This window comes from Actinomycetota bacterium, from assembly GCA_035697485.1.
In the GTDB taxonomy this organism is placed as follows: Bacteria; Actinomycetota; UBA4738; order UBA4738; family HRBIN12; genus JAOUEA01.
In genome coordinates this window covers 56,475-146,160 of sequence record DASSCU010000049.1, presented here as the reverse complement: position 1 = coordinate 146,160, position 89,686 = coordinate 56,475, and the positions used below count along the sequence as shown (strand labels likewise).

The window sequence follows — 89,686 nt, the reverse complement described above, 5'->3', positions numbered from 1 at the left end:
ACCGCTTAGGCAGCGAGCGCGTACTCTTCGTTGGCGCTTGTGTGTTGTCCGGCGTTTAACGTGACATCCGGGATCACGGCCCGCTTCTCCCGAGCGATGAACGCCCAGATCGAAGCCAGTACACCCCCATATGCAGTTGTCCCCTCCGAGTATACGGCCGGTCGCCGACCAGGCTGAAGCCCGCTCACCGGAACGAACGCACCCAGCGGTCGACGCGCTCGTCGGGTTCGTAGCCGAGCGCGCGCCAGAAGCCGAGCGCGTGGTCGTGCTCTCGGAGCACGAGCGCAGCGACCTTCGGCGCGCCGAGCCCTTCGAGGCGTTCCTCAGCCGCGGCGGCGAGCCGTGTGCCGTCCCCCTTCCGCCGCCACTGCGGCACGACGGCGAGCCGCCAGATGCCACCGCGCCAGCCGTCCCAGGTCGCGATGACGGTCCCCACGATGCGTCCGTCGGCCTCCGCAAGGAGCGCGGCCCCGGGATCGTGTGCGATCAACCGATCGATGCTCTCCACATCGCGGAGACGAGGGTTCGGCGAAGGCCAGGCGTCACGCTTCCAGCATCGCCGGGCCTTCCCCGGGCATCGCTCCACGGATCGCGAACCCGCGCGTCGCCTCGCCGGGAACCGTCATCTCTCGGCCCTCACGAGACGGGCGCCGAGCTCCCGAGTGACGTCGACCGCGAGGTCCACGTCTTGCTCGCGGATGCGCCAGTTCGTGATCGCCGGGCGAAGCGCGACGACCCCGCCGTAGGTAGTCGTGCCGAACGCGACGCGGCCGTCCTCGATCACCGCCGCGCCGAGGCGCCGGTTCAGATCGTCGAGACGATCCTCGGACACGCCCTCGGGGCGGTAGCGGAAGCACACGATGTTCAACGGTACGCCGGCGAGTCGCTCGAGGTCTGGCGCGGCGTCGACCCGCGCCGCCATGCGCTGCGCGAGGTCGAGGTGGCGCTCCACGATCGCCCGGTACCCCTCGCGTCCGTAGGCTCGCAACGTCGCCCACACGGGAAACGCACGGGCCCGCCGGGACATCTCCGGGCCGAGGTAGCCCCAGTTCGGGCGAGGATCGTCGAGACCCGGCAGGTAGGCGGCTCCGCTGCCGAAGATCGCGGGCAGGAGCGACGGGTCACGCACGAACGCGAAGCCCGACTCGTACGGCACGTTCAGCCACTTGTGGCCATCGGCGATCGCCGAGTCGGCACGTTCCACCCCCGCCACCAGGTGACGGGTGCGGTCGGAGACGGCCGCGAACAGCCCGAACGCGCCGTCGACGTGCAGCCATGCGCCGTGGCGTTCGGCGAGATCGGCCATCGCGTCGATAGGGTCGAAATCGCCGGCGTTCACCTCGCCGGCGCTGGCGATCAGCACGGCCGGGGCGCCTCCGAGCGCCGCGAGCTCCCGATCGAGGGCGTCGAGATCGAGCCGCCCCACCGCGTCGCGCGCGAGCTTGCGGACGCTCGACCGGCCGAGCCCCAGCATCGCGAGCGCCTTCACGTCGCTCGCGTGCACGTACCCGGATCCGAACACCGGCATCGGTGGCAGGCCCGCGGCGCCCTGCTCGTCGATGTCGACGTCGTGGCGGAGTGCCCACCAGCGCCGGGCGCAGGCGAGCGCGGTGAAGTTCGCCATCGTGGCGCCCGTGGTGAGGACGCCGCCCCACGTCGTGGGCAGGCCGAACAGCGATCGCAGCCATCGCAGCACGACGAGCTCGAGCTGGCCGCCCAGAGGTGAGGCGACCCAGGCCCCAGGGTTCTGATCGAGCACGGTCGCGAGCCAGTCGGCGCCGAGCGCGGCCGGCGTGGTGCCCCCGGTGATGAAGTGGAACCATCGCGGCCCCGACGTGTGCACGGCCCCGTCGAGCCCCGCGAGGAGCTCGCGGAGCGCCGGTTCCGCGCCCACGCCTCGCTCGGGCAACGGCTCGTCGAACGAGGCGGCGACCGATTCCGCGGCGGCGTCGCGTACCGGCAGTTCGTCGAGGGCCCCGAGGTAGGTCGAGGCCTCCTTCGCCAGCATGGCGATGACGGGGTCGATCTCGTCGGTGCGGGGCGCCGTGGGCTCGGCCATCGTCCGATGGTAGCCGCAGCCGGGGTGATCAGCGGCGGCGGCCGAGCTCCTGTGCGATCTCGCGCTCCTGCTCACGCTTCGCGATCGACTGGCGCTTCTCGTGTTCCCGCTTGCCGCGCGCCACCCCGATCTCGACCTTGGCCATGCCGTGCGTGAAGTAGACGCGCAGCGGCACGAGGGCGAGGCGCTGCTCCTGCTGCCAGGCGGAGAGCTTCTCGATCTCCCGGCGGTGCAGCAGCAGCTTGCGGGGCCGAGTCGGCAGGTGCCGCCGCTTGTCGCCCTGCTCGTACGGCGGTACGTGCATGCCCTCGAGCCAGACCTCGCCGTCTCGCACCCGCGCGTAGGACTCGGTGAGCGAGGCCCGGCCGCCGCGCAGCGACTTCACCTCGTCGCCGGTGAGCACGATGCCGCACTCGATCGTCTCGAGGATCTGGTAGTCGTGGCGAGCCTTGCGATTCGAGGCGACGACCTTCTCGCCGGGATCGCCATGCTTCTGCGGGGTCACGCTTGCGCCGCCTCAGACGTCGAGGAACCGGCGCATGCCGATCGTGCCAGCGATCACGGCCACCGCCACCGCCGCGATCAGGATCCACGGGATCACCGCAAGGACGTCGATGTTGCGGACCCACGGGAAGAACCTCACCGTTCCTCGCAGGTTGTCGATGCCGAACACCTTGACCAGGAACAGGAAGGCGATCGCAACCAGCGCTCCCACCATCGTCTCAACCAAACCCTCGATCAGGAACGGCATCCTGATGCGCCAGTTCGTCGCGCCGACGAGCCGCATGATCCCGATCTCCTTGCGCCGGGCGAACATGCCCATACGGAGGGTGTTCGCAACCAGCAAGATGGCCGAGACCAGCATGATGAAGGCGATCACGTACACCACGATCGACAGGACCCTCGTAATCGTCGAAAGGCGCTCCAGCAGATCCCGGTAGTCCGAGACATCTCGAACCCCTGGCTCCGTGCACTGGATCTGATCGGTCGTGGCATCTGCCTCACAGCCAAGCGATGCCATGATCTGGTCGAACTGCGAGGGATCTGCGAGGTTGATGCGCAGCGAGGTCGGGATCGACTTCTCGCAGTCCACGCCTTCCTGGAAGGCCTCTTGGCCTTCGAACAACTCGTCGAAGTGCGAGCAGGTCTGGTCCTTGTCCCAATACTCGATCGATGCGACAGCCGGTAGCTCACTGAGCTTCGTCTGGATGCGTGAAACGGTGTCGTCCTGGACCGGATCGCTCAGATAGACGGCGACCTGAACGTTCCCAGTCCACGCATCGATCACGAGGTCGAACTGCCGACCGATCAGCCACGCCAGTCCGAACAAGAAGAGGGCGATGAACGCGGTGGAGATCGCCGCGAATGCCACCACGCCGTTGCGCCGGAGGCCGGTCGCCGTCTCCCGGAAATACTGTTCTAGGCGCATCAGCTATACACACCTCGGGATTGATCCCGCACGACGAACCCCTTGTCGAGCTCGATCACCCGCTTGCGCATCGCGTCGACGATGGCCTGGTCATGGGTTGCCATGACGACCGTCGTGCCGATGCGGTTCACCTTGTCGAGCAGGCGCATGATGTCGACGCTGGTACTTGGATCGAGATTGCCGGTGGGCTCGTCGGCCAGCAGCACGAGCGGCCGGTTGACGCACGCACGCGCGATCGACACTCGTTGCTGCTCCCCCCCCGAGAGCTCATCAGGGTAGCTGCGGAGTTTGTCGCCGAGTCCCACGTACTCGAGGATCTCCGGGACGCGTTGTTCGATGACGTGTTTCGGTTTCCCGATCACTTCGAGGCCGAACGAAACGTTCTCGAACACGGTCTTGTCCTGCAGGAGGCGGAAGTCCTGGAAGACCGTGCCGACGTTCCTCCTGAGCTTCGGCACATCGCGATTCGCCATCCTCGCGAGGTTCTTGCCGCCCACGAAGATCTGACCTTTCGTCGCGTCTTCCTCACGGATCAGCAGGCGGATCATCGTCGACTTGCCCGAACCGGACTGTCCGACGATGAAGACGAACTCACCTTTGTCGACCTCGACGGTGACGTCGGTGAGGGCGGTGACGCCGTTCTTGTAGGTCTTCGTGACACGCTGAAGACTGATCATCTGGACCTCAGGAGAGTGGGGAAGGGCGAACCGAGTCACCCTACCAGACCTCCTCGACGCGGCTGGGAGCGGACTCCGTAAGCTTGGGCGCCATGGGCGCGACCACGGTGGAAACCCCTGCGAGGACGGCCGATCATCGGCCGCGCGCGCACGAGCGGGGCCGTCGGATCGCCCTCGCGGTGGTCGGTCCGGCGGTCATCGTCGTCGGGGTGCTGTTCGCCCTGCGGGGCTTCGTGTTCGCCGACCGGCTGAGCGACGCCCACCCCGACATCCTCACGTTCTGGCTCCCCCGCTTCTCGTTCCTCGGCCGATCGATCGCCGCAGGGCACGTGCCGCTGTGGAACCCGTTCGAGATGGCGGGCTATCGATACGCGGCCGACCCCCAAGGCGGGTGGCTCTACCTGTTGCCGATGGGGCTGTTCTCCTGGCTCTCCCCCGCGGTAGCGATGCGGGCGTTCATCGTCGCGAATCCGCTGATCGCCGGTCTCGCGCTCTTCGCGTTCCTGCGGACGGAACGACTCTCCCGGGTGGCCTCCACGGCGGGCGGGCTCTCGCTCGCGATGCTGATGTCCAGCTCGGAGATCGCGATCTCGATGCCGTTCGCGGGTGCGATGGCCTGGTGCTGCGTGGCGCTGGTCGGGGCCGCGGGCTACCGGCGGAGCCGGCGTTGGTCGGCGAGGATCGCGTGGATCGGCGTCGGGGCGCTGGGGTGGTCCCAGGTCGCGACCGCCCACCTGAGCCACGGCCTCGTCGTGTGCACGGCCCTGCTCACCGCGTACCTGCTCGCCGGCGCCGTGTTCGACGTCATCGCCTCGCGCGCAGCGGCGACGGACGGCGGCGAGGAACCCGCGCGCACGCCCCAGCTCGCGTTCACCGCCGGCGGACGGGCCGCGCTCTTCCTCGTCGTGCTGCCGCTCCTGTCGCTGGCGATCCTGCTTCCCCGCATCGACGCGCTCGATGCGTCGAGCCTGGCGGCCGGCTACGACCGGCTCGGGGATGCGATCGGCACGCTCGGCGGCAGCGACACCGGCTCGATCCAGGCGAACGGCGTGTGGGCCGCGTGGCCGCTCGCGTTCGGCGCGACGCCCGGCGCCTACGCGGGTGCGACGATCCTGCTGGGCGTCCCGCTGGCGCTCAAGGCGCGCCGGCGCCGCGCCCTGGTGTGGGCGTTCGGTGGTGCGTTCGCGCTCACCTGGGTCCTGATGCTCGACGCGGTCGTCACGGCGCCCTGGATCCGCGACGTCTTCCTGCGCATCCCGTTCGGCGACGTCTACCTGCACAACCCCGGGCGCATGCGCTACCTCGCCGTGATCGCCGTGCCGGTGCTCGGGGCGGTGGGCATCCAGGGCCTCCGCGACGACCCGCTGCCGCCTCGCGACGCGGTGCGTTGGCTCGCGGCTGGGGCGTTCCTGTGGCTCGGCGTGCCGCTGCTCGCATTCGCGAACCCTCTCCGCTTCATCGTGCTCGCGCTCGGCCTCGCCGCCGGGGCATGGGCGCTGTTCCAGCTCGCCACGAGACGCCGCGCCTGGGCACACGTCGCCGTCGGTTCGGTGCTCGCCCTCGAGCTGGCCGTGAGCGCGCTGTTCTCCCAACTCACGCCACCCGGCGACACGATCCACCTGAACCTGGAAGCCGGGGCCCACCCGAACCTGGTCCCCCAGCCGCTGCCCTTGCCACGGGTCGATGCATCCGCGTTCGTCACGCCGACCGCGTTCGTGCCTCGCCTGAAGGCGACGCACGATCGCTACCTCACGTGGGCGCCCCCAGCGTCGTCGTTCGAGAAGGGCTACCTGTTCATGCAGCTCGAGCCCGACTGGCCGGCGCTCGCGATGGAGCGCGGCACGCTGTTCGGCCTGCACGACACGCTCGGGTACAACCCGATGCAGCTCCGCCGCTACTGGGACTACATCCGCGTGCGCACCTCGCTGCCGGTCTTCTACAACGCCTCGGTCATCGACGTCCCGCTGCTCCGCGACGTCCGGCTGTTCGGAGCGCGCTACCTCGTGGTGCCGACCGGCATCCCGTCACCGCTCGCTGGCGATGTCGTCGGCAGGGCGCAGGGGTACGACCTCGTCGAGGTGCAGGGGTGGCAGCCGAGGGTCTCGGTGGTGCCCAACTTCCGCACGGTGCCGACGGTGACCGGCGCGCTACGCACGATCCTGCCCCCGACGTTCGACCCCAGCCGGCTCGCCGTCGTGGAGTCCTACCCCGGCATCGAGCCGACCCCCGACGCCGAATCCGGCGAGGCCACGTACCGGGAGGACGCCCCTGAAGACGTGCACATCGACGTGCGTGCGACCGCTCCCTCGATCGTCGTCGTGCGGACCTCGTTCGACGGCGGCTGGCAGGCGACCGTCGACGGCGAGGCCGCCGAAGTCGTCCCCGTCGACGGCTTCTTGCAGGGGGTCGCGGTTCCCGCCGGCGAGCACGACGTGCGCCTCACCTACCGTGACGCGGCCGTGTCTTCGGGCGTACGAGCCGGGGGGGTAGCGTGGACCGTGCTCGCGCTCGTCGGTCTCGCCGCGTTCCTCGTGGAACGCCTGCGTGCCCGTCGCGTCAGTCCGTCTGCGAAGCCCGGTGGCGCAGCTCGGCCTCGATGAACCGGTCGATGTCGCCGTCGAGCACCCGCTGCGGGTCCCCGATCTCCTCGTCCGTGCGGTGGTCCTTGACCATCTGGTACGGGGCGAGCACGTACGAACGGATCTGGGAGCCGAAGTCGACGGCCTTGCGCTCGCCTCTGATCGATTCCATCTCCTGCTCGCGCTTCTGACGCTCCTGCTCGGCCAAGCGCGCCTTCAAGATCCGCATCGCCACCGCCTTGTTCTGCAGCTGCGATCGCTCGTTCTGACAGGCGGCCACGAGCCCGGTGGGGATGTGGGTGATCCGCACGGCCGAGTCGGTCGTGTTCACGGACTGACCCCCGGGTCCGCTCGAGCGGTAGACGTCGATGCGCAGCTCGTCGGGCGGGATCTCGATGTCCTCTTCGTCCGCCTCCTCGAGCATCGGGATCACGTCGAGCGAGGCGAACGAGGTGTGTCGCCGCTTCTGCGCGTCGAACGGACTGATGCGCACGAGGCGGTGCACACCGCGCTCGGCCGACAGCAGGCCGTATACGTTCGTGCCACGGACGGTGAACGTCGCGGACTTGATGCCCGCCTCGTCCCCGTGCTGGATGTCGTCGATCTCGGCGTCGAAGCTCTCGCGCTCGGCCCACCGCGTGTACATGCGCAGCAGCATCTCCGCCCAGTCCTGACTCTCGGTCCCCCCGGCGCCGGCGTTGATCGTGGCGATCGCGTCGGAAGCGTCGTACGGCCCCGAGAGCAGCGCGGCGAGCTCGAGTTTGTCGACGTCGGCTTCGAGCCCCGCGATCGAGGCGACCAGCTCCGCCGCGAGATCGCGATCGACCTCGTCGGCCAGGAGCTCGTCGATCGCCACGGCATCGTCGACCCGGGCGATGAGCCCGTCGTACCGGGCGACCTCGTCGTTCAGACGCGAGAGCTTCGACGTGATCTGTTGGGCGCGCTGCTGGTCGTCCCAGAGCGCCGGATCGCTCGCCTGTCGCTGGAGCTCCTCGACCTGGGCACGTTTGCCGTCGACGTCAAAGGAACTCCTTGGCGGCCAGAACCCGCTCGCGGAGCTTCTGCAGGCGTTCGGTGTGCTCGCTCATGCGCCGCGCATCGTAGCAGCGCCCCTGCGTTACGGTGGCCGCCATGATCCGGCCCCTCGACCCCACGCTCGACGCCGAGGCGTGCGACGCGATCGTGCGTGGTCTGCCCGACTGGTTCGGCCTCGAGGAGGGCGTCGAAGAGTGCGCCGCCGCGGTGCGTTCCCACCCCGGACTGGTCGCGATCGACGAGGGCCGGCTGAGCGGGTTTCTCACGTACGAACGTCGCACGAGCACCTGGTGGGAGCTCACGTGGATCGCCACCCGGGCCGATCTGCGTGGAACGGGCGTCGGCACGCGCCTCGTCGACGGACTGCTGGACCGTCTGCCAGACGATGCGAGGGCGGTGCTGGTCAGGACCCTCTCGGACCGCGACGGCGACCCGGGGGCTGAGTACGCGGCGACGCGCGCCTTCTACCTCTCGCGAGGGTTCGTGCCGGTCGCCGAGCTGGACATCTGGGGGCCGGAGAACCCCTGCCAGTTGTTGGCTCGCCCCGTGGTGCGCCCGATCGCATGAGCGTTGCCCCGAACCTGCGGCTGCGTTCGGACCAGGGTCGCCGCGCGTTGGCGGCGACGATCGTGGGGTCGGGCATGGTGTTCCTCGACAGCACGGTGGTCAACGTCGCGCTGCCCGCGATCCGTCGCGACCTGGACACCGACCTGACCGGACTGCAGTGGGTGGTCACCGGCTATCTCCTGACGCTCGGCGCCTTGTTGCTGATCGGCGGGGCGCTCGGCGACCTCCGTGGCCGCCGGAAGGTATTCCTCGCGGGGCTGCTGCTCTTCACGCTCGCCTCCGCGCTGTGCGCCGCCGCACCGTCGCTCGAGGTCTTGATCCTCGCCCGCGTGCTGCAGGGGGTCGGCGGCGCGATGCTCGTGCCCCAGAGCCTCGCGATCGTCACCGTCGCCTTCTGCGACGAGGACCGCGGCGCGGCGATCGGGGCCTGGTCGGGACTCTCGGGGCTCTCGACGGCGATCGGACCGTTCATCGGGGGCTACCTGGTCGACGCCTGGTCGTGGCGATGGGCGTTCCTGCTGAACGCCCCCCTGGCCGTCACGACGTGGTGGCTCGCCCGTGCGATCCCCGAGACGAGTGACGCCGGGGCCGACCCCCGGCTCGACGTCCCGGGGGCGATCACGGTCACGCTCGGCCTCGCCGGCGTGGTCTACGCGTTGATCGAGGGTCCGGTCCGCGGCTTCGGGACACCGGCGATCGCGTTCGCGGGTGTCGCGGGGGCGGCGCTGCTCGTCGCCTTCGTCGAGATCGAGCGACGGTCGCCGGCGCCGATGGTGCCCCTCAGCCTCTTCCGCTCGCGCAGGTTCACCGGCGCCAACCTCACGACGTTCACCGTGTACGCGGCGCTGGGCGTGGGCTTCTTCTTCGTCTCGCTGCAGTTGCAGACCGTGCTCGGCTACTCGGCGCTGGAAGCGGGAGCCGCCAGCCTGCCGATCACCGTGCTGCTGGCCGTCCTCTCGACGCGGAGCGGACGGCTGGCCCAGCGCATCGGGCCGCGCCCGCAGATGACCGTGGGTCCCCTGGTGGCGGCGGTCGGCTATCTGCTGCTGTCCCGGGTCGACGCTGGCACCACGTACTGGACCGGCGTCTTCCCAGGTATGGTCGTTTTCGGTCTCGGCCTCGCGATCACGGTGGCCCCCCTGGTCGGCGCCGTGCTGATGTCGGTCGAGGAGCGATACACGGGCACGGCGTCGGGCATCAACAACGCGGTCTCGCGCGTCGCTCAGCTGCTCGCGATCGCCCTGCTCCCCTTCGCGGCCGGGCTCGCCGGCGTTGAAGTGGGCACCGAGGCGTTCGCCGAGGGCTACGCTCGCGCGACCTTGATGACGGCAGGCCTGCTCGCGATCGGCGGCGTGACGGCCTGGCTCACCGTCGGCGACTGAGCGGCGCGGTCACACGGTGGCGCCGTGGCACTTCTTGTACTTCTTGCCGCTCCCGCACGGACACGGCGCGTTCCTCGGCACCTTGTCACTCACGGCCTGGTTCGCGTTGGCCGTACCCGGCCCTCCGCCGCCCGCCGCCCGCTGCCCGCCGGCCTGCTCCACCTCTGCCCGGTTGTCCTGCAGCCGAGTCGGTTGCGGCGCCTGCTGGCGGGCCTGTTCCTCGCCCTGCTGCACGAACTCCACGCGGTAGATGTAGCGGACGAAGTCGGCCTGGATCGACGCGGTCAGCGCCTGGAACATGTCGTAGGCCTCGCGTCGGTAGGCCGTGATCGGATCCTGCTGAGCCAGCGCCCTCAGGTGGATGCCCTCCTGGAGGTAGTCCATCTCGTACAGGTGCTCGCGCCACTTCGTGTCGGTGATGTTCAGCAGCACGACGCGCTCGAGCTCCCGCATCACTTCGGGCGTGACCGCACGCTCCTTGTCTTCGTACCGGGCGAGGGCGTCCTCGACGAACAGGTCGACCAGCTCCTCGGTGCTCGCGGCTTCCTGCGCCTGCTCGCGGCTGACCTGCACCGGGTAGACCTCGAGCAGGGCGGTGAACAGCCCGTCGAGATCCCATTCCTCGGGGAAGACGTCGGGCGGACACTGCGCCTCGGCCACGTCGGCCACCAGGTCCTCGACGAAGCCCACCGACTCCTCGCGCAGGTCCTGGCCCTCGAGGATCTTGCGGCGCTCGCCGTAGATCGCCTCGCGCTGGCCGTTCATCACCTCGTCGTACTTCAAGACGTTCTTGCGGCGCTCGTAGTTGAGCTCCTCGATCTGCTTCTGCGCGTTCTCGACGGCCTTCGAGACCATCTTGGCCTCGATCGGCTCCTCGTCGGGCCATTTCAGGCGCTGCATGATCGAGGCGACCCGGTCGCTCGCGAACATGCGCATCAGGTCGTCGCCGAGCGACAGGTAGAAACGGGACTCGCCGGGGTCGCCCTGACGGCCCGACCGGCCGCGGAGCTGGTTGTCGATGCGCCGGGACTCGTGCCGCTCGGTGCCGAGCACGAACAGGCCGCCCAGCTCGACCACCTCGTCGTGCTCGGCGTCGGTCTGGGACTTGAACTTCGCATAGATCGGCTCGTACTCGGCCTCGTACGCGGCCCGCTCCTCCTCGTCCATCTCGAAGAGCAGGTACCGGTCGTTGTCCCAGTCGCGCGCCGCCATCTCCTGACGCGCGAGGTACTCGGGGTTGCCGCCGAGCAGGATGTCGACGCCTCGACCGGCCATGTTGGTCGCGACCGTCACGGCGCCCTTCCGCCCAGCCTGCGCCACGATCAGGGCTTCCTTCTCGTGGTTCTTGGCGTTCAGCACGTTGTGCGGGATGCCGCGGCGGTTCATGAGCCCCGACAGCAGCTCGGACTTCTCGATCGAGACCGTGCCGACGAGGATCGGCTGGCCGGTCTCGTGACGCTCGTTCAGGTCCTCGACGACCGCATCCCACTTCGCCTCTTCGCCCTTGTAGATCAGGTCCTGCTCGTCGCGGCGGACGTTCGGCCGGTTCGTCGGGATCTCGACGACGGAGATCTTGTAGGTCTCCTCGAACTCGGTGAGCTGCGTCTTCGCCGTGCCGGTCATGCCGGCGAGCTTGTCGTACATCTTGAAGTAGTTCTGGATCGTGACCGTGGCGAGCGTCTGGTTCTCCTCCTTGATCTTCACGCCTTCCTTGGCCTCGATCGCCTGGTGCAGTCCCTCGGAATAGCGTCGCCCCTCGAGCACGCGGCCGGTGAACTCGTCGACGATCTTCACCTCGCCGTTCTGCACGACGTAGGCGACGTCGCGCTTGTACAGCTCCTTGGCTCGCAGGGCGTTCTGCAGGTGATGCACGAGCGTCGTGTTGGAGTGGTCGTAGAGGTTCTCGACCCCCAGGATCTCCTCGACCTTGGCCACGCCCTGCTCGGTGATCGCGATCTGGTACTTGGCCTCCTCGACCTCGTAGTCCTCGTCGCGCTTCAGTCGCGGGGCGACCCGGGCGAACGTCACGTACCACTTCGCCGAGTCGCGCACCATGCCGCTGATGATCAAGGGCGTGCGGGCCTCGTCGATCAGGATCGAGTCGACCTCGTCCACGATCGCGTAGTGGTAGCCGCGCTGCACGCAGTCCTCGCTGCGCATCGCCATGTTGTCGCGCAGGTAGTCGAAGCCGAACTCGTTGTTGGTGCCGTAGGTGATGTCGGCGGCATAGGCGGGCCGGCGCTGCGCGGGTGACATCGATGCCTGGATCAGCCCGACGTCGAGCCCGAGGAAGCGGTAGATGCCCCCCATCCACTCCGAGTCGCGCTTGGCCAGGTAGTCGTTGATCGTGACGATGTGCACGCCGTTGCCGGCAAGCGCGTTCAGGTAACCGGGAAGGGTCGAGACGAGAGTCTTGCCCTCCCCGGTCTTCATCTCGGCGATGTTGCCCTGGTGCAGGGCGCCGCCGCCCATCAGCTGCACGTCGAAGTGGCGCTGGCCGATCGTGCGCCGGGCGGCCTCACGAACGAAGGCGAACGCCTCCGGCAGCAGGTCGTCGAGCGACTCCCCGTTGCCCACCCGCTGCTTCAGCTCGACGGTCCTCGCCCTGAGCTCCTCGTCGGAGAGGTCCTCGACCTCGGGCTCGAACGTGTTCACGAGCTGCGCGATCGATTCGAGGTTCTTCAGCTTTCGGCCTTCGCCGATGTTGCCGAGCTTGTCGAGAACGGGCACGAGGGTCCCTTCGGGCGGTCGAGGATGGTCGTCTCGGGTACCGATTCTAGCCCGCGACCGGTTCAGTCCCGGGCGACGGCCACAGCATCGCCGGCGACGGGCCGCATCCACAGTACGACCCCGAGGACCAGCGTCACGAGGACGGCCGTGACCACACCCAGCGTGGGGTAGCCAGCGGTCTCGAGCACGATACCGGAGACCACGCCGGCCGTTGCGGAGCAGGCGCTCACGAACAGGTCGGTGAACCCCAGTGCGCCCGCCCGTTCTGCCGGAGTCGTCACGTCACTGATGACCGCGGTCGCGCCCAGGAAGGTCGCCGACCAGCCGATCCCCAGAGCGAACAGTCCGCCCCCGACGACGGCTGCCGACCCGCCCGTACCCGCGACCAACGCCCCCACGATGCTCGCCGAGCAGCCGGCGATCAGGCCGAGACGTCTGCCCCACCGATCCATCGCCGCGCCGATCAGCGGAGAGAACGCGAACATACCCCCGATGTGGAGACTGATGATCCACGCGATCGTGGCATCGCCGTGTCCGAGGTGGTGCAGTGCCGCCGGCGTGACGCCCATCACCCCGACCATCGCGATCTGCCCGACGGCCGCGGCGAGGATCGCCGTGCGGAACGCAGGAACCCGGAGGAGTTCGCGAGGCGACCGTGCCGGCCGGCTCTCGGGTCCGAAGTCGCCTTCGATCGGCGGCGCGAGATCGCGAGGGTCGGGCCGGACCCGCATCACGAACCCCCCCGCGATGAGTGCTCCGAGAGGCACGATCAGCCACGGGAGCAGATCGGCCGTCCGAGGATCGGCCGCCCGCCCTCGGAGGAAGGCGATGAGCAGCGGGCTACCGACGGCGCCGATCGTCCCGACCGCCAAGAGGATCCCGACCGCTCTGGCTCGATGAGCGGGTGGATACATGTCGGCGACCGCCGCCCTCGTGAGGTTCACGCCGGCGTATCCGATCCCGAACGGCACCACGGAGAGGATCAACAGCGGGAAGGAGCCGACGAGGACCGCGGCCGCGCACCCCAGGCCGCCCAGCGCGGTGAACGCCAGGGCAACGAGGAGGCCGGGACGTCGACCGACTCGGTCCATCCATCGCCCGATCACGACGGCCGCGACAGCCGCGACCCCGAAGTAGACGGCCCACACGAGTCCGCTGGCTCCGTCGCGGTGCGAGAGCTCGGTCGCGGCGACCGTACCGGTCACGAGCAGCACGGGGAACGTCAGCTGCGCGAACCCTTGCGCGGCCGCGAGGAGACGGGCGTTCCGGTGGACCGCGACATCCCGGTCGACCTCGCCCTTCATCGACGTGCTCGGCTCAGAGCGGGTCGGTGAGCGCTCCGAGACGCTCGATCAACCTGGCGTTCTCGGCGTAGTCGATCGGGCAGGCCACGATCGACACGGCGTCGTCGTCGAGCGCCTTGCGCAGCGTGGGTGCGAGCTCATCGGCCGAGCCGATCTCAATACCCTTCGCGCCGAAGCTCTCCGCGAGCTTCACGAAGTCCGGGTTCGTGAACGACACGGCTGCCCGTCGCCCGAAATTGATGTCCTGCTTCCACCCGATCAGTCCGTACCCGCCGTCGACCCACACCAGCACGACGAGGTGCACGTTCTCGCGCACCGCGGTCTCGATCTCGGCCATGCTCATCGCGAACGCACCGTCGCCCATGACGGCGAGCACCTTGCGGTCGGGATGGACGAGCTTCGCGGCGATGGCACCCGGCAAGGAGAACGCCATCGTCGCGAGACCATTCGAGATCAGGCAGGTGTTCGGCCGGTACGTCGGGTACAGGCGCGCCATCCACATCTTCACCGCGCCCGTGTCGCACAGCACGATGTCGTCGTCGTCGAGTACCGATCTGATGTCGGAGACCACCCGGGCGGGGGCCATGGGGAACGCATCGTCGCCGGCCCCCCGCTGCAGCTCCTCACGCACCAGATCGCGGACCGGGAAGATCTCCCCGCGGATATCGTGCATCTCGCTCGAAGCGGCGATCGCGTCGAGCGTCTCACCGATGCTGCCCTGGAGGCCGACCGCGAGTGTGTAGTGGGCGTCGACCTCGGCGACCGTGCGGTGCACGTGCACGATCTCCTTGTCGGCGAGCGGGTTCCACCGCGAGGGGGAGTACTCGACGAGATCGTACCCGACGGCGATGACCACGTCGGCACGGTCGAACCCGAAGTTCGCGTAGTCCTTGACCATGAAGCCGATCGTGCCGAGCGCGTTCGGGTGGTGGTCGGGGAACGTCCCCTTGCCGAGGAACGTCGTCGCCACCGGCATGTTGAGTGCCTCGCTGAACCGGATCAGCGCGTCGGTCGCCCCGTCGCGGGCCACGCCGGGACCCGCGAGGACGATCGGGTGCATGGCCCCGGCCAGCACGTGGGCCGCGCGATGCACCTGACCCTCGTCGGGAGCCGGGTCGACGGGCGTGTTCACCCGCAGGACCGGTGCGTCGGTTCGGCGCTCGGCGACGTCCTCGGGAAGCACGATGAACGTCGCACCCGGCGGCTCGGTCGTGGCCTGCTTGAAGGCCTTGCGAACCATCTCCGGTGCGGCGACGCGCACCGTGACCATGTCGCCCCACTTCGTGATCGGACGGAACAGCGACACCAGGTCGACGAACTGGTGCGATTCCTTGTAGACGCGGTCGAGGCTCGCCTGCGCGACGAGCGCCACGAGCGGGTGCGAGTCGAGCTGGGCGTTCGCGACCCCGAGCATCAGGTTGATGGCGCCGGGACCCAAGGTGGCCAGGCAGACACCGGGCGTGCCGGTGAGCGCACCATACGTGTCGGCCATGAAGGCGGCGCCGCGCTCGTCGCGGGTGGTGACGAAACGGATCGAGCTCTCGGCGAGGGCGTCGATCGTGTGCAGGTTCTCCTCGCCGGGGAGCCCGAAGACGATCTCGACACCCTCGTTCTCGAGGCACTCGACGATCGCACGAGCGACGGTGCGACTCGAAGCGCTCATGCCGCCAGCGTATCGGACGCTCGTCTAGAGCAGCTGCCGCGTGAGCTGGGCGTGCCCCACATGTTCCCGGAGATGCTCGAGGGCGTGGAGCAACGCCCAGGCCGCCGTGACCGGCTCGTCCGCCCGGTACGCCCGCCACGGCGCTTCCCCCAGGGCGGCAGGATCGAACGCCACGTCGCCGTCGAGCAGCGCCCGGCACTCGTCGCTCATCGCGTCGAGCCACGAGCGGAACGCGTCACCGTCGTCGACCACGACGAGGAACTCCGCGTCGCGGTCGCGGTCGGGCAGCGGCGCGCCGGTCGCGAGGCTCAGCCAGGACCGGGTGCTGTGCATCGCGTGGGTTACGAGCACCGCGAGGGGGTTCGTGTCGTCGTCGACCGGGCGGCGGTTCAGCATCTCAACCGAGCATCCGTCGACGGCATGGTGAAGCTCGTCGAGGGAGTCGCCCAGGATGTCGCGTGCCGCTTCGATCGTCGGGTCGGTCACGATCAGCTGATCTCGATCATCTTCTCGCGCACGGCGTAGACGACCGCCTCCATGCGCGAGTGCAGATGCAGCTTCTCGAGGATGTTGCGGATGTGGTTCTTCACCGTGTTCTCGCTGATGAAGAGCTGTTTGGCGATGTCGCGGTTGTTCAGGCCCTGGGCGACGAGCCGCAGCACCTCCATCTCGCGGTCGGTGAGCTTCGGCGCGGGCATGCGCGGCTGTTCCTCGGCCGACTTCGACATCGCCGCGAACTCGGTCAGCAGCTTCGAGGCCATCGAGGGTGAGATACGCGACTGGCCGGCCCACACGCTGCGGATCGCATCGGCGACCTCCTCGATCGGGATCTCCTTGAGGAGGTAACCGCTTGCCCCGGCCTTGATCGCGTCGTAGAGGTCGCCTTCCTCGTCGCTGATCGTGAGCATCAGGATCTTGCAGTGTGGGAGGAGGTCCTTGATCTGTCCGGCCGCCTCGATACCGGAGCGCTTCGGCATACGGACATCCATCAGCACGACGTCGGGCATCGTCTCCTGCGCACGCTCGACGGCCTCTGCGCCGTCGGACGCCTCACCCACGAGCTCGATGTCGGACTCCTGCTGGAGCACCATCTCGAGCCCGCGGCGGAACAATGCATGGTCGTCGACCACCATGACCCGCAGTCGCTCGGGCGCCTCGCTCGCGTCCTTCGTCACCGGTCCCCCTCGGTCTCGTCCTCTCCCTCGGTATCGGCAGCCGCGACATTCAGGTGAGCGGATTCTAGTGGGCTCTTGTGCACCGAGGCGCGACGCTTGCCGTGATGGTCGCGGAGCTGCCGTTCGAGTTTGTCCGCCACCCGGTCGATCGCGGTGGGGACGTCGTCGGCCTCGGCATGTGCCCGGAAGGTCCTCCGCGGGATGTGCAGCGCGGCCTCGACCCGCTTGACGCCATCGGGGGCGGGATAGTGCTCGCCGATGAACTCGAGGTCGATACGGGTGGTCCGCGGTTCCATGCGTTGCAGGTACGCGAGTTTGTGGCCGGCGGTCTCCCGCACCTCATCGGTGACCGGGAGTCCTCGGCCCGTGAACGTCAGATCCATACGCGTCGGTCGTCTCCTGTTCGGGTTCGGCGGGCCCTCCACCGGCTGACCTGGTCTTTTCCCCCACACTCGCCTGCCGGGGCGATCGCCGCCCGGTCGCGAGGACCGGAGACTCCCACCCTCTCTCGCCCGAGGGCGAGGCAGGACTTACATCTAAACCGCGCCATGCTCAGCGACCAAGGGTCGCCTTACGTGGGTCGTTTCGCCCGCGGCTGGCATCGACTACCGGGGTCGTCCCCGGGCAACCACAGACCCGGACGAGGGCCCGGTCGAGTATAGGCAGGTCGACCGGTGCGCAGGAGCGCCCGCGCGGCCACGAGCAGCGACACCCGCGAGGCCCCGTGCGCGAGCAGCACCTCGGCGCACGCGGCCGCGGTCGCCCCGGTGGTGAGCACATCGTCGACGAGGAGCACGTGGCCCGGCACGATCGCGCGATCGCGGAGCACGAACGATCCTCGCATCGCCTCCCGGCGCGCCACGGCGTCCCGCTTGGCTTGCGGGCCGGTCGCGGCGATCCGCCGCAGCAGCCGTCGAACCGGCAGCCCTGACTCCTTGCCCACCGCCAGTGCGAGCACCCGCGCCTGATCGAACCCCCGCTCGGCCTTGCGCCGCCGCGCCAACGGGACCCACGTGACGACATCGGCCCCCGGCGGTGCACACGTCGCCATCGCCGCGCCGAGCGCCCTGCCGACGCCCCGCACCCCCCGGTACTTCAACTGATGGACGGAGGCCCGAGCCGGCCCTTCGAACGCGAACGGCGCCCGCGCCTGCGCGATCTCCTCGGGCGGACAGTCCCCGCATGCCGCCACGTCGCCGCCGAGCGACGGGGCGCCGCAGCGATGGCACCACGGGGGTGCCAGCGCGCGGAGCCCGCGCGTGCATCGCTCGCAGAACGGCCACGCCGGTGCGCCGCAACCCGCGCAGCGGGGCGGGAAGACGACGTCGAGGGCCCGGGACAACATCGGCCGACGATACGGCCGAGGTGCGACAGGACCAGGCCGGTCGGACAACCCCGGTGGGGTGAAGCCCGCGCCGGTGGGACGCTTCGGGCGTCAGGGCAGGTCGATCTCGATCGCTCGATCGGCCCCGCGAGCGAGGATCGCGAGCCGAGACTGGCTCTTCGCGGCCGGATAGGTCACGACGGTGCCACGTTGCGACTCGTCGTCGAAGCCCTCGTCGACCTGAGGCAGCATCACGTCGTCGGCGGCGAGCGAGAGGCCGACGCGGGTGGGCGCCTCGTAGGTCACACGCACACCGTCGGGGGCACATTCCACCTGCTGGATCGTCACGGTCGTCGCGCCGGCTTCGATCCTGCGCCCGACCGATGCCGAGCCCCGCCGCATCGAGCCGCGTGGCCACGCGACGACGAACCGATCGCCGGGGTGCACTACCCCCGGGTCGCCGTCGATCGTGACGTCGAGCTCGAGGCGGTACCACCCCGGGGCCAGGTCGAGCAGCGGCACCTCGAACGGCACGAACAGGTCGAGGTGCGGCGCGACGTCGAGGGTCACGGGTTCGACCCCCATCGGCTGGCCGGGCCGACCGGCGAGCTCGGCGACCCGAGCCGCTTCGATGCGCACCTGATGCGGGTCGGCATCGTCCCCCCGCAGGACGAACGCCCCCTTGAGGGTCGCGGGGAACCGCTCGAAGTGCGCGCGGATCGAGACACGGCCGCCCACCGGTTAGGTGCCCTGTTCCCAGCTGTGCAGGTAGTGGTCCTGCTCCGGTGTGAGCTCGTCGATCTCCACGCCCATCGCCCGGAGCTTCATCCGCGCCACCTCCTTGTCGATCTCGACCGGCACCGGGTAGACGCGAGGCTCGAGCGCGCCGCGCTGGTCGACCACCCACTCGGCGGCCAGCGCCTGGTTCGCGAACGACATGTCCATCACCGCCGCGGGATGGCCCTCGGCCGCCGAGAGGTTCACGAGGCGGCCCTCCCCGAGCAGGTAGACACGCCGGCCGTCCGCGAACGTGTACTCGTCGACGAACTCACGGATCCGACGGACCCCACCCGTGCCGAGCGAGGAGAGCGCCTGCTTGTCGATCTCAACGTCGAAGTGCCCGGAGTTCGCGAGCATCGCCCCCTCCTTCATGACCTCCATGTGCTCGCGCCCGATCACGGTCGTATCGCCGGTCACCGTGATGAAGATGTCGCCGACGCGTGCCGCCTCGCGCAGCGGCATGACCCGGTACCCCTCCATCACCGCCTCGATCGCCGCCGTTGGGTCGACCTCGGTCACGATCACATGCGCGCCCATGCCGCGCGCCCGCGAGGCGACCCCGCGCCCGCACATGCCGTAGCCGCACACGACGATCGTGCGACCGGCCAGCAACCGGTTGGTCGCTCGCATGATCGCGTCGATCGTCGACTGTCCGGTGCCGAAGCGGTTGTCGAACAGGTGCTTCGTGTCGGCGTCGTTCACGCTCACGATCGGGTACTTCAGCGCGCCGTCGGCGGCCATCGCCCGCAGCCGGATCACGCCGGTCGTGGTCTCTTCCGTCCCCCCGATGATCTCGCCGATCTGGTCGACACGTTCCTTGTGCAGCACGCTCACCATGTCGGCCCCGTCGTCCATCGTGATGTTGGGTCGGATGTCCAGCACGGCGTTGATGTGCTTGAAGAACGTGTCGGTGTCCTCGCCCTTGATCGCGAAGGTGTCGATGCCGGCCTCGACCAGCGCCGCCGCCACGTCGTCCTGGGTGGAGAGCGGGTTCGACGCGCACAGGGCCACATCGGCGCCACCGGCCTTCAGGGTGAGCATCAGGTTGGCGGTCTCGGTGGTCACGTGCAGGCACGCCCCGATGCGGATGCCGTCGAGCGGTCTCTCCTTCTCGAAGCGGTCCCTGATCTGCGCGGTCACCGGCATCTCCGCCCCCGCCCACTCGATCCGCTCGCGGCCGCCAGCCGCGAGCGTCATATCGCGTACGTCGTTCGTCACGCTTGGTCTCCTCTCATGCGCGGGAACAGGTCGACGAGCAACCTGCCCACCGCCACCGCGGTCTCGTTCGACACGCGGACGACCTCCTCGTGTTCCACGGGCTCGCCGAACGCGTTCGCGAGCGAGCAGATGCCGAGCACCCGCATCTCAAGAGCGGCCGCCGGCAGCGCTTCGGGAACCATCGACATGCCGACGACCGTCGCCCCGGCTGCCTGCAACATCCCCACTTCCGTCGGGGTCTCGTAGGCCGGCCCGCTCATCGCCGCGTACACACCGATCGATGACGAGATCCCGAGCGCTTGAGCCCGCTCGAACGCGAGCTCCCGCAAGGCCTCGTCGTAGACCCCGTCGGTGCTGATGAACGCCGGCATGCCGTCCGGATAGCGCCACCCCCTGAGCGGTGCCACGCCCATCATGTTGAGGTGGTCGCGCAGGATCACGACGGTGCCCGCGGCCTCCCCGCGCACGAGCCCACCGACGGCGGCGGTCAGCACCATCGTGTCGGCCCCGAGCTCCTTCGACAGGCGGGGCAGCAACGCCGGCACGTCCATGCCGTGCCCCTCGTGGAAGTGGACCCGGCCGAAGAACGCGGCGACGGGCACCCCTGCGAGGTAACCGAGCACCAGCCTCCCGGCATGGCCCGGTACCCCGGGGGGCGGGAACCCCGGCAGATCCGTGAACGAGAAGCTCGCCGTCTCGTCGAGGGCGTCCCCGAGGGCAGGGCCCAGACCCGAGCCCAGCACGACGCCGGCGAGCGGCACGAGATCAGTGGCCGATCGCACGACGGCGGCCGCCTGCGCGGCGAGATCGTCGCCCGGCCCCGGCAGTCCCTGCTCGCTCATCACGACCTCGCTCCGCCCAGGAACGCCTTCAGCCGGTCGATCGACGCGATCGGCGAGGGATCGACACCCTGGCGCAGGCCGACGTAGCAACTCACGTAGTCCCCCATGATCACGAGCGACAGGAACCGCGCGAGCGCGCTCCGTCCGGTCGCCCAGACCTCATCGGTGATCGCCCCTGCGTCTCGAACGATCTCGAGGGAGATCGGGAAACGCACCGCCACCTCATCGTGTTCACCCTCGTGTCGGAGCGCCACGATAAACGAGTCCTCGCCGTGGTCGGCGTACCACCCCACGACCTCGTTGTGGTCGAGCTCTGGCAGCGCGGCCGACCAGGCGGGGACCTTCCCGTTCTCGTTCAGCTGGGTCTTCCACCGCGCGGCGGCGACCGCGCCGAGTCCGTCGGCTCCCCACACGACCGGTTGACGATGGCCGATGCGCTCCGCGAGCGCCTTGGCCTCGTTTCGGTGCGTCGGCAGGTCGGGTCGCAGCGCCTCGGCGAGTCGGTCCAGCTCACCCGTCGCCTCGTCCACATCGCCCGCGAGGCGCGGCAAGAGCCCCACGGCCTCCATCGCGCCGAGCAGGGACAACGACAGGTAGCCGAGCGCCGCGCGGGGCATGTAGCCGCCGGGGATCCGGACGGCTCCGAGGCCGAGCTCCCCCGCGCGGGCCGCCAGCGTGCCCCCCGACGTGATCGGTAGCACCCGACAGCCGCGTGCCACCGCTTCCTCGAAGCTCGCGAGCGTCTCCGCCGTGTTCCCCGAGTACGACGAGACCACGACCATCGTGCGCGGGCCGGCGTACGCGGGCAACTCGGGACTTCGGTTCACCTCGACGGGCACGATCAGCCGGTCGCGGTAGAGCGAGCGGAGCACGTCGCCGGCGACGGCCGAACCCCCCATGCCGCAGAACGTGATCGCCGTCACGCCGTCGGCCGAAGCCAGACCCTCGGCACCCATCCCGGCCGCGTAGCCTTCGCGCGCGTGTCGCGGCATCGAGGCGACGGCTCCGAGCATGTCGCCCACGTCGAGCGCCCGGAGCGCCTCGACGTCGTTCAGGTCCGTCACTTCGTTCCCGGCTTCTGGCCGGGCTTCTCGGCCTCGTCGATCAACATCACCGGGATGTCGTCGCGGATCGGGTATCGGTATCCGCACGTCGTGCAGACCAGGATCTGCTCGGCCTCGCGATAGTCGAGGTCACCCCGGTCGTTGGGGCACACGAGGATCTCCAGCAGCTGAGGATCGAGGGTCACGATGCCTCCTTCTCGTCCGGGGCAGGTCTCACGCGTCGCCGTCGCCTCGGATCAGCGCGAGCACCTCGGCCGTCTTCTCGGCCAGCAGCTCAGGGGTGCGCGCCTCGGCGTTCAGCCGGAGCAACGGTTCGGTGTTCGAGGGACGCACGTTGCACCACCAGTCGTCGAACTCTACCGTCAGGCCGTCGAGCCGGTCCTGCCGGCCGTCCGAGTAGTGGGAGGCGATCGCCCCGATGCGGCCCTGCTGATCGTCCACGACCGAGTTGATCTCGCCCGACGCCGCGTAGCGGCGCAGCGGCGCCAGGAGCTCGGAGAGGGGGCGATCTGCCTTGGAGAGCTCTCCCAGAGCGGCGACCGCCGCGATCAGTCCCGAGTCGGCCCGGTAGTTGTCTCGGAAGTAGTAGTGACCCGAATGCTCACCACCGAAGATCGCGCCGGTCTCGGCCATCACCTGCTTGATGAACGAATGACCCACCCGGGTGCGCACGGGTTCGCCGCCATGCTCGCGGATCACCTCGGGCACGGTCCACGAGCAGATGAGGTTGTGGACGATCTTGGCGCCTGGCTCCCGCTCGAGCATCGCGATCGCGACGAGGGCTGTGAGCAGCGAACCGCTCACGTCCTCGGCCCGCTCGTCGATCAGGAACACGCGATCGGCGTCGCCATCGAAGGCGAGCCCGACGTCGGCGCCGTGCTCGATCACGGCGGCCTTCAGGTCCTTCTGGTTCTCCGGGTCGATCGGGTCCGCCGGATGGTTGGGAAACGTGCCGTCGAGCTCTGGATAGAGGTGATGCAGGGTGACGGGCAGCCTCGATATCACGGCAGGCACCACCAGGCCCCCCATGCCGTTCGCCGTGTCGGCCACGATCGTCAACGGCCGCATGGCTCCGACGTCGACGAACGAGAGCACGTGCTCCACGTATGCCTCGAGCAGCTCGCGACGATGCACCGAGCCCCGCGCTGCCGCGGCCGGAGACGACCCCAGCTCGACGATCGAGCGGATCTCGCGGAGCCCGGTGTCCTCCCCCACCGGCTTCGCGCCCGCCAGGCAGAACTTCATGCCGTTGTACTGCTTGGGATTGTGGCTCGCCGTGAGCATGATGCCGGGCATGTCGAGCGAGCCGGACGCGAAGTAGAGCAGGTCGGTCGACGCGAGCCCGAGGTCGACCACATCGATGCCTTGCGAGGTGGCGCCGTCGGCGATCGCGGCCGCGAGCTCAGGGGAACTCAGGCGGCAGTCGCGGCCGACGACGATGCTCGACGCGCCGCTCCACGCCGCGAACGCCGCTCCGATGTCGCGGACGAGGTCGGCATCGAGTTCGTCGGGCACGACCCCACGCACGTCGTACGCCTTGAAGATGCGGTCGAGGTCGCTGGGCACGCCCGCATGTTACGGGCGGACGACGGGGGCGTCAGGCGTCGGAGTCGAAGGGGTGCCCGGCGAAGCCGCGGGGCATCACTTCTCGACGACGAGCCCGATCACCGACGCCAGCGGCACCTCGTCGCCGTCGCGGTACCACCACTTCGCCTCGCAGTGGTGACAGGTGCGGAAGGACAGGTCTCGGCCGCCGACCGACATCGAGATGGCGATGAGGTCGCCCGCGCGGCACTGGGGGCAGGTTCCGGTTTCCATACCGATAGGTTCGGCTCTGACAGGGGTCGGGGACCATAGCACCCTGCGCTCATTTCCTCGGGTCCGCCGAGGGGCTCACCCATGGCCCCCGCGCCACACCCGGGCCCCCATCGGGGGGACAGCCGCCCGTCGTCGGCCGACGACGAGGTGGGAGCCCGGGTGAGGTCAGACGGCCAGGGCCGAGGCTGCCTCCGAGATCGTCACGGCCCGCGCGTCCCGCACCGTCCAGCCGACGGGAGGCGTCAGGCGCTCGACGTGCTCGCGGCACAGGTCGAGCAGGTTGCGGTCGCGCTCCGCCACGAGATCGCCGATCGCGACCTCACGATCGGCGTATCGGAGGGAGACGGTGGCGACTGGCTCGGCGTCACATCGCATCTTCGCGCAGGTTCGCATCGCGCCGAAGAGTAAATGACATACGTGTGATCTCCAAGCATCTTCGAGGAGATCGCGCTCCCGCACGCCGCCGGCGTGCGCCGCACACAGATGTACCCCGCAGTGGCGCTCCGGTTTCCCATCGCGTCGCTACGGGGTACATCGAGAACCCTACGTCACCCCGACCGGCATCGACAAGGTGCGAGCCGAGGAAGTGTGACAAGAACGACGACGACGCTCAGACGTTGACCGACGCTGGCGTGTCGCCCTCGACCGCGTTGGCCGGACGCGACCCGACGACGATCACGCGGGTGCCGACGTCGACCATCGGATACAACTCCTCGACCTCCCAGTTGTGCATGCGGATGCAGCCGTGGGACGCGTATGTGCCGATCGAGCTGTCGGCCGGAGTCCCGTGGATGCGGATCAATCCCGGCGCCGTGATGTAGAGCGCGCGGGTCCCCATCGGCGCGCTCGGTCCGCCCGGGACGACCGCCGGGAGATCGGCCCCCCAGCTGTCGAGCGCGGGGTTGTACCACGTCGGGTTCACGGCCTTGCGGTAGAGGTTCCAGTCCCCTTGCGGAGTGGTCCACCCCGGCATCGCGGTCGCGACCGCCCAAGTGCGAACCACGTCGAACCCGTCGTAGAGGTACAGCTTGTTCTCGTCGACCCTGACGACGATCGTGCGCGGCATGGTCTTCTCGGTGACCTTGGGGCTGACCTTCAGCACGGGGAGCGAGACCTCTGAGGCGCCACCGGCCTTGAGCGCGGCTCGCACCGACGCGCGAGCCTCGACGAAGTCGAGCGCTCGGCCCGGCTTGGGCTTCACGAAGCGCACCTCACCGTCGTCGTAGGTGACGTCGGCGTTCACCGGCTTCACGGCGACGTCACGAGCGATGCGCCCGAGCACGACGTCGACCCGACCGTCGCCCGAGAACGTCAGCTCGACCTCCTGCCCGATCGGATCGTCGTTGAAGCGGTGCCAGAAGCGGGAGAACGTGCCCATCGACTCGCTCAGCCCGAGCGCCCTGTTCACGGCGCCCACGGCGTTGGAACGCTGGCCGAGCTCCTCGAGGGTGACCTGCCAGCTCCGCCCGCGCGCCCGGAGCTCGACCTGCCGCTGCAACGCCACCGCCGAGGCGGCGCGGACGGCCTGGACCGCCTCGGCCTTGGTCATGCCCCCGACGTCGACGCCGCCGACCGTCACCCCCGGAAGGATGCGGTCGGCTCGCGACTGCTCGTAGCGGTACGCCGAGTACGCGGCACCGCCGACGGCGAGCACGAGCACGCCCGCGACGATCGCAACGATCGCGATCGCGCGATGCTTGCGCGCGGGTGCATGCGTTCCTCTGGCCATGGCAAGGTGTCCGTTGGGTCGCGGACCGGAACATGATACGCGACGGCGCATCGGGCTCCAGTCGGCCGATCAGGCTGTTCCCGGTTCCACTATCGGCAGCCCCGCGGCCAGACCGTAGACGGACAGCCCCTCGTTGCCCAGCGACGTGGACGCACCGAGCGCGACGACCGGCACGCCGTCGCTGATGACGAGCAACGAGGCGCCGCCCACACGGTCGAGGAACTCGCGGGGCACCCCCGCGACCGACCCCGGGGGGACCGAGATCGTGGTGGACTCGGCCGACCCCTCCTCTTCGGCGGGGAGGCCTGTGATCGAGACCGACGCCTGCGACTGTCCAGGGTTCAGCACGAGCAACCCGGGGCGGGCGGGATCTCCCGCCACCGTGGGCGTGACCACCCACGACGTCGCAGGGCCGGTCGACCCGGCGGTCGCACCACCGTCGTTGCCCGCGCCGATCGTGCGCAGCGCCGACACGACAGCTGCGCCCTCACGGACGGAGAGATCGACCGCCGACGGACCGGTCGTCGTGAGCGGGTAGGCCGCCGCCGACTCCGGTTCCTGCGGCTGCTCGGCCAGTCCGCCCGCGGGCTGCGGAGGCGCCTCCGACCGTAGGATCGCGGCGAACGTCGAGCCGAACTGCCCCGGAGGCAGCGGGGTCACGCCGTCGGGGTCGGTCCTCACCGTGGGCACCGCGACGTTCAGCACGGACCGGCCCGACCCCGTGGAGGTGAGCATCAGTTGCCGCTGACCTGGTGCCGCGGAAGCGATCACGCTCCAGATGCCGCGGCCCTCGGAGACGACGAGCGATGATGCAGCGAGCCTGCCCGAGGAGACCTCGACCGACACGCCGAGCCCCAGCTCGCCCTGCGCGAAGTCGTTCAGTCGTATCGCCGTGCTCCTTCGCGGCCGAAGCGTGACGTCGGTGAGCTCGGAGTCGCGCACAGGCGCTCGATCGGCCGCGAACAGAGCGACGTCGAACACCGCGTCGGTGTCGAACGGGTTCATGACGACGAGGAAGGCGTCGTCGCCTTCGTCCGTCGAGGCGGCCGCGGTGACCCAGCCCCGTCCCGCCTCGGCGACGCACGGTTCGGCGCCGATGCCCACCTCGCCCTCGGCTCCTCGGATCAGCCACCCCGCCGCCAGCCAGCCGCCGAACGTCTCGACGAACGTCGACGAAGATCGATCGGAGGCGTCGACGACGACCTCGACCTGGGAGCGCGGCGGGACGCGGACCTCCGACGACCCCTCGGCGCCGTCGTCGGAGAGCTCGCTCACCCGGGCCGAGACCTCGACCTCGCCAGGGTTCGCCAGGAAGACCGTGCCCTCGTAAGCCTTCCCGCCGCCGTGGGGACACAGCCAGGTAGCCGACGTCGCGGATCCTCCCGCGGATCCCGCCGGCTCGCGCTCACCGAGGCGATCGAACGTGACCACGCCGAGCGCCACGATGCCGGCGACCACGAGGGACAACACACCCTGCCCCCGGGCTCTCATCGCGCCACTGGCTTCCTCGTGACCCAGAGGGCGACGGCCCACACGAGCCCGAGGAGCCACACTTGGATCGTGGCGGGCAACTGGGACCCGTACCGCACGGCCACCGGTGCTTGCTGCGTCTCGAACCCGGTCGCCCAACCGAACGCCGTGAGGGGCTCGTCCTCGGAGCCCTCCAGCTGCCAGGCACCCTGGAACTCCGTCGAGACGTAGACCGGCCCCGAGCCCTCGCCTCCTTCCCAGCCCCCCATCACCTGCGCGAGGGGGGACCCTCGACGCAGAGACGCGCGCACGACATCAGGTGGATCGGATGATCGCATCGCCTCGACCGAGAGGGGGTCGTCCTCGAGCACCGCCGCGGGCGAGATCGCCCGCGCGTTGCGGTAGACGACGAGACCGGCAGCCGGCACGAGGTCGAGGTCGACCTGGGCGTCGAGCAGCGCCTGCGCTTGCGGGGGCACGTCGTCGTCGGCGGCGATCACGAACCGCACGCCGAAGGGGGCCAACAGCGCCCCCCCGTGGCGGGTCGTCCCTGCGAGGATCTCGTCGAGCGCTTCCCTGAGGTGATCGGGGCCCGGGCCGACCGAGGGACGCGCGAGGTCGATCGCAACCGTGCCGTCGCGACCGGTGAGCCCGTAACGCAGGGTGGCCCGACCCGACTCGGCCAGTCCCGAGGGGTCGCCGCCGGGCGCGGGGAAGGGATCGTTCGTGTGGGAGCCCACCCACAGCACCCTGAAGTCGCCCTTCGCGGTGCTCTCGAGCACGGACCACGCCGCCGGCACCTGCTCGGGACCGCCGACCGCCCATCCGCCCACGAGCGCCGCGATCGACTGGAGCAGGAGACCGCCGCCGATCACGACCGCGAGCATCGCGGTCAGGATCTGGCGCATGCCGAACGCCTCGCGGCCGAGGCCGGTCACGGCCGAGGAGACACCGTACGCGACCAGCATCACTTCCCCGACGGCGGCGACGGCGAGATACGCGAGCGGGTTGGACAACGGCGCCGGAACCCACCACGCGGCGGAGAGCCACGACAACGCCAGGGCGACCAGGACCACCAGCACCGCGCGGACCGCCCGTCCACGGAGCTCGGCGCCCACCAAGGCGAACGACAAGAGTGCGGCCACCGGCAGGAAGAGGGCCACGACCCACGTGCCGGGCCCGTCACCCGGCGCTAGCCGCGCCAGCTGCGACAGGTCCGAGGTGCCGATCTGTGATACCAGCGCAGCTCCTCCGCCCGCCGCGAGCGTCGGCACGAACGGGAAGAGCAGCACGGCGGCGATCGCGGATGCGAGCGCCATCGAGGCGAGGCCGCGGGCGCGGGACGAGCCGGCGACCAGTTGGACCACGACGAGCACGCCGACGGCGAGCAACGCGCCCGGCAGGAACGCCACCAGCACGGCGAGGGTGACCCCCACACCCGCGGCGAATCGCCGTCGCCCGCCCTGCGGCTCGTCGGGCCCGAACGCGGTTTCGATCCGCTCGAAGATCGCCGGCAGGACCGCGAGCGCCACGAGGAGATCGAGGCGCCCCTGGGAGAAGGACCACAGCGTGAGACCGCAGAGCACGTACACCCCGGAGGCCAGCACGGACGGGCCGGGTCGCCCCGTGAGCCGAATCGCCGCGCGGTAGGTCAGGATCGCCGCCAACACCGGGGCTCCGGCGAGCACCACCTTCTGCGCGAGCGAAGCGCTGCCGAGCATCAGCCACGACAAACCCCCGAGCGCCCCCAAGGCAGGACTTGCGGCGAGCGTGCCCCCCAACGGTGTCGTCCGGTAGGCGGAGACCAGCTCGGCCCAGAACCCGTCGGGACCCGCCGGGAAGGCCGGTAACACCCCGCCCGCCAACGCGTCTGCTCCGAAGAGGAAGCGGATCGTGACGGCGCCGACCACGATCCCCAGGAACGAGCCGACGATCACGGGGTGCGATCCGACGAGCGACGCGGTGCGGTCGCGGAGCCGACGGGACGTCGTCTCGTCCTCGTCGCGCTCGTCGATCTCGCGCTGTTCCACGAGGATGCGTTCCGCCGTCTGGAACCACCGGGGCAGTCGGACCCCCGCGGTCTCCATGAAGCGACGGACCGTGCGGTCCTTGACCCGGCGCTCGCGCTGGATGCGCCGGCGGCGGGAGAGCGTGCCCCCGACATGCGCGGCGTTCCAGCCCCACGCGGAGAGCACGTCGTAGGCCTCCTCGAACCGTCGCGCCAGCGTCAGGAAGAGCAGTCGGACGAGCCCGAGCAGCAGCGCCAACGGCGTGACCCAGAACAGTGAGATCAGGCCGTAGTTCTTCGCCATCGTGGCGATCGCGGCTCGGTCCTCTTCGTATCGCATGCTGTGACGTCGCGAGCGCCGCGCGTGTTCGCGGGAGCGCGTGACCTCGCGATGGCGGACCCGCGCCAACGGCATCATCACCACACGGAACCCCGCCAGACGCACCCGCCAGCACAGATCGAGTCCCTGGTGCTCGGTGTCGAGTCGTTCGTCGAGCAGGCCGGCGCGCTTCCACGCCGCTCTCGCGATGAGCATCGCCGACGACGACACGCACAGGACCTCGAGGACCCGGTCGAACTGGCCCTGGTCGATCTCGTCGGGCTGCAGCGGCGTGTACGCGTGGCCGAAGATGTCGGCGGAGCGACCGACGTCGAGCAGACGGCGGGGCTCGTCCCAGTCGACGACCTTGCATCCGACGATGCCCACCTCGTCGAGACCACGGATGCCCACAGCGGCCTCGACGAGTCGCTGCACGGCGTCGGGGTCGAGCGCGGCGTCGTCGTGGAGCAGCAGGATGAGGTCGGCCTCGGACGCGGCGGGCTGCTCCATGGCCTCGCGGAACGCGGGCGCGAGGCCGCCTGGATCGGGCAGCGCGATCACCCGGCGCTCACCGAGGGCCTGCTCCAGGATCTGCCGCGTGTCGTCGTCGGATCCGTCGTCGACGCCGAGCACGGCCATGCGTGGGTACGACTGAGCGGCGAGCGCCGCGATGGTCTCGCGGAGCCAGGCGGCTGCGTCACGGGCCACCAGGACGACGAGGACGGTGGGCGTGCGCTCGGGCGTGGCGGCTGGGGACTGGGTCATGCGAGGGCTCTACCGAGCGGCGGCGAGCCTAGCATGCGCCACTCGGAGAACGCGGAAGGGGGGCATGAGCCCCCCTTCGAGATCGCGACGGTGGCGATCAGCGCTTGCGTGCCGCGGTCTTCTTGCGAGCCGTCGTCTTCTTCCGGGCGGCCGGCTTGCGTGCCGCGGTCTTCTTGCGTGCCGCGGTCTTCTTCCGGGCCGCCGGCTTGCGTGCCGCGGTCTTCTTGCGTGCCGTCTTCTTGGCGGCCGGCCTCCTGGCCGTGGTCTTCTTGGCGGCGGTCTTCTTACGGGCCGCCGGCTTGCGAGCCGCGGTCTTCTTCCTCGCGGTCGTCTTCTTGGCTGCTGCCATGCCTCCTCCCCTTTCCCTGCGTCGTCTCGTCGAGCCGGTTCGTCGAACCGTGGTGGCCGTTCTCAGGACGCCATGCGCTTCAGGCGTCGGCGTTCCCGTTCGCTCATGCCTCCCCACACGCCGTAACGCTCGTCACGACGGAGGGCGTAGTTCAGGCACTCGATGCGCACGGGACACTCGCTGCAGATCCGCTTGGCCTCCCTCGATGAGCCTCCCTTCTCGGGGAAGAAGATCTCCGGGTCGTATTCGCGACACCGCGCTCGCTCTTGCCAAGGGATGTAGTGATGCACGCTCGTCTCCCCCCGAAATCACATTCATGTGATTCTGAGGGAAGAACCGCCCCGGTGACAAGCCCTCCATCGAGGAAGTTCCCTGCCTCAATCCCTCGTCCGTCGCCCCCATCGTGTCGAACCTGACGCCAAGTCGCAAGTCGATCTGGCAGGTGGCGCGGTCGTCAGACCGACTGACGATAGCCGTCAGGATGCCTGACGTGCTTTCCGGCGGATGGCGTCGTACGTCGTCGTACGGACCGCCGGCGTGCGCCCGATCGCGCGGATCGCGTCGTCGAACTGTTCGGGCGTCATCTCGATCCCCCACTCCGCGCCCGCCATGCGACTGATCGTCTCCTCCATCAGCGTGCCGCCGAAGTCGTTGGCGCCCGCACGCAGGATCGAGCGGCACGCGTCGACACCGAGTTTCACCCACGAGACTTGGATGTTCGGGATCAGTCCGTCGAGCAGGATGCGGGCAACCGCGTGCATCCGCAGGTTCTCCTCGAACGTCGCCCCCGGGCGCGCCTTGCCGGACAGGTAGATCGGGGCATGTTGGTGCACGAACGGCAGCGGTACGAACTCCGTGAATCCCCCCGTGTCGGCCTGGATGCGACCGATGCGCCGGATGTGCGCCACCCAGTGCGGCGGCGCATCGACGTGACCGAACATGATCGTGCTCGAGCTGCGGATGCCGAGACCGTGTGCGGTGCGGACGATCTGCTCCCATGTCGCAGCCGGGAGCTTGCCCTTCGTCAGCACCCAACGCACCTCATCGTCGAGGATCTCGGCCGCCGTGCCCGGGATCGTGTCGAGGCCGTGAGCCCTCGCTTCCGAGAGGAACTCGGCGAACGACACGTCGAGCTTCGTCGCCCCGTTGAGGATCTCCATCGGGCTGAACGCGTGCACGTGCATCGACGGGGTCCGGCGTTTCACGGCGTCGACCACGTCGAGATAGAAGGAGCCGGGGAGGTCGGGATGGATGCCTCCCTGCATGCAGACCTCGGTGGCGCCGCGGTCCCAGGCTTCCTCGGCGCGGTCTGCGACCTCCGTCAGGGTGAGCGTGTACGACTCCTCGTCGACCTCGCGCTGTGCGAACGCGCAGAAGCGGCACCCCACGTAGCACACGTTCGTGAAGTTGATGTTCCGGTTGATCACGTACGTGACGTCGTCACCCACCGCCTCGGCACGAAGGTCGTCGGCGACCCGGCACAGCGCGTCGAGCGCGCCCCCCTCGGCGCGGAACAAGGCGAGCGCTTCCTCATCGGAGAGCGCACGATGGGCTGACGCCTTCGTCAGCGCGGACCGGATCTCGCCCTCGAGCCGTGTGGGCGCGACCCGGTGGCGTCTCCATTGCGCCGTCGTGGCCGGCAGATCCGCTTCCCCGTACACGGCGTCGGCATCCTCGCGCAGGCCTGCGCCGGCCACCTTCGAGAACGTGAGCGCGATCGTGCGCGGCTTCCATCGCACGTCGGGGTCCTGCCACCGGATCGGCGCGGGGCGCTGCCCCTCGTTCGCGCGTCCGTCGCCGCCGAGCAGCCTCGTCACCGGGGCGCGCATCTTCCCAGCCAGGAACGGGTCCGGCTTCGCGGCGAACTCCGGGTACACGGTCAGGCGTTCGAGGAGCGTCTTGCCACGGGCGGCCGTCGTCTCGCGCAGCCCATCGATCGACGGCCAGGGCTTCTCGGGGTTCACGTGGTCAGGGGTGATCGGCGAGACGCCGCCCCAATCGTCGATGCCGGCATCGAGCAGACGGAGACGCTGAGCAGGGTCGGAGAGGTTCGGCGGAGCCTGCACGTGCATGCGTGGCCCGAGCACGACACGGGCGGTGGCGACGGCGGCGAGGAACTCCTCGTCGCCGGGCTCGGCCGAGGATCGCATCGCCGTGCCGGGCTTCGCACGGAAGTTCTGCACGATCACCTCCTGCACGTGCCGGTAGCGCCGGTGCAGGTCGCGGATCTCGAACAGCGCCTCGGCGCGCTCCCGATCGGTCTCGCCGATGCCGACGAGGATGCCTGTCGTGAACGGCACGGCGAGCCGGCCGGCATCCTCGATCGTGCGCAGCCGCACGGCCGGCACCTTGTCCGGCGATCGGTGATGCGGGCCGCCCTTCGCGGACAGACGGGGGCTCGCGGTCTCGAGCATCATGCCCATCGAGGCGCTCACGTGCTTCAGCCGCGCGATCTCCTCGTAGCTCATGACGCCAGGGTTGAGGTGCGGCAGCAGGCCCGTCTCCTCGATCACGCGGATCGCCACCGCGCGCAGGTAGTCGAGCGTCGAGTCGAAGCCGCGCTCGTCGAGCCAGTCGCGGGCGACCTCGTAGCGGTCCTCGGGCCGGTCGCCGAGCGTGAAGAGCGCCTCCTTACAACCGGCCTCGGCGCCGGTCCGTGCGATCGATACGACCTCCTCCGGCGTGAGGAACGGCGCTTCCAGCTTCGCGGGCGCCTTCGCGAACACGCAGTAGTGGCAGCGGTCCCGGCACAGCATCGTGAGTGGGATGAACACCTTGCGGGAGTAGGTGACGACATCGCCGTGCCCCAGGTCGCGCAGCCGCGCGGCGACCGCGAGCAGCCGGTCGAGCTCCGGACCCCTCGCGCCGAGCAACGCGACGGTCTCGTCGAGGCTCAGCGCCACGCCCCGCTCCGCTCGCACCAGGGCCCGGCGCAGCTGCTGGCCGCTGGGCGGGGCGGGTGCCTGGGGCATGTCGGCGAGCCTACTACGCTGTCCCTCGATGAAGGTTGCGGCGCTCGCCGGAGGCATCGGCGCGGGGAGGTTCCTGCGCGGCATGGCACGCGTCGTGCCCGGCGACGACCTGACCGTCATCCTCAACGTGGCTGACGACATCGTCGTACACGGGCTGCACGTGAGCCCCGACCCCGACTCCGTGACGTACTGGCTCGGCGACGCGTTCGATCGCGAGCGCGGATGGGGTCGACGCGACGAATCCTTCCGAGCGACCGATGAGTTGCGGGCGTTCGGCGCCCCGGACGCGTGGTTCAACCTCGGCGATCTCGACCTCGCGGCCCACGTGCTGCGAAGCTCGATGCTGCGACAAGGCGCGACGATGTCACAAGTCGTCGCGCGCGTGGCGGAGCGCTTCGGCGTCGGCGCCCGGCTGTTGCCCGTCACCGACGATCGCGTCGAGACCCGGATCGACGCCGTCGACGCCCGGACCGGCGAGCGACTCGACCTGCACTTCCAGGAATACTGGGTGCAGCGCCGTGCCGCTGACGCGGTCAAGTCCGTGCGGTTCGTGGGCGTCGAGGCTGCACGTCCCGCCCCGGGGGTGCTCGCGGCGATCGAGCAGGCCGACGTGGTGGTTCTTCCGCCGTCGAACCCGGTCGTCTCGCTCGGGCCGATCCTCGCGGTGCGGGGCGTGCGTGATGCTGTCGGGGCTCGCCGCCCGGCAGTCGTCGGCGTGAGCGGGATCGTCGGCGGGGCGCCACTCGCGGGCATGGCCGACAAGCTGATGCCGGCCGTGGGCCTGGAGGTCACCGCCGCCGGTGCCGCGACGGCGTACGAAGGCCTGCTCGGCGCGTGGGTCATCGACGAGCGCGATCGCGCGCTGGCGGCTCGGATCGAAGCCACCGGGATACGGGTCGTCGTCACCGACACCGTGATGCGCGACGACGAGGCCGCCGAGCGCCTCGCCTCGGTGGTGCTGGACGTCGCGCGGTGACGTCCACGTCACGGCCGCCGGTGCTCGTGGTTCCGGTCCAGGGCGTGCCCGAGGTGCGACCGGGAGACGACCTCGCGGCGGTGCTCGACGCGCCGCTCAGGGCGGCGGGCGCACGAGCGGGCGACGTCGTCGTCGTCACCTCGAAGGTCGTCTCGAAGGCCGAGGGCCGCATCGTGCGCGGTGTCGGTCGAGCCGACGCGGTGATCACCGAGACGAGCCGCGTCGTCGCCCGACGCGGCGACCTGGTGATCGCCGAGACCGCGCACGGCTTCGTCTGCGCGAACGCCGGCGTCGATGCCTCGAACGTGGACGCCGGCTCGCTCGCGCTGCTGCCCGAGGACCCCGACGCGAGCGCGCGCCGATTGCGGTCACAGCTGTCGGCCCGGCTCGAACTGGGCGACGTCGCCGTCGTCGTGACCGACACGTTCGGCCGCGCGTGGCGCACGGGCGTGGTGAACGTGGCGATCGGATGCGACGGGCTGCCGGCGATCGTGGACCTACGCGGACGCGCGGACGACCGAGGGCGCACGCTCGAGGCGACCGAGATCGCGCTCGCGGACGAAGTGGCCGCGGCGAGCGGTCTCGTGATCGCGAAGGATTCGCGGATCCCCGTCGCGATCGTGCGAGGGGTCGACCGCCTCGGTGGGAAGGACGGGTCGGCGCTCGACCTCGTGCGTCCCGCCGAGGAGGACCTGTTCCGTGCCTCGCCGATGCAGGCGCTGCACGACCGTCGTACGAGCGACGCGTTCGGCCCCGGCGACGTGCCGCGCACATCGGTGGAGGAGGCGATCGCCGCCGCGTGCGCGGCCCGGCTCTCCCACGACCCGGGACCGTTGCGCTTCACCGTCCTGATCTCGGGGGCAGCCAGACGCGGCTTCCGCGCGGCGATGGCGGCGTGCCGATCAGCGCCGGCCGGCGGCCCCGACGAGCTGGCGGCGGCGCACGCACTCGTGCGGGACGACGAGATCCTTGCCGCCGCCCCGGTGCTGATCGTGCCATGGCTGCGGCTCGACGGGACGGACGCGTCTCCGAACGCCGGGGGGCCCGACGCCGACCTGATGACGCCCCTCCTGTCGGGGGGCGCGGTGATCCAGAGCCTGTTGCTCGCCCTTTCGGCCCAGGGTCTGGCGGGCGGTTGGGTCGGCTCCCCGCTCTCCTGCCCCGAGCTCGCCCGCAACGCGCTCGGCGTGGACCGGGGATGGCTGCCCCTCGGCGCCGTCGCCGGCGGGCCGACGCCCACCCATCCCGACCCTCGCGCCCGGCACACGATCGATCCCGGCGAGGTCACCGACTGGCGGTGAGGTCGTCCGTCGTGCCTCCGCTCGCCCGGCCGATCGTTGGGTACCCTCTAGCCTCCGAGGCGGACCCCCGACAGCCTCGAGGGGAGACTCATCGGACGTGCCCAACCGACCGAACGACGCCCGCAGGCCGACGAAGGCCGAGCGGAAGGAGCAGGCCCGACTCGAGCGTGAGGCGATCCAGCGGCAGATGGCCGCGAGGAAGCGCAACCGGACGATCGGGCTGTCACTCGTCGTCCTGGCGGCGGTGGGGGCGATCGTGGCCGTCGTCGTGCTTCAGCCTTCCAGCGGCTCCGACGCCGCGCTGCCCGCGCCCGCCGACCTGCTCGACCAGGCCGGCGGCGAAGCCCAGACGGCCGCATGCGACGAGGTCACGACGACCGACTTCTACGACGGGTTCGACCAGACCTCCCCCGACTACGCCGATCAGGCGCACATCGAGGGCGATGAGCGGTTCCCCGAGCTTCCGCCGCTCGACACGTACCCGAGCACGCCGCCGGCCTCGGGGCCGCACGTGGGAGCCTCGACGCTGCCGGCAGGCGTGTACTCGGCGCCGCCCGACCTGGGACCGCTGCTGCACTCGCTCGAACACGGGGGCACCGTGGTCTGGTACGACCCTGACGCGCCGGCGAATGCCCTGCAGCCGATCGTCGACTTCTACGATCAGAACGACCCAGTCGGCCAGGACCGCGTGATCGTGGCGCCGTACGACTACGAAGGGGCCGGCGGGCAGCTGCCCGAGGGCGTGCAGATGGCGCTCGTGGGATGGCGACGCCTCCGCTCGTGCGCCGCGCCGAGCCTGCCGGTGGCGTTCGACTTCACGAGCCAGTACTCCTACCCCACCACCCAAGATCGCGAGTACGCCGGTGAGGCCCCCGAGCGCGGGGCGGCGATGTAGATGACGAACAAGAACAAGAAGCGACGATCACCGCAGGCGACCGCGCCGCCCAAGCCCCGTCCGGCGGCCGCTGGAAACGATGCCAGGCGCGAGCGCAAAGAGCAGGCCCGGCAGGCCCGGGCCGCGCAGCGCAAACGAGCGGAGAGGAGCGCCTTCGTCCGCCGAACCGCCGTGTTCGCGGTCGCGGGGGTCGTCGGCGTCGGAGCGTTCTACTGGTTGACACGCGCGGCCAGCCCGCGTGACATCCCCGCGGCCGCGGTCGCCGCGGCCGAGGCCGCCGGCTGCACCGAGGTGCAGCAGCCCGTGGGCGACGCGCAGGCCGGTCAGCACGTCGCCGATGGGACACCGATCACGTACGCGCAGAAGCCCGCGACGTCGGGCGAGCACTACGGCGGACAGGTGCTGCCGTCCTCCCCCGAGACCTACGACCAGCCGATCGGCAGCGAGCCCGCGGCGGTGCACTTCCTGGAGCACTCGGGCGTGATGCTGTACTTCCGCGCCGAGGGCAACGAGGCGCTCTCACCCGAGGTGGCCGACGCCCTGAAGGGGGTCGCGACCGACCGGTCGATGACCGTCGCAGCGCCCTACGAAGGCCTTCCCGATGGTACGTCGGTGGCGTTGGCCGCCTGGGATCAGCTGCAGACCTGCCCCGGCACGATCACGGCCGAGCAGGCCACGACGATCGCCGACGGCTTCGCCCGGGCATTCGCGTGCACGTCCAACGCACCGGAAGCGAACGCCGCGGACGACTGCTGAGCCGATCCGACGAGCCTGCGTCAGGCGAGTCGACACCGCTGACCGTCGGGGCACACGATCGTGCCGTGCTCGAAGTTGGCGAGCGACCCACCGTTCCCGTCGCCGCGCACCCTGCTCGTGGGGAAGCCGAGCGGCCCGTCGGCTCCGTCGCGATCGAGGTATTCGCTCAGCACGCGACCCCAGAGCGCGTGGGCACCGACGCCGGACTTGGCGAGGATGCGGCCGCCCTCGAACAGCGCACGGGTCCCCGCCCCGATATCGACGATCTGGCCGGTCGGCATGCCGAGTCGGCTCTTGGGGCCCTTGACCGCCTTGTACTCGCGGTAGATCGCTCCTCGAAGCCAGACGGTCACACCCTGCCCGCCGTTGCTGAGGATCGCGCCCTTCTCGAACCGCTGGCGCGAGCCTCCCTCGACGCGCTCGATCCGCGAGGTCGGCAATCCCGGTCGACACATCAGCGCGTCGTAGCGATCGCGGATCGGCCCCACGATGTTCTTGTCCTGGTTGATCCAGATGCGCCCGTCCCAGGCCCCGATCGCCCAGCGGAGCTCCGATCCGGTGATGGACGCCGACCCGTTCGAGCCCCGGACCGTCGCGGTGATGATGCGCCCCCCGTTGCCTCGACGCACCCCAGGGAATCCACGGACCGTGCCGATCGAGCCGGTGTACGGCGCGAGCCGGTCCGTGAGCTCGCCGGCCGAGTACGACTTCTGCCAGTCGGTCCACGGGTTCGCGGCGATGTCCTCCCCCGGATCGCACTCGGCCTTGAGGTAGGGCACGGCGTAGGCGTCGTTCCCGCCGTGCCAGACGTCCTCGACCGCGTCGGAGTGTCCGCCGTCGGAAGCCCCGTAGAACGCCTGGATCACGTTCCCGCCGTTCGTCACGACCTGTCCGCGGGTGTCGTTCACCGCGGCCACCCATCGGTTGCCGTCGGTGCCACCCTCCTTGTTGTAGCCGATGTAGACCTGATCGTTCGTACCGTCCGTGATGTCGCAGTTGCACTGCGTGCCGGGCGCCGAGCGCCTCACCCGCGACGTCGCGAACGTTCGACCGGCGACGGCCTGAGCCCGGAGCGCAGCGGGAGACCACGAGCTCGGCATCTCGCCCAGCCCGTAGAGGTACTCCTCGAGGTCGATCGGCAGCACCAGCCGCTGGTTCCACGATCCTGCGCGCCGGTAGAGCTCGAACTCCAGGTGGCCCCGGTTGTAGGAGGCACCGCCCTCGGCCACCGATGCGCGCGCGCCGCGCCCATACGTGGCGATCAGGTCGAACGACGTGCCGCCCCAGGTCTGGCCGCCGACGAGGGAGCCGTCGTGGTTGCGCACGGCGAACCCGGCCGCCTTCGCGCGTACCGTCCAGGTTCGTCCTTCGGGGATGCGGGCGACCGTGCGGCCTCCCCGGCTGCCGACCGAGAGCTTCACCGGCCCGCCCTTGGCGGCCACGTGGACCACCTTCTCGTCCCACGTGAGCCCGACGCGGATCCTGCCAACCGGATCGGCGATCCGGCCCACGCGCGTGCCTCGGTAGAAGTGCTTGAGGATGCGCTTGTGGGACCACCCCATCTGCGCCAGCCCGTACGCGCCCCACTGCGACATGCCGACGCCGTGCCCGAACCCCGAGCCGAAGAACCGGAACCCGTCGCTGCCCGCGGTGCTCGGGCTCACCGGCGCCGGCGAGCCGGTGAACGGATCGTCGGTCACGCCGGGTGCGGTCGTGCCCTCACCGGCCGCGAGCGCCGACGGCACCGCTCCGCAGAGCAGGGCGGCGGTGAGCGCGCAGACGAGCGCGCGTGCGATGCGGGTCGACCCCCCGGCCGTTTTCACACGGCGAGCATCGGCGCGCCCGCCCGCGCGGTTGAGACGGGTCGCATCACGCGCGTTCACGATGCCGTGGCCTCCGTGCCCGACGGCACCTTCGCGTCGGCCAGGCGTGCCCCGGTCGGCACGACGCTGCCCTCGCCGAGCACGCTCGAAGTGACGATCGCGCCTTCGCCGATCGTCGCGTTCGCCGCGAGCACCGAACCGCTCACCCGGGCGCCGGCACCGATCCGCGCTCCCTCGTGCAGGACGGAGTCGTCGACCTGCGCATCGGCGCCGACCGTCGCGCCCCGGCCCACCGCCACCCAGCGGCCGAGGTGGGCCCGCAGGTCGACGACGGCACCCTCGGCGATCCACGGCGCCGGATATGTCACGTCGTGCACCCTGCCCTCGAACATGTCGAAGTGGGCCTGCAGGTACTTCTCGGGCGTGCCGAGGTCGAGCCAGTAGGCGTCGGCCACGTACCCGTAGACCGGATGGCCGGCGTCGATCACCGCAGGGAAGATGTCCCGCTCGATCGAGACGGTCGCGCCCGGTGTCCAGCCGCGCAGCACGGCAGGGTCGAGGAGGTACGTGCCGGCGTTCACGTCGCCGGGGATCGGATCCTCGGGCTTCTCGCGGAACTCCAGCACCTTCCCCGCAGCATCGGTCGCCACCAGTCCGAAGGCGCGAGCGTCGTCGACGTGGTGCAGAGCGATCGTCACCGCCGCGTCGTTCGAAACGTGGAACGCCCTCATGGCCGTGAGGTCGAGATCGGTGAGGATGTCGCCGTTCAGTGCGAAGAACGGTTCGCTGCCCACGGCCTCGAGCGCGTTCACGATCGCGCCGCCCGTGCCGAGGGCGTGCGTCTCGGTGATCCACATGATGCTCGGGTCGCCGTGGCGAGCCTCGATGAACGGGTGGAACACCTCCTCGAGGTAGGGGGAGGAGAGCACGACCTCGTGCACCCCGTGGCGCGCCACGTGATCGAGCACGTGATCGAGAGAGCGCCGGTCCATCAAAGGCAGCAAGGGTTTCGGCACGGTCTCGGTGAGCGGTCGCATGCGCGTGCCCTCTCCCCCGACCAGGACGACGGCCTTCATCGTGTCGTGAGCCTCCCTCGTTGAGCCTCGAGCTCGGCGCGCAGCCGCAGGACCGCCCACGCCGCCGGCAGGGTCGCTCGCCGCCACCCGGAGGCGCGGTGCTTGCGGTAGTAACGGTAGATGCTGTCGGAGTGCATCCGGAGCATCTCGCTGCTCCGTCCCGTCGAAACCCCGATCTCGTGCACGATCTCGACCTGCGGCGTGTACAGGGCCGACCACCCAGTCTCGCGCAGCCGCGTGGCGATATCGAGCTCCTCGCCGTAGAGCGCGAACGCCTCGTCGAAGAGCCCTACCTGGTCGACGGCCTCGCGCGGGCACAGCATGCAACAGCCGCTGACCCAGTCCACGGCACGCTCCGACAGGCGGTCCCACCCGTCCATGTGGTAGCGGCGAGTGAAGGGATTCCCGGGCCACACCGAGCCCAGGAAAGCGTGTCCGACGGCGTCGACCACGCTCGGGAACGAACGTCCGCTCTCGTAGATCGTGCCGTCCGAGTTGCGCACGAGCGGCCCGACGATGCCGGCGCGCGGATGCGTCCGCGCCACCCCCACGAACTCGGCGAGCGTGCCCTTCCACCATTCGACATCGGGGTTCAGGAGCAGCACGTATGGGGCGACGGTCTCGCGGATGCCCTGGTTCCATGCCGGCGAGAGGAACACGTTCGTGGGGTTCTCGATCAACCTGGCCCACGGATGCGCGGCGGCCGCCGCGGTGTGCGAACCGTCGACCGACGCATTGTCGATCACGAGCACGTCGAGCGTGACGTCCCCGCGGTGCCGCTCGAGCGAAGCGAGGCAGCGATCGAGGAACGCACCGGCGTTGTAGTTCACGATCACGACCGCGAGCTCGGCGGCCTCGGGGGCGACGGTGACCGTCACTGGTGGGGTGTCTGCGCCACGAGCACGATGCCGAGCATGATGAAGAAGACCCCGGCCCATCGCAGCGGCGGGATCTGCTCGTGCAGCAGGAACCGGTCGGCCAACAGGATCAGGGCGTAGGTCAGCGACGCGAAGGGATACGCGAACGAGAGCGACGCACGGGAGAGCACCGCGAGCCAGACGAAGGCCGACAGCCCGAACAGCAGCAGCCCCCCCCACACCGCCCAGGTCGACGCGACATCCTTCAACGAATGTGTGTTCAGCTGCAGCTCGCCGGTGCTGGCTGCGACCTGGTTCATGCCGTGCTTCAGGGTGAGCTGGGCGACGGCCGCGAGGACCACCGACAGCAGGATCAAACCGATCAACATCGTGCGGTCCTTCCTTCCGGCAGGTTGGCCTGCGGTGCGCTCGGCGAGGTGCGCATCATGCGCCTCGCGATCGGTGACGGGGGGATTCGGGTTCACAGATCCTCCACCGTGGCGACGGGTTCGACCTCGAGGCGCTTGGGCACCTGGACGTCGACGGGCACCTGGACCAGGTACCGCTGCGTCTGGATGTGGTACGGACGGCCCTCGAGCGACTCGAGCCCGACCGTGACGAAGTACTTGCCGCCCACCCACTCGGCCGGGGGCACCCGGAAGACCACCCGCTTCTTGCCGTCGACCGGCCCGAGTTCCATGCCCATCGCGCTCGTGCGCCCTTCGACGACCGGGTGGTTCGTGGCAGCCGAGACCACGGCGAAGGAGACGTCGAGATCGGGCACCGGGGTGTTCGATTCCACGTCGACGGCGATCCTGAACTCGGCTCCCGGCCACACGGTGCCGTTGCCGTCGCCGCCTGAGTCGAAGCTCACCGCCTTCACCTCGACCTCGCGGCTTCCCTCCTCCGCCACGAAGTGCGGGTCACGGCTCAGCAGCCGATGGCGCAGCTCTCGCACGACGTCGGCCGGCTCGCCGCTCATGTGCAGCACGCCGTGGTCGAGCATCACGGCGCGGTCGCAGACGTCGACGACCGTGTCGAGCGCGTGGGTGACGAGCACGATCGTGCGGCCGTCGCGCTGGAATCCGCGCACCCGGTCGATGCACCGTTGCTGGAACGCCTCGTCACCGACCGCGAGCACCTCGTCGATCAGCAGGATCTCGGGGTCGACGTGCACGGCGACCGCGAACCCCAGCCGGACGAGCATGCCCGAGGAGTAGAACTTCACCTGGTTGTCCATGAAGTCCTCGAGCTCGGCGAACGCCACGATGTCGTCGTAGACCCGCTCGGTGTCGCGCCGGGTGAGTCCGAGGAACGACGCGTTCAGGTAGACGTTCTCGCGGCCCGTGAGCTCGGGGTGGAACCCGGCGCCGAGCTCGAGCAGCGCGGCCATGCGCCCTCGGGAGCGGATCGTGCCCTCGCTCGGCCGCAGGATGCCGGCGACGCACTTCAGCAGCGTTGTCTTGCCCGAGCCGTTGTGCCCGATCAGGCCGATCGAGGAGCCTTCCTCGATCGAGACGGAGATGTCGCGCAACGCCCAGAAGTCCTCGGCCTTCGAGCGGGTGACGAGCAGGCGCTGCTTCACGCTGCTCGGCCGCTCCCGGTAGAGCCGGAAGCGCTTCGAGACGCCCTCGACCTCGACCGCGCTCGTCACAGCTCCTCCGCGAAGTCGCCCGACCGGCGGAAGAACGTCCGCCACGCCAGCAGGAGGAACGCCGTCGCCAGCGCGAGCACGATCGCGAGGAGTCCGGCCTGCCACGCGACCGTGACGTCGGGCAGCACCTGCATGCCGCCCTGTTCGGGGTCGCCGTAGAGGGCCCGCTGGAACCCGAGCACGATCGGGGTGAGCGGGTTCGCGAGGTAGAGGCCCCACAGGCTCACGCCGGCCACGGATCGGCCGGCGACAGCTTCCTGCACCAGCGCGGCCTGATAGACGATCGGTGTCATCCAGAACCAGACCAGCAGGCCGAGGTTCAGCAGGTGCCCGACGTCGCGGTAGCGCACGTTCAGCGCGGCGGTCCACAACGTGATCGCGGTCGTGAAGACCGTGAGGGTGACGAATGCCAAGGGGTAGAGCACGATCGCCTCGGGGCCGATGCCGTGGCCGCTCGCGACGATGAACACCAGCAGCACCGCCGTCTGCAGCACGAAGTCGAAGAGCGCGACGCCGACCGATGCGAGCGGCAGGATCTCCCGCGGGAAGGCCACCTTCTTCACGAGGTTCGCGTTGTCGATCACCGCGCTCGAACCCGACAGGAGCGACGCGGAGAACAGGTTCCACGCGAGCAGCCCCGACAGGAGGAACACCGGGAAGTCGGGCACGCGGTTGTCGAGCACGACCGCGACGAACGAGAAGACGGCGAGGAAGACGATCGGGTTCAGCACCGACCAGACCGCGCCCAGGAACGAGGCCGTGTACTTGACCTTCAGCTCCTTGCGCACGAGGTTCGCGATGATCTCGCGATACGCCCAGAGTTCGCGCAGGCGCGGCAGGAGGCGCAGGTGCGGCGCCTCGGACGTGCGCTCGATGACGGTCGTCGTGGCGATGGCGATGTACTCCGGTCGAGTGGGATCGTGGGGCGCGAACCCGCAGGTCAGCGCGGCGACGAGTCTAGCAACGGGCGGTGGCCCGGCCGCGGTCCGAGGCTATGGCGATCCTTCGACGTTCCGTCGGTGCGCGGGCACCTCTGGCCCGGGCTGGAAGCTCCCGAGCGCCCTCGCGTACTCCATGCCGTAGCCCTCGGCGACCATCTCCTCGGTGATGCCCGCGTCGACGAGCGCCTTTCCCCAGATCGCCATCGCCTTCCGGGCCGGATCACGAACCAGCGCGAGAGTGTCCGTGATCGCCCGTTCGTATCCGCGGGCGGTCGCCTCGGTCTCGCGCAGGTGTGCGACGTGAGCCGCCGCGGCCGCGCCGACCTGCCCGCGCAGGCCCGGATCGTCGCGCAGGCGGACCAAGACGCGCATCAGCTCGGCGGGGTCGGTCGGACCGGGCGCCACACGGAGCACGGCGTCGTCCGGCACGTCCAAGTAGGTGCCGGTCGCGCTCACGACCGCGGGCTTGCCCGCCTGCATCGCCCTGCTGAGCGATCCGCTCACCTCGCCGCGGTGCGGGAAGCGCAGATCGACGACCGCATCGGCCGCGGCGAGCCAGGCCAGGAAGTCGGCGTCGGAGACGTCAGCATGCACGCTGACCCTGCGACCGGCCCGCGCCGCCTCGACGACCGGTTCGACGGCGTACCCCTCGATGCGACGGCCCACGATCGCGACGTGCGTGCCCTCTCCCAGGCCCGCCACCGCCTGCGCGAGGGCGTCGAACCGCTTCGCCTCGTTCATATCGCCGGGAGCCACGACGAGGAACGACGGATCGCCGAGACCCGCTCGCAGCTCGCCCGCCCTCGGTGCGAGCTGATCGAACGCGTCCGGGGCCTCGATCGCCGGATGCGGGACGACGAAGACCGGCGTGCGGCACCCGAACCCCTCCAGGTACCGGCGGCCGAACTCGGAATGGACGATCACGCCTCGCGCGCGTCGGACGACGTGTGCGCACCACGGCTCGCGCAGGGGGTCGTTGCGGAGCACGTCGGGGTCGGTGAGCTCGCGGCGCAGACGCGCCGCCTCCCGAGCGGCCATGTATCCGAGGGGCTCGCCGGCCGCTTTCAGTCCCCGCACGAAGTCGTCGAGCGCCAGGTCGTGAAGGACCACCAACGCGCTCGTGAGGTACGCGGCGCGGTAGATCTCGAGGTGGAACTCCACATTGTTCCCGAGCTGGAAGACGCCGAGGTGGTAGCCCGGGAACCGCCCGGCGTCCTGGGTGTCAACGGGCCAGACGACGTCCATGCGCATGCGGTCGGCGAAGCCGATGCGGTCGAGGCCATCGAGCACCGCCCGGTCGTAGGTGGCGATGCCGGTGGGGGCGGGTGGCAGCGGGCCCGCGAAGATCACGTCGCCCCGGGACCCGGGGCCGCGCCCGTGCTGCACCTCGACGGCCGCCGGGGAAGGGCGCAGGCGTCGGCCGACCGTGCGCATCGTCCGCATCAATCGAGCAGACGGGCGACGATGTCCGGCCAGCGCGGCACCTCGCTGCGCACGAGGGCATGGCCCGCTGCGCCCATGCGCTGCGCACCGGCACGGTCCTGCCAGAGCAGATCGAACGCATCGGCGATGGCCTTGGCGTCGGGCGGACGGACGAGCCCGGTCTCGTCATCGCGGACGAACTCGAGCGGACCACCGCTGTCGGTGAGGGTGACCACCGGGCGCGAGGCCGCGAACGCCTCGATCGTGACATAGCCGTAGTCTTCGTCGAACGGCCCGAAGTACACGCCGAGCGCCTCCCTGTAGAGCTGCTGCAGCCGCTCGTCGCTCACGCCGATCTCGAACGTGACGCGGTTCCCCACGCCGAGCCGCTCGACCTGCTCACGCAGCTGTGGCTCGTCGGGGCCGCGGCCGACGAGCACGAGCCGCACGTCGGTCGAGACGTGCTTCAACGCGTCGATCGCGAGCGACTGACGCTTGAGGCTCTCCATGCGGCTCGGGAAGAGCAGGAAGTCGCCCAGCGGACCGCTCGGCGTGTCGAGGAGCTCCTCGGCCACGTGGCTGGGGTGGTAGAGGGGCTCAGCCGGGATGCGGAGCGTGCTCCAGAGACGGTCGCGCACGTTCTTCGCGTTCGTGAACACCCGTTTGGCCTCGCCCAGGGAGACCCGGTCGGCTTCCCAGACCATGTCGCGGACCTTCGCGCCGTCGTCCTGGCGTTTCAGGTCGGCGTAGTCGGGGTGGTCCCACAGCTCGTACGCGGTGCGGTGCTGATGGATCAACCACACGATCTTGCGCTCGTGCTGGGCGAGGTAGGCGGGGAACTTCAGTCCGATCACCGCGTCGACCTTCAGGCCGTTGCTCTCAGAGATGTCGAAGCTGCGCCAGACCGCCATCTGGTGGGCGAGCTGGCTCGGCGGGTACCACTTGCCGGCGATCTGCACGAGGTCGGCCTCGTGGCCCGCGTCGCGCAGGGCCCTGACCAGGGCCTCGGTGTGCGTCTCCGCGCCTCCGCGCACGAACGCGGTCTGGGGGTGCAGGACCGCGACCCTCACTCGGCGAGATCTCCTCGCGGGGCGGCGTCCCCTCGCTCGGCCTTGAGTCGGTCGACCTCCGTCTCGAGCACCATGACCTTCTCGGCGAGGCTGGTCGTGAGCTCGGCGTGGTCGGCGAGCAGACGGTCGTAGCGCCAGGTCGCCGGGCGCATCACGCGCCAGAGGCGGCGCTTGAGCTGTCGGCGCCATTTCGAGGGCGACGCGAGGTTCCCCTCCCCCATCGGGATCAGGACGGCCTCGTCGGTGCGCATCTGGGCGGCGAAGTCGTGCAGGCGGTCACGGATCTCCGGGGTCTCCATGCGCGCACGGGCCGCTGTCTCGCGGGCCCAGTACATCTCGCGCGAGAGGTCGCGGAAGGCCTCGCTCTCACCGTCGTCGGAAGGTGAGGACGCGGCGGCATCGGTGTCCGGCGTCATCGGCGCCGAGCGTAGCACCGGCATGTGGCGGAACCGTGGTGCATCGCGGTGGTCACCAGACGTCGCCCGGGCGCCAGTCGCAGCTGATCGGCGCGTCGAGGTCGAGATCCGACGGGGTCGTCGGCGTGCGCCGAACCATGACCAGGCCGTCTTCCTCCGGCGTCCCGATCATGCCGCGATCCGTTCGCACGGTGGTTCGACCTCGCCACACCTCCCACCCGAGCCGCTCGTAGAACCTCGTCAGGCCCGTGTCGAGCGCCCCGAGCTCGTAGCGCTCGTCGAGGACCCTCGCGACGGCGCCCATCACGTCGGTCGCGTAGCCGTTCCCCTGCTGCTCGGGCCAGGTCGCGACCGCCTCCACGTAGCCGGTGCGCATCGCGTGCTCGCCGCTCTCGAGGATGCGCTCGACGACCGACGCGTGCGACGCGATCGCCCCGCCGACCTCGAGGAGGACGTGCGTACCGCCCAGAGCGCTCCCCCAGTCGGTGTCGGAGAACTCGTCTTCTTTCCCGGCCCAGGCCGCGTCGAACAGCGCCCGCAACTCGCCGCCGAGCTGCCCGAGATCCGACGTGGGCAGGAGCCGGATCGAACGCTCGGTCATCGGCGCTCCGTCCGGCCACGCCGCGCACCCATGCCGGGAACGCTACGAGGCGGCGAGTGCGTCGGCCACGAAGTCCTTGAGGCCCTCATCCAACGGAGGCATCGGATCGATGCCGAGGTGGGTCGTGAACACGCTCGTGAGCGCCGAGTACACCGGACGGGGCGCCGGCAGGCCGAGGTCGGCGGCATGCTGCGGCTCGACCGAGCCGGCGGAGCCGATCAGTCCGTGAACGCGGGTCAGCACCTCGTACCACGAGGCCGGCTGAGGGCCCCCGAGGTGATAGAGGCCGAACCGCCCGGAGAGCACCAGCGGCAGGATGCGGTCCGCGAGATGCCCCACGAAGGTCGGTGAGCCCCAGCGGTCAGCGAGGCCGCCCACCGGTTCCCCCGCCGCGAGGCGGCGCACCGTGCGGGAGAGGTAGTCGTTGCCTCCGCCGTAGACGTAGCCGACCCGCACCACGAACGACTCGGGGGCGACCTCACGCACGAACCGCTCGCCCGCGAGCTTCGCACGTCCGTACACCGACAAGGGGGCGGGCTCATCCGTCTCGTCGTAGGGGACGCCCTTCTCTCCATCGAACACGTAGTCGGTGGAAACGTGCAGCAGCACCGCGCCGCTCGCGCGCGCCGCGAGGGCGAGATGCTGCGGCCCGAGGGCGTTGTCCCGGAAGGCACGGGGCTGATCGGTCTCGTTCTCGTCCACGCGGGTGAACGCTGCAAGGTTCAGGATCGCGTCGGCGCGCAGCGGCTCCACCACCTGGCGCACCGCGTCGTGGTCGCCGACGTCGAGGGCGTCGCGATCGAAGGCGAACACCTCGTGGTGGCCAGGCATGCGCGCCAGGACGGCGCGTCCCAGGTCGCCGCCAGCGCCGGTGACCACGATCCTCATGCCCGTCCTCCCGCGACGCGAGGGGCGGTTACGACCGGGACCACGTGCGCCGCTTCGAGACCGTCGAGGTGGCCGCGGTACCAGGAGACGGTGTGGGCCAACGCCTCATCGAACCCCCACTCGGGACGCCAACCAAGCGCGGCGAGACGGTCCGAGCGCACGCCGTACCGGAAGTCGTGTCCGGGCCTGTCCACGACGAACTCGATCAGGTCCATCGGCGCCTCGGCGAGCTCGCAGACGCGGCGCGCGAGCTCGAGATTCGCCAGCTCGTGACCCTCACCGACGTTGTACACGACTCCAGGCTCGCCCCGGTCGAGGGCCGTCAACGCGCCCCGCACCCAGTCCTCGACGTAGAGGAACTCGCGTCGTTGGTGGCCCCGGCCGTAGACCGGCACTGGCAGGCCCCGCAGCGCATTCACGGCGAACGTCGGCACGACGCGCTCGATCTGTCGGGGGCCGAAGGCGTTCGTGCCCCGGACCACGATGACGGGCAGGTCGTAGGTCGAGACGTACGCGGCGCACAGCAGATCAGCGGCGGCCTTGCTGGCCGCGTATGGGCTGCGCGGGCGGACGGGGGCGTCCTCGTCGAACAGGCCCCCCGCGGCGTCCCCCGGCCCGTACACCTCGTCGGTGGAGATCATCAGCACGCGGGTCCCGTGCCGTCGCGCCGCCTCGAGCACGGCCTCGGTGCCGAGCACGTTCGTCGTCAGGAATGCCGCGGGCTCGTCGATGCTGCGGTCGACGTGCGTCTCGGCGGCCGCGTGCACGACCGCGTCGGCCTCGTCGACGAGGCGGTCGACCGCTGCAGCGTCGCACACGTCGCCCTGCACGAACCGCAGCCGCGGGTCGCCGTCGTGATGCACGACGTTCGAGAGGCTGCCGCCGGCCGAGAGGCGGTCGAGCACGGTGACGCGATCGCCGCGCTCGAGCAGCGCGTCGACGAGGTGGGAACCGATGAATCCGGCGCCCCCGGTGACGAGCACGTGGGAGTCGGCCATGCGACGCTCCTTGGGCTGGACCACACGGGTCGAGGGAACGCGCCGAGTCTACCCGTGCGCGACCTCGTGGGCGGCGTGCAACGCCTCTGCGGTGCCGCGGGCCGTCGCCTCCCAGGTGAAGCGCGTGGCCCGGGTCAGGCCCGCGGCCGAGAGCATCGCCCGCAGGTCCGGGTCGTCGAAGAGCTGGGCGATGCCGGCCGCGATCGCCCGCTCGTCGCGGGGGTCCACGGCGACCGCGGCGTCGCCGGTCACCTCCGGCAGCGACGATACATCGGACGTGAGCACCGGCAGCCCGGCCGCGAAACCTTCCAGCACCGGGAAGCCGAACCCCTCGTACAACGACGGGTAGGTGAGCATCGTCGCGCCGCTCATCAGCGCGACCTTCTCGCGGTCGCTCACGTAGCCGGTGCGCACGAAGCGAGCACGGGCGCTGTTCGGGAGGCGCGCGATCACGGCATCGAGCCGGTCGGCCGCCTTCGGGTCCCATCGGACGGGCCCGCCGGCGATCACGAGCCGCGTCCCGGCGTCCGTGGTCGCGAAGGCCCGCACGAGCGCGTCAAGGTTCTTCCGGGGTTCGATGCCGCCCACGAACAGCGCGTAGGGCTGGTCGATGCCGTACTTGCGCCGCACCGCGTCGACGGCCTCGGGAGGCGCCGGCGCGAACGCCGCCATGTCGACGCCGAGCGGCGTCACGTGCACGCGGGCCTCGTCGACGCGATGGGCATCGAGCAGGTCACGCTTCGTCGAGCGTGAGGGCACGAGCACCCCAGCAGCGCGCTGCAGCCAGGCATCGAACCTCCGCCTCCACCGGCCGTCCATGTGGGGAGCCGTGTCGGGCAGCCGTTCGTAGGCGAGGTCGTGCACCACCATCACCACCCCCGGGCTCTTCGTGGCCGGAGGCAGGAAGTTCGTCGCGAGCAGCACGTCGAACCCGACGGACCACTCGATGCGAGGCACGCCCAACCGCGATGACATCGGCCCGAAGACTCGGGCGGGGAACCGCGATGCCTTCTCGGCGAGGTTCGGGGCGTGCACGCCCGAGAAGAACGACCGTGGGCGGAGCAGTCCCTTCGCGTGCAGGTACCACGCGATGTAGTCGCTGGTGGGGTCGGCATGCGGCAGGTGACGGATCAGCTGCTGCGTGTACTGACCCACGCCCGTGCGGCGTGGGTCGAGCGCCGGCCGGGCGTCGATCACCGCTCGCATGAAACCCGAACCCTACCCGGCCGTGACCGCCGGCGCTGTGGGCTCAGCGGGGACCGCGCCCCGCGAGCCACCCGGCGAGCGCCGAGACAGCCCAGACGAACACGAGCCCGACGACGAGCGGGATCACCAAGTTCGGATCCTTCCCCCGTTCCGAGAGCTCGCCGGCGAGCCTCGCCACCACCCATCCCCAGAACCACAGCCCGAGGGCGCCCACGACGATCGCGCCGTACGCGGTGGCGCGGCCCGGTGCCCGCGCGCCAGCGACGGCTGACTCGTCGAGCGAGCGGAAGCCGAGGACCATCGCGGCGGGCGAGCTGCACCCCATGGTGAACGGGCCGAAGCAGGCGAGTACGAACGCCGAGAGAGCCTTGCGGCGACCCGGCACGACGCTGGGGAGCTGCTCCATCGCGATGATGCTGGGCGGGGCGGAACCCCCGGGAACCATCGAAGGACCTACTCGGCGCCGCACCGTCAGTCGACCTCGACGCGGCTCTGATCCCCCACGATCAAGCGATGGGTTCCGCGTCCGCCGGAGTGCCGCACCTCGACCCGGCGACCGAGGATCGAGCCGGTGAGCCCGTGGACGTCGGCGATCGTGCACTCCTCCATCACGATCGAGTCGGCGACCTCGCTGGACTCGACGCGGCAGCCGGGGCCGATCGAGACGTCGGGGCCGATCGTGGACCCCACGATCGTCGAACCCTCGCCGATCACGAGCGGCCCCCGCAGGGTGCTGCCCGCCACCGAGGCGCCGGGTCGAACGACGACCGGTCCATCGACCGTCGTCGCGCCGTCGACGGCGCCCTCGGTCGCGGGTTCGATCGTCGAGAGCATCATCCGGTTGGCCTCGAGCAGGTCCTCGGGGCGCCCGGTGTCCTTCCAGTAGCCGCTCACCATCTCGGCGCGCACCTCGCGGCCCTCGTCCAGCAGCCACTGGATCGCTTCGGTGATCTCGTACTCACCGCGCCCCGAGGGCGCGAGGGTGTGGCACGCGTCGAGGATCGAGCCGCGGAAGAGGTAGACGCCGACGAGCGCGAGGTCGCTCAGCGGTTCGACCGGCTTCTCGACGAGCCGCACGACCTGGTCGCCGACGAGCACTGCCACGCCGAAGTGCTCGGGCTCGGGCACCTTCGCGAGCAGGATGTGGGCATCGGCGTCGCTGCGTTCGAACTCCTGCACGAATCGCGCCACGCCGCCGAGCAGCACGTTGTCGCCCAGGTAGAGCAAGAACGGATCCCGCTGCAGGAACGCCTCGGCCGTCATCACCGCGTGCGCGATGCCGAGTGGCGCTTCCTGCGGGATGAAGGTCACGTCGAGGGACCAGCGGGACCCGTCGCCGACGGCGGCACGCACCTCGTCGCCGGTCGCGCCGATCACGATGCCGACCTCGGTGATGCCGGCGTCGGCGATCGCCTCGAGCGCCTGGAAGAGGATCGGGGTGCCGGCGACCGGGATCAGCTGCTTGGCGTTCGTCGAGGTGATCGGACGCAGGCGCGAGCCCTCGCCTCCCGAGAGCACCAGCGCGCGCATCAGACGTCGGGCGAGGGGCACTCGGGCGGCGCGCCGCCATCGCCGCCGACGGCTGCCGGTCCGTACGACGCGTCGACGAAGACGACGACGTCGTCGGGCAGACCCTTCACCTGTTTCAGTTGGAGCCCGGGGAAGTACTTCTGCACGACCTGCCCCTCGACGTCGGCGCCGGGCGCGTGAGCGATCACGCTTCCCGCGACCTTCTCGGAGGAGGCGATGTACGTGGTCGTGCCGGGCGAGATGTCGAACCCGGCCTGCGAGAGCACGTCCTGCACCTCGGCGGCCTTCCCCTCCGACGCGTGGTCGACCACGAGGACGGGGATCGTCGCCTCCGATTGGGTGTAGACGGCCGTGCCTGTCGATCCGAGCTGCTTGCCGTCGCCGACGGCCGTGAACATCTGCCTGGCTGCCGGGTCCAGGCGGATGACGGCGAGCCCGTCCACCGTCGTCGGGATGCCCGGCACCGTTCGGAACTCTGCCGCCCCCGATGAGATGCCCTCGAGCTGCCCGACGAGGTACGCGAGATCGGCGATCTTGAGACCGTCGTCGCGTTCGAGGTTGCGCAGGATCGGCTTGATCTGGAACGGCAGTTGTGCGAGCTGATCGGGCTTCAGGAGCTCGTTGATGACCGCTCGCAGGAACTGCTGCTGCCTCGCGATCCGGAAGAAGTCCGGTGCGGCGGCATCACACTTGAGGTGGCGGGTTCGCACGTACGCGAGCGCCTGGTCGGCCGGCAACGTGCTGCAACCGGGCTTGACCAGCAATCCCGTGTACGGATCGGCGATGAAACCGGGCTCCTCGTAGTAGACGGTGCCACCTCCCGGGGCCGCGACCGAGCCAGGCGTGTTCACGTTCTCGCCGGAGATGCACATGTCCACCCCGCCGAGCGTTTCGACGAGTCCCTGGAAGCCCGCGAGATCGACGTACAAGGCGTGGTCGATCGGCAGGCCCGTGAGCTTCTGGACGGTCTTCGCCATCAGGAGCGGACCGCCGCCATCGAGCCCGCCCTCGAACGCCGCGTTGATCTTGTCCCAGCCGTGACCGGGGATCTGCACCCACAGATCTCGAGGGAACGACAGGATGATCGCCTTCTCGAGGTTCGGGTCGGTGTGAACGAGCATGATCGTGTCGGCGCGGTTCTCGCCCCCGATCTCCTCATCGGTCCCGAACTGGTCGCGCTCCTCGGGCGTGAGACCGGCTCTGGAGTCGCTGCCCAGCAGGAGGTAGTTGCAGACGTCGCGTGCGCACGGGTCGTCGGAGGTCGACCCTTCCGCGCTCGGGGGGATCCACTCACCGCGCGGATTCGTTCCCTCTGCACCCGCCTGCCTGTAGGCGACGAAGCCGTAGGCGCTGCCGATGCCGATCAGGAGCGACAGCGTCGCGGTGATCGCGACGGCGATGCGGGCGACGCGGCCGTGACCGGCCGCGGGACCGTCGCCGGAGGGCACCTCGGACATGCCGCCAAGCGTACCCGGGTGATCCGAGGACCCGCTGGGACACCGCGTGGCGATCATGTGGCGGAACCGTGGCAGGGCAGGCGTTCCGCCGTCGGACGACCGGCCGGCTCGGTCGGGGCGGCGAGAGGGTTCACGGATGGGATAATCCCGCCACCGACAGGAGGCGAGATGGACGACGCGATGACGGTGATGCTCGTAGGACTCGAGACGACGATGGCCGACGAGCTCGCCGACGACGAGCGGTTCGACGTACGGTCCGCCGACAGCGTCGATCAGATCGACACCGGGGAGCCCGTCGACGCGGTGGTCGTCGCGATGGACGGGCCGGGACCGTTGGAGCTGCTCGGCTCCCTGCGCGGCAAGGCACCCGAGGCCGCGATCGTGGTCGTCACCGAGGCCGGCCGTGAGGCCGACGGCGCGGTCGCGATGCACGCGGGTGCCGAGGACCACCTCGTCGTCGGCTCGATCCCGCACGGGCTCCTGCCCAGGGCCGTGCACTACGCGGTGTCGATCCGCCGGCTCCGACGCGAGCTCGCGACGACCGACGAGGCGACCGGCCTGCCGAACCTGCGCGGCTTCGTGCCGATCGCCGAGCATCACCTGCACATGGCCGATCGCAGCCAGAACCCCGTCGTCTTCCTGTTCGTACGCCTCGAGGGCGAGATCACCGACGAGGATGCGCGGCAGGCGGCCGAGGTGCTGCTCGAGGCCGTTCGCGACGCCGACCTGCCCGCCCGCATCACCGACGACACGTTCACCGTGTTGTTGACCGGCAACGCCCTGGGCGCCGAGACCCTCGTGCTCTCTCGGCTGGTGGAGGCGATCGCCGTGCACAACGCCGCGCAGGATCCTCCCCACCCACTCTCGCTCTCGGTCGGCAGCGCCCTCTACGACCCGGCATCGCCGAACACGCTGTCCGAGATCCTCGAGACCGCGGGTCGCAGGCTGCACGATCGCTCGGAGGGCTGATCCATCCGCTCCGCCGCGAGCTGCGAATACCTCCCGGACCTGGCCCGCTCCGAGGAAGGTGCCGTTGTCGCAGGGGACGCTGATGCTGGATCGGAGCGCGCCGATGGGCACGGTTGACCTGTCCGAGGCGCGCGACCGTGAGCTGATGGCTCGCCTCCATCGCCGCGATGAGGAGGCGTTCCGCGGTCTGTTCCATCGATACGCGCCGACGGCCAAGGCGCTCGCGCAGAGGGTCGTGCGGCAATCGCATCTGGCGGAGGAGATCGTGCAGGAGGCGTTCATGGCGGTCTGGAGGGATCCGGGCGCCTACGACGGCGATCGGGGCTCGGTGAAGAGCTGGCTCATGGGCATGGTGCACCACCGTGCCGTCGATCTCGTGCGCCGAGAGGAGGCGCACCGACGGCGCGCCGAGGCGGCCATCCCGCAGGCGCTCGAGGAGCAGGCCGATCACGCCGACGACGTCGTCCGACAGCTCGGGCGGCCAGAGGAGCGTCGAATCGTGCGGGCCGCCCTCACCGACCTGCCCGCCGAACAGCGGGACGTGCTCGAGATGATGTACTTCGCCGGCCTGTCCCAATCGCAGATCGCCGAGAAGACCGGCAGCCCGCTCGGCACCGTGAAGTCCCGGACGCTGCTCGGCATGCGCCGGATGCGCGAGGTGCTCGCGGAGGTGGAGCGATGACGCGCGACCATACCGTGATCGAGGAGCTCTTGGCGGTCGACGCGCTCGGCGGGCTCGATGGCGGCGACCGAGGCCTGCTCGAGCTTGAGCGTGCGTCGCACGGAACGGGTTGCCCCGACTGCACCGCCCTCGAGGCTGGATTCGCGGAGATCGCGGGCCGTCTGGCGTTCGCGCTCGACCCCGAGCCGGTCGATGACGCCATAGCCGATCGCATCCTGGGCGGGGGCGGCGCATCGGCGACGACCGAGACGATCGTCGAGATCCCCGATGAGCTCGAGGAGCACAGGGCGCGACGCCCGCGTGTCTGGCAGGCGTTGGTCGCGGCGGCGGCCGTCGTCGCGATCGCGCTCGTGGCTGTCGGCGCGATCGTGCCGTCGACCACGAGCGTGCGGGCGACGACGTCCCAGCGACTCGTCGCCTTCACCGGCGACACCGAGGGCAGCCTCGCGATGGCGTTCACGCCCGGCGAGCCCGGAGCGGTGTTCTGGGGCAGTGACCTCCCCGAGCCCGGCGCGGATCGCGTCTACGAGATCTGGATGATCGAGGGCGACGAGGCCGTGTCGGGGGGATGCGTCTCACCGACCGACGGAGTGGTCGCCGTGCGGGTCGAGGCGAGCGTCGGCACGACCGACACGATGGCCGTGACGACCGAGCCGTCGGACTGCCCCTCGACGCCCTCGGGCGATCCCGTCCTCGTCGCGGACCTGACCACCGTGGTCTGACCGCGGCTCCGGAGGGAATGCCTCCCCGGTGGGCGGGCACCCTGCGTCCTCGAGGGCTTACCCGAACCTTAACCCTGGCTTGCACCGGGCCTTGAGGGCGCCTCCATAGCGTGGTCCTCGGCGGGAACGAGCCCGCCGCGACCCGGATGAGGTCCTCGATGAGCTCCGGCTCGGACGACGGTACCGGCTCGAACGGGCCCGACGACGATCGCTGATCCGGGAACCCAACGAAAGGGGACGCGCGATGAACAAGCGATCCGCACTGTTGGTGGCTGCAGGACTGGTGCTCACCCTGATCGTGGGCGGACTTGCCGTCGCGGTCGGGCTGACGGGACCGAGCGTGAGCAGCGCGGTTCCTCGGGTCGACCGGCGGGCAGAGTCGGAGCCGGTCGTCCGAACCGTGCGGCGCACCGTGACGGTCCACAAGAAGGCCGAGGCCAAGGCGGGCGAGGTCGTGCAGATCGCCGCACCGGCGATGACGACCACGCCCTCGAACGACTCGACCGAGTCGTCGGAGGACGACGAGTCCTACGAGGACGGGTCCGAGGGCGCCGAGCCTGAGGACGAGGGCCACGGGGACGAGGACCACGCCGAAGACCACGGTGAGGACCACGGTGACGACGACTGACGCCCCCCGCCGGAAGGCTCGCTGGAGCCGCAGCCGTCTGCGCACCATCGCCTGGACGACCGGGATCGCCACCTTCCTCGCCGGGGTCGGTGCGCTCGGTGCAGCCCCCATGCCCGAGCAGGCCCAGCTGTCGAGGGGCCGGTGGGCCCCTCGACAGCGGGTGATCGTTCGGCGCATCACCAGACGGGTCGTGGTAGTGGAGCCGGCGACCAGCGCGCCGATCACCTACGTGCAGGTGAGCTCGTCGGGCACGGTAGGAGTCCCCGCTCCCGCCCCTGCGCCTCCTCCATCGACGGGAGGCTCGTGATGGTCACCGGGAGCACCCGACGGATCGACACGCCGGCGATGGGAACCACCCTCAGCATGTACGGCCCACCCGAGGCCTTCGACGAGGGCTGGGAGGCCGTGGTAGCCACCTTCCGTCGCGAGGAACGGCGGTGCAGTCGGTTCCGCCCCGACAGCGAGCTGTCGCGTCTGAACCGTCGCGCGGGTTCGTGGACGCGCCTCTCGGACGGCCTCGGGTCGCTGCTCCGCTACTCGCTCGATCGAGCCGCATCGACCGAGGGAGCGTTCGACCCCACCGTGCTTCGTGCCGTCGAATCCGCCGGCTACGATCGGGATCTCGACGAGGTGATCCGCGCGGCGAGGGGCGTGCTGGGACCCCCGGTCCCCTGCGGGCGATGGGCAGAGATCGAGCTGGGAGACGGGGAGGTCCGCCTCCCTCCCGGCGTCGGGCTGGACCTCGGTGGCGTCGCCAAAGGCTGGAGCGTCGACCTCGCGGTCGACGCGGCGATCTCGGCTGGGATCCCGTGGGTACTCGTCGCAGCCGGAGGTGACCTGCGCGTGAGCGAGCACGCGCCGCTGCTGCCGATCGACGTCGACGACCCTGAGGTGGCCGGCGGATCGATCCTGACGCTGCTGGTCGACCGTGGCGCGCTCGCCACTTCGAGCACGGCGAAGCGCTCGTGGGGCACCGGTCTGCACCACGTGATCGACCCGCGAACGGGAGCGCCCGCGATCACCGACGCGATCCAAGTCACCGTCTGGGGTCCCACGTGCGCCGACGCCGAGGTCGCGGCCACCGTCGCGCTGTTGCGGGGAACGCGATCGGTCCACGATGCGCCGAGCGTGGTCGTCGGGGTCGACGGCACCGTCCGCCACTCGATCCGGGGCGATCGTGGCCCCCGTCTGGAGGCGGCATGAGCACGTGGATCCTGTTGCGGGCTGCCGGCATCGGCAGCTACCTGATGCTGTTCCTCTCCGTCGCCTGGGGGCTCATCGCGACCACGTCGGTGGTGACGAAGCGCATCTCGAAGCCGTCGGCGAACCTGTTCCACGCGTTCGTGGCTTCGACGGGCCTCGCGCTGCTCGGGGTTCACCTCGGCCTGCTGCTGATCGATGAGTTCATGCCGTTCTCGTTCAGCGCGCTCACGGTTCCCATGGCGTCGGACTATCGCCCCGTCGCGATCTCGGCCGGTGTGATCGCCATGTACGCGATCGTGGTCGTGGTCGTGTCCTCATGGCTCCGCAGGCCGCTCGGCACGACGTGGTGGCGGCGGCTCCACGTGCTCGCGGTGCCCGCGTTCACGCTCGCGCTCCTGCACGGCGTCTTCGCCGGCACCGACACCGAGCGCCCGTGGATGTTCGCGATCTACGCGATCACCGGGCTGATGGTCGTCTTCCTCACGATCGTGCGAGCGCTGACGTACGGCTACCGCTCGCCGCGGCCGGCTCCGCCCGTCAGAAGCCGACCCAGGGAACCGGTGACACCGGCGTGATGGTGTCGTCGAGCTCCCAGGTGAGCCGTTCGTCGAGGCCGACGACACCGGGTACAGCGCGCACGGCTCCCCAGATCGTCGGGACGAGCGACCTGCGCTCGATGCGTCCTTCGAGATGCACGACGCCGTCCTCGACGAGCACCAGCACCTGATCGGCGGCGATCGCGAGATCGTCGGCGAGCACCCGGCAGACCTCGGTCTTGATGTCGTCGTCGTCGCGCAGGAACTCCGCCAGCAGGTCCATGCGAGAGACGATGCCGACGATTCTTCCTTCGAGATCGATCACCGGTAGTCTCTTCACGTCACGTTCGTGCATCATCCGCGCGGCTTCGGCCACCGACGCCTGCGGGCCGATCGTCACCGGCGGGGCGGTCATCAGATCGCGGGCCACCAACGCCTCGGCCTTCTTCCGCTCGTCACGACGAGTGTGCCCCTCGAAGAAGTGCGGCTCGAGCACGGATGGGTCCTCACGCAGGATCATGTCGGCTTCGGAGACCACGCCCACGATCAAGCCGTCGGCGTCGGTCACGGGCAGGGCGCTCACCCGGTACTCCCTCATCGCGCGGACGACCTGCTTGAAGGGTGCTGAGCCCGGCACCACCACGACGGTCCTGGTCATCACGTCGGCCACGGTGCGTGTCATCTCGGACACCTCCTCGCGGGGCACCGGACCGCTCGGCCCTCGAGCCCCACGGTCACCGTAGGACGGGTGCTCGCTCGAGACCCGGGTCCGGTGCCCCCCAACGGACGGGACGGACCGACCCCGTTGCTAGGCTCGGGTGGTGAGCCATCGCGAGCCGTCGACGAGCGTGCCTTCCGACGACGCCCGCACGGGCATGTTGATCGAGGCGGGACTCGCCCTCGCAGCGGAGCTCGACCTCGAAGCCGTGCTCCAGCGGATCGTGGAGCTGGCCGTGGCGATCACGGGGGCCCGTTACGGAGCGCTCGGCGTGCTCGGCGAGGACACTCCTCGCATCGAGCGATTCATCACCCAGGGCGTGACCGAGCAGGAGCGAGCCGCGATCGGGCACCCGCCGGTGGGTCACGGCATCCTCGGGCTGCTGATCCGGGAACGGCGACCGATGCGCATCCCCGAGATCGGTGCCGACCCGAGGTCGGCCGGCTTCCCGCCGAACCACCCGCCGATGCATTCGTTCCTCGGGGCGCCGGTCACGGCCCTCGGCCAGGTCTTCGGCAACATCTACCTCACCGAGAAGCAAGGGGCCTCGGAGTTCACCGAGGACGACGAGGCCGCGTTGGTCGTGCTGGCCACGCAGGCCGGCGTCGCGATCGAGAACGCCCGGCTGTACGAGGAGATGCGGCGAGCTCACGAGGAGCTCGCCCGGCTCGAGCTGCTCGAGGAACGCGAGCGCATCGCGAAGGAGCTACACGACGGCGTGATCCAGGCGCTGTTCGCGGTGGGCATGGGGCTGCAGGGCACCGCGGCGATGGCCAACGACCCCGAGATCGCCCGACGCATCGAGAACGCGACGGAAGAGGTCGACCGCGCGATCCGCGACCTGCGCAACTACATCTTCGGGCTGCGGCCCGGCATCCTCGCCGACCGTCAGCTCGACCAGGCGCTCCAGCAGCTCGCGCTCGAGTTCCAGGGGCGGTCCGACGTGCTCACGATCGTCGACGTCGACGACGGCGTTGCGGCCGAGCTCGCGAGTCGCGCGGCCGACGTGGTACAGCTCGTGCGCGAGGCCCTCTCGAACGTGGGCCGCCATGCCCAGGCCACATCGTGCCGCATCAGCCTGCGACGCTCCGACGGCGGCGCCGAGCTCGAGGTCGACGACGACGGCATGGGGTTCGACCCGTCGGCCCCCTCGTCGGGCATGGGCATGCGCAACCTGCGTGAGCGGGTGACCTCGCTGGGCGGCGAGCTCACGATCCTCAGCGTCGCCGGCGAAGGCACCACGATCAGGGCGCGGCTCCCCCTCTAGGAACGACGAGGGCCGGGGCAGGACGCCGCGGCCTCGCAGCGACTGGTCGGATCGCGAACGTCACTGCACGACGAGCGCGGTCACCATCCCGAACATGCCCTCCGGCCCCTCGGCGTGCGGCAGGATGTGGCAGTGGAAGGCCCACGCCCCGGGGTATTCGGCCTTGACCATGATGTCGAACCTCGACCCGGGCGCGATCACGAGCGTGTCCGCGAGGTACCGGTTCCGCTCGGCCAGCGGGTATCCGTCCTCGCCCACGACCATGAAGTGGAAGCCGTGCAGGTGCATCGGGTGCAACAACGCGCCGTCGTTCGCGAGGTGGATCAGCACCCAATCGCCCTTGGCCGCCACGATCGGTTGGGTGGCCGGGAACGACTTCCCGTTCAGGTTGTACCCGAGCGTCCCGTCACCCACGAACATCGTGTACTCGACGGCCGGGTCGGCCCCGTACACGGGTGCCCAGTTCCCGTTCTTGGGCTCCACGATCAATGAGCCGTAGAGGCCCTTGTCGACCTGCTCCGCGGAGTTGAAGTGCGAGTGGTAGACGTACATGCCGGGGGGATCCTTGATCGTGAACTCGTACGTCCAGTACTCCCCGGGCATGATCGGCGGCTGAGTCACGTAGGGCACGCCGTCCTCGCTGTTTGGCACCGTCAGGCCGTGGAAGTGCAGCACGAACGGCTCGGTCATCTGGTTCTGGACGACGAACCGCACGCGGTCGCCCTCGTTGACGCGGAGCTCGGGGCCGGGCACCTGCCCGTTGAAGGCCATGGCGTCGACGAACTCGCCCTTGGCGATCTCCCACTGGATCTCCTCGACCGTGAAGTTGTAGACCTCCACGTCGCCGTCCATCTCGGGCTCCATCGGCTGGTTGCCGTACGTGTCGGTCTCCTTGCCCGCGAGGAAGTCCTTCACGCCCTGCTCGTGGCCCGCGGCCATCTCCTCGGCGGTCATGCCGGCGTGCGAGGTCGCGTTGCTCCCCTCGCCGCTCGCCGTCGTCGTCCCGTCGGCCGCCCCGTCCGTCGCCGTGAGCGTTCCGACCATGCCGAGCTGGTCGTGACCTGGCACCGTGCACAACGTGTCGTACGTGCCCGCCGCCAGGGCAGGCACCTCGAGCGTGGTCGAACCGTCGACGTCGATGCTCGGTGTCTCGATCGTCTCGCCGTCCACCACCACGCCGAACGTATGCGGCGATTGCCCGTGGTTCATCACGTTGAACGTGATGTCGCTGCCCGCCGGCACCTCGATCGCGGCGGGATCGATCGCGAAGTCGGTCAACATCACGTCGACGGAGACGGGACCGGCGGCGGCCGCAGCCTCGCCGTCGCCGGCGGCCGGGGCCTGCCCACCGTCGCCGCTGCACGCGACGGCCACGAGCGCGAGCACCGTCGCCAGTGCCGCGGCTCCCACACGGAACCTTCGCATCATCGATCTCCTTCCGGACCGGGGCGTTCGTGCGTACATGAGGGCCGAGTCTGCGGGCGTCGTCGGGCCGATGGGGGTGCCAGGAGACCCCACCCGGGCGGGACCTGTGTCCCTGCGTCGGGCCCGCCCCTGCCGCGACACTGGGTCGCGTGTTCGCTCGTTACTTCGTGGAGCTTCCGATGGACCCCGAGCGGGTCGAGGACGCGCTGCTGCGCGATCCGCATTCCTGGCTGCCCGGGCTGGCCGGGCAGGCCAACTTCCACGGTGACGCCCTGCTCGCCGAGGTGGGGTTCGGCGACGACGTCCGCGTCGCTCGGCGCGTGGCGATCGAACTCGGGGAGCCGGTGAAGATGCCGAGCAAGACCGTCGTGCCGATCCGTTGGTCCGCGGTCGGAGCGGCCGGACTGTTCCCGTCGCTCGACGCCGATCTCGAGATCGCGCCGCTGGGCCCCCACCGGTCGCAGCTGGCGATGAGCGCACGATACGTGCCGCCCCTCGGGGCCGTCGGGCGCGCGATCGACCGTGCGGTCCTGTTCCGCGTCGCGGAGGCGACCCTCAAGGACTTCCTCGATCGGGTGAAGGATTCGCTGCTCGCCGACCCGGAGGACGTGCACCGGCCCGTGTGAGCCCCCGATAGGATGGGCGCCATGACGAAGAAGGCGCCGCTGCGGGTGATGCTCGTCGACGACCACGAGATCGTGCGCGACGGCATCAAGGCCATGCTCGACACCGAGGACGACGTCGTCGTCACGGCCCAGGCGGGCACGGTGCGCGAGGCGATCGACGAGGCGCACCGCACCCGTCCCGACGTGGTCGTGATGGACGTGCGCCTGGCCGACGGCAGCGGTATCGAGGCCACCCGAGAGATCCGCGCGGATCATCCCGACACCCGGGTGCTGATGCTCACATCGTTCGCCGACGACGAGGCGCTGTTCGCCTCGATCATGGCGGGAGCGTCCGGCTACGTGCTGAAGCAAGTGAAGTCGGGCGACCTGCTCCGCGCGATCCGCGCGGTAGGCGCGGGCGATTCCCTGCTCGACCCGAGCGTCACGAGCGCCGTGCTCGACCGTCTGCGCAAGGGAAAGCACCTGATGAAGGACGAGAAGCTCGCGCGGCTCTCACCCCAGGAAGAGCGCATCCTCACCCTCGTGGCCGACGGGCGCACGAACCGGGAGATCGGCGACGAGCTGAACCTCGCCGAGAAGACCGTGAAGAACTACGTCTCGTCGATCCTGTCCAAGCTCGAGGTCGCCCGCCGAGCCGAGGCGGCCGCCTACCTCGCCCGCCACACCACCACGCCCGGCACCGTGGAGGAGTAGCGGCAGGGCCGAAGGTCCCGCTCGGACGAGCCCACCCGGCCCGGGGTCCACGGTCCCGCCCTCATGGGGCCACGAGCCTGGTTCGACGTGCCTCCCTCCGGGGGAACATCACCGAAGAAACGAAGGAGGTGGGGTACATGGACACGCAGGTTCGGAGGGCCGTCGAGCCGATCACGATCCCCGAGGCGACGCCGGAGACCCGCAAAGGCCTGGGCGTGGTGATGGGGTTGCTGCGGTTCGCGATGGGCTGGACCTTCCTGTGGGCCTTCCTCGACAAGGCGTTCGCCCTCGGCTTCTCGACGGGGCGGGTCGTCGACGAGGCCTCGGGCGCCAGCTCGATCGACTTCTTCGGTGACGCCGCCTGGATCAACGGCGGATCGCCGACGGCCGGCGTACTCGGGTTCGCGATGAAGGGTCCGTTCACGGACTTCTATCAGACGATCACCGGGTTCCAGATGACCGAGGCCGGACCGACCTCGGCGGCCTGGGTGGACTGGGTCTACATGGCCTCGATGCTACTGATCGGCCTCGCGCTGATCCTCGGGATCGGCGTCAAGCTCGCCAGCATCGGCGGCATCATCTGGATGGCGATCTTCTACACCGCCACGGCGATCTGGCCCGAGCACAACCCGTTCGTCGACGACCACGTCGTCTCGGCGCTGGTGCTGGGAGCCCTGTTCTTCGCGAACGCGGGCATCTACCTCGGGCTCGGGAAGGTGTGGCAGCAGACCGAACTGGTGAAGAAGCACCCGATCCTCGCCTGAGCACGACGAGGAACGGCGAACGGAAGGCGGGGCACACGCCCCGCCTTCCTCCACGTTCGGGCTCAGCCCGCGAGCGAGCCCGCGAAGATCTGCCAGGCGAGCGCGGACTTCGCCCCCAGGCTGAGCACGAGGTAGGCCTTCTCGCCGAACGCGTAGTCCGTCCAGCGACCGACTCCTCGGTACTGGAGCCATTGGTTCAGCCCGAAGCTGAAGAAGAAGACGAACTGCGCGATGACGATGCCATAGACGAACCCTGGCACGGTCGCCGAGCCGACGATGTTCACGGCGACGACGGCCCACGGCGCAAGGCCGGCGATGGTGCCGAACCAGAATGGCAGCATCGTCGTCGACGAGCGGCTCGGAGGATTCATCGCCTCCTCGATCCAGCCGAACAGGATCATCGCCACGTTCGCTCCGGCGATCGCGATGACGGCGTTGATCGAGGTGGTCCCCGAGTAGAAGTTGATCAGCACGATCATCAGCGTCGCGCTGACCGCGTACTCCACCCAGCGGAACCTGTTGATGCCGCGGCGCAGGTCGCGCTCGTACGTGCCTCTACCGACGGTCGCGGTGAGCAGATGGTCCAGCGCCGCGAGACCGAGGAACGAGGCGACGGCCCAGCCGATCGTCACCTCGAACAGCGTCTCGGGAGCCGGGATCGGCGCGCCCGGCGGGCCCTCGGGGAACGACGACGTCACCGCGATCGCAAAGTCGTCTGCGAGCAGCAGTACCGCCACGGCCTGGGCGATGTGGAGCACCGTGAGGCCGAGGTTCCACCGGCGCAGGTTCCGCAGGCGTGAGTCGGTGACACCGGTGGCGACGACGTTGACGGCAGCGGACATGACTCGATGCTAGGTGACCGGTCTCGCCAGCGCCGCGGCCAGGACCGCATGCATAACTTCGTTCGTCAGCGTCCGAGCATCTGGGCGAGCACGAGCCGCAGGATGCCGCCGGCCCGGAAGTACTCGAGCTCGGCCTCGGCGTCGATCCTGACCGTCACGTCGAACGTCGTGGAGGCGCCGTCGTCGGCCGCCGCGTGGACCGTCGCCGTCTGGCCGGGCGTGATGCCGCCGGCGAGGCCGCGGACCGAGAAGGTCTCGCGTCCTGTGAGGCCGAGCGAGGCGGCGCTCTCGCCGGTCGCATGCTGCAACGGGAGGACCCCCATGCCCACCAGGTTCGATCGATGGATGCGCTCGAAGCTCTCCGCGATCACGAACCGCACGCCGAGCAGGTTCGGGCCTTTGGCCGCCCAGTCGCGGCTCGATCCGCTGCCGTACTCCTTGCCGGCCAGCACGGCGAGCGGCGTGGCGTCTGATCGGTACCGCTCCGCGGCCTCGTACACGCTCGTCACCTCGCCGCTGGGCAGATGAGTCGTGAAGGAGCCCTCGGTGCCCGGGGCGATCTCGTTGCGGAGGCGGATGTTCGCGAACGTGCCGCGCATCATCACCTCGTGGTTCCCGCGCCGGGAGCCGTAGGAGTTGAAGTCGACGGGCTCCACGCCCCGGTCCCGCAGGTAGGCGCCGGCGGGCGAGTCGAGCTTGATCGAACCCGCGGGCGAGATGTGGTCGGTCGTGATCGAATCACCGACCTTCACGAGCACCCGCGCGCCCTCGACGTCGCCGACCGGCCAGTCCTCGCCGAGCCCGGCGAAGAACGGCGGTTCCTGCACGTAGGTCGAGTCGGGATCCCACTCGTAGACGGGACCGCTCGGCGTGGGCAGGGCCCGCCAGTGCTCGTCGCCGTCCCAGATGCGCCCGTACTGGGTCGTGAACTGCTCTTCCGTGATCGCCGTCGCCATCGCGTCGCGCACCTCGTCGGCGCTCGGCCAGATGTCGCGCATGAAGATCGGTCCCTCGGCGCCCTGGCCGATCGGGTCGGTCGTGAGGTCGAGGTCGATGCGGCCGGCGAGCGCGTAGGCGACGCACAGTGGCGGCGAGGCGAGGTAGGCGGCCCGCACCTGCGGATGGACCCGGCCCTCGAAGTTCCGGTTGCCCGAGAGCACGGCTGCGACGTTCAGGTCCTGCTCCTCGACCGCCTGTGCTACCTCGCCGATCAGCGGCCCGGAGTTACCGATGCAGGTCGTGCACCCATACCCGACGAGCGCGAAGCCGAGCTTGTCGAGGTACGGGGTCAGCCCGGCACGGTCGAGGTAGTCGGTCACGACCCGCGAGCCCGGCGCGAGCGACGTCTTCACCCACGGCTTCACGTCGAGTCCCGCCTCGACGGCCTTCTTCGCGAGCAGCCCGGCGGCGAGCATCACGCTGGGGTTCGAGGTGTTCGTGCAGCTCGTGATCGCCGCGATCACCACGCTGCCGTGTCCGATGTCACGCTCGCCGGCCGGCCGGCCGGTGACGTCGTCCTCGCCGGGCAGCTCGTCCTGGCGGGGCGTGCCTCCCTCGGCGACGAACCGGCCGATCTCGGTCCCCTTGGGGTCAGGCTCCCGGTGGTCGCGGAACGCGCCGACGAACGAGTCCCACACGTCGGGCAGCGCCACCCGATCCTGGGGCCGCTTGGGCCCCGCCATCGACGGGACGACCGCCGAGAGATCGAGGTCGAGGATCTCGCTGAACGTGGGATCGGAGTCGCCGTCGCGCCGGAACAGGTCCTGTTCCTTCGCGTACCGCTCCACGAGGTCGACGTTGTCGCCGCGTCCCGTGAACGACAGGTAGCCGAGGGTTTCGTCATCGATCGGGAAGTAGGACGACGTGGCGCCGTACTCCGGGCACATGTTCGACAGCGTCGCGCGGTCGGCGATCGACAGCGACGAGAGCCCGTCGCCGAAGAACTCGACGAACTTCCCGACCACCCCGTGGGCCCGCAGCATCTCGGTGAGCGTGAGCACGAGGTCGGTGGCCGTCGTGCCCGCAGGGAGCTCGCCGATGGTGCGAACGCCGATCACGATCGGCTGCGGCAGGAACATCGGCTGGCCGAGCATCGCGGCTTCCGCCTCGATGCCGCCGACGCCCCACCCGAGCACGCCGAGGCCGTTGATCATCGTGGTGTGCGAGTCGGTGCCGACGAGCGTGTCGGGGAAGGCCACCCCGTCGCGTGTCGAGACGACCTGGCCCAGATGCTCAAGGTTCACCTGGTGACAGATGCCGGCACCCGGCGGTACGACCCGCAGGCCGTCGAACGCCTGCTGGGCCCACCGAAGCAGGGAGTACCGCTCGGCGTTGCGCCGGTACTCGAACTCGATATTGCGCTCGTAGGCCTCCGGCGTGCGGAACAGGTCGACCTGCACGGAGTGATCGATCACGAGGTCGACGGGGATCGACGGCTCGATCGCCATCGGCTCGGCGCCCGCGCGCTCGGCGGCGCTCCGCATCGCGGCGAGGTCGACCACCGCGGGCACGCCGGTGAAGTCCTGCATCAGCACACGGCCGGGCATGAACGCGATGTCGCGGGCGGGACCGGGCCACGCGGCGAGGGCGCGGACGTCGTCGTCGGAGACGTCGCGGGAACCGGCACGGCGGAGCAGGTTCTCGAGCAAGATCAGCACGGTCTTCGGGAGCCTCGAGAGGTCACCCACGTCCGCGAGCGCATCGAGTCGGCACAGGTCGATCGGGCCCTCGGCGGTCTGCAACCGCCCTCGCGCCCCTGCGAGGTCGCTGCTCACTGGTGCATCATTCCTTCCAGGTGAGAGATGCTTCCATCCTCCCACGCCGACGAGGCGGGCCGGTCACCGCCCGGACGGCGGACCGGCGGGCCGATCAGCCCACGACCCGATAGAGGCGCCAGGGGTCGGGCACGCCCTTCAGCTGATGCTCTCCGGCGTCCTCGAGGACGATCCCGGACCCCACGGTCAGGTCCTTCACCGTCGACGAGACCCACTGCTCAAAGGCGCCGGCCATCGCCGCGACCCGTGCCCCGATATGCACGGCCAGCCCGCGCACGTCGTCCCCGGGAGCTCCACCTCCCCGTGTGACAGCCCGCCCGGAACTTCCGAACCCGTTCGTCGACGCTCAGTCCGAGCGGGCGGCGATCGCGTCGGCGACGTAGGCCGCGTCCCTCGCGACACCGGGCAGGAACCCCGACGACATCGCATAGAGGAAGAACAGGCCGACGACGTACAAGCCCGGCTCGTCGGCGACCACCCCACGATGGTGCAACGGCTCACCATCGCCGATGGTCGGCAGGTCGATCCAGGAGAAGTCCGTCCGAAAGCCCGTGCACCAGATCACGTTCTCCACGTCGAGGGCTCGCCCCTCCGTGGTCACCGGAAGGCCATCACGCACCCCGCCGATCCTGGGGACCCGCACCACGCCCGCGGCGACGAGATCCTTGGGTTTCACGCGCACGAGGGGCGCGCCGTGGGCGAGGAGCTTCGGTCGCATCCTGCGCCCCACCGGCGTGTCGACCGTGAGCACGTGCTGGGCGACCACCCGGAACAGCAGCGGCATCACGACGGTGCGAGCCACGACCCCGTCGATCCGCACCGGGACGTGCCCGACCTCGGTGCCCGCGAGCACGGTCCGATGCGATCCGACGACGTCGAGCGAGATCTCGCCTCCGGAGTTCCCCACGCCGACGACGAGCACGGCTCCGTCCCGCAGCTGGGACGGGTTCCGGTACGTCGAGGAATGCATCTGCACGATGCTCGGATCGAGCTCGGACGCGAACGGCGGTACCTTCGGGACCTGGAACGAGGAGAGGGCGATCACGACGTTGTCGGCCCCGAACCGCTCGTCGCCGGCGGAGACCCGGTACCCGCCCCCGTCCCGTGCGAGGGCGTCGACCCGCAGCCCCCCGCGGATCGGCAGGCGGAACCGTTCCGCGTACGCCTCCAGATAGTCGGCCACATCGTCCTTCGCCGGGAACGATCGGCCGGCGCCCGGGAACGGCATGCCGGTCAACCCGTCGTAGCGAGCGGGCGTGAACAGGCGGAGCGAGTCCCAACGGTTCCGCCATGCGTCACCGATCCGCTCGTTGGCGTCCACGATCAGGAAGGGCACGCCGCGACGGGTCAAGTGGTACCCGACAGCGAGGCCAGCCTGGCCGCCACCGACGACGAGCGTCCCTACCTGCTCCGGCTCACGATCGACCATGCGCCACCTCCGAGGGCCTCATGTTCCATCTTCGGTGAAGATCGCGCCAGGCGGCCGCGACGCCGGGACTGGGCACCCCGTACCGGGCGCCGGGACGGGCCTTTAGTTCCGATCGGCTGCCTCCGCTGCGCGGGCGACCTTCACCGCCTCCTTGTGAGCAAGGCGGGCCTGCCGGCGGAGCTTGGCCTCGCGCTGGCGGCGCTGCTCCTGCTCGGTCTCCGCGACCAGCGGCGGCACCGGGCGCGGGTTCCCGTCGTCGTCGACCGCCACGCACACCAGGTAGGCGGTGTTCACGTGGCGCATCGTGCCCGTGACCGGGTCGTGAGCCTCGACACGCACGCCGCACTCCATCGAGGTCGTGCCGACGTCGTTCACGGTGGCCTTGAGCACGAGCAGATCGCCGATGTGCACCGGCTCGAGGAACGTCAACTCGTCGATCGCGACCGTGACGGCGAGCCCGGCCGCGTGACGGATCGCGGCGAGCCCCGCCGCGGTGTCGACCAGGCGCATCACGACTCCGCCGTGCACGGAGCCGGCGATGTTCACGTCGGTCGCCTCCATCAGCTGGGTCAGCTCGACGCGCGACTCGCCGACGGTCTTCGGGATCAGCTCGGACATGGCCGCATCGTACGCGGGGCTGCGGGGTCGACGGTGCACCCGCGGGTAGCATCGGCCGGTGCGACGCCTCGTCTTCCCCGTCTGGCTCGTGGCCGTGCTCGCACTCGTCGCGTGTGACGGTCCGCAACGGGAACCGAACTCGACGGGGTCCCCGCCCCCGAGTTCGAGCCCCGCCGCATCCGCCCCGGCGAGCACCTCGCGGGAGCCCTCACCGAGCGTCGCGCCGAGCCCGTCTTCCGCCGCGATCCCCGCGGGCGTGCCCGCGACCTACGACGAGGACGTGCCGGGTCGCGAGCTGCCCCTCGAAGAGCTGGTCCCGCCCGGCGACGAGGTCACCGGCGTCGACCGGGCGCGGACCGCCGACGGAGATGCCGTCGTGATCGTGTTCGCGACCCCGGGCCCCGACCCCTTCTCGCAGGCGCGCGGCTTCGTCGTGTGGCGGCGCGAGGCGGGTGGCGATCCGCCTTGGCGGGCCGTCTACGGGCTCGTGCACGGCAAGCGAGACGTCGTGCTCGCGATCTCGGTCGACACGACCGACCTCACCGCCGACGCGTCGGCCGACGCCCTGATCCGCGAGGAGACGGGCGGCACCGGCGCATGCGCGACGTACCGGGTGATCGATCTCGCCTTCGGCGTTCCACTCTGGAAGCGTTCCGTCTGCGATACGGAGATACAGCCGAACCCCGACCCGATCGGCCTGTACGAGGTCGCGCGGATCTATGGGCCGGACGACCCCCACTGCTGCCCGAGCGCGATCAGGGAACGCGTGCTGGCGTGGAACGGCGACCGATTCGCGGTGGTCTCGACGGAGACGACGGCAATCTAGTCTATTTTAGACTAGTGGCAAGCCTGCCTCCACGGAGGTGTCGGGGTGCCCGGGTACGATACGCGCCATGGCGCGCATCTTCGTCGAGGGCTGGGACCCCGACTACGGCACCCCGCTCGACCAGGACGACGCCCTCTCCCCCGCCGAAGGGTCGGTCGACACGTCGGTCGAGACCGACGACTGGGCGCCGATCGAGGGCTGCGACGACGGGGTCGACCGCATCGCGTTCGTCGACGGCGTGCGCCGCATCGACGCCCGGCTCACCCTCGACGACCCCGAGCAGGGACCGACCCCCGGCCTCGTCGGCACGTTCGCGGTCGGGGCGGTCGTCTGGGACCGCGAGACACGCCGCTCCGAGGTCACCGACGTGCGCATCGAGCGGTGGGCGGTGCTCGCGGGTGGCAGCGGCGAGCAGATGCCCGCCGTCGACCTCGAGCCCGGGGTGAGCACGACGCGGGCCCCCGGCGACGATCCGAACCTGCTGACGATGGCCCTGCACTCCAAGATGCGCGACGCCGAAGGCGAGTGCGCCGAGTCTCTCTCGGCCGAGTGTGCGGTCGTGGCCGACGGGCCGCTCAAGAAGATCCGCGAGCACGCCACGGTCGGGTACGTGAAGACCCATCGCGTGACCTACGTGGAGCCGCCGCTCGGCGGGGTGATCGCCGAGCTCGCGCCCGGCCAGCGATCCCCGATGTTCTGCATCGCGGCACAGACCCCGTACGCGCGTTACTCCTGGTACCTGCGGCTCGCGATGCTGCAGGGCGGGCATTCCTGGACGGGCATCGTGCGATGCGAGACGTCGGGCCACCTCGCCCGCGACGAAGCCTCCGCGATCGCCGACCGCACGGCCGCCGTGCTGCCGCTCGTGGCGAGCGAGCCCCACGTCGACCCTCGCGCCCCACAGAACCTCGTCCCGATCGGCGCCCTCGAGCGCGAGCTGCGACACCGCATGGGCGATCGCGGGCTCGTGTACAGGGCCCTGCGACACGCCGTCATGAAGCCCGAGATCCAGCAGGAGGCCTCGTGAGCGTCGAGCAGGTGGGGCGCGTCCTCGGCTCCCAGCACTCCTCGACGAGCGCGTTCCGGGTCGTGCTCGACGATGACGATTTCCTGCAGCTCGACGACCTCGTGGTCGTACGCACGCAGGTGCCGAAGGCGGGCGAGGTGCGTACGTACGGCGTCGTCACCGAGGCGGAGGCCGTCTACGAAGGGGCCTCGTACGAGAGCGACACGCACCGCATCGCCGAGCTCGGCATCATGCCCGCGGCGAAGGTGCGCACCGCCCAGGTGCAGGTCACCCGAGTCGACCCCGAGGTCTGGGTCTCCCCCGACCCCGGAGAGACCGTGGAACGCGCGGTCGGTGACGAGCGGGCTAAGGCCCTCTACGTCGACGAGATGGGGCGGCCGCTCGCCGTAGGCATCGGCCGCGACGAGTTGCCCGTCCACGTCGATCTCGACTTCTTCGACGGGCGCAAGGGCGGCCACATGTCGATCAGCGGCATCTCGGGCGTCGCGACGAAGACGTCGTTCGCCCTGTTCTTCCTGCGCATGCTCTCGGCGCGCGAGCACACCGCGATCGTCGGTGAGGGCGCCTCGAACATGCGGGTCCTCGTGTTCAACGTGAAGGGCGAGGACCTGCTCTGGCTCGACCGGCCCAACACGCGGTTCGACGACGAGGCGCGCGAGGGGTGGGCGGCGCTCGGGGTCGAGCCGGCGCCGTTCCCGTCGGTCGCGTTCTGGGCGCCGCCCAAGCGTCGGTCCGGCGACGTCATCGTGCCCGACACCGGCGGACGTCTCGACGGCATCGAGGTCTTCTCCTGGACCCCTCGGGAGTTCATCGACGACGACCTGCTGCAGTTCTGTTTCACCGATGCGAACGACGCCAAGAACCAGATCCCGTTCATCCGCGAGCGGGTACAGACCCAGCTCAAGCGGTTCGCGGTGAACGTTGCCGGGCGCCCCGGCGCGGTCGTGCTGCGCGACCCGTCGCAGACGCCGGGTGGTCGGTGGGGCGCGCAGGAAGTCGCCGCGGGCCCGGGCGAACCGCTCGTCGAGGACCTGCCCTCGCTGGTCACCGCGCTCGCAGTCTTCCTCGAGCCGGACGACGGGTCCGAGCCCGATCCGGCCTGGACCGGTCGCGTGATGCCGAGCACGGTCTCGGCGTTCATGCGCCGGCTGCATGCCGCGGCCTCGCGCCTCGGCCACCTCGTGCGGTCCGGCGAGACACGTCGACTCCACCGCGGGGGCGCCACGGTCACGGTCGTGGCGATCCAGTCCCTGCATGAGCAGGCGCAGCGGTTCGTGGTCGGCGCCCTGCTCGCGGAGACGTTCCGCGAGAAGGAGGAGACCGGCCAGCGGCTGCCGCTGTCGGTGATCGTGCTCGACGAGCTCAACAAGTACGCGCCGCGCGAGGGCACCGGTCCGTTGAAGGACATGCTGATCGACATCGCGCAGCGTGGACGCTCGCTCGGCGTGCTGCTCGTGGGCGCCCAGCAGACCGCGAGCAGGGTCGCCTCCGAGGTGCTCGAGAACGCCGCCATCCGCGTGAGCGGCCGCCTCGACGCCGCCGAGGCCGAGCGCGCCGAGTACGGCTGGATGTTGCCTTCCACGCGGGCGAGAGCCCGCCTGCTGAAGCCCGGCACGATGGTGATCTCGCAGCCCGCGATCCCCGTGCCGCTCGTCGTGACCTTCCCCTTCCCGCCCTGGGCGACGCGGAAGGAGGAGGTGGACGAGGCCGCCGGTCCCGATCCGTTCGAAGGGCTGTAGCGCCGCCCCTCCCCCCGCATGAAGATCCTCCACACGTCGGATTGGCACATCGGCCGCCGCCTCGGCCGACACGACCGCACGCAGGAGTTCCGCGCCGTGCTCGACGAGGTGATCGCGATCGCCGACGAGCGAGACGTCGACCTCGTGCTCGTCTCGGGCGACGTGTTCGACCGGCCGATCCCGCCCGTCGAGGCGCTCGCGCTCGGCATCGACGCACTGCTGCGACTCGCCGAGCACCGCCCGGTGGTCGTCGTCGCGGGCAACCACGACTCCCCCGACCTCTTCGAGGCGCTCGCACCGCTGCTGCGCGATCAGGGCCGTGGCGTGCACCTCGTCGGTTCGATCAAGCATCCCGACGACGGCGGCCTGCTCGGACCCGAGTCGCTCGGCGTCGACGCGGTCGTCGCCTGCTTCCCGTTCCTGCGGGAGGGCCGCGTCGTCGATTTCATGCGCGAGGCCGGTGAGTGGTACGGCGAGTACGCGGGGCGCGTCGCGAAGGTCACCACCGCCTACAACGAGGCCCTGGTGGCGCGCGCGGGCGACTCGCTGGTGCCGATCCTGATGGGGCACTTCCTCGTGGGCGGCGTGAAGGTCGACACCGGCGCCCCCCGCGGCGAACGTGAGCTGCATATGGGAGCCGCCTATACGGCCACGGCGCAGGCGATCCCCGCGGGGCCGCAGTACGTGGCGATGGGGCATATCCACGCACCCCAGCCGGTGCCGGGCGCGCCGGTGCCAGCGGAGTACGCAGGGTCGCTCCTCTCCCTCGACTTCGGCGAGGCCGGTGAGCGCAAGCGCGTCGTCGTCGTCGACGTCGAGCCGGGCCGGCTGGCGACGATCGAGTCGGTTCCGATCACGAGCGGACGGCCGCTCGAGCGCGTGACCGGCACGTGGAGCGAGATCGAATCTCGCGCCGGCGAGCTGGGCGAGCCCTTCCTCGATCTCACGGTGCAGGTCGGGGGCGCCGACACCGACCTCGCCCGCCGGGCGGCCGAGACGTTCCCGTACCTGGTGAACGTTCGGGCGCTGCGCCCCGAGGGCCGCCGTACGGATCGCCCTCACGGCGCCGCGAGGCCGACCGACGAGGAGCTCTACGTCGAGTTCACACGCCGCGCGACCGGCGAGGACCCGCCCCCCGAGCTCGTGGCCCTGTTCCGAGAGGCGCTCGAGGAAGCCGCCGATGCGACCGCTTGAGTTGCGCCTGAAGGGGTTCCGGTCCTACCGCGAGGAGGCCGTGTTCGACTGGCGCGGCCGGCACCTCGTCGGCGTCGTCGGACCGATCGGCGCGGGCAAGAGCTCGATCCTCGAGGCGATCGCGTTCGCCCTCTACGGCAAGACCCCCACGTTCGAGCGCGACACGAAGTCGCTGATCAACCAGACCGCGAGCGAATGCCACGTCGAGCTCCGCTTCGAGGTCGATGGTCAGGTGTGGCGCGCGGCGCGGGGGCTCCGGCGCAAGGGGGCGTCCGGCCACCAGCTGCAGCGCCTCGACGCCGACCGCACCGAGGCCGTCGTGCTCGAGCCGATCGCCGGCGAGAAGCCGGTCCGCGAGCGGGTCGAGCGGCTGCTCGGCATGGACTTCGCTGCGTTCTGTCGCTCGGTGCTGCTCGCGCAGAACCGGTTCGCCGACTTCCTGAAGGCCACGCCGAGGGAACGCAACGAGGTGCTGAAGGGAGTCTTCGGGTACGAACGCTTCGACGGGGCGCTCGAGGCCGCGAAGCGACGCGTGACCGCTGCGCAGCTGCTGCTGGAGTCGCTCGACCGCGAGGGGTCGCAGCTGGCGTCGGCGCGCGCGCAGCTCGAGGTCGCCGAGCAGCGCCTCGAGACGGCGGCGACGAGGGCCGCCGCGCTCGAGGCCGTCCGGGAGCCGTACGAGCGGGCGGCCGCGTCCACCCGCGAGGCGGCGACACGCGCGAGCGAGGCGGAAGTCGCGCAAGCCCGGCTCGTGGAGGCCGCGGCATCGCTCCCGACCTCTGAGGAGATCGATGAGGTCACCGAGGCGGCGGGCGAATCCGCGGCGGCCATCGAGCAGGCGGAAGCGGCCGTCGACGCGGCCGAGGCCGCCCGTGCCGACGCCGAGGCAGCCCACGCCGCCGTCGCGGAGCGCGTCGGGGACCAGATGGCGTTCGCGTCGCTCGTGACCGAGCACGAACACCTCGTCGCTGCGGCCGAGCGTGCTGCCCTGGCGAGAGAGCAGGCCGTCACCGCGGCCCGCGAGGCCGCCGCGGCGGTGGAGCAGCTCGGTGCCGTGCACGAGCGGGCGATCGCGACGCTCGAGGACGCCGATCGCTCGCTCGAGGAGGCGGCCGAGAAGGTCGCCGACGCCGAACGCGCCCTGCACGCGGCCCGTCACGCCGACATGGCTCGCACGCTGCGCGCCGAGCTGGTCGCCGGACAACCGTGTCCCGTGTGCGAACGCGCGGTCGCGACGATCCCGAAGGCCGGACGAGCTCCGGCGATCGCGGGTGCCGAGCAGGCGCTCGATCGCGCACGCCGCGGCGAGACGCAGGCCCAGGCCGCGCACCGGTCGGCCGCCAACGACGCCACCGCCGCCGATGAGAGGCTCGGGTCGGGGCGGGACCGTGCGGAGGAGCGCGCGCGGGATCTCGAGCGAGCCGAGGAAGCACTGCGCGCTGCGGACGCCGCTCTCTCCGCGGTGCAGAGCGAGCTCGTCGACCGGCTGGGCGAGGGTGATCCCAGGGCGCTGCTGGAGGAGCGGACGCGAGAGCTGGCCGACGCATCGGCCGCGATGGAACGGACGAACGCCGCGGCCGCCGACGCGAGGGCTGCGCTCGATCGCGCCAGGCGAGTCGGTGAGAACGGGCGTGACCGCCTGAGCACGCTCGCGAACCGGATCGTCTCGGTCTGGGGGATGCTCGGGCAGGCTCGCGGGGTGGCGACCGACACCACGGCGGTCCGGTCGGCGTTCGTCGAGGCGGGTGAAGCCCTGCTCGAGGGGCACGAGCATGCCCGGACCGCGCTGGCCGCGGCACAGCAGGAGTCGCAGGCGGCGACCGGGACGATGCGCGCGCTGCTCGAGGGTGTGGGGCTGGAGCCGGACGATGACCTCACGATGGCCCTGGCCACGGCCTCCGCGGAACACGGGGCGGCCGACGAGCAGGTGCGGAGCCTGCGCGCAACGATCGACGCCGGCGCCGACCTCGACGGCCGCATCACGGCGGCCCGCACCGACCACGCCCTCGCGAGCCGGCTCGTGGCGGACCTACAGCCGTCGCGGTTCCTCGCCTTCTTGTTGGAAGAGGAACGCCGGGCGCTCGCCGAGCTCGGCAGCGTGCACTTCGAGGAGCTCACGGGCAACGCCTACCGCTTCACCGACGACGACCGATTCGAAGTGCTGGATATGAACGCGGCGGGCACCGAGCGGCGGGCGGACAGCCTGTCGGGCGGGGAGACCTTCCTGGCCTCGCTGGCCCTCGCACTCGCGCTCGCCGAGATGGTGGCCCGGGGCGGCGGCAGGCTCGACGCGTTCTTCCTCGACGAGGGCTTCGGCTCCCTCGATCCCGAGCACCTCGATCGGGCGATGGACGGCATCGGCCGCCTCGTCGCCAACGATCCCCGTCGGCTCGTCGTGCTCGTGAGCCACGTGGAGCAGATGCGTCAGACGCTCGAGGACCTGATCGTGCTCGACAAGCACGACCTCACCGGCGACACGGTGGTCGTGGCCGGCGCCACGCTCGTGTAGCAGCCGGCGCCAGGCTCGGGGCGCGGCGGTCGGCGCCAGGCTCGGGGCGCGGCGGTCGGCGCATGCCACGGCCGCACGCGTCCGGCCTAGGGCATCGAGACCCGTCCGTCCGACCGATGACAACTCCGCGAGACCGACTGAACCCCGGAGCCCGCCCTGCCGATAACCCACCCACGCAGACCAGACCCGAAACCTTGCCAGGAGCGCCAGTGGTCACCACGAAGAACGGAACGGGCATCGCCAAGATCGCATCGATCAGCCTCGCCGTGCTGCTGCTCACCGGGGTGGCCGGCTCCCTCGTGATGGGGGCTCGCGCACGCAGCGCCGCGCTCGAGGACACCGTGACCCAGGCCAAGGCGATCGCCGACGGCTCCCTCAGCCTCGTGTTCCGCCCCGACGACGTCGACGCCGCGGCCGCCGACGTGCGGGCGGACGTGCTGAGCGATCAGATCCGCAGCGTCGTGGTCGACCCCAGCGACTTCGACACCGTGACCCTGTGGTCGCCGACGGCAGCGATCCTATACGCGACCGAGGAGGGCCGCATCGGCAACCGCCTCGACGGCGAGCGCGACCGCATCCGGGAGGCGCTCCGGGGCGCTCCGCAGACGCGGATCTCGAACGGCACCGTCTCGGTGATGCTGCCGTTGCGGTTCGAGTCGGGCGTGGGTGGACCGGCGACCGTCGAGCTGACGACCTCCGACGATCCGGTCGAAGCGGCGGGGGCCCCGTGGCGCACGATGGCCCTGTTCAGCGGCTTCGCGCTCCTCTTCGTGATCGGGCTGGTCGCGTGGATCGTCCGCCGTCCCGACGAGGCCGAGCTTCCCCGTGTCGAGCAGCAGCGCACGGTCGGGCCGACCGTCGGCCCCGCGGGCAGGCGACCCGTCGCGGTCCCAGCGCCCGGTATGAAGGAGGAGGGAGACGCCCGGCGCATGGCCGAGGACCGCGCCCGTGCGGCCGAGGAACGTCTGGGCGTGCTCCAAGACCAGTACCGAAAGACCCTCGATGAGCTGCAGACGGCTCAGAACCGTCTCCGGGAAGCCACGTCGTCCAACGGCGACCCGGCGCTCGAGGAACGTGCGATGCAAGCGGAGCAGCGTGCGGCGTTGCTCGAGGACCATGTCAGCAGCGCCGACGAGCGCGCCCGAGCCCTCGAGCAGCGTTCGAGGGAGCTCGAGGACCGTGCCCGCCTCTTCGAACGCCAGGCGCAGACGACGCAGGCGGAGCTCGACGAGATGAACCGGCGTCTGTCGCAACGACCCCCCGTCGCCGAAGGTGACGCGGACGAGCGCCTCGAAGCCGCCGAGCAGGAGACGATCGGGCTCCGCGCCGAGCTCGAGGGCGCCCAGACGCAGCTCACGCTGATCCGCCGGGAGCTGGAGATCCTGCGCCCGCAGGCCGACCGCGCTCGCGAGCTCCAGGCGGAGCTCGACGCGATCCACACCGAGGCGTCGCAGGCGCGTGAGAGCTCGGCGAGCTCTCGGGCCGAGCTCACGTCGAAGTCGCAGGAACTCGAAGACCTCAGGGCCGAGGTCCGGGCGCTGCGCGCCGAGGAACAGCGCGCGGCCATGCTGCAGGACGAGCTGCGCACGGTCAAAGCCGAGCTCCAGAGCGTGACGGCGTCGCACCGCGCCGAGCTCGTCGAGCGCGAGCTCGACCTCGAAACGAAGGTCCGCGCCACCCGGGAGGAGTTCCAGGCCGAGCTTTCCCGCCTCGAGGCCCGTCACGGCGAGGAGCTCGCAGCGAAGGACGCCGACGTCACCCACCGGATCGCCGCCGCCGAGGACGCCGCACAGCAACGGATCGACGACGCCGAGCGCGAGCTCGTGGCGCGCACGAGCCGGTTCGCCAACGCCGAGGACGAGATCTCGAGCGTGCAGGCTGAGGCGTCGCGCCTCGCCGGCGAGCTCACGATCGCGCGCGCCGAGCTCGACACGACCGTCGCTCAGCTCGCCTCACAGTCTGAGGCCTTGCAACAGGCGACCGAGAATCAGCAGCTGGTGGAGCGCCAGTCGGCGGACGCCCTCGCTCGTCACGAGCGCCTGACCGCCGAGTTGGAGGCCGCCTCGCAGGAGAACGCGGACCTGAACCGGCGGCTGCAGGAGATCGAGGCGCGCCGCCAGCTCGAGCTCGCAGACTCCGAGGGTCGCGCCGACATCGACGAGATCCTGCGAGTGACGCAGGAACGCCTGGCCGGACAGACCGAGAAGCTGATCGCCGCCGAGGAGCGCGTGCACGCTCTGGAGCGCGAGGTCGACATCGCGACGACGAAACTCGATGAGACCGAGGGTGAGCTGCGTCAGCAGCAGATGGCCGCGGCCATGCGCCACCTGCGGGGCGAGGATGCCGAAGCCGGCGGCGTCGACGCGGCCGGGATGCACGTGTCCTCCGCGGTCGTCGACGGCGCCCCGATCGAGGACCGGCGCGCGACGTCGCCGTTCGTGAAGGAGCTCTCGACCGACGCGCGCAAGTCGCTGACCAGGATCCTCGGCATCACACAGATCCTCAAGCACAAGAAGGACGGGAAGGAGCAGGCCCAACTCGTGCGCCAGCTCACCGTCCACACGCGTCGCTTGGAGCACACCGTCGCCGACCTCGCCGATGCGGATCGTCTCGTGAAGGGCGAGATGGAGCTCTCGGTGCGCCGGACCGACCTGGAGGCCCTCGTCAAGCGGGTGGTCGAGGAGTCGGGCATCGACGCGGATCACGAGCTGCAGGTCGTGACCGAGCGGGTCGTGGTCGCGATCGACCAGCTGCGCACTGAGCAGATCCTGGCGGGCATGCTGCGGACATCGGGCGATCGGACGCCCCCGAAGAAGGCGATCACGGTCCGACTCGGCCCGTCGGAAGGCGGGGCCCTCATCACGGTCGAGGACCCCGAGCCCTCATCCGACGCCTCGCTCAGCCCGGTGGTGACGCGCTTCGCCGAGGCCCAAGGCGGATGGACGACGGTCGAGAGCCGCGACAACGGCGGATCGTCGTTCAAGGTGTTCCTACCCGACGGTGCGGGGAAGGAACGGGTCGCGAACGGTGCTCGTCCGGCGACGGAGGCCACCCCCGAGGCGCTGCACATCGTCGTCGACGCCGTCGAGCCGTCGTCCAGCGAGGCAGGCTCGGAGCTGGTGCAGGAACTGCACCGGCTCTCCACGGCCGAGGACTGAGCCCAGGCCGGGTCGGCGGGGCGGCGAGGGGGCGCCCCGGCGACCGTTCGGCGTGGAGCGTCGGAGGTCGCCGGTCAGCGCCGGCGCAGCACGAGGGCGTCGCCCTGGCCGCCGCCGCCACAAATCGCCACCGCCCCGAGGTCGGTTCCTCGCCTGCGCATCTCCATCGCGGCAGTCAGCACCAGGCGGGCCCCGCTCGCACCGATCGGGTGGCCGAGCGCCACCGCGCCACCGTTGACGTTCACGATCGACTGCTCGACGTCGAGCATGCGGCTCGCGTGCACGGCCACCGCCGCGAACGCCTCGTTCACCTCGACCACGCCGAGGTCGGAGGCCACGACGCCGGCCTTCTTCATCGCCCTCTCGAGCGCGAGGGCGGGCACGGTCTGCAGCGATGCGTACCGGTCCGCCGACATGCCGAAGGCGACGATCTCCGCGATCGGCTGCAGTCCGAGCTGCTCCGCCCGAGCTTGGCTCATCACGACGAGCGCCGCCGCGCCGTCGGAGATCTGCGACGCGTTGCCGGCCGTCACCGTGCCGTCGTCGGAGAACGCCGGGCGCAGGCCGGCCAACCCCTCGACCGTCGTGTCGGCTCGGATGCCCTCGTCACGCTCGATCCGGAGTTGGTCGCCCCTGCGCCGCGGCGCATCGACGGCGACGACCTCCTCGGCAAGCCGGCCCGCTTCCCAGGCGTCGTGGGCCCGGGCGTGTGAACGCGCCGCCCACGCGTCCTGTTCCTCTCGGGTGAGCCCGAGCTCGCCGTTGATCGCGTCGGTACCCTCCCCCATGTGCCGGTCGTCGAACGCGCACCACAGGCCGTCGTGGATCATCGTGTCGAGCATCGGAGAGTGCCCCAGCCGCGCGCCGGCGCGAGCCTTCGGCAGCACGAACGGGGCGTTCGTCATCGATTCCATGCCGCCGGCGACGACGACCTCCAGCTCCCCGGCACGGATCATCTGGTCGGCCATCGCGACCGCCGACGTGCCCGACAGGCAGACCTTGTTGATCGTGATGGCGGGCGTCTCGATCGGGATGCCCGCCGCCACCGCCGCTTGCCGTGCGGTGATCTGTCCCTGCCCCGCCTGCAGCACGTGGCCCATGATCGTGTACTCGATCGCATCAGGCGCCACCCCGGCACGGCCGAGCGCTTCGCGGATCGCGATCGCGCCGAGGTCGACCGCGCGGAACCCGGCGAGGGAGCCATTGAACCGTCCGATGGGCGTTCGCGCACCCGCCACGATCACCGACGTCGTCATGCGGTGAGTGTAGCCACCCGCCCGTGGTTGCCCGGTCGACGGCGACGGTCAGGGACGCGCTGCGAGCGCCTTCTCGATCACCTGGAGGATCTCGTCGCGCACGAGTTCGTCGCGGGCGATCAGGGCGTCGCGCAGGGCGGCGTGCACGTCGGCGTTCAGCTCCAGCACCTCGCGCACGCGCTGGCGCTGCTGCTCGAGGATGTCCTCGACCCTCTGGCGGCCTTCCTTGTCGGCGAGCACCTTGCCCACCAGGTTCGGGCCACCGATCGGCCCGTCGGTGATCGCATCGAACGAGATCAGCGAGCCCGCCATGCCGAACGACCCAACCATGTTGGCCGCGAGCGTGGTGGCGTGCGCGAGGTCGGCCGCGGGGCCGGTGCCCGTGTCGCCGATGCAGAGCTCTTCGGCCACGAGACCCCCGAGGGCGATCGCGATGCCGGCCTCGATCTCGGTGCGCGTGCGGGTGAAGCGCTCCTCGGAGTCGCCGTGGGCGAGCAGGCCGAGCGACGCCCGGCGCTTGATGATCGACAGCACCTCGAGGCGCCGGTTCTGTCCCACGAAGTAAGCGACCGTGGCGTGACCCGCCTCGTGGGTGGCCACGGCCTCGCGGTCCTGCTCGGTGTAGACGACCGGCTGCTTCAAGCCGATCTCCTCGTTGAACTTCGCCTCGAGCACGTCGTCGAAGTTCATGTCGCGCCGACCCTCGCGCAGGGCCACGAGCAGGCCTTCGTCGAAGAGGTGCTCGATCATCACGGGCGTGTATCCGAACGTCTCGTACGCGATGCGTTCCCGCATCGAGCGGTCGTCGAGCTGTTCGTGATGACGCTTGCGATCGAGGAAGTAATCGATCAGGTCGAGCCGGCCCTGCTTCGTTGGCACGTCGAAGTAGAGCCGGCGGTCGAACCGACCGGGACGCACGAGCGCCGGGTCGAGGGCGTCGCCGCGGTTGGTCGCCGCGATCAGCAGGATGTTGTGGTACTCGGACTTGATCGGGGTGAGCTGCCGGTCGCTCGGCAGGTACGCGTTGATCCATCCGATCATGCGGGCCCGCATCCGCTTGCGCAGCGGCGGCTGGTCGAACGACTGCAGCTGGATCAGGAGCTCGTTCACCATCGAGCCGCCGTCGCCCGAACCCATGAACGCCTCGGCGGTTCGAGCCATGCCACCCTCGGGTGCCGCCTTGCTCACGCCGCCCCGCGCCATGCCGATCGCGTCGATCTCCTCGATGAACCCGATCGCACCCCCTTCCTTGCGCGCGGCCTTACGGAGGGCCTTGAAGAACGAACGGATGCGGTAGGCGGTCATGCCCTGCCACATCGACTGGAACGCCGGCGCCGAGATGAACAGGAACGGCACCCCCGCCTGCTTGGCCATCGCCTTGGCCAGGTAGGTCTTGCCGGTGCCCGGCGGGCCCTCGAACAGGATGCCCCGCCGGGGCGTGCCACCGAGCTCGTCCCTGAACGTGGCGTAGCCGAGGAAGACGTCGAGCGACCGCACGACCTCGTCGACCTGGGTGTCGAGCCCCTTGATGTCCGTGAGGGCCGATTCCACCTGCTCGGGATAGACCGTGATGTGCGGCGACTTCCCGTTGATCAGGGGCAGGGCCACCATGATCATCACGGGGATCAGGATCAGCAGCGGGAACAGCAGGAAGACCCATCCGTCGGGCAGCGACGGCAGCGTGAGCGGATTGCCGCTCGAGTAGCGGCGGAACAGGTACCAGTCGACGAGGAAGACGATGACGATCGCCCGCACGACCCGCTTGAGTTTCGTGCGCTCGCGCTGACGGAAGACGTCGGCGCGACCCTTCTGCAGGAGCATCGACCCTTCCAGCAGGGTCGTGGCGTCGGCCGGTTCCTTGTTCGACAACGGGCAGCTCCTCACGCTCGCGTGGACTCGGTCCCCCTCGGTGACACGCCCCGAGGGGTCCACCCTACGCCGGGTAGCCTCCCCCGGGCATCGGTCCTTCGGCCCAGAAGGCCCATCGCCGGTCGTGGCATCGGACCCGGGTCCCAGGTCGGAAGCCGTTACAGTGCAGCTCGTGGCCCGGAAGAAACATCCGCCGATCAGCAACGACGACCGCGCGGTGATCGGCGCCCTGCTGCGGGAGGTTCGCCGCGCCGCCGGATACCGATCGGCCGAGATCGCCGCTGCCGCGCCGCGGTGCCCCGCGTCGCGCCAGACGATCTACGCGTATGAGCGGGGCGGGTTGGTGCCATCGCTCGTGCAGTTCCTCGAGCTCGCCGAGTTCTACGTGCTAGGCCCTGCTCCGGTCACGTCGGGCGGCAGGAAACCCGAGGCGGATCTGCGCGCCCTCGGCGTGGCAGCGGTGACTCGCGTGCTCACCCTCCCCGCCTACCACGTGTCCGAGGCCCACGACCTGATCGCCCGCATGCAACCGCCGCTCGGCCGCCACGACGGGCACCGCTCGTGACGATCGAGCTCGTCGAGATCGATCACGTGGGCATCGCCGTGCCAGACCTCGACGCAGCGGTCGAGGAGTACCGGCGCCTGCTCGGCGTCGAGCCCTCGCATCGCGAGCGCGTCGAGGACCAGGGCGTCGAGGAGGTGCTGTTCCCCGTCGGCTCGTCGTTCGTGCAGCTGCTGGGGGCGCTGGGACCCGACGCGCCCGTCGGACGATCGCTCGCCAGGCGCGGCCCGGGCCTGCACCACATCGCCTACCGCGTCGACGACCTCGCAGCCTCGCTCGCGCACCTGCACGGGGAAGGCGCCGAGCTGATCGACGAGCAGCCCCGGCCGGGGTCGCGCGGCACACTGATCGCATTCGTGCACCCGCGCTCGATGGGCGGCGTGCTCGTCGAGCTCGTGCAGGAACGCTGAGAGACCGGCGCTAGGGAAGGTCGGTCAGGCCTTGCCGCGGGACGTTGATCAGCACGCTCACGTTGCCCTCGGGCAGCGCCCCGTCGCCCATCAGCTGGTGCACGTGGCCAGCCTGATCGTACGGGTAGACCGAGCCCAGCGTGGTCGTCACCTTGCCGTCGATCACGAGCTGGTTGAAGGCCGCCGCCTGCTCGTCGTTGAACAGGTGCGACCCCTGGTAGCGCTTCTGCATCGTCCAGAGGTAGCGCACGTCGACCATCGTGTCGTAGCCGCTCGTGCCGGCGCAGATCACCACCATGCCGCCCCGGTCGGCCACGAAGATCGACGTCGGGATCGTGTCCTGGCCGGGGTGGTCGAAGACGATGCGCGGCGACGCCTTCTCGCCGAGCACGTCCCAGATCGCCTTGCCGAACGCCTTCGCGCCCCCGAACCAGTCCTTCCACTCCGCGCTGTCCCACGCCGGCGGCACGCCCCAGTGCGAGAAGTCCTTGCGGTTGACGAATCCGACCGCGCCGAGTTCCTTCGCGTACTCGCCCTTCTCGTCGCTGCTGACGACCGCGACCGCGCGACCGCCGGCGTTGGCCACGAGCTGCACCGCCAGCGACCCGAGTCCCCCGCTCGCGCCCCACACCAGCACCACGTCGCCGGGCTCGACCGTGTGCGGCGGCCAGCCGAACAGCATGCGGTAGGCCGTCGCACCGGTGAGTGTCGGCGCGGCGGCCTCCTCCCACGTGAGGAAGTCGGCCTTCGGCAGGCATTGGTGCGCCTGCACCTTGCAGAATTGGGCGAACGAGCCCCAGCAGGTGTCGTATCCCCACACCCGGAAGCTGCCCGCGAGCCCGGGATCCTTGCCGGCCGTCACCCACGGGTCGTCGAGGTTCCACTGCCCCGCGTGCACCACGACCCGATCGCCGACCTGCACGTCGGTCACCCGGTCGCCCACGGCGTAGACGACGCCAGAGGCATCGGATCCGACGATGTGGAAGTCGGTCGGCTCATCCCAGCGGGCCTGGGTCTTCGTCACGTCGACCGGCACACCTCGGGCCGCCCAGACGTTGTTGAAGTTCACGCCGGCGGCCATGACCATCACCAGGGCATCGTGCGGCCCGAGATCGGGCACGTCGATCACCTCGCTCCGGATCGCATGCTCGGGCTCGCCGTAGTGATCGGGGCGCACCAGTTGCGCGTGCATCTGCGCCGGCACCTCGCCGATCGGCGGGATCTCACCGAGCGCGTACAGGTCCTTGCCCATGGGTCTCATCCTTCTCGGTTCGTCGGTCAGCGGTTCTTACGGGGAACGGGTGCGCGCATCCTATCGTCGGCCCGCGGGCGACGCCCCGCGGGTCGGCCGCTACACCGCCGAGGGCAGCTCGGCGACCGGGCAGACGGTGACCCGGGGGCACCAGCCGCAGTAGGCGCCGGGCGTGAGCGCCGGTTCGCGCCCGTTCGAGAGAGCGGCGGCGGCGCGCACCGCGGCGATCGCGCGGTCGGCGGCGTGCACGAGGAGCTCCTCGGTGACGTCCTCGGCCTGCCACGTGCCGCTCTCGAGGAACAGCGACGCCGCACGGTAGGGCGGCACCCCGAAGCGCAGCGTCATCACGAGCGCGTAGAACCGCATGTCCTCGGCGAACTCCGGGAACGCCGACCCCGTCTTCAGGTCGACGACGAGCCGCGTCGCGCGGTTCGGCTCGAGCCGGTCGGGTGTGCCCAGCACGAGGTCGATCTGACCGCTGAGGACGAGATCGCCGCCGAGCAGCTCGGCCCGCACTCGCAGTTCACTGATCGGCGAGAGTTCCCGACGAAGCGGCTTGAGCGGCGGGAACGACCCCTGGAACAACGTCACCCGCCTCGCCACCTCCATCAGCGCGTCGTCCTGCTCGGAGGCCGGGAGCTCGCGCCAGTACTCCCCGAAGCGTTCCTCCCGCTCGAGCACCCGGCCGACGGCGACCTGGGCGATCTCGTGCGGATCCATGCCGTCGCGAGCGCCGACCTCGACCTCGATCGCCTTGTGCAGGAGCACGCCGTGAGCGCTGCGAGCCGAATGAGCGAAGGGCGGCGCCTCGCCGGCGAGCACGGACCGGAACAGCCCCTCGCATCGCTGGTGCTGGTTGAGCTTCTCCTTGCCGAGCCACAACGGCTCGGCCAGCTCGAGCTCGCGGACGGCGCTCTCGATGCGGTCGCGGAGCCGCTGCGCGAGGTCTGCGGGGAACGTCGGGCGGTCGCCGGTGCCGATCAGGCCCTCGAGGGTGCGCCGCTGCGGATCGGTGAGCTGCACCGCGCCATGGTATGCAGGGAGACCGACATGGCTGAGACCCCCGACGAGATCCTGCGGGCGCTCGCCGACCCGCAGCGCCTGGCGATCGCCGGCATGCTGGCCGGCGGCGATCGCGCCGCCGACGAGCTCGCGGCGGCCGCAGGCATCACGTTGGCGAGGGTCCACAAACACCTGAACCGCCTCACCGCGACCGGGGTCGTGCGCGTCAACGACGATCGCCACACGTACCGGCTGGACCCCGAGACCCTGCGCTGGGCGGCCGAGCAGGTGGGACCTCCGCGCGACGCCGGCCTCGCCCTCGGCGCCGCGACCGACGACGAGGAGACCGTGCTGCGCACGTTCTTCCGGAACGGACGGCTCACCGAGATCCCCGCGAAGGAGTCGAAGCGCCGCATCGTGCTCGAGCGGATCGCGCTCGAGTTCGAACCCGGCCGCCACTACGACGAGCAGCAGGTCAACGCGATCGTGGGCCGCTTCTTCAACGACTATGCCGCGCTGCGCCGATACCTGGTCGACGAGGGATTCCTCGACCGGGAGGGCGGCGTCTACTGGCGAGCGGGGGGCAGGGTCGACCTCTGAGGGCTCGCGGACTCGTCATCGACGCCGCGACGCGTCGCGGACAGACCTGCCGGCGATCGAGTGCCCGCGATGGAGCTGTACCCAGAGCGTGAGCGAACCGGCGACCGCGAGCGCCAGGAGGTTGGCCGCGAGTACTACCGCGGCGCCCACCATCCGATCCCAGTCCCCGAGGCCGAGCGTGACGCCGATCGCGGCCGCCGCCGGGATCGTGGTGACCGAGATCGCCACGCCGACCGCCGACGCGGCCTGGCGTTCGATCGAGAGCATCGCGGCCACGCCGGCGGCGAGCGCCACGATCACCGTCGCGAGGGACGGCTGGGTGACGAACGTGGTGAGCACGTTGTCCCCGAGATCTGCCTGGATGATGTCTGCGAGGTCGGCCAGCCGCACGAGCAGCCCGGCGACGAGCGCGGCGGCGGCGAGCCCGGCCAGCAAGGTACTCACCCCGACCAGCACGGTCCGCCGCTCGTGCGCGACGAGCCCCACACAGATCGCCGAGAGCGGGAGCAGGTCGGGACTGATCGCCATCGCGCCCACGATCAGCACCGAGGAATCCTCTCCGACACCGATGCCTGCCACCGCTCCCGCGGCCGCCATGTACGCGAGGTACGTCGACGACAGGCGCGCGTTCTCGCGGGCCTCGTCGACGACCTCCTCGACGACGATCGCGTCGGCCGACGCATCCCAGTATCCGATCCGGTCGTCCTCGACCGGCATCACCTCGGTGCGGTCCTCACGCACGAGCGCGACCGCGCCCGGACGTTCGATGCGGAGACGGCGCAGCCGTTCGACGACCTCGTTCGCGACGATCGGCTCGACCGAGGCGGTGAGGAGGTCGTCGCCGTGCTCGACCTCGGCCCGGGGTAGATGCACGAGGTCGTGCAGCCCGTCGACCGCGCGCAACGTCGCGATCGCGGCGTCGGCTCTCTCGGGCGGCACGAAGATCCGCAGGTGGAGCACGGCCGCATCATGCCATCATCGCGCGGACCGACGTCCGCCTCGGCCGGGTGGTCGACGCCCCCACCGACCCGATGCTAGGGTGCCGGGGTGCCGTCGCCGGCACCTCCCTTCCTTCCCAACGCTCGGTGACGCGTGGCCGTACGTACTCGACCCCCGGGGGGAAGAGACAGGATGATCGGGAGAGCGACGACCCGGACCGCCCGCGCGGTCGTGGCGACCCTCGCCGCCGGGGTCGTGCTCGCGGCCGTCCCCGCAGCATCGGCCCACCACGCGCCTGGGCCGTGCGACTTCCATCGGAAGGAAGGCGTGACGGTGCGCCAACACTCCCGCGACCAGATCGGGTGCGCGGTGGACAAGTGGAAGGTCCCCGGCGGCGTGGCCGTCGCCCTGTGCATCGCCAGACGTGAGAGCGGCCTGTTGCCGTGGGCGGCATCCGGCGACGGGATGAACAAGGGGCTGTACCAGCAACACGTGAACTACTGGGACGGGAACTACGACACCTTCACGAGGAGCTCGTGGGGCCTGTCTCGCCGCATCCTGAGCGGCCGCACGAACACGATCGTGTCGGTCCGCATGGCGCACGACCCGGACATCGGATGGGGGCCGTGGGGCGGCCGCGCCTGCGACTGATCGCGACCCTCCCGCGCCCTCCGGCTGACGCCTCGTTCAGCGCGCGCGACTAGACTCCCCGCATGGTGACCACCCGCGACGAACGGTCCGGAAGCGGCGCCGGCGACCGGCCGACCGGCGCCGAGCCCGCGAAGACCGTCGAGGACCGCATCGAGGAACTCCGCAAGCGGAAGCGAGCGGCACGCACGCCCGGCGGCCGCGACGCGGCGAAGAAGCAACATGACAAGGGCAAGCTCACGGCACGCGAGCGGCTCGACGTGCTGATGGACCAGGGCTCCTTCGTCGAGACCGACCCGTTCGCCGTGCACCGGGCCCACGATTTCGGCATGGACCGAAAGCGGCCCCCGGGTGACGGCATCATCACCGGGTACGGCACGGTCGACGGCCGCAAGGTGTTCGTCGCGAGTCAGGACTTCACGGTCTTCGGCGGGTCGATGGGTGAGGTCATGGCCCAGAAGGTCACCAAGGTGATGGACCTCGCGATGTCGACCGGCGCCCCGTTCGTCTCGATCAATGACTCGGGCGGCGCGCGCATCCAGGAGGGCGCCGCCTCGCTCGCCGGGTACGGCTACATCTTCGAGCGGAACGTGCGGGCCAGCGGCGTGATCCCCCAGATCAGCGTGATCATGGGGCCGTGCGCCGGCGGCGCCGTCTACTCCCCCGCGATCACCGACTTCACGTTCATGGTGCGCGAGACCTCGCACATGTTCATCACCGGCCCCGACGTCATCAAGACCGTCACCGGCGAGGACGTCTCGATGGAAGAGCTCGGGGGCGCGATGACGCACGCGACGAAGTCGGGCGTCGCCTCCTTCGTCGGCGAAGACGACGAGGACGTGTTGAACCGCGTGCGCTACCTGCTCAGCTTCCTGCCGTCGAACAACCTGGAGGACCCGCCCGCGTACGCGCCGACGGACGATCCGAACCGCTCGGCCGACGCGCTCACCCATGTCGTGCCTGACCGGGCCAAGGAGCCCTACGACATGCACGAGGTGATCCGCTACGTCGTCGACGACGGGGAGTTCCTCGAGATCTTCCCGCTGTGGGCGATGAACGTCGTGATCGGGTTCGCCCGACTCGATGGGCGCAGCATCGGGGTCATCGCGAACCAGCCGAAGGTGAACGCGGGCACGCTCGACATCGAGGCGAGCGAGAAGGCCTCGCGCTTCGTGCGGTTCTGCGACGCGTTCAACATCCCGATCCTCACGCTGGTCGACGTGCCTGGGTTCCTGCCCGGCACGAACCAGGAGTACAACGGCATCATCCGCCACGGTGCCAAGCTGCTCTACGCCTACGCCGAGGCGACCGTGCCGCGCATGACCGTGATCACGCGCAAGGCCTACGGCGGCGCCTACCTCGTGATGAACTCCAAGCACCTGCGCAGCGACGTCGCGTTCGCCTGGCCCACGGCCGAGATCGCGGTGATGGGCGCCGAGGGCGCGGTGAACGTCGTGTTCCGCAAGGAGATCGAGAAGGCGGCCGACCCCTCGGCGAGGAAGGCCGAGCTGATCAAGGAGTACCGCGACAAGTTCTCGACGCCGTACGCGGCTGCCGAGCGGGGCTTCATCGACGACGTGATCGAGCCTGCCGAGACACGCACCCGCTTGATCAAGGCGCTGCGCATGCTCGCGACGAAACGGGAGAGCGTACCCGCCCGCAAGCACGGGAACA

General features: G+C 70.3%; 83 protein-coding genes (1 of these 83 running past the window's edge). 28 read left to right on the top strand and 55 right to left on the bottom strand.

All coding sequences use genetic code 11. The annotated features are described in order from the left end of the window. Window positions 1-184 precede the first annotated feature (184 nt). The 5 genes from VFI59_12950 to ftsE are packed head-to-tail and all read right to left on the bottom strand — an operon-like array spanning window position 185 to window position 4,165. On the bottom strand, window positions 185-586 hold the full coding sequence (locus VFI59_12950; protein HET6714606.1) for a GNAT family N-acetyltransferase: 402 nt from the start codon (window positions 584-586) through the stop codon (window positions 185-187). 36 nt (window positions 587-622) lie between these two features. Further along, window positions 623-2,059: a pyridoxal-dependent decarboxylase gene (locus tag VFI59_12945; GenBank protein HET6714605.1), complete on the bottom strand. Its 1,437-nt coding sequence runs from the start codon at window positions 2,057-2,059 to the stop codon at window positions 623-625. 28 nt (window positions 2,060-2,087) lie between these two features. Beyond that, window positions 2,088-2,564 (bottom strand): SsrA-binding protein SmpB, encoded by a 477-nt coding sequence (smpB, locus tag VFI59_12940; protein HET6714604.1) that lies wholly within the window; start codon window positions 2,562-2,564, stop codon window positions 2,088-2,090. Window positions 2,565-2,576: 12 nt separating this feature from the next. Beyond that, complete coding sequence (locus VFI59_12935; GenBank protein ID HET6714603.1) at window positions 2,577-3,488, bottom strand: permease-like cell division protein FtsX; 912 nt, start codon at window positions 3,486-3,488, stop codon at window positions 2,577-2,579. Beyond that, window positions 3,488-4,165 (bottom strand): cell division ATP-binding protein FtsE, encoded by a 678-nt coding sequence (gene ftsE / locus VFI59_12930; protein ID HET6714602.1) that lies wholly within the window; start codon window positions 4,163-4,165, stop codon window positions 3,488-3,490. The genes VFI59_12935 and ftsE overlap by 1 nt, the downstream gene beginning before the upstream one ends. 92 nt (window positions 4,166-4,257) lie before the next feature. Between ftsE and VFI59_12925 the strand changes: the two genes are divergently transcribed. Further along, window positions 4,258-6,765 carry a hypothetical protein gene (locus tag VFI59_12925; protein ID HET6714601.1) on the top strand — a complete coding sequence of 836 codons (2,508 nt, stop codon included), beginning with the start codon at window positions 4,258-4,260 and terminating at the stop codon, window positions 6,763-6,765. On the opposite strand, the gene prfB is transcribed toward VFI59_12925, so the two are convergent. Further along, a protein-coding gene (gene prfB, locus VFI59_12920) for a peptide chain release factor 2 (protein ID HET6714600.1) occupies window positions 6,722-7,832 on the bottom strand; the annotation gives its coding sequence in 2 pieces (ribosomal slippage) (window positions 6,722-7,765 and window positions 7,767-7,832; 1,110 coding nt in all). The genes VFI59_12925 and prfB overlap by 44 nt on opposite strands. Window positions 7,833-7,875: 43 nt before the next feature. Here prfB and VFI59_12915 point away from each other — a divergent pair. Continuing rightward, window positions 7,876-8,346, top strand: a complete 471-nt coding sequence (locus tag VFI59_12915; GenBank protein ID HET6714599.1) for a GNAT family N-acetyltransferase — start codon at window positions 7,876-7,878, stop codon at window positions 8,344-8,346. Beyond that, window positions 8,343-9,728: an MFS transporter gene (locus VFI59_12910; GenBank protein HET6714598.1), complete on the top strand. Its 1,386-nt coding sequence runs from the start codon at window positions 8,343-8,345 to the stop codon at window positions 9,726-9,728. The genes VFI59_12915 and VFI59_12910 overlap by 4 nt, the downstream gene beginning before the upstream one ends. Before the next feature lie 9 nt (window positions 9,729-9,737). On the opposite strand, the gene secA is transcribed toward VFI59_12910, so the two are convergent. The 21 genes from secA to VFI59_12805 form a co-directional block, all read right to left on the bottom strand. Next, window positions 9,738-12,458, bottom strand: coding sequence for a preprotein translocase subunit SecA (secA, locus tag VFI59_12905; protein HET6714597.1), 2,721 nt, complete (start codon window positions 12,456-12,458; stop codon window positions 9,738-9,740). A 62-nt stretch (window positions 12,459-12,520) separates the two neighbouring features. Continuing rightward, window positions 12,521-13,762 carry an MFS transporter gene (locus VFI59_12900; protein HET6714596.1) on the bottom strand — a complete coding sequence of 414 codons (1,242 nt, stop codon included), beginning with the start codon at window positions 13,760-13,762 and terminating at the stop codon, window positions 12,521-12,523. A 13-nt stretch (window positions 13,763-13,775) separates the two neighbouring features. Beyond that, window positions 13,776-15,425: an acetolactate synthase large subunit gene (locus VFI59_12895; GenBank protein ID HET6714595.1), complete on the bottom strand. Its 1,650-nt coding sequence runs from the start codon at window positions 15,423-15,425 to the stop codon at window positions 13,776-13,778. Between the two features lie 24 nt (window positions 15,426-15,449). Beyond that, entirely contained in the window at window positions 15,450-15,911 is a 462-nt protein-coding gene (locus VFI59_12890; protein HET6714594.1) for a DUF664 domain-containing protein, read from the bottom strand. Window positions 15,912-15,913: 2 nt separating this feature from the next. Next, window positions 15,914-16,558 (bottom strand): response regulator transcription factor, encoded by a 645-nt coding sequence (locus tag VFI59_12885; protein ID HET6714593.1) that lies wholly within the window; start codon window positions 16,556-16,558, stop codon window positions 15,914-15,916. Window positions 16,559-16,596: 38 nt separating this feature from the next. Further along, entirely contained in the window at window positions 16,597-16,983 is a 387-nt protein-coding gene (raiA, locus tag VFI59_12880) for a ribosome-associated translation inhibitor RaiA (GenBank protein ID HET6714592.1), read from the bottom strand. A gap of 188 nt (window positions 16,984-17,171) precedes the next feature. After that, complete coding sequence (locus VFI59_12875) at window positions 17,172-17,945, bottom strand: double zinc ribbon domain-containing protein (GenBank protein HET6714591.1); 774 nt, start codon at window positions 17,943-17,945, stop codon at window positions 17,172-17,174. A gap of 90 nt (window positions 17,946-18,035) precedes the next feature. Beyond that, entirely contained in the window at window positions 18,036-18,662 is a 627-nt protein-coding gene (locus tag VFI59_12870) for a hypothetical protein (GenBank protein ID HET6714590.1), read from the bottom strand. Between the two features lie 3 nt (window positions 18,663-18,665). Beyond that, window positions 18,666-19,922, bottom strand: coding sequence for an adenosylhomocysteinase (gene ahcY / locus VFI59_12865; protein HET6714589.1), 1,257 nt, complete (start codon window positions 19,920-19,922; stop codon window positions 18,666-18,668). Continuing rightward, window positions 19,919-20,764, bottom strand: coding sequence for a purine-nucleoside phosphorylase (locus VFI59_12860; protein HET6714588.1), 846 nt, complete (start codon window positions 20,762-20,764; stop codon window positions 19,919-19,921). The genes ahcY and VFI59_12860 overlap by 4 nt, the downstream gene beginning before the upstream one ends. Beyond that, complete coding sequence (locus VFI59_12855) at window positions 20,764-21,828, bottom strand: bifunctional phosphoglucose/phosphomannose isomerase (GenBank protein HET6714587.1); 1,065 nt, start codon at window positions 21,826-21,828, stop codon at window positions 20,764-20,766. Before VFI59_12855 ends, VFI59_12860 begins: the two co-directional genes overlap by 1 nt. Beyond that, window positions 21,825-22,013, bottom strand: a complete 189-nt coding sequence (locus tag VFI59_12850) for a Trm112 family protein (GenBank protein HET6714586.1) — start codon at window positions 22,011-22,013, stop codon at window positions 21,825-21,827. Before VFI59_12850 ends, VFI59_12855 begins: the two co-directional genes overlap by 4 nt. 28 nt (window positions 22,014-22,041) lie before the next feature. After that, complete coding sequence (locus VFI59_12845; protein ID HET6714585.1) at window positions 22,042-23,394, bottom strand: phosphomannomutase/phosphoglucomutase; 1,353 nt, start codon at window positions 23,392-23,394, stop codon at window positions 22,042-22,044. Between the two features lie 75 nt (window positions 23,395-23,469). Further along, window positions 23,470-23,646: a hypothetical protein gene (locus VFI59_12840; protein HET6714584.1), complete on the bottom strand. Its 177-nt coding sequence runs from the start codon at window positions 23,644-23,646 to the stop codon at window positions 23,470-23,472. Window positions 23,647-23,811: 165 nt separating this feature from the next. Continuing rightward, on the bottom strand, window positions 23,812-24,039 hold the full coding sequence (locus VFI59_12835) for a DUF3499 family protein (protein HET6714583.1): 228 nt from the start codon (window positions 24,037-24,039) through the stop codon (window positions 23,812-23,814). Window positions 24,040-24,256: 217 nt separating this feature from the next. After that, window positions 24,257-25,375, bottom strand: coding sequence for a L,D-transpeptidase/peptidoglycan binding protein (locus VFI59_12830; protein HET6714582.1), 1,119 nt, complete (start codon window positions 25,373-25,375; stop codon window positions 24,257-24,259). A 69-nt stretch (window positions 25,376-25,444) separates the two neighbouring features. Beyond that, complete coding sequence (locus tag VFI59_12825) at window positions 25,445-26,866, bottom strand: DUF5719 family protein (protein ID HET6714581.1); 1,422 nt, start codon at window positions 26,864-26,866, stop codon at window positions 25,445-25,447. Next, window positions 26,863-29,937: a glycosyltransferase family 2 protein gene (locus VFI59_12820; protein ID HET6714580.1), complete on the bottom strand. Its 3,075-nt coding sequence runs from the start codon at window positions 29,935-29,937 to the stop codon at window positions 26,863-26,865. Before VFI59_12820 ends, VFI59_12825 begins: the two co-directional genes overlap by 4 nt. A gap of 97 nt (window positions 29,938-30,034) precedes the next feature. Further along, window positions 30,035-30,286, bottom strand: a complete 252-nt coding sequence (locus VFI59_12815; GenBank protein ID HET6714579.1) for a hypothetical protein — start codon at window positions 30,284-30,286, stop codon at window positions 30,035-30,037. Between the two features lie 62 nt (window positions 30,287-30,348). Then, complete coding sequence (locus VFI59_12810) at window positions 30,349-30,576, bottom strand: WhiB family transcriptional regulator (GenBank protein ID HET6714578.1); 228 nt, start codon at window positions 30,574-30,576, stop codon at window positions 30,349-30,351. A 186-nt stretch (window positions 30,577-30,762) separates the two neighbouring features. After that, window positions 30,763-33,258 (bottom strand): bifunctional FO biosynthesis protein CofGH, encoded by a 2,496-nt coding sequence (locus VFI59_12805; GenBank protein HET6714577.1) that lies wholly within the window; start codon window positions 33,256-33,258, stop codon window positions 30,763-30,765. A gap of 28 nt (window positions 33,259-33,286) precedes the next feature. On the opposite strand from VFI59_12805, the gene cofD reads away from it, so the two are divergent. From cofD to VFI59_12785, 4 genes are all read left to right on the top strand, one after another. Beyond that, window positions 33,287-34,234, top strand: a complete 948-nt coding sequence (gene cofD, locus VFI59_12800; GenBank protein ID HET6714576.1) for a 2-phospho-L-lactate transferase — start codon at window positions 33,287-33,289, stop codon at window positions 34,232-34,234. After that, window positions 34,231-35,535, top strand: a complete 1,305-nt coding sequence (locus VFI59_12795; GenBank protein HET6714575.1) for a coenzyme F420-0:L-glutamate ligase — start codon at window positions 34,231-34,233, stop codon at window positions 35,533-35,535. Before cofD ends, VFI59_12795 begins: the two co-directional genes overlap by 4 nt. A 97-nt stretch (window positions 35,536-35,632) precedes the next feature. Further along, window positions 35,633-36,430 (top strand): DUF3105 domain-containing protein, encoded by a 798-nt coding sequence (locus VFI59_12790; protein ID HET6714574.1) that lies wholly within the window; start codon window positions 35,633-35,635, stop codon window positions 36,428-36,430. After that, the gene (locus VFI59_12785; GenBank protein HET6714573.1) at window positions 36,431-37,186 is read left to right on the top strand and encodes a DUF3105 domain-containing protein; all 756 of its coding nucleotides are present in this window, start codon (window positions 36,431-36,433) and stop codon (window positions 37,184-37,186) included. 20 nt (window positions 37,187-37,206) lie between these two features. On the opposite strand, the gene VFI59_12780 is transcribed toward VFI59_12785, so the two are convergent. The 16 genes from VFI59_12780 to VFI59_12705 form a co-directional block, all read right to left on the bottom strand. Beyond that, entirely contained in the window at window positions 37,207-39,009 is a 1,803-nt protein-coding gene (locus VFI59_12780) for a SpoIID/LytB domain-containing protein (protein HET6714572.1), read from the bottom strand. A gap of 56 nt (window positions 39,010-39,065) precedes the next feature. Continuing rightward, window positions 39,066-40,085 (bottom strand): NDP-sugar synthase, encoded by a 1,020-nt coding sequence (locus tag VFI59_12775; GenBank protein ID HET6714571.1) that lies wholly within the window; start codon window positions 40,083-40,085, stop codon window positions 39,066-39,068. Continuing rightward, window positions 40,082-40,963 carry a glycosyltransferase family 2 protein gene (locus tag VFI59_12770; GenBank protein ID HET6714570.1) on the bottom strand — a complete coding sequence of 294 codons (882 nt, stop codon included), beginning with the start codon at window positions 40,961-40,963 and terminating at the stop codon, window positions 40,082-40,084. Before VFI59_12770 ends, VFI59_12775 begins: the two co-directional genes overlap by 4 nt. Continuing rightward, on the bottom strand, window positions 40,960-41,331 hold the full coding sequence (locus VFI59_12765; GenBank protein HET6714569.1) for a multidrug resistance protein: 372 nt from the start codon (window positions 41,329-41,331) through the stop codon (window positions 40,960-40,962). The genes VFI59_12770 and VFI59_12765 overlap by 4 nt, the downstream gene beginning before the upstream one ends. A gap of 92 nt (window positions 41,332-41,423) precedes the next feature. Further along, the gene (locus VFI59_12760; protein ID HET6714568.1) at window positions 41,424-42,596 is read right to left on the bottom strand and encodes a polysaccharide ABC transporter ATP-binding protein; all 1,173 of its coding nucleotides are present in this window, start codon (window positions 42,594-42,596) and stop codon (window positions 41,424-41,426) included. Continuing rightward, a complete protein-coding gene (locus VFI59_12755; protein ID HET6714567.1) occupies window positions 42,593-43,384 on the bottom strand; it encodes an ABC transporter permease in 792 nt (263 codons plus the stop codon). Before VFI59_12755 ends, VFI59_12760 begins: the two co-directional genes overlap by 4 nt. 204 nt (window positions 43,385-43,588) lie before the next feature. Beyond that, window positions 43,589-44,980: a glycosyltransferase gene (locus tag VFI59_12750; GenBank protein HET6714566.1), complete on the bottom strand. Its 1,392-nt coding sequence runs from the start codon at window positions 44,978-44,980 to the stop codon at window positions 43,589-43,591. Beyond that, a complete protein-coding gene (locus tag VFI59_12745; protein HET6714565.1) occupies window positions 44,980-46,029 on the bottom strand; it encodes a glycosyltransferase family 4 protein in 1,050 nt (349 codons plus the stop codon). Before VFI59_12745 ends, VFI59_12750 begins: the two co-directional genes overlap by 1 nt. Beyond that, window positions 46,026-46,445, bottom strand: a complete 420-nt coding sequence (locus VFI59_12740; GenBank protein HET6714564.1) for a hypothetical protein — start codon at window positions 46,443-46,445, stop codon at window positions 46,026-46,028. The genes VFI59_12745 and VFI59_12740 overlap by 4 nt, the downstream gene beginning before the upstream one ends. Before the next feature lie 52 nt (window positions 46,446-46,497). Beyond that, window positions 46,498-47,046 carry a GNAT family N-acetyltransferase gene (locus VFI59_12735; GenBank protein HET6714563.1) on the bottom strand — a complete coding sequence of 183 codons (549 nt, stop codon included), beginning with the start codon at window positions 47,044-47,046 and terminating at the stop codon, window positions 46,498-46,500. A 42-nt stretch (window positions 47,047-47,088) separates the two neighbouring features. Further along, a complete protein-coding gene (gene rfbD, locus VFI59_12730) occupies window positions 47,089-47,934 on the bottom strand; it encodes a dTDP-4-dehydrorhamnose reductase (GenBank protein ID HET6714562.1) in 846 nt (281 codons plus the stop codon). Beyond that, complete coding sequence (locus VFI59_12725; protein HET6714561.1) at window positions 47,931-48,932, bottom strand: dTDP-glucose 4,6-dehydratase; 1,002 nt, start codon at window positions 48,930-48,932, stop codon at window positions 47,931-47,933. The genes rfbD and VFI59_12725 overlap by 4 nt, the downstream gene beginning before the upstream one ends. A 48-nt stretch (window positions 48,933-48,980) precedes the next feature. Continuing rightward, window positions 48,981-50,138, bottom strand: a complete 1,158-nt coding sequence (locus VFI59_12720) for a glycosyltransferase family 1 protein (GenBank protein ID HET6714560.1) — start codon at window positions 50,136-50,138, stop codon at window positions 48,981-48,983. Between the two features lie 43 nt (window positions 50,139-50,181). After that, window positions 50,182-50,544 (bottom strand): hypothetical protein, encoded by a 363-nt coding sequence (locus tag VFI59_12715; protein HET6714559.1) that lies wholly within the window; start codon window positions 50,542-50,544, stop codon window positions 50,182-50,184. Window positions 50,545-50,609: 65 nt separating this feature from the next. Continuing rightward, the gene (locus VFI59_12710) at window positions 50,610-51,668 is read right to left on the bottom strand and encodes a glucose-1-phosphate thymidylyltransferase (protein ID HET6714558.1); all 1,059 of its coding nucleotides are present in this window, start codon (window positions 51,666-51,668) and stop codon (window positions 50,610-50,612) included. Further along, window positions 51,668-53,125 carry an LCP family protein gene (locus tag VFI59_12705; GenBank protein HET6714557.1) on the bottom strand — a complete coding sequence of 486 codons (1,458 nt, stop codon included), beginning with the start codon at window positions 53,123-53,125 and terminating at the stop codon, window positions 51,668-51,670. The genes VFI59_12710 and VFI59_12705 overlap by 1 nt, the downstream gene beginning before the upstream one ends. A gap of 168 nt (window positions 53,126-53,293) precedes the next feature. On the opposite strand from VFI59_12705, the gene VFI59_12700 reads away from it, so the two are divergent. The 6 genes from VFI59_12700 (at window position 53,294) to VFI59_12675 (ending at window position 57,904) form a co-directional block, all read left to right on the top strand. Continuing rightward, the gene (locus VFI59_12700; protein HET6714556.1) at window positions 53,294-54,094 is read left to right on the top strand and encodes a diguanylate cyclase; all 801 of its coding nucleotides are present in this window, start codon (window positions 53,294-53,296) and stop codon (window positions 54,092-54,094) included. A 64-nt stretch (window positions 54,095-54,158) separates the two neighbouring features. Continuing rightward, the gene (locus VFI59_12695) at window positions 54,159-54,776 is read left to right on the top strand and encodes a sigma-70 family RNA polymerase sigma factor (GenBank protein ID HET6714555.1); all 618 of its coding nucleotides are present in this window, start codon (window positions 54,159-54,161) and stop codon (window positions 54,774-54,776) included. Then, window positions 54,773-55,498, top strand: coding sequence for an anti-sigma factor (locus VFI59_12690; protein ID HET6714554.1), 726 nt, complete (start codon window positions 54,773-54,775; stop codon window positions 55,496-55,498). Before VFI59_12695 ends, VFI59_12690 begins: the two co-directional genes overlap by 4 nt. A gap of 244 nt (window positions 55,499-55,742) precedes the next feature. Next, window positions 55,743-56,126 carry a hypothetical protein gene (locus VFI59_12685; protein ID HET6714553.1) on the top strand — a complete coding sequence of 128 codons (384 nt, stop codon included), beginning with the start codon at window positions 55,743-55,745 and terminating at the stop codon, window positions 56,124-56,126. Between the two features lie 345 nt (window positions 56,127-56,471). Then, complete coding sequence (locus VFI59_12680) at window positions 56,472-57,329, top strand: FAD:protein FMN transferase (GenBank protein ID HET6714552.1); 858 nt, start codon at window positions 56,472-56,474, stop codon at window positions 57,327-57,329. After that, a complete protein-coding gene (locus tag VFI59_12675; protein ID HET6714551.1) occupies window positions 57,326-57,904 on the top strand; it encodes a ferric reductase-like transmembrane domain-containing protein in 579 nt (192 codons plus the stop codon). The genes VFI59_12680 and VFI59_12675 overlap by 4 nt, the downstream gene beginning before the upstream one ends. Here the strand turns inward: VFI59_12675 and VFI59_12670 are convergent. Next, a complete protein-coding gene (locus tag VFI59_12670) occupies window positions 57,867-58,547 on the bottom strand; it encodes a CBS domain-containing protein (GenBank protein ID HET6714550.1) in 681 nt (226 codons plus the stop codon). The genes VFI59_12675 and VFI59_12670 overlap by 38 nt on opposite strands. A gap of 139 nt (window positions 58,548-58,686) precedes the next feature. Between VFI59_12670 and VFI59_12665 the strand changes: the two genes are divergently transcribed. Beyond that, complete coding sequence (locus tag VFI59_12665) at window positions 58,687-59,850, top strand: GAF domain-containing sensor histidine kinase (protein ID HET6714549.1); 1,164 nt, start codon at window positions 58,687-58,689, stop codon at window positions 59,848-59,850. 60 nt (window positions 59,851-59,910) lie between these two features. On the opposite strand, the gene VFI59_12660 is transcribed toward VFI59_12665, so the two are convergent. Next, on the bottom strand, window positions 59,911-61,275 hold the full coding sequence (locus VFI59_12660; GenBank protein HET6714548.1) for a multicopper oxidase domain-containing protein: 1,365 nt from the start codon (window positions 61,273-61,275) through the stop codon (window positions 59,911-59,913). Between the two features lie 149 nt (window positions 61,276-61,424). Here VFI59_12660 and VFI59_12655 point away from each other — a divergent pair, with 149 nt between their 5' ends. The 3 genes from VFI59_12655 to VFI59_12645 all read left to right on the top strand — a co-directional run bounded on the left by VFI59_12655 (window position 61,425) and on the right by VFI59_12645 (window position 63,358). Continuing rightward, complete coding sequence (locus VFI59_12655; protein HET6714547.1) at window positions 61,425-61,901, top strand: hypothetical protein; 477 nt, start codon at window positions 61,425-61,427, stop codon at window positions 61,899-61,901. A gap of 21 nt (window positions 61,902-61,922) precedes the next feature. Next, window positions 61,923-62,594 carry a response regulator transcription factor gene (locus VFI59_12650; GenBank protein HET6714546.1) on the top strand — a complete coding sequence of 224 codons (672 nt, stop codon included), beginning with the start codon at window positions 61,923-61,925 and terminating at the stop codon, window positions 62,592-62,594. Window positions 62,595-62,731: 137 nt separating this feature from the next. Further along, window positions 62,732-63,358 carry a hypothetical protein gene (locus VFI59_12645; protein HET6714545.1) on the top strand — a complete coding sequence of 209 codons (627 nt, stop codon included), beginning with the start codon at window positions 62,732-62,734 and terminating at the stop codon, window positions 63,356-63,358. Between the two features lie 62 nt (window positions 63,359-63,420). Here the strand turns inward: VFI59_12645 and heR are convergent, their stop codons facing one another. From heR to VFI59_12620, 5 genes are all read right to left on the bottom strand, one after another. Then, window positions 63,421-64,200 carry a heliorhodopsin HeR gene (heR, locus tag VFI59_12640; GenBank protein HET6714544.1) on the bottom strand — a complete coding sequence of 260 codons (780 nt, stop codon included), beginning with the start codon at window positions 64,198-64,200 and terminating at the stop codon, window positions 63,421-63,423. A 65-nt stretch (window positions 64,201-64,265) separates the two neighbouring features. After that, the gene (gene acnA / locus VFI59_12635) at window positions 64,266-66,974 is read right to left on the bottom strand and encodes an aconitate hydratase AcnA (protein ID HET6714543.1); all 2,709 of its coding nucleotides are present in this window, start codon (window positions 66,972-66,974) and stop codon (window positions 64,266-64,268) included. Between the two features lie 94 nt (window positions 66,975-67,068). After that, window positions 67,069-67,251, bottom strand: a complete 183-nt coding sequence (locus tag VFI59_12630) for a hypothetical protein (protein ID HET6714542.1) — start codon at window positions 67,249-67,251, stop codon at window positions 67,069-67,071. A 69-nt stretch (window positions 67,252-67,320) separates the two neighbouring features. Continuing rightward, window positions 67,321-68,403: an NAD(P)-binding domain-containing protein gene (locus VFI59_12625; GenBank protein ID HET6714541.1), complete on the bottom strand. Its 1,083-nt coding sequence runs from the start codon at window positions 68,401-68,403 to the stop codon at window positions 67,321-67,323. 102 nt (window positions 68,404-68,505) lie between these two features. Further along, window positions 68,506-69,021: an acyl-CoA thioesterase gene (locus tag VFI59_12620; GenBank protein HET6714540.1), complete on the bottom strand. Its 516-nt coding sequence runs from the start codon at window positions 69,019-69,021 to the stop codon at window positions 68,506-68,508. Between the two features lie 58 nt (window positions 69,022-69,079). Here VFI59_12620 and VFI59_12615 point away from each other — a divergent pair, with 58 nt between their 5' ends. The 6 genes from VFI59_12615 to VFI59_12590 all read left to right on the top strand — a co-directional run bounded on the left by VFI59_12615 (window position 69,080) and on the right by VFI59_12590 (window position 79,474). Further along, window positions 69,080-69,847: a hypothetical protein gene (locus VFI59_12615; GenBank protein ID HET6714539.1), complete on the top strand. Its 768-nt coding sequence runs from the start codon at window positions 69,080-69,082 to the stop codon at window positions 69,845-69,847. A gap of 67 nt (window positions 69,848-69,914) precedes the next feature. Next, complete coding sequence (locus tag VFI59_12610; protein ID HET6714538.1) at window positions 69,915-70,874, top strand: hypothetical protein; 960 nt, start codon at window positions 69,915-69,917, stop codon at window positions 70,872-70,874. Continuing rightward, window positions 70,871-72,613 (top strand): ATP-binding protein, encoded by a 1,743-nt coding sequence (locus VFI59_12605; GenBank protein HET6714537.1) that lies wholly within the window; start codon window positions 70,871-70,873, stop codon window positions 72,611-72,613. Before VFI59_12610 ends, VFI59_12605 begins: the two co-directional genes overlap by 4 nt. Window positions 72,614-72,631: 18 nt before the next feature. Then, window positions 72,632-73,807 (top strand): exonuclease SbcCD subunit D, encoded by a 1,176-nt coding sequence (locus VFI59_12600; protein HET6714536.1) that lies wholly within the window; start codon window positions 72,632-72,634, stop codon window positions 73,805-73,807. After that, entirely contained in the window at window positions 73,794-76,316 is a 2,523-nt protein-coding gene (locus VFI59_12595) for an SMC family ATPase (GenBank protein ID HET6714535.1), read from the top strand. The genes VFI59_12600 and VFI59_12595 overlap by 14 nt, the downstream gene beginning before the upstream one ends. A 209-nt stretch (window positions 76,317-76,525) precedes the next feature. Next, entirely contained in the window at window positions 76,526-79,474 is a 2,949-nt protein-coding gene (locus VFI59_12590; protein HET6714534.1) for a hypothetical protein, read from the top strand. A 74-nt stretch (window positions 79,475-79,548) separates the two neighbouring features. Here the strand turns inward: VFI59_12590 and VFI59_12585 are convergent, their stop codons facing one another. Together VFI59_12585 and VFI59_12580 are read right to left on the bottom strand one after the other, a co-directional pair. Next, complete coding sequence (locus VFI59_12585; protein ID HET6714533.1) at window positions 79,549-80,730, bottom strand: acetyl-CoA C-acetyltransferase; 1,182 nt, start codon at window positions 80,728-80,730, stop codon at window positions 79,549-79,551. A 48-nt stretch (window positions 80,731-80,778) separates the two neighbouring features. Further along, window positions 80,779-82,599: an AAA family ATPase gene (locus tag VFI59_12580; protein ID HET6714532.1), complete on the bottom strand. Its 1,821-nt coding sequence runs from the start codon at window positions 82,597-82,599 to the stop codon at window positions 80,779-80,781. A 172-nt stretch (window positions 82,600-82,771) separates the two neighbouring features. On the opposite strand from VFI59_12580, the gene VFI59_12575 reads away from it, so the two are divergent. Together VFI59_12575 and mce are read left to right on the top strand one after the other, a co-directional pair. Then, a complete protein-coding gene (locus tag VFI59_12575; protein ID HET6714531.1) occupies window positions 82,772-83,164 on the top strand; it encodes a helix-turn-helix domain-containing protein in 393 nt (130 codons plus the stop codon). Further along, window positions 83,161-83,571 (top strand): methylmalonyl-CoA epimerase, encoded by a 411-nt coding sequence (gene mce / locus VFI59_12570; GenBank protein HET6714530.1) that lies wholly within the window; start codon window positions 83,161-83,163, stop codon window positions 83,569-83,571. Before VFI59_12575 ends, mce begins: the two co-directional genes overlap by 4 nt. Before the next feature lie 10 nt (window positions 83,572-83,581). Here the strand turns inward: mce and ccrA are convergent, their stop codons facing one another. After that, window positions 83,582-84,823 carry a crotonyl-CoA carboxylase/reductase gene (ccrA, locus tag VFI59_12565; GenBank protein HET6714529.1) on the bottom strand — a complete coding sequence of 414 codons (1,242 nt, stop codon included), beginning with the start codon at window positions 84,821-84,823 and terminating at the stop codon, window positions 83,582-83,584. A 99-nt stretch (window positions 84,824-84,922) separates the two neighbouring features. Beyond that, window positions 84,923-85,846 (bottom strand): PD-(D/E)XK nuclease family protein, encoded by a 924-nt coding sequence (locus VFI59_12560; protein ID HET6714528.1) that lies wholly within the window; start codon window positions 85,844-85,846, stop codon window positions 84,923-84,925. 27 nt (window positions 85,847-85,873) lie between these two features. On the opposite strand from VFI59_12560, the gene VFI59_12555 reads away from it, so the two are divergent. After that, window positions 85,874-86,425: a DUF2087 domain-containing protein gene (locus tag VFI59_12555; protein ID HET6714527.1), complete on the top strand. Its 552-nt coding sequence runs from the start codon at window positions 85,874-85,876 to the stop codon at window positions 86,423-86,425. Window positions 86,426-86,440: 15 nt separating this feature from the next. Here VFI59_12555 and VFI59_12550 read toward each other — a convergent pair whose 3' ends face one another. Continuing rightward, window positions 86,441-87,385, bottom strand: coding sequence for a DUF389 domain-containing protein (locus VFI59_12550; GenBank protein ID HET6714526.1), 945 nt, complete (start codon window positions 87,383-87,385; stop codon window positions 86,441-86,443). Between the two features lie 171 nt (window positions 87,386-87,556). On the opposite strand from VFI59_12550, the gene VFI59_12545 reads away from it, so the two are divergent. After that, entirely contained in the window at window positions 87,557-88,015 is a 459-nt protein-coding gene (locus tag VFI59_12545) for a hypothetical protein (protein HET6714525.1), read from the top strand. A 62-nt stretch (window positions 88,016-88,077) separates the two neighbouring features. Further along, window positions 88,078-89,686 carry the 5' portion of an acyl-CoA carboxylase subunit beta gene (locus VFI59_12540; GenBank protein ID HET6714524.1) on the top strand. The gene runs 11 nt beyond the window's last position, so 1,609 of the gene's 1,620 nt are visible here — the first part of the coding sequence; its start codon is at window positions 88,078-88,080; its stop codon lies off the right edge, out of view.

What these genes read in the sequence shown, in the direction of transcription:
- VFI59_12945 (HET6714605.1), bottom strand. Translation starts at nt 2,059, where the DNA reads ATGGCCGAGCCCACGGCGCCCCGCACCGACGAGATCGACCCCGTCATC.
- VFI59_12935 (HET6714603.1), bottom strand. Translation starts at nt 3,488, where the DNA reads ATGCGCCTAGAACAGTATTTCCGGGAGACGGCGACCGGCCTCCGGCGC.
- ftsE (HET6714602.1), bottom strand. Translation starts at nt 4,165, where the DNA reads ATGATCAGTCTTCAGCGTGTCACGAAGACCTACAAGAACGGCGTCACC.
- VFI59_12925 (HET6714601.1), top strand. Translation starts at nt 4,258, where the DNA reads ATGGGCGCGACCACGGTGGAAACCCCTGCGAGGACGGCCGATCATCGG.
- VFI59_12915 (HET6714599.1), top strand. Translation starts at nt 7,876, where the DNA reads ATGATCCGGCCCCTCGACCCCACGCTCGACGCCGAGGCGTGCGACGCG.
- VFI59_12910 (HET6714598.1), top strand. Translation starts at nt 8,343, where the DNA reads ATGAGCGTTGCCCCGAACCTGCGGCTGCGTTCGGACCAGGGTCGCCGC.
- VFI59_12900 (HET6714596.1), bottom strand. Translation starts at nt 13,762, where the DNA reads ATGAAGGGCGAGGTCGACCGGGATGTCGCGGTCCACCGGAACGCCCGT.
- VFI59_12895 (HET6714595.1), bottom strand. Translation starts at nt 15,425, where the DNA reads ATGAGCGCTTCGAGTCGCACCGTCGCTCGTGCGATCGTCGAGTGCCTC.
- VFI59_12885 (HET6714593.1), bottom strand. Translation starts at nt 16,558, where the DNA reads ATGGTGGTCGACGACCATGCATTGTTCCGCCGCGGGCTCGAGATGGTG.
- raiA (HET6714592.1), bottom strand. Translation starts at nt 16,983, where the DNA reads ATGGATCTGACGTTCACGGGCCGAGGACTCCCGGTCACCGATGAGGTG.
- VFI59_12875 (HET6714591.1), bottom strand. Translation starts at nt 17,945, where the DNA reads ATGTTGTCCCGGGCCCTCGACGTCGTCTTCCCGCCCCGCTGCGCGGGT.
- VFI59_12860 (HET6714588.1), bottom strand. Translation starts at nt 20,764, where the DNA reads ATGAGCGAGCAGGGACTGCCGGGGCCGGGCGACGATCTCGCCGCGCAG.
- VFI59_12840 (HET6714584.1), bottom strand. Translation starts at nt 23,646, where the DNA reads ATGGAAACCGGAACCTGCCCCCAGTGCCGCGCGGGCGACCTCATCGCC.
- VFI59_12835 (HET6714583.1), bottom strand. Translation starts at nt 24,039, where the DNA reads ATGCGAACCTGCGCGAAGATGCGATGTGACGCCGAGCCAGTCGCCACC.
- VFI59_12830 (HET6714582.1), bottom strand. Translation starts at nt 25,375, where the DNA reads ATGGCCAGAGGAACGCATGCACCCGCGCGCAAGCATCGCGCGATCGCG.
- VFI59_12825 (HET6714581.1), bottom strand. Translation starts at nt 26,866, where the DNA reads ATGAGAGCCCGGGGGCAGGGTGTGTTGTCCCTCGTGGTCGCCGGCATC.
- VFI59_12820 (HET6714580.1), bottom strand. Translation starts at nt 29,937, where the DNA reads ATGACCCAGTCCCCAGCCGCCACGCCCGAGCGCACGCCCACCGTCCTC.
- VFI59_12815 (HET6714579.1), bottom strand. Translation starts at nt 30,286, where the DNA reads ATGGCAGCAGCCAAGAAGACGACCGCGAGGAAGAAGACCGCGGCTCGC.
- VFI59_12805 (HET6714577.1), bottom strand. Translation starts at nt 33,258, where the DNA reads ATGCCCCAGGCACCCGCCCCGCCCAGCGGCCAGCAGCTGCGCCGGGCC.
- cofD (HET6714576.1), top strand. Translation starts at nt 33,287, where the DNA reads ATGAAGGTTGCGGCGCTCGCCGGAGGCATCGGCGCGGGGAGGTTCCTG.
- VFI59_12785 (HET6714573.1), top strand. Translation starts at nt 36,431, where the DNA reads ATGACGAACAAGAACAAGAAGCGACGATCACCGCAGGCGACCGCGCCG.
- VFI59_12775 (HET6714571.1), bottom strand. Translation starts at nt 40,085, where the DNA reads ATGAAGGCCGTCGTCCTGGTCGGGGGAGAGGGCACGCGCATGCGACCG.
- VFI59_12765 (HET6714569.1), bottom strand. Translation starts at nt 41,331, where the DNA reads ATGTTGATCGGTTTGATCCTGCTGTCGGTGGTCCTCGCGGCCGTCGCC.
- VFI59_12750 (HET6714566.1), bottom strand. Translation starts at nt 44,980, where the DNA reads ATGCGGACGATGCGCACGGTCGGCCGACGCCTGCGCCCTTCCCCGGCG.
- VFI59_12740 (HET6714564.1), bottom strand. Translation starts at nt 46,445, where the DNA reads ATGACGCCGGACACCGATGCCGCCGCGTCCTCACCTTCCGACGACGGT.
- VFI59_12735 (HET6714563.1), bottom strand. Translation starts at nt 47,046, where the DNA reads ATGACCGAGCGTTCGATCCGGCTCCTGCCCACGTCGGATCTCGGGCAG.
- rfbD (HET6714562.1), bottom strand. Translation starts at nt 47,934, where the DNA reads ATGAGGATCGTGGTCACCGGCGCTGGCGGCGACCTGGGACGCGCCGTC.
- VFI59_12725 (HET6714561.1), bottom strand. Translation starts at nt 48,932, where the DNA reads ATGGCCGACTCCCACGTGCTCGTCACCGGGGGCGCCGGATTCATCGGT.
- VFI59_12720 (HET6714560.1), bottom strand. Translation starts at nt 50,138, where the DNA reads ATGCGAGCGGTGATCGACGCCCGGCCGGCGCTCGACCCACGCCGCACG.
- VFI59_12715 (HET6714559.1), bottom strand. Translation starts at nt 50,544, where the DNA reads ATGGAGCAGCTCCCCAGCGTCGTGCCGGGTCGCCGCAAGGCTCTCTCG.
- VFI59_12710 (HET6714558.1), bottom strand. Translation starts at nt 51,668, where the DNA reads ATGCGCGCGCTGGTGCTCTCGGGAGGCGAGGGCTCGCGCCTGCGTCCG.
- VFI59_12705 (HET6714557.1), bottom strand. Translation starts at nt 53,125, where the DNA reads ATGTCCGAGGTGCCCTCCGGCGACGGTCCCGCGGCCGGTCACGGCCGC.
- VFI59_12700 (HET6714556.1), top strand. Translation starts at nt 53,294, where the DNA reads ATGGACGACGCGATGACGGTGATGCTCGTAGGACTCGAGACGACGATG.
- VFI59_12690 (HET6714554.1), top strand. Translation starts at nt 54,773, where the DNA reads ATGACGCGCGACCATACCGTGATCGAGGAGCTCTTGGCGGTCGACGCG.
- VFI59_12685 (HET6714553.1), top strand. Translation starts at nt 55,743, where the DNA reads ATGAACAAGCGATCCGCACTGTTGGTGGCTGCAGGACTGGTGCTCACC.
- VFI59_12680 (HET6714552.1), top strand. Translation starts at nt 56,472, where the DNA reads ATGGGAACCACCCTCAGCATGTACGGCCCACCCGAGGCCTTCGACGAG.
- VFI59_12675 (HET6714551.1), top strand. Translation starts at nt 57,326, where the DNA reads ATGAGCACGTGGATCCTGTTGCGGGCTGCCGGCATCGGCAGCTACCTG.
- VFI59_12670 (HET6714550.1), bottom strand. Translation starts at nt 58,547, where the DNA reads ATGACACGCACCGTGGCCGACGTGATGACCAGGACCGTCGTGGTGGTG.
- VFI59_12660 (HET6714548.1), bottom strand. Translation starts at nt 61,275, where the DNA reads ATGCGAAGGTTCCGTGTGGGAGCCGCGGCACTGGCGACGGTGCTCGCG.
- VFI59_12650 (HET6714546.1), top strand. Translation starts at nt 61,923, where the DNA reads ATGACGAAGAAGGCGCCGCTGCGGGTGATGCTCGTCGACGACCACGAG.
- VFI59_12645 (HET6714545.1), top strand. Translation starts at nt 62,732, where the DNA reads ATGGACACGCAGGTTCGGAGGGCCGTCGAGCCGATCACGATCCCCGAG.
- heR (HET6714544.1), bottom strand. Translation starts at nt 64,200, where the DNA reads ATGTCCGCTGCCGTCAACGTCGTCGCCACCGGTGTCACCGACTCACGC.
- VFI59_12625 (HET6714541.1), bottom strand. Translation starts at nt 68,403, where the DNA reads ATGGTCGATCGTGAGCCGGAGCAGGTAGGGACGCTCGTCGTCGGTGGC.
- VFI59_12620 (HET6714540.1), bottom strand. Translation starts at nt 69,021, where the DNA reads ATGTCCGAGCTGATCCCGAAGACCGTCGGCGAGTCGCGCGTCGAGCTG.
- VFI59_12610 (HET6714538.1), top strand. Translation starts at nt 69,915, where the DNA reads ATGGCGCGCATCTTCGTCGAGGGCTGGGACCCCGACTACGGCACCCCG.
- VFI59_12600 (HET6714536.1), top strand. Translation starts at nt 72,632, where the DNA reads ATGAAGATCCTCCACACGTCGGATTGGCACATCGGCCGCCGCCTCGGC.
- VFI59_12595 (HET6714535.1), top strand. Translation starts at nt 73,794, where the DNA reads ATGCGACCGCTTGAGTTGCGCCTGAAGGGGTTCCGGTCCTACCGCGAG.
- VFI59_12585 (HET6714533.1), bottom strand. Translation starts at nt 80,730, where the DNA reads ATGACGACGTCGGTGATCGTGGCGGGTGCGCGAACGCCCATCGGACGG.
- ccrA (HET6714529.1), bottom strand. Translation starts at nt 84,823, where the DNA reads ATGGGCAAGGACCTGTACGCGCTCGGTGAGATCCCGCCGATCGGCGAG.
- VFI59_12555 (HET6714527.1), top strand. Translation starts at nt 85,874, where the DNA reads ATGGCTGAGACCCCCGACGAGATCCTGCGGGCGCTCGCCGACCCGCAG.
- VFI59_12545 (HET6714525.1), top strand. Translation starts at nt 87,557, where the DNA reads ATGATCGGGAGAGCGACGACCCGGACCGCCCGCGCGGTCGTGGCGACC.